Source organism: Candidatus Scalindua japonica (assembly GCF_002443295.1).
GTDB classification, from domain to species: Bacteria; Planctomycetota; Brocadiia; order Brocadiales; family Scalinduaceae; genus Scalindua; species Scalindua japonica.
Genome location: NZ_BAOS01000013.1, coordinates 115343 through 230685 on the forward strand (window position 1 = coordinate 115343; position 115343 = coordinate 230685).

93 protein-coding genes, 4 tRNA genes and 7 pseudogenes (1 of these 104 cut by a window edge) are annotated in these 115343 nt (G+C 38.9%); 45 read left to right on the forward strand and 59 right to left on the reverse strand.

The window, feature by feature from the left end; translation table 11 throughout:
* The 6 genes and pseudogenes from SCALIN_RS08015 to SCALIN_RS08045 all read right to left on the reverse strand — a co-directional run.
* A protein-coding gene (locus tag SCALIN_RS08015) for an IS91 family transposase (protein WP_096892569.1) crosses the window boundary here: on the reverse strand, nucleotides 1-258 show its 5' end (the start). The gene continues 861 nt to the left of window position 1, outside the view; the window shows 258 of its 1119 coding nt (coding positions 1-258); its start codon is at nucleotides 256-258; the stop codon falls past the left edge of the window.
* Nucleotides 255-1162, reverse strand: a pseudogene (locus SCALIN_RS08025) (tyrosine-type recombinase/integrase). The gene SCALIN_RS08015 and the pseudogene SCALIN_RS08025 overlap by 4 nt, the downstream one beginning before the upstream one ends.
* Nucleotides 1163-1176: 14 nt before the next feature.
* Nucleotides 1177-1461, reverse strand: coding sequence for a hypothetical protein (locus SCALIN_RS08030; RefSeq protein WP_096893992.1), 285 nt, complete (start codon nucleotides 1459-1461; stop codon nucleotides 1177-1179).
* 567 nt (nucleotides 1462-2028) lie between these two features.
* Nucleotides 2029-2301 (reverse strand): group II intron maturase-specific domain-containing protein, encoded by a 273-nt coding sequence (locus SCALIN_RS22645; protein WP_203415398.1) that lies wholly within the window; start codon nucleotides 2299-2301, stop codon nucleotides 2029-2031.
* 29 nt (nucleotides 2302-2330) lie between these two features.
* Complete coding sequence (ltrA, locus tag SCALIN_RS08040; protein WP_203415399.1) at nucleotides 2331-3266, reverse strand: group II intron reverse transcriptase/maturase; 936 nt, start codon at nucleotides 3264-3266, stop codon at nucleotides 2331-2333.
* A 901-nt stretch (nucleotides 3267-4167) separates the two neighbouring features.
* Complete coding sequence (locus tag SCALIN_RS08045; RefSeq protein ID WP_096893994.1) at nucleotides 4168-4383, reverse strand: hypothetical protein; 216 nt, start codon at nucleotides 4381-4383, stop codon at nucleotides 4168-4170.
* Nucleotides 4384-4502: 119 nt separating this feature from the next.
* On the opposite strand from SCALIN_RS08045, the gene SCALIN_RS08050 reads away from it, so the two are divergent.
* Both SCALIN_RS08050 and SCALIN_RS08055 read left to right on the forward strand, forming a co-directional pair.
* Nucleotides 4503-4766 (forward strand): toxin HicA, encoded by a 264-nt coding sequence (locus SCALIN_RS08050; RefSeq protein ID WP_096893995.1) that lies wholly within the window; start codon nucleotides 4503-4505, stop codon nucleotides 4764-4766.
* Nucleotides 4759-4974 (forward strand): type II toxin-antitoxin system HicB family antitoxin, encoded by a 216-nt coding sequence (locus SCALIN_RS08055; RefSeq protein ID WP_096894133.1) that lies wholly within the window; start codon nucleotides 4759-4761, stop codon nucleotides 4972-4974. Before SCALIN_RS08050 ends, SCALIN_RS08055 begins: the two co-directional genes overlap by 8 nt.
* Before the next feature lie 238 nt (nucleotides 4975-5212).
* Here SCALIN_RS08055 and SCALIN_RS08060 read toward each other — a convergent pair whose 3' ends face one another.
* Both SCALIN_RS08060 and tnpC (SCALIN_RS08065) read right to left on the reverse strand, forming a co-directional pair.
* Complete coding sequence (locus SCALIN_RS08060; RefSeq protein ID WP_096893996.1) at nucleotides 5213-6232, reverse strand: hypothetical protein; 1020 nt, start codon at nucleotides 6230-6232, stop codon at nucleotides 5213-5215.
* A 305-nt stretch (nucleotides 6233-6537) separates the two neighbouring features.
* Entirely contained in the window at nucleotides 6538-7815 is a 1278-nt protein-coding gene (tnpC, locus tag SCALIN_RS08065; RefSeq protein ID WP_162532215.1) for an IS66 family transposase, read from the reverse strand.
* Nucleotides 7816-8174: 359 nt separating this feature from the next.
* On the opposite strand from tnpC (SCALIN_RS08065), the gene SCALIN_RS08070 reads away from it, so the two are divergent.
* Nucleotides 8175-8837, forward strand: coding sequence for a hypothetical protein (locus tag SCALIN_RS08070; protein WP_096893998.1), 663 nt, complete (start codon nucleotides 8175-8177; stop codon nucleotides 8835-8837).
* A 53-nt stretch (nucleotides 8838-8890) separates the two neighbouring features.
* Here SCALIN_RS08070 and SCALIN_RS08075 read toward each other — a convergent pair whose 3' ends face one another.
* Nucleotides 8891-9289, reverse strand: a complete 399-nt coding sequence (locus tag SCALIN_RS08075) for a chromosomal replication initiator protein DnaA (RefSeq protein WP_133111761.1) — start codon at nucleotides 9287-9289, stop codon at nucleotides 8891-8893.
* A gap of 433 nt (nucleotides 9290-9722) precedes the next feature.
* Nucleotides 9723-11831: a KamA family radical SAM protein gene (locus tag SCALIN_RS08080; RefSeq protein WP_133111763.1), complete on the reverse strand. Its 2109-nt coding sequence runs from the start codon at nucleotides 11829-11831 to the stop codon at nucleotides 9723-9725.
* 1024 nt (nucleotides 11832-12855) lie between these two features.
* Between SCALIN_RS08080 and SCALIN_RS22070 the strand changes: the two genes are divergently transcribed.
* The 5 genes from SCALIN_RS22070 to SCALIN_RS08095 all read left to right on the forward strand — a co-directional run bounded on the left by SCALIN_RS22070 (nucleotide 12856) and on the right by SCALIN_RS08095 (nucleotide 22259).
* Nucleotides 12856-13032 (forward strand): hypothetical protein, encoded by a 177-nt coding sequence (locus tag SCALIN_RS22070; RefSeq protein ID WP_162532216.1) that lies wholly within the window; start codon nucleotides 12856-12858, stop codon nucleotides 13030-13032.
* 193 nt (nucleotides 13033-13225) lie between these two features.
* Nucleotides 13226-14575, forward strand: a complete 1350-nt coding sequence (locus tag SCALIN_RS08085) for a hypothetical protein (protein ID WP_096894001.1) — start codon at nucleotides 13226-13228, stop codon at nucleotides 14573-14575.
* Between the two features lie 29 nt (nucleotides 14576-14604).
* The gene (locus SCALIN_RS21635; protein WP_133111765.1) at nucleotides 14605-14829 is read left to right on the forward strand and encodes a hypothetical protein; all 225 of its coding nucleotides are present in this window, start codon (nucleotides 14605-14607) and stop codon (nucleotides 14827-14829) included.
* Between the two features lie 126 nt (nucleotides 14830-14955).
* Nucleotides 14956-16011, forward strand: coding sequence for a prenyltransferase/squalene oxidase repeat-containing protein (locus tag SCALIN_RS08090; protein ID WP_096894002.1), 1056 nt, complete (start codon nucleotides 14956-14958; stop codon nucleotides 16009-16011).
* 287 nt (nucleotides 16012-16298) lie between these two features.
* The gene (locus tag SCALIN_RS08095) at nucleotides 16299-22259 is read left to right on the forward strand and encodes a tetratricopeptide repeat protein (RefSeq protein WP_096894003.1); all 5961 of its coding nucleotides are present in this window, start codon (nucleotides 16299-16301) and stop codon (nucleotides 22257-22259) included.
* 57 nt (nucleotides 22260-22316) lie between these two features.
* Here the strand turns inward: SCALIN_RS08095 and SCALIN_RS08100 are convergent, their stop codons facing one another.
* Complete coding sequence (locus tag SCALIN_RS08100; protein ID WP_096894004.1) at nucleotides 22317-23309, reverse strand: helix-turn-helix domain-containing protein; 993 nt, start codon at nucleotides 23307-23309, stop codon at nucleotides 22317-22319.
* A 1128-nt stretch (nucleotides 23310-24437) separates the two neighbouring features.
* On the opposite strand from SCALIN_RS08100, the gene SCALIN_RS08110 reads away from it, so the two are divergent.
* A complete protein-coding gene (locus SCALIN_RS08110; protein WP_096894006.1) occupies nucleotides 24438-25184 on the forward strand; it encodes a hypothetical protein in 747 nt (248 codons plus the stop codon).
* Nucleotides 25185-25258: 74 nt separating this feature from the next.
* Nucleotides 25259-27403 carry a choice-of-anchor D domain-containing protein gene (locus tag SCALIN_RS08115; RefSeq protein ID WP_096894007.1) on the forward strand — a complete coding sequence of 715 codons (2145 nt, stop codon included), beginning with the start codon at nucleotides 25259-25261 and terminating at the stop codon, nucleotides 27401-27403.
* Between the two features lie 86 nt (nucleotides 27404-27489).
* On the opposite strand, the gene SCALIN_RS21640 is transcribed toward SCALIN_RS08115, so the two are convergent.
* From SCALIN_RS21640 to SCALIN_RS08125, 3 genes are read right to left on the reverse strand one after another with little or no spacing between them, the layout of a single operon-like run.
* Nucleotides 27490-27678, reverse strand: a complete 189-nt coding sequence (locus SCALIN_RS21640; protein ID WP_096894896.1) for a hypothetical protein — start codon at nucleotides 27676-27678, stop codon at nucleotides 27490-27492.
* Entirely contained in the window at nucleotides 27647-27853 is a 207-nt protein-coding gene (locus SCALIN_RS08120; protein WP_096894008.1) for a hypothetical protein, read from the reverse strand. Before SCALIN_RS08120 ends, SCALIN_RS21640 begins: the two co-directional genes overlap by 32 nt.
* A complete protein-coding gene (locus SCALIN_RS08125) occupies nucleotides 27834-28202 on the reverse strand; it encodes a transposase (protein ID WP_096894009.1) in 369 nt (122 codons plus the stop codon). Before SCALIN_RS08125 ends, SCALIN_RS08120 begins: the two co-directional genes overlap by 20 nt.
* 433 nt (nucleotides 28203-28635) lie before the next feature.
* Between SCALIN_RS08125 and SCALIN_RS08130 the strand changes: the two genes are divergently transcribed.
* Nucleotides 28636-29112 (forward strand): type II toxin-antitoxin system VapC family toxin, encoded by a 477-nt coding sequence (locus SCALIN_RS08130; protein WP_096894010.1) that lies wholly within the window; start codon nucleotides 28636-28638, stop codon nucleotides 29110-29112.
* Complete coding sequence (locus SCALIN_RS08135) at nucleotides 29109-29306, forward strand: hypothetical protein (protein WP_203415400.1); 198 nt, start codon at nucleotides 29109-29111, stop codon at nucleotides 29304-29306. Before SCALIN_RS08130 ends, SCALIN_RS08135 begins: the two co-directional genes overlap by 4 nt.
* Before the next feature lie 113 nt (nucleotides 29307-29419).
* Here SCALIN_RS08135 and SCALIN_RS08140 read toward each other — a convergent pair whose 3' ends face one another.
* The 4 genes from SCALIN_RS08140 to tnpC (SCALIN_RS08155) all read right to left on the reverse strand — a co-directional run bounded on the left by SCALIN_RS08140 (nucleotide 29420) and on the right by tnpC (SCALIN_RS08155) (nucleotide 32682).
* Nucleotides 29420-30412, reverse strand: coding sequence for a helix-turn-helix domain-containing protein (locus SCALIN_RS08140; protein ID WP_096894012.1), 993 nt, complete (start codon nucleotides 30410-30412; stop codon nucleotides 29420-29422).
* A 179-nt stretch (nucleotides 30413-30591) separates the two neighbouring features.
* A complete protein-coding gene (locus tag SCALIN_RS08145) occupies nucleotides 30592-30996 on the reverse strand; it encodes a hypothetical protein (protein ID WP_096894013.1) in 405 nt (134 codons plus the stop codon).
* Between the two features lie 127 nt (nucleotides 30997-31123).
* Nucleotides 31124-31417: a transposase domain-containing protein gene (locus tag SCALIN_RS23055; RefSeq protein ID WP_261341006.1), complete on the reverse strand. Its 294-nt coding sequence runs from the start codon at nucleotides 31415-31417 to the stop codon at nucleotides 31124-31126.
* Between the two features lie 8 nt (nucleotides 31418-31425).
* Nucleotides 31426-32682 carry an IS66 family transposase gene (gene tnpC, locus SCALIN_RS08155; RefSeq protein WP_096894015.1) on the reverse strand — a complete coding sequence of 419 codons (1257 nt, stop codon included), beginning with the start codon at nucleotides 32680-32682 and terminating at the stop codon, nucleotides 31426-31428.
* A 608-nt stretch (nucleotides 32683-33290) separates the two neighbouring features.
* Here tnpC (SCALIN_RS08155) and SCALIN_RS08160 point away from each other — a divergent pair.
* From SCALIN_RS08160 to SCALIN_RS08185, 6 genes and pseudogenes are all read left to right on the forward strand, one after another.
* Nucleotides 33291-35416 (forward strand): annotated as a pseudogene (locus tag SCALIN_RS08160) (thioredoxin domain-containing protein).
* On the forward strand, nucleotides 35413-36300 hold the full coding sequence (locus tag SCALIN_RS08165; RefSeq protein WP_096894016.1) for a dihydrodipicolinate synthase family protein: 888 nt from the start codon (nucleotides 35413-35415) through the stop codon (nucleotides 36298-36300). The pseudogene SCALIN_RS08160 and the gene SCALIN_RS08165 overlap by 4 nt, the downstream one beginning before the upstream one ends.
* Nucleotides 36297-37397, forward strand: coding sequence for a bifunctional diaminohydroxyphosphoribosylaminopyrimidine deaminase/5-amino-6-(5-phosphoribosylamino)uracil reductase RibD (gene ribD, locus SCALIN_RS08170; RefSeq protein WP_096894017.1), 1101 nt, complete (start codon nucleotides 36297-36299; stop codon nucleotides 37395-37397). The genes SCALIN_RS08165 and ribD overlap by 4 nt, the downstream gene beginning before the upstream one ends.
* A 177-nt stretch (nucleotides 37398-37574) precedes the next feature.
* A complete protein-coding gene (locus tag SCALIN_RS08175; protein WP_096894018.1) occupies nucleotides 37575-38048 on the forward strand; it encodes a hypothetical protein in 474 nt (157 codons plus the stop codon).
* 308 nt (nucleotides 38049-38356) lie between these two features.
* Nucleotides 38357-38713, forward strand: a complete 357-nt coding sequence (locus SCALIN_RS08180) for a PilZ domain-containing protein (protein WP_096894019.1) — start codon at nucleotides 38357-38359, stop codon at nucleotides 38711-38713.
* Between the two features lie 223 nt (nucleotides 38714-38936).
* On the forward strand, nucleotides 38937-39338 hold the full coding sequence (locus SCALIN_RS08185; protein ID WP_096894020.1) for a bacteriohemerythrin: 402 nt from the start codon (nucleotides 38937-38939) through the stop codon (nucleotides 39336-39338).
* Between the two features lie 276 nt (nucleotides 39339-39614).
* Here SCALIN_RS08185 and SCALIN_RS08190 read toward each other — a convergent pair whose 3' ends face one another.
* From SCALIN_RS08190 to SCALIN_RS08235, 10 genes are all read right to left on the reverse strand, one after another.
* On the reverse strand, nucleotides 39615-40889 hold the full coding sequence (locus SCALIN_RS08190; protein WP_096894021.1) for a tetratricopeptide repeat protein: 1275 nt from the start codon (nucleotides 40887-40889) through the stop codon (nucleotides 39615-39617).
* Nucleotides 40886-41932, reverse strand: coding sequence for a DUF1858 domain-containing protein (locus tag SCALIN_RS08195; RefSeq protein WP_096894022.1), 1047 nt, complete (start codon nucleotides 41930-41932; stop codon nucleotides 40886-40888). The genes SCALIN_RS08190 and SCALIN_RS08195 overlap by 4 nt, the downstream gene beginning before the upstream one ends.
* Nucleotides 41911-42621, reverse strand: coding sequence for a cbb3-type cytochrome c oxidase subunit I (locus tag SCALIN_RS08200; protein WP_096894023.1), 711 nt, complete (start codon nucleotides 42619-42621; stop codon nucleotides 41911-41913). The genes SCALIN_RS08195 and SCALIN_RS08200 overlap by 22 nt, the downstream gene beginning before the upstream one ends.
* Before the next feature lie 132 nt (nucleotides 42622-42753).
* The gene (locus SCALIN_RS08205; protein ID WP_096894024.1) at nucleotides 42754-43830 is read right to left on the reverse strand and encodes a mannose-1-phosphate guanylyltransferase; all 1077 of its coding nucleotides are present in this window, start codon (nucleotides 43828-43830) and stop codon (nucleotides 42754-42756) included.
* A gap of 35 nt (nucleotides 43831-43865) precedes the next feature.
* Nucleotides 43866-44594, reverse strand: a complete 729-nt coding sequence (locus SCALIN_RS08210; RefSeq protein WP_096894025.1) for a 16S rRNA (uracil(1498)-N(3))-methyltransferase — start codon at nucleotides 44592-44594, stop codon at nucleotides 43866-43868.
* 610 nt (nucleotides 44595-45204) lie between these two features.
* Nucleotides 45205-46884, reverse strand: a complete 1680-nt coding sequence (gene ilvB, locus SCALIN_RS08215) for a biosynthetic-type acetolactate synthase large subunit (RefSeq protein ID WP_096894026.1) — start codon at nucleotides 46882-46884, stop codon at nucleotides 45205-45207.
* Nucleotides 46885-47242: 358 nt separating this feature from the next.
* Complete coding sequence (locus SCALIN_RS08220) at nucleotides 47243-47701, reverse strand: septation protein SpoVG family protein (protein ID WP_096894027.1); 459 nt, start codon at nucleotides 47699-47701, stop codon at nucleotides 47243-47245.
* A 38-nt stretch (nucleotides 47702-47739) separates the two neighbouring features.
* Entirely contained in the window at nucleotides 47740-48612 is an 873-nt protein-coding gene (gene ispE, locus SCALIN_RS08225) for a 4-(cytidine 5'-diphospho)-2-C-methyl-D-erythritol kinase (protein WP_096894028.1), read from the reverse strand.
* A 169-nt stretch (nucleotides 48613-48781) separates the two neighbouring features.
* The gene (gene rsmD, locus SCALIN_RS08230; protein ID WP_096894029.1) at nucleotides 48782-49390 is read right to left on the reverse strand and encodes a 16S rRNA (guanine(966)-N(2))-methyltransferase RsmD; all 609 of its coding nucleotides are present in this window, start codon (nucleotides 49388-49390) and stop codon (nucleotides 48782-48784) included.
* Between the two features lie 6 nt (nucleotides 49391-49396).
* On the reverse strand, nucleotides 49397-50131 hold the full coding sequence (locus tag SCALIN_RS08235; protein WP_096894030.1) for a sugar phosphate nucleotidyltransferase: 735 nt from the start codon (nucleotides 50129-50131) through the stop codon (nucleotides 49397-49399).
* A 380-nt stretch (nucleotides 50132-50511) separates the two neighbouring features.
* Between SCALIN_RS08235 and SCALIN_RS08240 the strand changes: the two genes are divergently transcribed.
* From SCALIN_RS08240 to SCALIN_RS08255, 4 genes are all read left to right on the forward strand, one after another.
* Nucleotides 50512-50596: transfer RNA gene (locus tag SCALIN_RS08240), tRNA-Leu, on the forward strand.
* A gap of 50 nt (nucleotides 50597-50646) precedes the next feature.
* A tRNA-Gly gene (locus tag SCALIN_RS08245) sits at nucleotides 50647-50721 on the forward strand.
* 86 nt (nucleotides 50722-50807) lie between these two features.
* The gene (gene tig / locus SCALIN_RS08250; protein ID WP_096894031.1) at nucleotides 50808-52127 is read left to right on the forward strand and encodes a trigger factor; all 1320 of its coding nucleotides are present in this window, start codon (nucleotides 50808-50810) and stop codon (nucleotides 52125-52127) included.
* Nucleotides 52128-52144: 17 nt separating this feature from the next.
* Nucleotides 52145-52771: an ATP-dependent Clp protease proteolytic subunit gene (locus SCALIN_RS08255; protein ID WP_096894032.1), complete on the forward strand. Its 627-nt coding sequence runs from the start codon at nucleotides 52145-52147 to the stop codon at nucleotides 52769-52771.
* A gap of 46 nt (nucleotides 52772-52817) precedes the next feature.
* Here SCALIN_RS08255 and SCALIN_RS23350 read toward each other — a convergent pair whose 3' ends face one another.
* The 4 genes from SCALIN_RS23350 to SCALIN_RS08270 form a co-directional block, all read right to left on the reverse strand.
* Nucleotides 52818-52940, reverse strand: coding sequence for a hypothetical protein (locus tag SCALIN_RS23350; RefSeq protein WP_261341007.1), 123 nt, complete (start codon nucleotides 52938-52940; stop codon nucleotides 52818-52820).
* A 139-nt stretch (nucleotides 52941-53079) separates the two neighbouring features.
* A complete protein-coding gene (locus SCALIN_RS08260; protein WP_096894033.1) occupies nucleotides 53080-53604 on the reverse strand; it encodes a shikimate kinase in 525 nt (174 codons plus the stop codon).
* Entirely contained in the window at nucleotides 53601-55067 is a 1467-nt protein-coding gene (gene aroE / locus SCALIN_RS08265) for a shikimate dehydrogenase (RefSeq protein WP_096894034.1), read from the reverse strand. Before aroE ends, SCALIN_RS08260 begins: the two co-directional genes overlap by 4 nt.
* 413 nt (nucleotides 55068-55480) lie before the next feature.
* Nucleotides 55481-56908 (reverse strand): IS1182 family transposase, encoded by a 1428-nt coding sequence (locus SCALIN_RS08270; RefSeq protein ID WP_096894035.1) that lies wholly within the window; start codon nucleotides 56906-56908, stop codon nucleotides 55481-55483.
* A gap of 393 nt (nucleotides 56909-57301) precedes the next feature.
* On the opposite strand from SCALIN_RS08270, the gene SCALIN_RS08275 reads away from it, so the two are divergent.
* The 6 genes from SCALIN_RS08275 to SCALIN_RS08300 all read left to right on the forward strand — a co-directional run bounded on the left by SCALIN_RS08275 (nucleotide 57302) and on the right by SCALIN_RS08300 (nucleotide 63740).
* The gene (locus SCALIN_RS08275; RefSeq protein ID WP_096894036.1) at nucleotides 57302-57955 is read left to right on the forward strand and encodes a Druantia anti-phage system protein DruA; all 654 of its coding nucleotides are present in this window, start codon (nucleotides 57302-57304) and stop codon (nucleotides 57953-57955) included.
* A 563-nt stretch (nucleotides 57956-58518) separates the two neighbouring features.
* Nucleotides 58519-59148 carry a nitroreductase family protein gene (locus tag SCALIN_RS08280; protein WP_096894037.1) on the forward strand — a complete coding sequence of 210 codons (630 nt, stop codon included), beginning with the start codon at nucleotides 58519-58521 and terminating at the stop codon, nucleotides 59146-59148.
* A 129-nt stretch (nucleotides 59149-59277) separates the two neighbouring features.
* Nucleotides 59278-60249: a KpsF/GutQ family sugar-phosphate isomerase gene (locus SCALIN_RS08285; RefSeq protein WP_096894038.1), complete on the forward strand. Its 972-nt coding sequence runs from the start codon at nucleotides 59278-59280 to the stop codon at nucleotides 60247-60249.
* A gap of 35 nt (nucleotides 60250-60284) precedes the next feature.
* A complete protein-coding gene (locus SCALIN_RS08290; protein ID WP_096894039.1) occupies nucleotides 60285-61442 on the forward strand; it encodes a glycosyltransferase in 1158 nt (385 codons plus the stop codon).
* A gap of 6 nt (nucleotides 61443-61448) precedes the next feature.
* A complete protein-coding gene (locus SCALIN_RS08295; protein ID WP_096894040.1) occupies nucleotides 61449-62852 on the forward strand; it encodes an undecaprenyl-phosphate glucose phosphotransferase in 1404 nt (467 codons plus the stop codon).
* Nucleotides 62853-62873: 21 nt separating this feature from the next.
* Nucleotides 62874-63740 (forward strand): DMT family transporter, encoded by an 867-nt coding sequence (locus SCALIN_RS08300; RefSeq protein ID WP_096894041.1) that lies wholly within the window; start codon nucleotides 62874-62876, stop codon nucleotides 63738-63740.
* 243 nt (nucleotides 63741-63983) lie between these two features.
* Here the strand turns inward: SCALIN_RS08300 and SCALIN_RS08305 are convergent, their stop codons facing one another.
* From SCALIN_RS08305 to SCALIN_RS08315, 3 genes are all read right to left on the reverse strand, one after another.
* Nucleotides 63984-64937 (reverse strand): methylenetetrahydrofolate reductase, encoded by a 954-nt coding sequence (locus SCALIN_RS08305; RefSeq protein ID WP_096894042.1) that lies wholly within the window; start codon nucleotides 64935-64937, stop codon nucleotides 63984-63986.
* A 15-nt stretch (nucleotides 64938-64952) separates the two neighbouring features.
* Complete coding sequence (locus SCALIN_RS08310) at nucleotides 64953-67028, reverse strand: FAD-dependent oxidoreductase (protein ID WP_096894043.1); 2076 nt, start codon at nucleotides 67026-67028, stop codon at nucleotides 64953-64955.
* 89 nt (nucleotides 67029-67117) lie between these two features.
* Nucleotides 67118-67372 (reverse strand): hypothetical protein, encoded by a 255-nt coding sequence (locus SCALIN_RS08315; RefSeq protein ID WP_133111771.1) that lies wholly within the window; start codon nucleotides 67370-67372, stop codon nucleotides 67118-67120.
* Nucleotides 67373-67717: 345 nt separating this feature from the next.
* Between SCALIN_RS08315 and SCALIN_RS08320 the strand changes: the two genes are divergently transcribed.
* From SCALIN_RS08320 to SCALIN_RS08340, 5 genes are all read left to right on the forward strand, one after another.
* Nucleotides 67718-68140: a Crp/Fnr family transcriptional regulator gene (locus SCALIN_RS08320; RefSeq protein ID WP_096894045.1), complete on the forward strand. Its 423-nt coding sequence runs from the start codon at nucleotides 67718-67720 to the stop codon at nucleotides 68138-68140.
* 425 nt (nucleotides 68141-68565) lie between these two features.
* Nucleotides 68566-71616 carry a PAS domain S-box protein gene (locus SCALIN_RS08325; protein WP_162532218.1) on the forward strand — a complete coding sequence of 1017 codons (3051 nt, stop codon included), beginning with the start codon at nucleotides 68566-68568 and terminating at the stop codon, nucleotides 71614-71616.
* Between the two features lie 134 nt (nucleotides 71617-71750).
* On the forward strand, nucleotides 71751-73229 hold the full coding sequence (locus tag SCALIN_RS08330) for a CHAT domain-containing protein (RefSeq protein WP_162532219.1): 1479 nt from the start codon (nucleotides 71751-71753) through the stop codon (nucleotides 73227-73229).
* A gap of 27 nt (nucleotides 73230-73256) precedes the next feature.
* Complete coding sequence (locus SCALIN_RS08335; RefSeq protein WP_096894048.1) at nucleotides 73257-74549, forward strand: hypothetical protein; 1293 nt, start codon at nucleotides 73257-73259, stop codon at nucleotides 74547-74549.
* Nucleotides 74550-74572: 23 nt separating this feature from the next.
* Nucleotides 74573-76255: an aromatic amino acid ammonia-lyase gene (locus tag SCALIN_RS08340; protein WP_096894049.1), complete on the forward strand. Its 1683-nt coding sequence runs from the start codon at nucleotides 74573-74575 to the stop codon at nucleotides 76253-76255.
* A 170-nt stretch (nucleotides 76256-76425) separates the two neighbouring features.
* Here SCALIN_RS08340 and SCALIN_RS08345 read toward each other — a convergent pair whose 3' ends face one another.
* The 14 genes and pseudogenes from SCALIN_RS08345 to SCALIN_RS08410 all read right to left on the reverse strand — a co-directional run bounded on the left by SCALIN_RS08345 (nucleotide 76426) and on the right by SCALIN_RS08410 (nucleotide 96620).
* The gene (locus SCALIN_RS08345) at nucleotides 76426-77340 is read right to left on the reverse strand and encodes a hypothetical protein (protein WP_096894050.1); all 915 of its coding nucleotides are present in this window, start codon (nucleotides 77338-77340) and stop codon (nucleotides 76426-76428) included.
* A 307-nt stretch (nucleotides 77341-77647) separates the two neighbouring features.
* Nucleotides 77648-83542, reverse strand: coding sequence for a tetratricopeptide repeat protein (locus tag SCALIN_RS08350; RefSeq protein ID WP_096894051.1), 5895 nt, complete (start codon nucleotides 83540-83542; stop codon nucleotides 77648-77650).
* A gap of 116 nt (nucleotides 83543-83658) precedes the next feature.
* The gene (locus SCALIN_RS08355) at nucleotides 83659-84543 is read right to left on the reverse strand and encodes an exosortase/archaeosortase family protein (protein WP_096894052.1); all 885 of its coding nucleotides are present in this window, start codon (nucleotides 84541-84543) and stop codon (nucleotides 83659-83661) included.
* A gap of 429 nt (nucleotides 84544-84972) precedes the next feature.
* On the reverse strand, nucleotides 84973-86079 hold the full coding sequence (locus tag SCALIN_RS08360) for an SGNH/GDSL hydrolase family protein (protein ID WP_096894053.1): 1107 nt from the start codon (nucleotides 86077-86079) through the stop codon (nucleotides 84973-84975).
* Nucleotides 86080-86623: 544 nt separating this feature from the next.
* On the reverse strand, nucleotides 86624-88072 hold the full coding sequence (locus SCALIN_RS08365; RefSeq protein WP_096894054.1) for a catalase: 1449 nt from the start codon (nucleotides 88070-88072) through the stop codon (nucleotides 86624-86626).
* A gap of 515 nt (nucleotides 88073-88587) precedes the next feature.
* Nucleotides 88588-89640 carry an FAD:protein FMN transferase gene (locus SCALIN_RS08370; RefSeq protein WP_096894055.1) on the reverse strand — a complete coding sequence of 351 codons (1053 nt, stop codon included), beginning with the start codon at nucleotides 89638-89640 and terminating at the stop codon, nucleotides 88588-88590.
* Nucleotides 89641-89849: 209 nt separating this feature from the next.
* The gene (locus SCALIN_RS08375; RefSeq protein ID WP_096894056.1) at nucleotides 89850-90419 is read right to left on the reverse strand and encodes a CBS domain-containing protein; all 570 of its coding nucleotides are present in this window, start codon (nucleotides 90417-90419) and stop codon (nucleotides 89850-89852) included.
* Nucleotides 90413-90727: a hypothetical protein gene (locus SCALIN_RS08380; protein ID WP_096894057.1), complete on the reverse strand. Its 315-nt coding sequence runs from the start codon at nucleotides 90725-90727 to the stop codon at nucleotides 90413-90415. The genes SCALIN_RS08375 and SCALIN_RS08380 overlap by 7 nt, the downstream gene beginning before the upstream one ends.
* Nucleotides 90728-90730: 3 nt before the next feature.
* Nucleotides 90731-91942: an NADH:ubiquinone reductase (Na(+)-transporting) subunit F gene (gene nqrF, locus SCALIN_RS08385; RefSeq protein WP_096894058.1), complete on the reverse strand. Its 1212-nt coding sequence runs from the start codon at nucleotides 91940-91942 to the stop codon at nucleotides 90731-90733.
* A 98-nt stretch (nucleotides 91943-92040) separates the two neighbouring features.
* Entirely contained in the window at nucleotides 92041-92649 is a 609-nt protein-coding gene (nqrE, locus tag SCALIN_RS08390; protein ID WP_096894059.1) for an NADH:ubiquinone reductase (Na(+)-transporting) subunit E, read from the reverse strand.
* A gap of 4 nt (nucleotides 92650-92653) precedes the next feature.
* Nucleotides 92654-93280 carry an NADH:ubiquinone reductase (Na(+)-transporting) subunit D gene (locus tag SCALIN_RS08395; protein WP_096894060.1) on the reverse strand — a complete coding sequence of 209 codons (627 nt, stop codon included), beginning with the start codon at nucleotides 93278-93280 and terminating at the stop codon, nucleotides 92654-92656.
* 1 nt (nucleotide 93281) lies between these two features.
* On the reverse strand, nucleotides 93282-94058 hold the full coding sequence (locus tag SCALIN_RS08400) for a Na(+)-translocating NADH-quinone reductase subunit C (RefSeq protein WP_096894061.1): 777 nt from the start codon (nucleotides 94056-94058) through the stop codon (nucleotides 93282-93284).
* On the reverse strand, nucleotides 94048-95262 hold the full coding sequence (locus SCALIN_RS08405; protein WP_096894062.1) for an NADH:ubiquinone reductase (Na(+)-transporting) subunit B: 1215 nt from the start codon (nucleotides 95260-95262) through the stop codon (nucleotides 94048-94050). The genes SCALIN_RS08400 and SCALIN_RS08405 overlap by 11 nt, the downstream gene beginning before the upstream one ends.
* Before the next feature lie 9 nt (nucleotides 95263-95271).
* Nucleotides 95272-96620, reverse strand: a pseudogene (locus SCALIN_RS08410) (Na(+)-translocating NADH-quinone reductase subunit A).
* 1427 nt (nucleotides 96621-98047) lie between these two features.
* Between SCALIN_RS08410 and SCALIN_RS08415 the strand changes: the two are divergent.
* The 7 genes and pseudogenes from SCALIN_RS08415 to SCALIN_RS08450 all read left to right on the forward strand — a co-directional run bounded on the left by SCALIN_RS08415 (nucleotide 98048) and on the right by SCALIN_RS08450 (nucleotide 108148).
* Complete coding sequence (locus SCALIN_RS08415; RefSeq protein ID WP_096894063.1) at nucleotides 98048-99280, forward strand: metallophosphoesterase family protein; 1233 nt, start codon at nucleotides 98048-98050, stop codon at nucleotides 99278-99280.
* On the forward strand, nucleotides 99267-102491 hold the full coding sequence (locus SCALIN_RS08420) for an HTH domain-containing protein (RefSeq protein ID WP_096894064.1): 3225 nt from the start codon (nucleotides 99267-99269) through the stop codon (nucleotides 102489-102491). The genes SCALIN_RS08415 and SCALIN_RS08420 overlap by 14 nt, the downstream gene beginning before the upstream one ends.
* A gap of 43 nt (nucleotides 102492-102534) precedes the next feature.
* Complete coding sequence (locus SCALIN_RS08425; RefSeq protein WP_133111773.1) at nucleotides 102535-104481, forward strand: hypothetical protein; 1947 nt, start codon at nucleotides 102535-102537, stop codon at nucleotides 104479-104481.
* 242 nt (nucleotides 104482-104723) lie between these two features.
* Nucleotides 104724-105785: a type IV secretory system conjugative DNA transfer family protein gene (locus SCALIN_RS08430; RefSeq protein ID WP_203415402.1), complete on the forward strand. Its 1062-nt coding sequence runs from the start codon at nucleotides 104724-104726 to the stop codon at nucleotides 105783-105785.
* Between the two features lie 33 nt (nucleotides 105786-105818).
* A pseudogene (gene tnpA, locus SCALIN_RS08435) lies at nucleotides 105819-106016 on the forward strand (IS200/IS605 family transposase); the annotation flags it as partial.
* A 108-nt stretch (nucleotides 106017-106124) separates the two neighbouring features.
* Nucleotides 106125-107032 (forward strand): annotated as a pseudogene (locus SCALIN_RS08440) (tyrosine-type recombinase/integrase).
* Nucleotides 107029-108148 (forward strand): annotated as a pseudogene (locus SCALIN_RS08450) (IS91 family transposase). The pseudogenes SCALIN_RS08440 and SCALIN_RS08450 overlap by 4 nt, the downstream one beginning before the upstream one ends.
* Nucleotides 108149-108258: 110 nt before the next feature.
* Here SCALIN_RS08450 and SCALIN_RS22075 read toward each other — a convergent pair.
* A complete protein-coding gene (locus SCALIN_RS22075) occupies nucleotides 108259-108420 on the reverse strand; it encodes a hypothetical protein (protein WP_162532133.1) in 162 nt (53 codons plus the stop codon).
* On the opposite strand from SCALIN_RS22075, the pseudogene tnpA (SCALIN_RS08455) reads away from it, so the two are divergent.
* Nucleotides 108390-108680: pseudogene (gene tnpA, locus SCALIN_RS08455) on the forward strand (IS200/IS605 family transposase); the annotation flags it as partial. The gene SCALIN_RS22075 and the pseudogene tnpA (SCALIN_RS08455) sit on opposite strands and share 31 nt — an antisense overlap.
* Before the next feature lie 24 nt (nucleotides 108681-108704).
* On the forward strand, nucleotides 108705-109022 hold the full coding sequence (locus SCALIN_RS08460; protein WP_096894068.1) for a hypothetical protein: 318 nt from the start codon (nucleotides 108705-108707) through the stop codon (nucleotides 109020-109022).
* Between the two features lie 123 nt (nucleotides 109023-109145).
* Here the strand turns inward: SCALIN_RS08460 and SCALIN_RS08465 are convergent, their stop codons facing one another.
* The 5 genes from SCALIN_RS08465 to SCALIN_RS08485 form a co-directional block, all read right to left on the reverse strand.
* Complete coding sequence (locus SCALIN_RS08465) at nucleotides 109146-109538, reverse strand: type II toxin-antitoxin system VapC family toxin (protein WP_096894069.1); 393 nt, start codon at nucleotides 109536-109538, stop codon at nucleotides 109146-109148.
* Nucleotides 109535-109771 (reverse strand): antitoxin family protein, encoded by a 237-nt coding sequence (locus SCALIN_RS08470; protein WP_162532220.1) that lies wholly within the window; start codon nucleotides 109769-109771, stop codon nucleotides 109535-109537. Before SCALIN_RS08470 ends, SCALIN_RS08465 begins: the two co-directional genes overlap by 4 nt.
* Before the next feature lie 209 nt (nucleotides 109772-109980).
* Nucleotides 109981-110256 (reverse strand): antitoxin family protein, encoded by a 276-nt coding sequence (locus SCALIN_RS08475; protein WP_162532221.1) that lies wholly within the window; start codon nucleotides 110254-110256, stop codon nucleotides 109981-109983.
* Nucleotides 110237-110509 carry a UPF0175 family protein gene (locus tag SCALIN_RS08480; protein ID WP_096894072.1) on the reverse strand — a complete coding sequence of 91 codons (273 nt, stop codon included), beginning with the start codon at nucleotides 110507-110509 and terminating at the stop codon, nucleotides 110237-110239. Before SCALIN_RS08480 ends, SCALIN_RS08475 begins: the two co-directional genes overlap by 20 nt.
* Nucleotides 110510-110707: 198 nt before the next feature.
* Nucleotides 110708-110833 carry an antitoxin family protein gene (locus tag SCALIN_RS08485; RefSeq protein ID WP_096894073.1) on the reverse strand — a complete coding sequence of 42 codons (126 nt, stop codon included), beginning with the start codon at nucleotides 110831-110833 and terminating at the stop codon, nucleotides 110708-110710.
* Nucleotides 110834-111058: 225 nt separating this feature from the next.
* Here SCALIN_RS08485 and SCALIN_RS22080 point away from each other — a divergent pair, with 225 nt between their 5' ends.
* Nucleotides 111059-111226 carry a hypothetical protein gene (locus tag SCALIN_RS22080; RefSeq protein WP_162532222.1) on the forward strand — a complete coding sequence of 56 codons (168 nt, stop codon included), beginning with the start codon at nucleotides 111059-111061 and terminating at the stop codon, nucleotides 111224-111226.
* 529 nt (nucleotides 111227-111755) lie between these two features.
* On the opposite strand, the gene nqrA is transcribed toward SCALIN_RS22080, so the two are convergent.
* The 4 genes from nqrA to SCALIN_RS23360 all read right to left on the reverse strand — a co-directional run bounded on the left by nqrA (nucleotide 111756) and on the right by SCALIN_RS23360 (nucleotide 114222).
* Complete coding sequence (nqrA, locus tag SCALIN_RS23865; RefSeq protein ID WP_096894074.1) at nucleotides 111756-112742, reverse strand: NADH:ubiquinone reductase (Na(+)-transporting) subunit A; 987 nt, start codon at nucleotides 112740-112742, stop codon at nucleotides 111756-111758.
* A 539-nt stretch (nucleotides 112743-113281) separates the two neighbouring features.
* Nucleotides 113282-113617: a type II toxin-antitoxin system PemK/MazF family toxin gene (locus SCALIN_RS24260; protein WP_096894075.1), complete on the reverse strand. Its 336-nt coding sequence runs from the start codon at nucleotides 113615-113617 to the stop codon at nucleotides 113282-113284.
* On the reverse strand, nucleotides 113590-113811 hold the full coding sequence (locus SCALIN_RS08505) for a hypothetical protein (RefSeq protein ID WP_096894076.1): 222 nt from the start codon (nucleotides 113809-113811) through the stop codon (nucleotides 113590-113592). Before SCALIN_RS08505 ends, SCALIN_RS24260 begins: the two co-directional genes overlap by 28 nt.
* A gap of 288 nt (nucleotides 113812-114099) precedes the next feature.
* Nucleotides 114100-114222, reverse strand: a complete 123-nt coding sequence (locus SCALIN_RS23360; RefSeq protein WP_261341009.1) for a hypothetical protein — start codon at nucleotides 114220-114222, stop codon at nucleotides 114100-114102.
* A 564-nt stretch (nucleotides 114223-114786) separates the two neighbouring features.
* On the opposite strand from SCALIN_RS23360, the gene SCALIN_RS08510 reads away from it, so the two are divergent.
* Nucleotides 114787-114860: transfer RNA gene (locus SCALIN_RS08510), tRNA-Arg, on the forward strand.
* A 21-nt stretch (nucleotides 114861-114881) separates the two neighbouring features.
* Nucleotides 114882-114958: transfer RNA gene (locus SCALIN_RS08515), tRNA-His, on the forward strand.
* Nucleotides 114959-115343 lie beyond the last annotated feature (385 nt).

Below are 115343 nucleotides of genomic sequence, written 5' to 3' on the forward strand. Positions count from 1 at the left end.
TTCTTTTTTCAGTTGACGCTCCAACCACTGCTGACACTCATGACTCTGACAATGAGGACAATTGCGGTTACCGCAGGAGTGCGGTACAAAAACCTGTTTTTCACAGTCATTACATTGGACCAGCATGACGCGGCTTTGCGTAGTGCGACAATCCTTCATGGCTGCCAGGGCTTTGAATTGACTTGGCAGGATCGAACCATGATAAAGAGTGATAAAGTCAGCAATGAAGGTCTCAATTATAGAGGAGAGAGATATCATATAACATTCCCCCATTCTATGGAAAAACCATTCATCAAATCATTAATTAATTGCAAGGCATTACGATTTGTATGAGAGGTCAGGTGGGTATATTTGGCAGTGGTTAAAATACTGTGGTGGCCGAGGATTTTTTGTACTTCAAGCAGATCAACACCCGCCTCAATCAGATGGGTTGCGTAGCTGTGTCGCAGACTGTGTGGTGTAATTTTTTTTTAATTCCACACTCCCGGGCTACCTTACGCAGAGTGGCCTGAACGCCATTTCTATTCAGAGGTGTTTTTGCCAGGTGGGCTGATTTCAAGCCACCATGACGGCCTGGAAATAGAAAGACAGGATTGCGATGAACAAGCCAAAAACGGCGTAAGAGATTCAGGGTTACCTTTGGCAGGGGTACGAAACGGTCTTTATTGCCTTTGCTATCGCGGATATGCACCCGCATTCGCTGAGAATCGACATCGCTAACCTCAAGACGTAGTCCTTCACCCAGGCGGAGACCAAGACTGTAAAGAACAAAGTAGAAGGCCCGGTAACTGAGTTTTCTCGTCACCTGGAAAAGTTGGTGGGCTTCATTAATGGTGACAATATCGGGCAAACGTTGCGTTTTGGGTGGTTTAATAAGATTTACTTGCTCCCAACGCTTATGAAGCACATGAGTGTAGAAAAACTTTAGTCCGTAGAGGTCTAATTTGACTGCGCTCCATGAATGGGTATTGAGGAGATTGGAAAAATAGTCAAGTAGTTGCTGTTCAGATAGATCGTGTATCTGATTGTCAAAATAATCACCGATCCGTCGGATGGCACGTGAATAAGCCTCGATTGTTTTTGGCCGGAGTCCTTTCAAGCGTAGGTGCTTTAGATGCGTTTGGTAATTTTTGTTGAAATCGGATTGAGATAATGTTTTCATAGACCTGTAACCTCCTATTTGTTAATAGATTCACCCTCCCGTTGAGGGTGTGAGGTTACATTATATAATAAATTTCCGATTTTGTTCTCCGCGATAGCGGCTTCGTCCAACAAGAGTAATTGGGTATTGAGGCGGCCTCTCTTCCAAAGCCTAATTGTACTTGTTTTAAGATTATTATAATCATTGACAAATAATTTTATTATAGTATATTCACTAAAAATCTGGCAGAGATTGTCAGGTTTCGCCTTTAAATATATCTTCCGCCTCAGTTCCTGTAACCCAATGGGCTCCTTTATCATAAAACCCTTACCTCACAATATTGTTGGAAGAATGTTAACAGCAAGGTTTCTTTGCTCCACGAATGTTAATTCGCTTCACGACTACTACAAACCTATCCGCCACCTTCTCGTCTTTCGATACACTTCCTGCTGATACAGTTATAGCATCTAGCTTGCTCCAAGAAATTTCTCTCTGGGACGAGGAAGGCTTCTCCAGTTGCCCTGCATGTCCTTGTTGCCGTGCTATCGCTACCACCCCGCCGGAGTGAATGTTCGTGTCAGTCAGATTTCGAATATCCATGCTGTCTTCGCTCTACGGTTGCAAGCTCGACCTCCGGGACTTCTCACTTTCGGGGCCACCTATGCGTTCACTCTCGTTACGGCCCGGCAACTCACTCACCTCTCTAAAAGAGGCTTTGTCAATGGGCTTCAGACATTTGGTTTCCCTCTTGTCTGCCATTCAAGCTACAGGGGTTCTGGCTCTTCCCCCCACAGGACTAACTCCTGCTGAACACGCCAGCCTTATCTGGACGCACAACCGGACGTGACAGTACCCCGTCATACGGCTCGTGTTATTCTTGATATGCCTCAACTGTAGCCAGCTTTCCAATGATAAAACAACTCCGGGTTCCCTTGTCTTATCGTTTTGAGTTTTGCCACTGCTTTTCGATAACCAGTCTTATGCTTCTTACCTAGCCATTTGACCAGTTTCCGGTCTATCAGCAGTAATGTGTTTCTCAGGCTCCTTTTACTATACTTCCCATAATACGCTATCCACCCTCGAAGCTTAGCATTAAATAGTTTGGAAATCTCAGATATTTCAACCTTCGTATTACGCCAGATCTTCATCTCTTTTATCACTGACCGTATTCTCTTCTGGTTGGATCGGCTTATTTCGGCTGCAAATGCTGTAAAATTCTTGCCATCCCTCTTGCTCTTTCTTGCTCTTGGCTGATAGCTGAATCCAAGGAATTCAAACTTACAATCGCTATGCGTTCTCTACGTCTGTAGTCTCTGCAATACGATATACGTGTCTTCTCCTCGTTAACTTGCAGTTTTACCTCTGCCAGTCTCTGTTTTATCGATTCCAGTACTGTTTCTGCCTCTGCTCTGCTTGTGCAGTGTACCACTGCATCATCTGCGTATCTCACAAAGCTCACTTGCGGGTAGTGCTTAGATAGCCACACATCAAGTGAAAAGTGCAAGTAGAGGTTTGCAAGCAAAGGGCTTATTACTCCTCCCTGCGGCGTGCCCTTCCCGGCCTTTGGCTGTAGCGTGCCATCTTGCTTTTGCACAGGCATACCTAACCATCTCTCTACATACATCTTTACCCACTTCTCTCCTGAAACATGTTCTACTGCTTTTAGCATCAGCACATGATCTATTTCATCAAAGAACCTGCTTATGTCCATATCTATCACCCAGTCATGCTTGTAGCAGTTCTGTTTGACTTGGTCTATGGCTTGATGTGCACTTTTCATTGGCCTGTATCCATAGGAATTCTCATGAAAAAGGCAGTCTATCCTCTTCTCCATGTAATCCTTCACTACTTGTTGCGCTATACGATCTCGCAGTGTCGGTATTCCTAATTTACGCATTTTGCCGCCTTTCTTCGGTATTTCCACTTCTCTTACCGCTTGCGGATGGTAACTACCCGAGGCAAGCCGGTTCCAGATCACATAGAGATTCCTCTCTGCTTTCTGGTCAAACTCTTCCCAGCTTTCATTATCTATCCCTGCGGCCTTTCCGCCTCTCTTTACCTTGCGGTATGCGTTTAACACCTGGTTGTACTCAATTGGTACTGTTTTGCATACGTGCATATTCATTTCTTAATCTTCCCTCACCTTTTTTTTTCTTCTGCAAGGTTGTTGTAGTGAATATTCCACTGAATAACCTGAGCCCTTCACTCCTTTCCGCTTTCGCGGAATGCCATCACTACTATGGCTCAGTCCGACTTCCGTTTCACGTCTTTTACACACGTTACCCCGAAACGGATATCCCGTGTTCCATAATAAAGCCAAACTTTAAGTCATGTCGCCTGTATAACGGCGGGCACATAGCCAGTAAACAGGTTTCCGCTATGCTTATCTCTGCATCCTCAGCACAATGCGATTTTGCCCTACAACTTATGCGATTTCGTTACTTCTTCAGCGATTCATTTGCATTCATCTCTTAAAGCCACACCTGATGAGTCTTTCTCACCTTTTCTCTATCCGTTCACCACAGCAGCTTTACAGCGTTTGCAGCGTAGAGTGGTTTGGCAACCCCACCTGCATGGCGTTGCCGATACTTCGCAATGGTTAGCGATTCCATTGGTGTATCATCTTTATTACGACATGTTAAAGAACTCCGTTCTTTAACTTCACGGCACAAGCAAAGAGCGCAAAGAAAAAAATATTATCTTTTATTTTATTTTTCTTTTCTCTGCGATCTCTGCGGCTTTGCGCGATTACCTACCTTATCTCTTATTCTTAACATCTGTGTTGGTCCGTGGTTAAAATTTTTCACTTTACTTCCTGTTTCGTGCCTCATGCTTCTTTCTTATCTGTCTTTTAACAATGTAAATCTATGGCTAAATATTTCTGTTCTTTCCTCTGCAATCTTTGCGGCTTAGCGTGAGTACACTACTTTTTACCTCAATAATTCTAAAATCACAAAGCGTAATCCTACAAACACTAACCACTGATTTCCGCTAAAACTACATCTACTATTGCTGTCTTAAACAATTTATAAAAAAACAGTAGCCGTCCACATATCTCTTGCCGGTTCATGTTTGTAGCCTGAATTAAAACGTTTTGGTTCAATCGGTAAGATTGAACCAGCAGGATGGTGTACAATGTCAACTACATCTGGAGGAACCCTGCCCAACGTTAGCTCACTTGCCACTTCAGTAGTTTTTAACAGTCGCTGTCCATAATTTTTAAATAGATTAGGTAATTCCAATCCGCTTTTATTTTAATTCTTTCGTTATGACGCTTTTTTTGATAATATATGTTCCATATTACGAGTCAGCACTAACGTCTTAGGACAGGGCAATGACATAAAACGTTCACCTGAAATTAATGGGAAAAAGGGAGAAACTTCTAAAAAAAATATTATCAGGCCAGTCCGATTATAGTATCAGCTTTAGCGACTTAACTAATTTATTGATTTTCCTAGGTTTTAAGAGAAGACTAAAAGGTAGCCACAATATATTTACTAAAGATGGTATAATTGAACGTATAAACCTTCAGGCTGAGGGTTCAATGGCAAAAGGATATCAGATAAAGCAGATAAGGAAAATATTAACAACTTATAAATTTATAATTAATGACGACAATGAATGAATCACAATACGAAATGATTTTGTATTGGGACAAAACAGATAAAATATTTGTTGTTGATGTCCCTGAATTACAAGGCTGTACTGCTCACGGCAATACAAAGAAAGAGGCAATTGAAAATGCTGAAAATGCAGTGCAATTCTGGATAGAGACAGCCAGAGAAGACGGCCTTAAAATACCTGAGCCAAAAGGACGATTAATCTTTGCTTGAATGCAAGAGTTGAAAACTCAGTTGAAACAAAGTTTCTTTATACCCCTCGTTATTTGATTGCCATTTTTCGTGCCTTCACATCATATCTTGACTTTAACTTCTTTCATAACACTCCAAAAATACCTTTACAGTTTCTTAGTGATCTCTGTAGTTTTATTCCCTCACCTTCTACTGTTAATCACTCTTTACTCCACGTCACTCGTCCTTCATCTATCGGCAGTCTCCTGTTTACTACCTTCTACCCACTGGTCTCTCCCACTTCAGCATCCACTTTTGCGGTTTCTTTATAATTATCAAGGATTTCTTCTTTAACTGTTTCCGTTGTTATAGCTTCATCATCATATTGCTGAGCTGGTATTAATAACTTCACTTTATGTGCATCAAACTCTTTGTTTATTATATGCTTTTCTTCCTTCGTCAGCCTTGCTTTACCCTTTGGCCCTCGCCCATCATCAATTATCCTTCTTCTGTCTCTCTCCCTTTGCATATTATCTTTTTGATGCTTTACAAGTTTTTCTATTGGACTCGTCTCTACCTTACCAATCTGATATATATTTTCCGCCTGCAATTCACCTCCGGTTATAAACAGGCTGTTAAAGATTATACGATCTTGAGTCTCAACTTTGGCTCCGTTTATTACAGACAAATTATCAAAGTAGTGTTCTCCTATGTATGTATCTCCTATTGCAGCAACTGTTGTCAATTCTCCATCCGCAATATCTATCGTTATCGTTGTCTCTGTGTTATCTACTATCGTAAACGTTGCCGTATCAGCATCATTTGTATCTGGATCTAGTTCCAATCCTATAAGTCCAAGCGCTCCAGTCACAGGATCCGGAACAGGGAAACTCGCATTCGCATCCGTCAGCACAGTTGCCGACAGGGCAGTTATCGCACCCTTGCCAGTTGATCTCAGTGGAGTACTGTCAGTAGTCGTGACTAAATTGTTATTATCTACTATCAAATCTCCATGCGCCTGCACTGATGATTTCAGGTATATAGTACCCGCTCCGCCATCTCCAGAACTGCCATCACCACCATAAGCCGTTATGTTGTCCATATCAAAATCTGATATGTCATCAAAATATACTGCTATACGGCCTCCTCCGCCTCCACTTCCTGGACTATTATTACTCCCCCCTACAGACCTTATACCTCCTGCGCCTGATAATGTCCCAACATTTATATTTATACCTCCTCCACTTCCTCCTCCATAACCGGCACTGTCAGAACCATCAGCTTTAAAAAGAAAAGACACCTTCCTTACATTTTAACTGCCATGGAAAAATTTGTGAATTTACCGATTCCATGGTTGGAAAATAAAAAATAATTTTTAGAGGGGTGACTACGACCTAATTTTAGTAATCATTTAGTACAATGAAAATCAGTGTTCTAACACATCCTATGTGTATTCTCCGCACTACCATGAAACAGGCTTAATGTTTTTATATTAGAACGTCAAAACGCTACCTTTGCTGTAGTTTTTTTGACAGTAAATGTTCGGTGAACCCATACCCCAAAACACTCTTTTAATGGAGGAAATATTTACAGAATGATTAGTGCCTAATAATACGCTCTATCCATTTGCGTCAAAGTATGAAGGTAAATATGTGATGGTTCATCCCTGTTTTGTTTCTTATCATAAATATCTCTATTGATTTTGGGAGGTGGTATTGGGACTTTTTTCGGATCAGCCCCAAAAGAAATAAGTTGCTGGTCTGTCATATTCCATGGTAAGAATTTTTGTATATTGTTAGGAGTTTTACTTTTATATTTTGCACATTCTTTAAAGTAAGTATAGTACCAGAGATATAAATTAATACCCCATAATTCTAATGTTTGATTAATCGTAAAACTCCTTGCGGCAAGCTCGGCACTCCATAGAGCCCCCGAACCATAATAGGATTTTCTACCCATGATAGGGTTTCTCAAACCCCGCTCAGCAATATTATTATCCATTGGAATCCATGGGTAATCAATGAAAAGGATAAGGCCGTTCCAATGGTTCTTTAGACTGTTTAAAACAGCACCGCAGGCACAATGAAGGTTTGTTTTCGATAGCTCTTGTTCATGATCATTCTCCATTTGCTCAATCGAATTACGTAGTTTTAGATCAAGTTCTGTAAACTCCAGGGAATCCCTATCAAACTCCATCCTCTGGTTGTTGATAGGGTAGATATCCGCTATTTTCCCTACCCAAACTAATGCCCATGCTTCCAATTCAGGCCACTTGACCGCCAAGTCTAAAAAATCCCTTCGTACATGTGCCCAACAAAAAGCAACCAGGAAATTTCCAGATTTTATCATACACTTATAAGCAACATAACGATCCGCGCTTATAATGCCGGATGCATTATTTTCAAAGTGTTCTTTCGGGACTTTTGCCCCACGCGAAGGCACAAGTAAAAAAACAACAGTAGTTGCCGATTGATATATCCAAAGATACCATTTATGATTTTTCTTCTCTGGCATATTAACAAATACCATCCAACGGGTCTCATCGCAATGCCAATGGGTCTCTGTTTTGTTTTTATTAATAATTTCATCTTCAATGGGTTTTAGCAAACCGGAAATAAATTGAAACCCTCCGGTAATGGACCCCTGTGAGACAAATAATTGAAACTTCTCCAACTCCTCTCTCAATCTATTAGTTGGCGTCTGCCAACGATATTTATCTAAAAACACTTTTATCCAAAAAGATATTGCGTAGCCACCTCCCGATATAAGCTTATCCGGCCCTTTTGCTGTAATAATACCAGGGTTGCAGTTACAACTGCATGTAAGAGTGTATCTTCTTCTTTTTACTCCTTTCAAACTGGGCTTTCCAGTAAGATTTTTCATTTGAAAGGATATTGAATTCCCTTTGGGACTGACATACACGCCAATCACAACCTGCATGCGGATGCGAGAGAGCGGGTTGAGATACCGTATTTATTTCTAACATTGAATATTTGTTATAAAAAAAGGCAGCACCTTACAAAAAACCTCCATAAATTATCTTAAAACAACTAAACTGTTACTAATGAGTGACACCATATTGTTTGTTATCTTATTGCACTACGTAGCTTTTATGCGTGCTTAATAAGTGTTTTTTTCGTATTGACTTTTTGCGCAATAAAAGTATACTATGCCGTATATTTTCGTGTTACTTTTTTGTTAGTTTCAGCAAGATATCAGATGACGAAAGGAATGGGATAAATATGTTAAAGAAATTGACTATGGCTGGTGTGTTTGGATTTGCTCTTATGGTCTTAACTTCAAACGTTAATGCGGCATTTGTAACTTATACTGATCGTACAACCTTTGAAGTCGCTGCAGGTACCGTTACCACTGAAAATTTTAACGAGTTTACAACTCCATTGTCCATTAACCCTAAGGATTTCGGAGATTTTACTACTACTAACGCCGGTGCAAATGTTTTTGTTCTACAAGGTGGAAGTCACGCTGCTAGCGTTGACGGTACAAATTTCATTCAGTTAAGAACCCTGACGTTCGATAAAGGCTTTAACGTTCTCTTCGATGAGGGTGTATACGCGTTTGGTTTCGATTGGAGAAATACTGACACCTCTGGAGATCATATCGAATTTGGAATAGGAGCCACATCATTTGATCTTGGAGCACCAGGAAGTGGTTTTTTTGGAATCGTCTCTACTGAAACAATAGGTAAAGCCAGTCCGTTTTTCTTTTCCGATACAGATGGCGATGGCGGTGAACTGGTTTTCGGTGCATTTGACAACTTTACGTATAGCCATAGCGCCATGAGTGTTCCGGAGCCAGGCATTAAGCTACTGTTTGGCATCAGTCTCTTAGGGTTGGTTGGCGTAAGGGCAGCGTGTAAGATTAAAAAGATGAAAAGTTGCTAATAGCTAAGTAAATACTTACCAATATTACTTCATTATACAAGCACCTGCATTCATTATTCACAAATAAAATATGGGTCAGAAGTGGCCATGGTCAAATTTCCGCTTGACTGCATGTCTCCCTTAACATGTATTTTTCTATTTTTCTTCACTCTCTCTTTCAATCGAAAATTACTTGAGGCTATCGTTTTGTATGATTTAATCTTATATTTTTTTGCAATTTCGGTAAAACTCAATCCTGACATCTCACATGACAATGATATTGCAAATAATCGAGGTACATTCACCACACCTCTCCTCGTTTGATAAAGCATATTTTCTTCTATATTAAATTCGTCACATATTGTTTCATTGATTATTTTTGCTTTTAATGGATTTTTATGAACGTATTTTACCATATGAGCCAGGTACTCCTCTGCCTGGATAAGTATGGCTTTAAAACGTCCTCGAAACAAAGTTCCATCTCTTTTATGTTTTGTATTATATCGTTGAGTGTAAACTCCGGTTACATGCCTCACGCATCTGGAGAAATTCCCTTCTGGAGTGTGAATAACCAGGTGATAATATTATGTGAAGCTTCACATAAATAATGAGTACTCATAAGACAATAAGCGGAATGTACACATAGAATAGGTCACACGCTTCTTTAAGCGCCTTTATGAAAAGCTCGTAATCGTCAGATTCAGAAAAACGCTGATTACGGTTTACTGTCCGATTCATTACATGATACCATGCACCCGGATATTCAATTCGTAGAGGCAGTGCCATGAAAAGTATTATAAAGCATTAGAAACGTGCAGTCCTATGCCCCGTTGAGTTTTGATTTATGACATGGTTTTAGACAAAAGTAAAGATTTGTCAGGTGTTTGATTAAAGGAAAAAATGATCTTAATTGCAATTGGATGTAGCACTCTCAAAATAATGTTCATTTATATCCTTCTGGTCTATCCTGAAATTGGTAAGTTCATTTGTAGTCTTAAATTGGTAATCAGGATATTGAAATATCGGCATTCTCGATTCAGTTTCGCTTGCTGAATAGCCCCAGATGGTTTTGTAGGTATTTCGATCTTCACCAAAGTTCTCCATTTGATTCAAATAGGCATTTATCGATTTGGACTCAATGATAACAACGTTTCCCATCGAGTCGATAATTGGACTATGAGTACGGGTTTGGTCATGTTCAAATTTAAGAATGCGTCGTCCATCATTTGTAATCCCGATTGTTCTGTATGAAAGACTCTTGCCAACTCCCGGCATATTTAGAACAGACCTGTCAGTAGCAATAAAAGGGATGTCTTTATTTTTTCTGAATTCTTTAAGCGAGTTGATCATATCTTCAGCATTGTCGGGCAATCCTTTGATGTAATATAAATCTTTTTTCGAAATATTGCCTACATATTTTTCTTCTACTCTTTCTTGTGCTGCCCTTTCATTGGTAGCGAAATTATGGTAGTTTTCCATAAATCCTTTGACCGAAAATGTATAGTAAGGAACTACGCCAATATCATTCAGAACCTTTCTCAGTTTTGCCGTGTGGCCGCGTCGCGAGGAGGCCGCAGTAAATACCATTTGGTTGGTAACGATCCATCCCGCATCGATTATTCTTTTAATACCGTCCCTTGCTTCGGGCGTTATTTCCATAGCCGACTGAATATGCGTTTGAATTACAAATTGTTTAACGCCAATTTCAGATGCCTTTTCCTTAAACTCGGCAAGTATTTGAATAAGTTCAGGAGTTATTCTTTGAGGTAGGAAAACTGGTAATCTTGTACCCAATCTAACACGCAAAAGCTCGGCATATTTTTCTCCTGCCGGACGGTAATGGTTAGCATTTTTCTTACTTAATGCCATTTGATATACTCCTTCGAGAATTTGCCGAAGTGATGAATCGGTATTCATAAAAGCGTCTCCACCTGTAATCAGAATATCTCTTAACTGGGTGTCCTTTTCCCAATATTCTAACAATAATTTCATTTTCTCAGGCCAACTTGTTTTGGGCACAAGTTTATCAAGATCGAAATTAAATCTACCGCTCTGGAAATCGTACATGCGCTGGCAGGAAACACACAGTCCGCCACAGGCTCTTCCAGCGGTGTCAGGGATAAAAATGGCTACCTCAGGATAGCGTCGATGCACGTTAAAATAGGGTGGAAGGATCCAGCCTGCCGCATTAGGTTCGCCAGGCTGAATGATATCCTCTTTTTCCCAGGCATGAATATGACCAAACTCAGATATCAATTCCTTGCTGGGAAAGATATAATCTCTCATAGGTAGATCGGCACCAGTTTTACCAGGAGTTATTTCCACACTTATCAGTGAAAGATAGTAAGGGTTAACGAAGATGGGAATACCTTTATTCTTCGCTTTTTTAATGGCCCTCAAGGTTTCTTCTCTTAAGGAAGAACTCATCATTTCGTTTAAAAGTCCAGGATTTTTGATGGCAAATACAAGGTGGAATCGATGATCTTCCCACCATTCCAATGCCTTATGGTACTTTTCTTCGTCAGACATCCCGTTGGTAAATTGAAATCGTTGACTTTTTAGTGTACCTGAACTAATCTTTTTTACCAACTTTTTAATAATGTGCTTTTTGTTGGCGCGTCTTATTGCAACAACATCCTCATCGAGTCCAGTAGGATGGTTTTCCATCCATACTTCAACTTGTTTTTTAGTAGGTGTTTTTCGCGAAAGTTGACCATTGATTTGACGAAACAAAAACAACATATCCAGAAAAAAATCTTCTTCCGCTGAGCCTTTACCCAGATTTATTGCTAGCCATAAATTTTTGATGGGTTGACTAATTAATTCCTTATTCTTTCTGTTTGGATCAATAAAAGCCCTTCCTTCATAATCAAGATAATCCATTAATCTTATTGCTGCGTAATCTCTAAAAGCGATTCTTTTTAAGGCAGGATGACCGGTGGCTTTTTGTAAATAATAATTTTTTGTGTGTGGATTTTTATCGAGATATCTCATCACCCACTCCCTGAGTTTCATCCGCGCTTCAAGTGGTGTTTCTGACCCTTCAAAAATAACTTTGATATCAGGGTTCTCATCTAAAATAGTTTTAACAATTTTAAGCGTCTTAACATGAAGACTTATTTTTTCTTTATTATTTATTCTACCCATTTTTTTCTCGTTATGAATTAATGCTAAATAGCTGTCTTGTAATAGTATATACTTTTTCGGCAAGGGAGGCAAAGTTGAAGTTTGATGCACAAATGAATATCATTCAAAAAATTGGTGGTGATTACGGCGATTAGCTTTCGTTTTATTATACACAAACTGCAACCTGAAGCCACTACGCCTGCTCTCTACTCTACCTTATACCATTGTGAATCAGAGTCTGTGTACGTTTACAATTTTACGACAGCTTAAAAGCGTTAGAATGCTAACATTAACTGTAAACTTGCTGATAATCAAATAAGTATCTACCCCACAACAAGTTATCCAAGCAAATTGATCTAAACTAGACAAATCGATGTTACCATGTTAACACCAGTCTCTTACTTCTTTCATTACTGTTTTGTAGATAAGTCGTTGATTGTTAGCAAATTAGAGTGTATTTCAAAATAATAAATTTTCTGGCATAATTTTTGCCAAATAATCAGACTTGAAATATGAATGATGTCGTTTGTTTAAAGGCAGAATGAGAAGACGCACCAAGGCTCTTTAATAATTATCTTATAGGTATCCGGTTGACGGAAGCTGCCCCTGTGTTAACAAAAAGCTTACTGGACAGTTCTGATATACACTGATTATACCTATTTTATTATTGACTATTTGAGTTACATAAAGTACATTGCAACGCATCAGGCTCAACGGGTACAAGCGTTAGAAAGCTAACGATTGAATTGCTTTTACTCCTTTGGTTTCTTGAAGAAAAAACACTTGACTAAGGAGCAGGTTAGATATGTCTTCTGCTATCGATACGAAAAATAAAATGTGAAGATTATAGAATATGTAATATAAAATGAATGGATATTTTAGAATTATAACAATCTAGGGAAAGGACTAAGACATGAAAATGTATATGTTTAAAAAGTTCAGGACATTTGCAACACTAAGCGTGTTCATTTGTTTACTCGGGTATTCTTATGGAGTTTTTGCTGGCCCTATTCAAGATGGCGCTGACCACATATTGACTATAGAGCAGACGCATAAACTTACAAAGATGTTGATAGTAAAAGAGTTATAAAAAGAGTTAGAGGCAATATTTTGTAAAAGGAGCGACAAGAATAATGTGCCAACGAGCCAGTAAGCCGTATTTTAAAGGGTTTTGTGAAATAATTTACAAAATCCAATAGTAGAATTACAAAATACGGTGCCCAACTTGTATAATAGAAGTCACACAATAACACAAACTACTATACAAGAAAGGACACGCTAGAATGCTACCAATATCACAAATTCAAATCAACCAAAAACCGCTACTAATTCACACTGTTCACGAAGATGACAAAGTACTGCTTAATACACCAGATGCGGAATGGTTTCGGGCTTTATATTATTTTCCCTGGGAGAAACACCGTAATTTCGGTGCTGAGTACTACGATGCACTTTATGAATTTAATAAACGAGAAGAGAGAAAGAGGCTGAAAAATCAACCCCAAAAGCAAGTAGTATTATCTCAGAGCAAAGAAGATGCAAGACAGGAGCTTTTGTTTAATAGAGCAACAATGCAAGTTGACAAGGAGAAGAGAGGTGATGTGCTTTATGAAGTAGCGGCTGAATCAAAGCAGCGGATGGTAAGTCCCCTGAGTATATCTCCCGGGGTAGTGCCATTTCGATTGGGAGGTAAGAGGCCAAAATGTTTTTTTGCGTTGTTAAAAAGTTTTTTGGGTACAGCTCTAATGGGATTTCCGTGCGAGCCGGAAAAAGTGTCCATGTTATTGAAGAGTAATCCGAGTTTTGTGCGAGTATGTGGATTTGCACCGAAGGGGGAAAGGGATGAGTATTGTAGCAGGCATATACCAAGTGAGCGTAAACTGCAGCAATTTGACCAGATCATGAGTGAGTGGGGGCTATGGGATAAGATGAAGATTGCGCTGGTAACTGAGAACATAGAGACAGGTGCGATTAAAATAGAAAAGGAAGTAGTAGGAGATACAACTCACTATTATGCATATTCAGGGTTTGAGACAGTAAAGTATAAGGACGAAGATGGTAAGGAGCAGAAGAAGTCGCAATCAAAGCTGACTAAGAGGTGTCGCTGTCAGGACAGAGACAAGTGTGAACATGACTGGGTATTGGCAGATGAAGGAGCGGGGACAATCGTGAAATCCATAACAAAGATGTATTGGGGGCACAAAGCAAGTATTGTAGGTTTTCCACGTCAAGGCGTGCCTCTGGATGCAAGAGCAGTGTTGGATGGACCGACACATGATGGAGAGACATATTTTCCACATGTAGAAAAGGTATTTGATACATATCCGGTGATTGAAGAATCGGTTAAAAGAGCGTTGTATGATAGCGCGTGTGATAGCAGAGATTTGAAAGATAAGTTTATGGACAAACTCGGCTTAGAATTAAAGGCATCTTTAAATCCAAGGCGCAAGAATGGAATAACAGATGGTTTGCCGCGTGGCATGGAGAAGATAACGCCGTATGGTGTGGTAATATGCAATGGTGGCCATGAGATGGATTACAAAGGAATGCGTTATGAAAAAGAAAATTCATTTACCATGCGCCAACGGATACAGATGGTGAACCGGTGTGTTCAACATGCTTGCATCACGTAGAGTGTTGTCCCAATTCGTTAACTGGCAGGATGATTAATATATCATTTGGGTTATTACCCCACATAGACACGGAAGATCCTCCAATGGCAAAGAGATTCAAGGCAATAATGACACGTCGTCCTTCAGTTGAGCGGATGATAAAGCGCTTGAAGTGTGATATTGGTGATGATCGTTTAAGCAAGAGAGGGAATCTTGCGTTTCAGGCATACCTGGACAAGACGATGATTGCTTTTCATCTGTTGTTACAGAATTAAATTGGTGATTTTTAAAGTAAAAAACAAAAAACCGTAGGAGAGGTGTTTTCAAATTTGCAAATTATCTCCATTGTTGGTGCTGTGCAGTTTTATACTGTCTTCTTTTAACGTAATTTTGAAGTACGATTGAAAAAAATTTTTGCATCAAGCGCTTTTCGTGCGAGTTTATGCGGAGGCTCTATACAGAATACGGATGGTTCATTTACCTGGGAACATGGCCCTAGTGATAGCGCACCCGGGCACGCGAATATCACTGGCCCAATCGGCATGGGCTTAGTAAGCGCATACGGTGACACGGGTGATTCAGATCACCTTACAGGAGCAACTAAGGCTGCAGATTATTTAGTATCAAAAACGTCAGCTTGGGTCGGCACTTATAATCCGTTTTTTTTGTTAAAGACTTACGATGCTACGGGCACCACAGCTTACAAAGACAAAGCTACTGAGTTTTTTACTCAATTAGACGCTAGTACATATGTAGGAAGCAGTGGTACGTATAATACTGCAGGATATATTTCGGCGATTGAAAGTGGGAGAGCAGGAGTTTGGAACAATCTACGTCCCTGGGAGTTTGCACCTCTTGCATATGCCGCACAACGAGAAGGCACTGCTGCTCAAACTACTGCATTTACAACAGCTTTGACAGATGGTATTGAAGCACTGAACAGCTCTAATCCAAGTTCTTACTACAGCGACATACTTGGATTAAGTGGAGGTGTATTTGGCCTCGGAATTACAGGTACAGAGTTTGATCCAACGGCTGGTTCTTTTGCCTCAGCTGGCAGTACCAGCGATCTGGCAGATGAACTTGCCAGTCTTCAAAATGCAAACGGCTCATGGTACTGGCATTCTAATTTAACTTCACCGGGTACCGGTGATGAGGATAGTCAAACAACTGCCTATGCAATGCTCGCCCTGATGAGCGTAAACACATCCGGGCAATACGATAGTGAAATAGTCGCAGGAAGAAATTACCTTTTAGGGGCTCAACTCGGAAGTGGTGGTTTTCCAAGTTATCCAGGTGGACCTGAAAACATAGAAGTAGAAGGTGAAGTGGTCTGGGCACTTTCCGCTTCAGTCCCAGAACCATCCCTTGATCTCCTCATAGGCATCAGCCTTGTAGGACTGGTAGGTGTTGGTGCAGCGAGAAAGATTAAACGGAAAACAGTTGCAAACAGTTAGATAAAATTATCCAATTATAATTTCATTATCCAGGCGCCTGCATTATTCATGCACTGAGGGATGCAGGCGCTATATATCAGCCCATTTTCCTCTATACCCCAATCCACACAAACTTGACAGCACACACTTCAACCCTTGATGAATGGTAGTTTACGTATTGTTGTAGCAGTAAACTGGAAAAGCGTTATACATTCTAGTCGCTTTGGTTCTGGCGATGCTTATGATCCGAATATTATAGAAATGAATAATGGTGAAAACTTGTTAACACAAACGGGAGATTTATTACTTTGACTGTTTCTCAAAAATTTAAAGGTAGCAAAGGTAAAAGATGGAAATTCAGGCTCATATTTATTGCTGCTCCAATCCTGGTAATTATATGTATTCTTTTTACTGTTTTTTACGTGTATATAGCTAAGGATGTCTGGAAAAAACGAGGGATCGAACAGGGACTTATTTTCGCGCAAGTACAGAGGAACAGAGAAGCTCTAGAGATATTTAAAAAGGAGCTATCCAAGACCCCGGAAGACCCTAAGATCCACTATTACATGGGTGTATCATATGCCAATTTAAAGGAATATGATAAGGCAATAGCAAAGCTTGAGGCAGCACTCAAGATCAAACCTGATTTATCAGATGCACATATTAAACTTGCAATGATAAGTTTGACAAAAGCACTGGAATTACGAATGCACGGTAAGGCAGAACCACTGGTTCTGGAAAAACTGTTGGAGGCAGAAGGTATATGCAGGGCTGAAATCGAAAGAAATCCCAATAATAAGAATGCGCATACTTGCCTGGGTGCAATTCACACTGCGCAAGGCTTGCTTGAAGATGCAATAATTGACTATGAAAATGCACTGAAACTTGATAGTAAATTATTAAGCGCACGTATGGCAATTGCCAGGTTGTACGCCCAGAGAAATAAAATTGTCCTGGCAGAAGAACACTGTAATGTTGTTTTGACAGAAATTGATCATGACAATTATGAAGCACGGATGCTTTTGTCACTGATTTATGAGCAACAGGGTGAATTTCAAAAGGCTGTTGAATGTTTGAAAAACATTTTAAAGGAAAAACCTGAAGATTTAGCTGTTCACATACAACTTGGACTTTTCTACTTGAAAATGTCAAAGTATGATGAGGCATCTAAAGTGGTCGAACTGGTACATAAAATAAATCCAGTAATTTTACCTCCTCTCATTGATTATATTGAAGGCTGTGTGCTGTTTCAAAGAAAAGATTATGAAAATGCTATTGTTTTGTTAAAGAAAGTAACTGAAAAGATATCAGATTATGTACAGTCTCATTATGTTCTGGCCATTGCCTTAGCTGAAAAAGGAAAAATAGAAGAGGCCAAAGCAGAATTTAGAACTACAATAGACCTTGCTCCAGGATTCATTACTGCTCAAATAAGACTTATAAGGCTTTTGGAAAAAGATGGTGATTATAATGAAATGGTCAGATTGAGTAAAGATGTACTTACAATTGAACCTGAAAACCTGGATGCGATGCAGATACTTGGGAATGCGTATATAAAGTTAAGAGACTTTACGAGTGCCGAAATTGTATTTCAGGAGATTACCGAGTTAAAACCATCGATGGGAGATATAAACATGGCTCGTTTGAGTTTGGCAAGAGGCCAATTAGGCAAGTGTGTACGCCAATGTGAACAGATTATTAAGTCAAATCCTGAAGAGGCAGGAGCATATGGTATCCTTGGCCTTGCTTATTTAAAACAGGGGAACTTTAACAAGGCTATTGAACAGTTTGTAAAGGCTATTGAAAAAAAACAGCGTATAGTAGATACGCACCTGAATCTTACCCTGGCATATGTACTAACCGGAAGGAACAAGGAGGCAATAAATACACTTGAAAACTTTTTATCCTTTGACCCGAATAATCTGCAGGCAAACACGATACTTGCAAATTTATATGAAAAGGGAGGTAATATTGATAAAGCTATTAACATCCTTGTGAATTTGATAACTATAGACCCTGAATACCTTCCGGGTTATAAATTGACCAGTCTATATTTATTACAGGACAGGGTAGATGATGCCATAGATATATGTAACAGGGCACTTAAACTTGCACCGGAGGATACTAAGTTTTACATTAATCTTGCAGTCGCCCATCAGCAGAAGGGAGACCCCTCCGCGTCAATATCATCCTGCCGGAAGGCAGGCACACTAAAGCCGGGAATACCTTCCATCAATATACTCATGACAAACTTACATACCGCAAATGGCGACTTTGATAAGGCTGCCGATTGTTTTTTAAAAGGCAACGAACTGTTTCAGAGAAAAGATTATACAAATGCTGTCACTTTGTTAAGGGAAATGATCAATAGGTTACCAGGGTCAGCACAGGCTCACTATATCCTGGCGCTTGCCCTGATGGAGAGCGGTAGTATAAAAGAAGCCATGACAGAATTCAAGACTACATTAGAGCTCTCCCCCGGATTCATTCCAGCCCAAATAGGTCTGGGAAGATTATATTTTAGAAGTGGAAGGTATTACGAAACAATCAAGTTGGGCAAAGACATTATTGACTTCGAGTTCGTTAATCTGGATGCCAGGATCCTCATCGGTAAATCATATATGAAATTACAGGACTTTCAGAATGCCGAATTGATATTTAAAGAGATTATTAAGCTGAATCCTTTAATTGGGAAGATCAATATGGCACATTTAAGTCTTGTGAGAGGTCAGATTAGCAAGTGTATACGCCAATGCGAACAGATTATTGAAACAGATCCGGAAGAGTCAAAGGTGCGCGATATACTGGGCCTTGCTTATGTAAAGCAAGGAGACTTTGATAAGGGTATTGAACAGTTTGCAAAGGCCATTAGGAGAATCGAACGTAAGGCAGACACACATTTGAACCTTGCAAAGGCATATGTGGTAACAGGGAAGAGCATAGAGGCACAAAAGACACTTAATGACTTGCTCTCCTATAACACGAAGAACCTGCAGGCAAATACGATCCTGGCTGACCAGTTCTTAAATGAGGGTGATTTTGATAAAGCCGCGAATTTACTTGAGAAGGTGTTGGAGATTGATCCTGGCTATCTTCCCGGTTACAAATTAGCATGTTTACGTTTATGGCAGGGCAGGACAGATGAGGCTATAGACTTATGTAACAGGGCGCTTAAGCTGGCTCCGGAAGATGCCATGTTGCACGTCAACCTTGCTATTGCCTATCAACAAAAGGAGAAATATCCTGAATCAATATCATCATTCAAGAAGGCAGGAGGGTTTAGGACCCCAAAGAGATTTTCCGATATACTTATATCAAATACATATATATCCAATGGTGACTTTTATAAGGCACGTAAACATGTAGAATCATCATTGATGTTTAACGACAAAGAGAAAAAAAAGTATCTGGAATTTGTTGATCTGTGCAAGAGTCATAAAAAATACGCAAGGCAAGTAACATTAAGTCTTAACAAGGCATTAGCCGCAAAGCAAATGGGTATCTTTAATCTGGCGAGCAGTGAACGCGAAAAGTCATCAAAGATATTACAACAGGGTCTCATACCTGAGATATTCTTTGAAAACAAGCAGGATGAAGCAATATCAATATATCAGAATCTGACAGGCTCGGATAGTGAATCTGTATCGATACGATTGGCCATCGCTAACCAACTCCTTAAAAAAGGTACAGTAAACGAAGCCGTAAAAATTACCGAAGAAGTTATGGAACTATATCCAGAAAATTTTTCATCCTATAATTTATTAAGAGAACTGTTCATTCGAGATACTGAGGATACAAGGCATGACGATTCCGCAATGGATTTACTAAAAATGCCTCAACTGAATAATGATTCCATAGAAGGGTATCATGATATGGTCAGGCTGAAATTTATGGGTGAACAGGTGGAATCAATCTCAATGTTTAATGATGAAGAGAAAAAGGAGTATCTGGAATTAATAAAACTATGTAAAAATAATGAAAAAAATGGCAAGCAGGTAATGCTATCTATTAATAAGTATATAGTAGCAATACAAAATGGTTATTTTGACCTGGCAATCAGTGAGTGCAAAAAAGCGGTAAATGTTCTTCCGGAGAACCTAATACCTAAAATTCTTCTTGCGAATACTTATCTTTCAACTAATAAAAAAGAGGAGGCTATCAAGGTATATAATGAAATCATAGAGTATAAACCAGAATATGTATCACAAGATATGGGCAAAGCGTTTATAGTGGCCCAAAAAGAGGGAGACGCTATTTCAACGTATCAGAATTTAGTTGATCTTGATGACAATTCCGTTTCTACACGACTAATTCTTGCGGAAATGCTTTTCAAAAAAAATTCTGTAGAGGAGGCCGTGAAATTGGTTAGTGAGGCTATACAACTCTCCCCGGAAAACCTGGCTGCTCATAATCTATTGGGTGAACTTAATTTAAAAAGTACAAGGTATGATAATGCGGAAATGGTATTCTCAAAGATGCTGCAATTGAATGGGAATATCTTTGAAGGACATTACAATATGGCCAGGTTAAAATTTATACAAAATGAGTTTGATGAATGTATAAGGTACTGCAAGAGAGGTCTGGAAATTAAACCCGAAGAAATACATACACTCAATATCCTTGGAGACGCTTATTTAAAAAAAAACATGTTAAACAACGCGGTACTGGTATTTAATAAAATATTAGACATAGATTCTAATTTTGTTCCAGCTCTTCTAAACATTGCCAATATAAGGTTGCAGCTTAATCAGCCCGCAATCGCAGTGCATCATTACAAATCAGTACAAAAGATTGATCCACAAAATATTGCTGCTCATTCAGGTTTGGGAAATGCTTACGCCTTGATGGGAAAGCACACAGACGCAATAACTGAATTTGAAACTCTGAAAAAAGCAGAACCAGAAAATGTGTATACATATTTTCCCATGGTAAGAAGTTATCTGGCTCTGGATGAAGATAAAAAGGCACATGAATTACTCAAGAAGGTTTTAGAGTTGGATCCTGAAAACCAGAATGCTCGTTCGCTCATTGCAAAGATATATGCGAAAAATGACAAATTATCAAAGGCTATAGAACAGTTGAATCACATATTACATGATAATCCAAAATCTGCAGAAGCGTACGGACTTGGTATATTTTATTTTGATAAGGGGGAATACGACAATGCAATCTCGATTTATAAACAGGGAATAGAGAATTTTCCGAACAATGTTATGCTGTTATGTAATCTTTCGGTAACATATCTTATGAATGGAGACTATAAACGAGCAAAAGATACATGCTCAAGGACAATAAACATTCAACCGGAAGGTATCATCCCAAATCTATGCATGGTAAACATATTTTTGTCTAAAGGTGAACTTGAAGGTGCATTAAGCCATCTCAGTAATGAGGCCTTAAGTCTTAATAATATGCAAAAAGATAGTCTTCTGGGTTTAATCAATTATTGTAGAAAAAATAAACTGGCTTCAAAGATAGGATATCATTTGGGGAAATCTATAGCATATGCAAATAGTCAATGGCTTGAGCGTGTCTTAAGGGAGCATGATGAAATATCAAAGATAGCTATTCCGGATCCAAGCTTGTACCAGGCACAGGCAGACATCCTGATCAGGTCTGGTGGAAATGATGAGGCCATAGAAACCTACAAAAGAGCTTTGGAAATGACGCCAGAGTCTCCATACGTATATTATCAACTTGCAGATATTTATAAACGTAATGCAAGATATGATGATGCAGAGACATTCTATAAGAAGGTAATAGCCATCGACCCTGATAACGCCATCACCCACATGAATTTGGGGATAGTACTTCGTTCTAAAGGTTTAATAGATGAAGCTATTGAGGAGTATGAACAAGCAATTGAATCAGAACCGTCAACCATAATTGCGATCAATAACCTTGCGTATTTATATGCAACGAAAATTCAGGGCAAAACGGATTATGCCCTGAAGCTGGCACAAGATGCCAGGGCGCTTGACCCAAACAATGCTGATGTATTAGATACATATGGATGGATTTGTTACTTAAACGGAAAGTTCGAAGAGTCAATATCAAAACTGAAGGCTGCTGCAATGATTGCACCACAGAATCCGATAATACGCTACCACCTCGGGGCGGCTTATTACAAAAAAGACTTAAAATTACTAGCATTAAAAGAACTGGAGTATGCGCTCAAGTTAAGTAGTACTTTTCCCGGGGCTAAAGAGACTGGCCAATTAATAGAAAAAATTAGTTTTTACACAGAAAGTAATGTATTAGGTTTATAGTCACCAGCCATTTGAAGCTGGGGGGTGGGGTCACATCTTTGATGTTTGATATTAGTTTTAATTGTTAAAATCTATCATATCAGATTCTAATTGCCTGACCAGTTTCTTAAAGGTTTTGTCTGTTTTTAACCGATCCTTAACCCTTCTACTTCCCAAACTCACTGCCGAAGGCCTGATACCTCCAAAGTGCTCACCTATTTCATCACACGTGCTTCTAGCATACTTTCTCGACAAATATATCGCCATATCCCGGTCTTCATTTCCTTTACGTCCCTTTACGCACATCTCCTCCTTTGAAACATCATACGCTTCGCATACAACTTTACAAATTTCATTAATTCCTGGACCTGGCCGCGCATAAATCATACCTGAAATCTCAGCATCACTCTTCTCAGACTTTCTGTTTCTCAATTTCTCCCTCATTCGTTTTACAAACTGTGCTGTTCCTAATATTGCCCCAAAACTCATTTCTTTTAAAGGATTTCCCTCGTCTCCCATTATTACAAAGCGTCGGTATTCCTTTCTCTGCTCCTTCTCAGACACACCAAACATTTCAAGTGTTTGTTTCACATCAAGCCACTTCGGACATTGTCGTATTCCTAGATAATCCCGATAACTAGACCATCTATACTCCTCGGGCCTCCTCACAATACCCGCACGTACAGGATTCATGTGTATGTAACGTGATAAAACATGCAAATGTTCATCTGCTTCTACGAGCACACTCTTAAACCTGCCCTGAAACAGATGTCCCACTCTCTTGTACTCCTTATTTACATAACCGGCATAAACATGATTCAACCATTGCAAGGGCCTACTCAATTCACCACCTGGAGTTTCCAACTCCAGATGATAGTGATTTGTCATCAGAGAATATCCATGGAATATTATTCCCCACTTCTCATGCAGGTCTCCCAGCTTTTCTAAAAACACCTTTCTATCGTAATCCTTAAAAAATATATTCTGTCTCCCAACACCTCTGGTAGTAATATGATAAAAAGCACCGGGATATTCTATGCGTAAGGGCCTTGCCATAATTAACAGACACATTCCTAAAACTTAAATTTTAATAATAAAAAAATTAATCTTATCTAAATTTATACATACGTCAATATCAAATTTCAAAGATGTGACCCCTACGATGTGTACGATGTGCGTTAAGCGGGAGAGGTCTATTTGGTGCAAGATTCAGGTAATAAATCATTGTCTGTTAATGTGATAGCGACATAACAGACACTAAATCAGGCAGTTATGAAATTTGTAAAAAATGCCGTGCCCTCATTCGACAAGCAAGGGGTCACTGGTTCGAGTCCAGTATCGCCCATATTGTCATACAAGGAGTTAGGACAAGTGGTAGGTAAAGCAATCCTGAAAGGTGACCATTTTGTGACCAAAATTATTGAGGGGTATTGGTAATCAAGAAAAATAACCATGCCATTTTTTTCTTCTTCTTCGTTCCAACTACATATAAAAGTTGCACATATCCAGCGTAATCAGGTGGTGAAGCTGAGGTGTTACACTGTTCAGGTTTTAACATTCTAACACATCCTATGTGTATTCTCCGCACTACCATGAAACAGGCTTAATGTTTTTATATTAGAACGTCAAAACGCTACCTTTGCTGTAGATTTTTTGACATATGGTAATGTCTGATATACCAACAAGTTACACAAAACCAAGCTTATGCATTTCAGCTATAGGCGTTAGAAAACTAACGATTGAACAAGTTTTTGCTTAAGACACTCCAATTAACATTCCAACATAAGTCTTTGTACATCAGCGCATAAGATATATTTTTATTGTAAGTTCTGTTATTGGTATGAATTCTGCTATTAAAGATCGAGTCCATAATTCAATTGTTTGGTTTTTATGATATTATTATTAAGTAAGGCAATTATGGTTAATGATAAATTATTTAAAATGCCAAAATGATGCTGCTTTGTCCGGTTAGGTTTTTGCGTAACAAAATTTTTTTTCTGTTTTTTGGTATTACTTTGGTCCTCTCCTGCTCCATGGGCAAAGAAATCAAAGTTGGACAATTCGTTCTTGAATTTAATCCTCAATTCTCTGACTCTTTATGATAGATACTTTTTCGTTAAAAGCATTGCGACAATAAATGGTTATGAGCAGATACGTAATTAGTAATAAATAACTCATTTTGTAAATGTGAAAATAATAATGATATTAAAAAACCGACAATTTGTTAAATATTGTGTTTTTGGTGTTTTGATTATTTTTGTAATTTTGGTCTGTATCCTGTCCACAACAAAAGTTGATCAGGAAAAAGAGGAAAAACCAACCTCTAAGCTTCCTGATGACATATCAATGGTTGGCCAAACTATCAATCAGTACCACCATAATAAAGTGCTCTATACAATCAAGATCGGAAATTTTCGGATATGTCATAAAAAGATAGGTTTTCTAAAAATAGGTTTTCTAAAAATAGCACAGATAAATAATTTAGTAATTGATATTTTTTTGGACTGCTACAATCATAACAGCACAAAAACGTCATTAAACAATATGGCTAAAGTTGATAATAAAACAGTCTTCAGTTATATAGAAAAAAACTCCAGATTGGAAGCAATGATTCGTAAACATAAAATAAAAGGATTTGAAATTGAAGGTATAGAGCTAAATGTTTATAGAGGAAAGAATGTAGTGTGTTCAATTTTGAGTCAGAGTGCCAACTTAGATTATAAAAATAGAGAGGTTGTCTTAAAAGGTAATACAACAATTGCAGTAGAAAATAAAACCTTAAGATCGCATAGGGCTAATTGGCAAACTAAGGATAAGAAATTCTTTATTAATGGGGGGTATGAGTTAATTAACGGAAATACGGTAAAGAGAGGAAAAGGTCTTATAACCGATTATTTATTAGAGGAAATTGAGTTCTGTGGTCAAAACCTAAAAAAAGAAGCATAATTAGAAAATTGTACATATCTTTACGATAACATTTACTGAAATTTTGATTTTTTTAAAACGAAATAGAGGGTGAGATGGGAAAGCAGATCAAATTAATAGTTAGAGTTTTACTTCTTTCGGGTATATTGTTTTTATTATCCTGGGGAGAAGATGTCCTGGCAAACCATGGTAACCTAAATGAACATGTGACGAATGGTAAGGATTTTCTAAAAGTATTTGACTTTGTAAACTCAAATTCAGAGTTTGAAGCAGCATTGGTAGTTGATCCCAACCATGAAGAAGCCAATTTTTATTATTCGTTTACAAGGATTGCAGTACTTCTTAGCTCAACCGAATTAAACAATCTGCTTGATGGATTTGGTGTAGATCCTCAAGGTAGAGATATTCAAAACTGGACGGCTGATTTCCAACGTGATATAGATGGAAAAATAGTGCTCCCTGCAAATTCACCTACGGGTGATTTGGTGGTAAATTATCTGGAGACCATTCTCCTGCTACAGGTAGAAGGTGCGTTGGTGAATTTAAGTAAAGTGGGAAATAATTTTTCGTCAAGTTTCTCATTTGGCGATGGTATTATAGATTTTGATTATGGTGATGCCGCCTTTTACAATGCCTTCCTGTTATTTTCAAAACTCGTAATGGGCTTGGTTATGTCTTATGATTTTGGTGTGGATATTGATGATATTGTATCGAATTTTAATTATACTCACTGTTTTACTATAATTGAAGTTTTGAACACATACGTCAATTTACTGGAGCTTTTACCTGTAAATTATTTGAGCCAGTCTGGCACAGCGCTATACAATGCAGTCGAAATGTATAAGGCTGCATCAACTTATGTTATAAATGAAACGGATAATCAATCAGATGATTTCATTGTAATAGATAATGAAGATCTTGAGTCCGAAGATTATTTTCGCAATATTTTGGTAGAAATACAGAGTTCGCTGTCGGGCCCTACATTGATTAATTTGGGGAAAAAACAATCATGGGTGCTACAGGATGATTTTTTATTTGGTGGTGGAGAGATGCGGGTATCTCTAAACAAGAATGGTAACCAGATAGAAGATGGGGAATATACAAAAAATAATTATAATTGGCCATCACCTTTGGGAGTTCCATGTTATGGTGATGTTAGAAATTTCCATATTATAGGCAATTCAATATCATTTGACATTATAAATGAAGACGTTGGGTTTGATTGCCCTTGTGACATACAATTTACGGGTACGTTGAATAATGCATTGGATCAGATTATCAGTGGCACATATAATGGTGTTAATAATAGTGGTGTTATATCCGGTTCGTTTACTGGATTATTGTCGGATAATGACATCTATAGGTATAACGTTGACTTGGGGAGTCTCTTTTTTACTAATTACAATTTAAAAAACTACATACCTATAATTAGTAAAGATGTAGATTGTAATGTTGATATTGTAAGCTATCCGGACGATACGTTTGGAGGCGTTTTACCGGATGGCATTCCTAACGAACCAAATATTTCTGTTTTACCTCTAAACCATAACTTTGGTTGCGTAAATGTTGGCAACACTTCAACTGTTCAAACCTTCACTATATCCAATACAGGTACAAACGACCTGGTGATAGGCGTTGTTGGTCTTACCGGGGCAACTCCCCTCCAATTCAATATAAAGAACAACAACTGTTCAATGCTAACAATACCTCCATCTGGAAATTGCTCGATTGATATAGTGTTTTCGCCAACATCAACAGGCTCTAAAAGTGCAAACCTTTCTATACCATCCAATGACCCAGATATCCCAACAATGGATATTTCAATAAGCGGAACATCTAAAACAGAACTATGCCCATGTGCAATAGTTTTGCAAGATAATCCATCTGATCTGAAGCTTCTACAGCGTTATCGGGATGAGTCCTTATCAAAGACAAACATCGGTAAACTATTAACGAAGTTATTCTATATGGTCTCAGCTAAGGCAGTAGAGACACTAAATGATAATCCTGAATTAATTGCAGAAGCAAGGTCACTCATAGACAAAAATCGAAAAGATGTTTCTGATGTACTGGACGGAAGAGATGGAGTTATATACAACACAGATGAGATTGTTTCCTTCCTCAGCAATTATGCCAATGACTCACCACCTCTCTTAAAGGTGATATTAAATGTCATTAAGAAAGATATGCTTCAGAAGAAAAAGCGTGGAGAGCTGTTCTTTGGATTCAAGTTGGAATAGGGTGTTTTTATGTGGGTATGTCCTCTATCAGAGAAGGGGGTGGGGGTCAGGGGTGGGGGTCACATCTTTGATGTTTGATATTAGTTTTAATTGTTAAAATCTATCACATCAGATTCTAATTGCCTGACCAGTTTCTTAAAGGTTTTGTCTGTTTTTAACCGATCCTTAACCCTTCTACTTCCCAAACTCACTGCCGAAGGCCTGATACCTCCAAAGTGTTCACCTATTTCATAACACGTACTTCTAGCATACTTTCTCGACAAATATATCGCCATATATCGCCATATCCCGGCCTTCATTTCCTTTACGTCCCTTTACGCACATCTCCTCCTTTGAAACATCATACGCTTCGCATACAACTTTACAAATTTCATTAATTCCTGGACCTGGCCGCGCATAAATCATACCTGAAATCTCAGCATCACTCTTCTCAGACTTTCTGTTTCTCAATTTCTCCCTCATTCGTTTTACAAACTGTGCTGTTCCTAATATTGCCCCAAAACTCATTCTTGTACTCCTTATTTAAATAACCGGCATATACATGATTCAACCATTGCAAGGGCCTACTCAATTCACCACCTGGAGTTTCCAACTCCAGATGATAGTGATTTGTCATTAGACAATATCCATGGAATATTATTCCCCACTTCTCATGCAGGTCTCCCAGCTTTTCTAAAAACACCTTTCTATCGTAATCCTTAAAAAATATATTCTGTCTCCCAACACCTCTGGTAGTAATATGATAAAAAGCACCGGGATATTCTATGCGTAAGGGCCTTGCCATAATTAACAGACACATTCCTAAAACTTAAATTTTAATAATAAAAAAATTAATCTTATCTACATTTATACATACGTCAATATCAAAGTTCAAAGACGTGTCCCCTATTCTTTCAAAAAATAGCCAAATTGTAAATACTCTTATTTCAAGGACTTAAAAAATCGGATGCCAATTGCTTCTTAGTATCAAGTCTAAGGCTCATTCTCGAAAACAGGACAAAATGAAACCAAAAAAACCAGTGTTTTCGTGCGCTTGGTGGGCATACTCAACACTGGTTTTTTTAGTTGATATATTTAATTTATTAACTAACCTATAGAAGTTATTCTTTTTCATTGGTGAATGGGAATAATGAACCGGAGGACATAAGTTGCCGCTTATGTCTTTCTTTTTTTTGTAATAATAAAATTAAAAACTACTTTGGAAAAAACTATCTTTCGGCTTTCAAGTTACAATGAAACAAAAAATATATATTGAAACAAGTGTAATAAGCTATCTGGTCGCAAATACATCAAAAGATTTAGTGATTGCGGCTCATCAAGCCTCTACAGTTGACATGTGGAATCAGATTGATGAATTTGATGTTTTTATTTCAGACATGGTCATTCAAGAGTCATCGAGAGGAGATAAAAAGCAATCTTGTGATCGTCTAAATAAATTGAAAAACATTCCAGCATTGAAAATTGATGATGAAGCAAAGAAGTTAGCAAAGGCATTGCTTGACGGAAAAGCAATACCTGAAAAATGTCCTGAAGATGCTTTACATATTTCGGTTGCAGCAATAAACGGTATTGATGTTATTATTACATGGAATTTTAAGCACATCAATAATCCATTTACAAGAAAAATGATAAGAACTATAATTGAGAGCAAAGGAATTGTATGTCCTGAAATATGTTCACCGGAGGAATTAATAGGAGAAAACTTATGAACGATCCAATTGTAGAAGAAATACGCGGATTTCGTAATGATCATGCAAAAAAGTTTAATTACGATTTAGATGCTATATGTGAAGATTTCAAAAGCCACCAGGCAAATTGTGGTCATGAAATTATACGATTGAAACCTAAAAAATTAGAAAAGAAGTTAATTCAGCAGATGCTAAGAAGTAGTGCGGCAGATTAGTATCGCTACCTTAATTCAAAAATATCGATTAAGTACTGTATGCTCCTTTTTCTATTGACCTTAAGCGATGTGAGGGATGTGAGGGGTCACATCTTTGATGTTTGATATTAGTTTTAATTGTTAAAATCTATCACATCAGATTCTAATTGCCTGACCAGTTTCTTAAAGGGTTTGTCTGTTTTTAACCGATCCTTAACCCTTCTACTTCCCAAACTCACTGCCGAAGGCCTGATACCTCCAAAGTGCTCACCTATTTCATCACACGTGCTTCTAGCATACTTTCTCGACAAATATATCGCCATATCCCGGCCTTCATTTCCTTTACGTCCCTTTACGCACATCTCCTCCTTTGAAAAATCATACGCTTCGCATACAACTTTACAAATTTCATTAATTCCTGGACCTGGCCGCGCATAAATCATACCTGAAATCTCAGCATCACTCTTCTCAGTCTTTCTGTTTCTCAATTTCTCCCTCATTCGTTTTACAAACTGTGCTGTTCCTAATATTGCCCCAAAACTCATTTCTTTTAAAGGATTTCCCTCATCTCCCATTATTACAAAGCGCTGGTATTCCTTTCTCTGCTCCTTCTCAGACACACCAAACATTTCAAGTGTTTGCTTCACATCAAGCCACTTCGGACATTGTCGTGTTCCTAGATAATCCCGATAACTAGACCATCTATACTCCTCAGGCCTCCTCACAATACCGGCACGTACAGGATTCATGTGTATGTAACATGACAAAACATGCAAATGTTCATCTGCTTCTACGAGCACACTCTTAAACCTGCCCTGAAACAGATGTCCCACTCTCTTGTACTCCTTATTTACATAACCGGCATATACATGATTCAACCATTGCAAGGGCCTACTCAATCCACCACCTGGAGTTTCCAACTCCAGATGATAGTGAATTGTCATCAGACAATATCCATGGAATATTATTCCCCACTTCTCATGCAGGTCTCCCAGCTTTTCTAAAAACACCTTTCTATCGTAATCCTTAAAAAATATATTCTGTCTCCCAACACCTATGGTAGTAATATGATAAAAAGCACTGGGATATTCTATGCGTAAGGGCCTTGCCATAATTAACAGACACATTCCTAAAACTTAAATTATAATAATAAAAAAATTAATCTTTTCTATATTTATACATACGTCAATATCAAAGTTCAAAGATGTGACCCCTATCCCCTCCAAAATAATGCTACCAAATCTGTTGTTTTCCTTCCAACAATTGAAAAACCTGATAAGGATAATAAACGTGAAAAACTTTGTGCTTAGGAACCAATTGGTGAGCAAAGATACGCTTGTAAAAAAACCTCGTTTATTTTAGGTCTAACCACATTGAATATAGAACATAGCATCGAATCAAACTGTATGTAAATAAAATGCCATACCCTGTTAAACCCTATAAATAATAGCAAAAGAAGCCCGTATACCATATTATAGTAGCCCAAGGCTGGTTCACTGCTGGGTGACTTATAAAACTTATCAAATATCTCCTGAAATCTTATCAGATCAAAAAATTTTACCAGCCCAAGAAGCCCGCCAAATGGGCTTCGCCTTTCACTGCAATAACCATACGGGGTGGTAGCCCCAATTTTACCAGCCTTAGCGGTGTATCCTGTTTCTCCTTGATTTGTAATGACTTTCGCGTTACTCTTATTTCGTCTTTTAACCATTCGGGTTACCTCCTTTTTTTATAGGTAGTTGTTGTCAAATCCTATTATTTAGGGGGAACCCAAATGTTTTCATGCTTTTTTACGACTTCTTGTGCAAGATTCAGGTGATAAATTGGTAAGCACCCAGTTAATCACGTCTAGCGAGTTGCTCCAGTTCCTTGGAATCGACATTCCAAGGCAGTAAATCATTTACTGGTTTTCGATCTCGTAAATACATTGGCATCTCTTCGAAAACCTTTCGAAGATACCAGTAAGGCTCTAATCCATTAGCCCTTGCAGTTTCAACCAGCGAATACCAAGTTGCAGTTGCCCTTGCACCGGCCTCGCTTTGTGCAAACAACCACACCTTTCTACCCGTCGCAATAGGCCGGATATGACGTTCCGCATTGTTGTTGTCCAGTTGCAGGCGTCCGTCTTCCACGAAAACTGTTAGTTTTGACCATTGGTTGTTAATGTAGGTAAATGCATTCGACAGCAAACCTCCATAGCTAAACGCCTGCACTGATTTCTATTAATCCAGGAACGGATCTTATCCAAGCAAGACTTAACTACCTCTTGTCTATATCTCTTTCGTTGATCCGGTGGTTTCTCTTTTTCTTGATTGTCAAGGTAGTAGAGTTCTCTGATCAACTCCATGCCTTGCCGGGCAATATTGGCAGCGCCTGGCGAACTGGCTTTTCTTGCAACATCAAACTTACGACGAACATGTGCCCAGCATCCCAACTGGATAACATTAGGACGCGAGGCTGATGCCCCATAACCAGCGTAACCATCGGTTTGCAAAAAACCACTGAACCCTTCCAACAGTTTGCTGGCTACAGCTCCTGCACGGCTGGGACTGTAGTGCATAAGTACAATCGGGGTATCGTTACCGCCAGTAACACGACACCAGATATAGGACTTCTGTTTAGCAGTTCGTCCTTCTTCGCTCAGAACCTGAAGGGTGGTTTCATCAATGTGAAGATAGTCATGTCCATCAAGCGCATTTTCCATGGTAGCTACCAGAGGAGAAATAATTTGCTCTGCACCTTTGATCATCCAGTCTGCCAATGTGGTACTGGTGAACGGTACGCCAAAACGTTTTCCAGCAATAGAAGCTATACGGTTTAGCGGAAGACCATCAGCAAATTTGCTCGAACCAACCCAGGCAAGAACACCTGGTGATGCTTGGGTTCGAGGCAAAGGAGCCGGTGGACTTTGTTGTGCAGTTATTGGCGGTTGCTTGCACTTGGAGTTAGAGCAACTGTACTTGAACTTAATGTTCTCTATTACTTGAAACCTGGCGGGAATCACGTCGTACTGAAATGAAACCTCTTCTCCTATTCGATTCAGGCAAGAACCACAGGAACACTGTTTCTCTTCTTCCAGCAGATCATGCTCCACGCGAACACGCGGAAGATGCTGGGGAGGGACACGTCGACCACCAGTCTTTCTGGTGTGCTCAGGTACCTTAGTTTCGGTTGCAGGTTCAACCTCACAAGCAGCATCCTCGTTACCGAACAGCAATTGCTGGCGCTTATCAAAACGCTCAGACTTTGAACTGAAACGATGATAAAGGAGGTAGTTGATCTTTTCTTCGAGTAGCATGATCTGGTGGTCTCTAGATTCGAGTTTACAACGCAACTCATCGTTCTGCGCAAGCACATTTTCAATACTAAAATCTGTTATTTCAACCACCGCTTCCATGACCTAAATCATACCATATTTCCTATTCATTCGATAGCTTATACTGCAATTATTACTGGTTTTTTTACCAAACTTTAAAGGGTGTTAACTTGGTGCTTACATAAATTGTTAACTTGCAGATGCCTGCTATATGATTATCAAGTATCTTCTTGGCTGCATGTTGCCTGTAGAATAGTAAACCCCCTTTGTAGCCTCCCTAACTGCTTCCGAAGAAGTCATATAATAACTCGTTTTTTGAGTCCGGATTACCGCTTTTGATACCTCCTCACAGATTACATATTCATCTAAACATTCTTACAGAGTAGGTGTGCTGGTGTTAGAGTAAAAAAACATATACTTTTTGTTAAAACTTCTTTATATGGTTGGATTAAAAAACAGGAAAAATATTTGTAACTAAGCCACAAAGAGTAAAAATAAGCTGTATGAATTGTAGTTTTATTTGGATATAATTAATTTTTTATTATTTGAACATAAAAATAATTATTATTCTAAGCATAGAAAGGCAATACATGAATAGAGCATTATCATCACTATTACCTTGTATTATCTTAATAACACTATTTACAGGGAATCTGAAGACCTTATCTTCAGATACTGAGGTAAAAACCATGAAACATAAATCTACAAGCAATATAAAAAAATATTCTAACAGACTCAAACTTGAAAAGAGCCCTTACCTGCTTCAACATGCAGATAACCCTGTAGACTGGTATGCGTGGGGGCCTGATGCTTTTGAAAAAGCAAGACAGGAGAATAAACCTATTTTTCTTTCCATTGGTTATTCAACATGCCATTGGTGCCATGTAATGGCACATGAATCATTCGAAGACCCTGAAGTTGCCAGGTTAATGAATGAAGTCTTTATATGTATTAAAGTCGACAGGGAAGAGAGGCAGGACATAGACAATATCTATATGCGTGTCTCCAGATGATGACGAGTAGCGGTGGATGGCCGTTAACCATTATTATGACTCCTGATAAGAAACCGTTTTTTGCCGCTACATATATTCCAAGGGAGAATCACCACGGACGGATGGGTATGCTAGACTTAATACCCCGTATCAAAGAGATATGGGAAACACAACATGACGAAATTCTGAAATCTGCAGACCAGATTACGGAAAAACTAAATATGATTGCTCAGAACACTGCCGGAGAAGAGCTTGGCAAATCAACGTTACAGAGTGCGTATGAACAGCTCAGTGGACGATACAGTGAACAGTATGGCGGCTTTGGCAATGCGCCAAAATTCCCAAGCCCTCAGAACCTTCTCTTTTTACTGCGCTATTGGCAGAGTACGAAGGAAGAGAAGGCGTTAAGGATGGTTGTAAAGACTCTTCAATCCATGCAGAACGGCGGTATTTATGATCATATCGGATTTGGATTCCACAGGTACTCGACAGATTCTCACTGGCTTGTACCTCACTTTGAAAAGATGCTTTACGATCAGGCGATGCTTGCAATGGCATATATAGAGGCATTTCAGGCTACGGGCATTAAAGAGTTTGAAGTGACGGCAAAGGAGATTTTCACTTACGTCCTGCGTGATATGACAGACCCCAAAGGTGGATTTTATTCAGCGGAGGATGCTGACAGTGAGGGAGTAGAGGGAAAGTTTTATGTCTGGACAGAGGATGAAATTCGTCAGGTCCTGAAAGAGGAAGAGGCTGATCTGATTATAAATATGTATAGCATTGACAAGACCGGTAATTTCAGAGATGAGGCGTCCGGTGAGAATACCGGAACTAATATTCTTCATCTGGAAAAAACTTTAACAGAGGCTGCATTTAAGAATAAGGAATCATTGGATGTACTTCAAATGCGCGTTGAAACAGCCAGACAGAAATTATTTGCTTATCGGAATAAAAGAGTCCATCCCCATAAAGATGACAAAATATTGACGGATTGGAACGGCTTAATGATAGCCGCTTTGGCAAAAGGAGCACAGGTTTTTGATGAGCCAAAGTATGCGGAAGCAGCAAAGCGCGCTGCAGATTTCATTTTTACTGATATGCGCAGGGAAGATGGACGCATTCTGCACCGTTACCGTGAAGGGCATGCGGCTATACTGGCCAATGTTGATGATTATTCCTTCCTTATCTGGGGTTTGCTGGAACTCTATGAAACACTCTTTGATGTGCATTACCTTCAGATGGCCCTTGATCTGAACAGTGAAATGATAAAGTATTTCTGGGATGAAAAGGATGGCGGTTTTTATTTTACTGCGGATGACGCGGAAGAACTTATAGTCCGGCAGAAGGAAATTTACGACGGCGCCATACCATCAGGAAATTCGGTGGCCGTCTCAAATCTGTTCAGACTTTCGCGTATCACTGCAGATACCGGTTTAGAAAAGAAAGCAGATAAGATCATGCTCGCCTTTTCCAAAGATGTGGAAAGTGCACCTTCCGGTTATACACAGATGATGGTTGGACTTGGTTTTGGAATAGGCCCTTCTTATGAAATCGTCATAGTTGGTGACCCTGAGGCGGAGGACACAAGAAACATGTTAAATTCACTCAGGAAACACTTTATTCCCAACAAGGTGGTACTCTTGAAGCCTGATGACCAGGAAACTCCGGATATTACCCGTATAGCAGAATATACAGAGTACCACTCAAGTATTGAGGGTAAAGCAACCGCGTACATCTGTCTTGATTTTGCATGTAAGATGCCTGTGACAGATACGGAGGAGATGTTGAAACTACTAAATGTGACCGGGAGAACGAAATGAAGATTGAAGGAGTTTTCCCACCCGTCACGACTCCTTTCGATGATAATGGCTGCGTAGCGCATAACCAGCTTGAAGAGAACATTAACCGATGGAACGATACTGACGTTGCCGGATATCTGATATTGGGTTCTAACAGTGAATCTGTTTTCTTAACCGAAGAGGAGAAGCTTGAAGTAGTCAAAACTGCAAGAAAATCAATTCCGCCATCAAAGATAATGCTGGCAGGTACCGGTCTCGAATCTACCGAAAATACAATTGAGTTTACTAAAAAAGCTGCTGATTGTGGAGCTGATGTAGCGGTAATTATCACACCACACTTTTTCAAAAGTAATATGTCGCATGACGCATTCATGAAGCATTACCTTATGATTGCAGATATCTCTCACATTCCGGTTTTACTCTATAATGTACCTGCATTTACCAGTCTTAATATGGGAGCCAGGACTGCATCTGCACTTTCATCACATGAAAACATAATCGGGATTAAGGATAGTTCGGGAAATGTTGAACAACTTTCTGAGATTATCAGTTTGACCGCAGAGGAAGAGTTTTGTGTCCTTACCGGCAGCAGCATTGCTCTTTATCCATCCCTATGCATTGGCGCTTCAGGTGGTATCATGGCAATTGCCTGTGCAATACCAGAAAAATGTTCCGGAATAATCAGATTATATAAAGAAGGTAATCATACGGAAGCAAAGGAGTTGCAATTACGGCTGATTGGGCCGTCTATTGCCGTAACCTCCTTGTATGGCGTTCCGGGGTTAAAGGCGGCCATGGATCTATTCGGATACCACGGTGGACTTCCCAGGTTACCGCTTCTGCCTGTTACAGAGAGAGAAATCAATACGATAAAAGATACTTTTATGAATGCCGGTTTTCTATGAAGAAAGATACTTTCGATGATAATTATTATATGAGAATGGCTATCCGTCTTGCCAGGAAGGGTATTGGCAAGACCAGTCCAAATCCGATGGTTGGTGCTGTAATTGTTGCTAAAGGAGAGGTCATTGGACAAGGCTACCACAAACGATGCGGTGATCACCATGCCGAAATTAATGCCATAAACAGTGCGAAACAAAATATCAATGGTTCAACCTTCTACATTACATTAGAACCTTGCAGCCACTATGGGAGAACACCGCCCTGTGTAGACGCGTTAATAAAAGAGACTCCCGGAAGAGTAGTAGTCGGCTCTCTCGACCCAAACCCCGAAGTAAATGGCAAGGGTATTAAAATCCTGAGATCAAAAGGTATAAAGGTTGACGTTGGGATACTAGAACATGAATGCATGAGGTTAAATAAATATTACTTTAAATTTGTTAAAACAGGGATGCCTTACATAACTGTTAAGTATGCCCAGACGCTGGATGGAAGAATCGCTACCAGGGGTGGAGATTCACAATGGATAAGTTCTGAAGCATCACGCAAGTATGTCCATCGCCTACGTAGCATTAATGGGGGCATTATGGTTGGCGCAGGCACCGTTACTGCCGATAATCCACAATTAACAGTAAGACATGTGAAAGGGAAGAACCCCTTTCGTATAATAGTTGACAGCAGACTTCGAATACCCATAAAATCATCTGTACTGACAGATGCCAATTCTCATCTGACTATTATTGCCACAACTTCCAGTGCTCCTGCCGTGAAAATAGCTGCAGTTGAAAAACTGGGAGTTGAAGTATGGGTAGTGAAAAAAGAGAGAAACGGCAGAGTCAGCCTCAGAGATCTCTTGAGAAAACTCGGCAAAAGAGAGATTATGTCAGTACTGGTAGAGGGAGGATCTGAAATAGTTACCTCACTACTCAAAGCAGGTCTTGTTGATAAGATGATAATACCAATAGCTCCCAAGATTGTAGGAAAGGGACTGGAATCCATAGGAGATCTTAATATAAATAAGATAAACAACTCCATCAAGTTTTCATCGTTTAAGACAATGAAAAAAGGTGATGACATTGTCTTTGAGGGAACGATAAAATAATTTACGATTTACTATTCTTAGTCTGTCTGTTCTACCGCCGAACAGAGAAGTTTTTATGAAAAAGCTCAAAGTTCCTAAAGTGAGAAAAAAATCCACAACTTTAGCTCACTTCAAACTTTAGGCACTTTAGTTCACTTAGTAATATTTCTAGATAAGAAAATTAAGGAGGTATTAAAAATGAGAAAGAGTGCTATCGTTTTTATAATTCTATTTCTTTTTCCTTTCTGTTTATTTGCTGATGATGCAGGCCTTTCGCGATTTTATCAGGAGTATTCAGAAGTCAGCCATGCATTAATGAGTGACCAGGGGTGTGTAAATGAGTTGACGGAACTTCATTCACTTGATGTAGATGCTGCTGACAAAATCGCAGATTTCTGGCTGTATAAATCAAGAAGAGAGTGTCACGACTTTGTAGAAAAAATTAAGGCAGGTATCGATTTCAGAGATTTATATAAAGAGATTGATTTTTATATAGATAAAAAAACTACTCCAGTCTCCGGTGGAAAATATGAAGAAGTTGAGAAAAAAGCACAAAAAGAGGCGGAACAATGCCGTTATTGTATCTACTATGAAAATTGGGACGCGATTAATAAAATGATTTCAGACAAACTTAAGGTGGTAAAAGAAGGAAATAAGAAGAAAGAAAAATAAAAAAACTATGAGTAACGGCCCTGTTGATTTAGTAGGTTTTCATTAAATGACCGGTTTCCCATTCCTGTCATTGAATGACCCACAACAATAATTTTACAAGCCGGTTTAAATCAACAGGGTGAGTATTTGAACTTGACAAATAACGACAAGAGTATAGAATGAATTTTGTTTACAAAGACAAACATGATGGCCTATAAGAGTAAACATATAAAAGAGGTTTTTGCTCTATAACAAATCTGCGAAATCTGTGGTTTCTTTGCATTTTCAATGATTAGTTTTGATGCAGTTAAACTGAGGAGAAAGATGACATGCTGTCAAAAGTAATATACCCTAACAGGAGACGAAGGCAGAGAATTAATGGAGAATTTGAAGTATCTTTTCCAGATCAAATAAAAGGCAGAACAAAAAATGTAAGCGCCCATGGCGCTTCCTTTGAAGTAATAACTGATAATCCGGATACATTTTCTCCGGGAGCAGTAATCACTCTTGAAATAGCAACACCTAACACAACACTTGATTCTAAGATGAGAAAACTCCGTCTTAGCGGAAAAGGAGTAATTATCAGTAGAGAGGTAATCGAGAAAACCACGGGTTGTCGCGTTAAATTAAACATAGCTGTCCAGTTCAAGGAGAAGCTCAATTTCTGGGTACCTTCCAATAATTAGTTTCTTAGAAAATTATTTTTACCAAAATCAGTAAAAAAAAATTCTCATCAGTAAACCTGTGAATTTTAGTAAGATAAATATATCTCTTCGAACAGATTCTTCCCCGGCTGACTACGTCTTTCGGTCAAGAGTCGTTTCTCCTGGAGAATAATATATTGGTGAGCAAAATTTGCACGAAGGATACTTAAATTTAAGGATAGTATTATAGCTTTTAATTTGCCAAATGATTAAATGGGACGACAAATATAGTGTGGGTCTATCATGTATTGATGAAGAACACAAGAAATTCATTGATATTATTAATAAAGTTATCCATGCTAAACAACGTATTGACAACTCAAAGGAGCTAACTTCGATATTAAACGAAATGAATAGTTATGTTCTTACCCATTTTGCAAATGAAGAGGCTAACATGATAAAGTCCAATTATCCGGATTATGAAAATCACAAAAAAGAACATCAGGGATTTTATATGCAGCTAATGGCATTGCACGACAGTGTGTCAAAAAGCGGTCCTCAACTTGCGTGTGAAATACTGGAACATTTGAAAAACTGGTTAGTTAACCACATAGAAGGTACAGACAGAAAATACATCAAATGTTTTAAGGAACATGGCCTCAAATAATTGTTAAAATAGTATGCTTTCATTCTTTTACAATAGAAAAGATATAGCGGGAACAGCCATTAAACCTCTACTTGTCAGCCAATTTAATGGAAGATTTGAGACATATGAAAAGTTGTTATCTTCCTGACGTAAGCCTACATACAATTGGCCTCCGATTGCGGTGGGAAAAGATAATATGGTTTGTATTCAGAGGGAGAGAGGCTTGTAGCATGATTCGTTTAGTAAATTTTCAAAAGAATGATAGCTGGTGTTTACTGTACAGATGAATTAAAGTAATTATTCAGTGCCGGTTTTTTTCTTCAAATCGGACATAAAGTCTGGTTCGGTTATGTATCCCAGTTCCTCAGCTCGTGTCGCGTGTTTTATCGCCAAAGCAAACTGTTCGGTTTTATAATAAGACTCGGCCAACCGATATTGTGTTTCCGGGTCCATAGGGTTTATCAACATAGCGTTGTTGTACGCGGTTATTGCCTCTTTATATTGGAGATTCAAGGCGTATGCTTCGCCAAGGTGGAAGTAGAGGAATGCATCATCCGGATTAGCACTTGCGGCTTGTTTGCATAAGGTGATTGCATCATCTATTAAATCCATATCTAAATATAGCGTACTCAGATTCAGGTATGCATCTACATATTCAGGATTGTTATCTATTGCTTTTTTATACATCGTTATGGCCTCATCAAACATTCCCTTATCCGCATAGGCATTGCCAAGGTTATATTGAGCTTCCGGCTCCTCAGGGTCAATTGTGAGCACCTTTTTAAATGCATCAATTGCCTTTTCAATCATACCTTCATCATAAAACGATGCGCCTTTTCTCAATAGTTTTTCAATTGAAGCTTCCTGTGCGATCTTTTCTGACTCTGTCAGGTCTGGTGCTTTATCGATTTTGTCCTTACCTTCAAACATATCTATTTTTGGAGACGAGTCTTCTGGTTTGCCTGCAGATCTTTTTTGTTGATGGACCTGTCCAAGTTTATTAAAAATATCGTTACGGGGCTTAATATCGATGGCGTTCTGGTATTCGACAATAGCTTCATCAAGTCTGCCTTCTTTAAAATATTTGTCACCGAGAGCAATAACCTTTTCAATATTCTCCGATTTAGGGTTTTCCGGGATTTCTATATATTCACCTTCCTGCTTCAATAATTTATCAAAAAGCGCAAATTCTTTTTCTGCAAGTTCACTGTCTCCCTCTTCTCGATAAGCAAAACCCAGATTATAATGCGCATTGGCATTATCAGGATTGATGTCCAGCGCTTTATTACAGGCGGTAATTGCGGCTTTGTGTGTACCCTTCCAGTTATATGCATTTGCGAGAGCCACGTAAATGTCAACCTTCAGTTGAAGTTGATCTTCTTTGAGTAGTGGTATGGCCTTTTTTAGTTCAACTATTGCATCGGGAATGAGTTTTCTGGTAAGAAATGCATCACCTCTTTTAAAATGTTCTTCAGCTGTTTTTAAATGCTCTTTATCTGTTTGCGCTAAACATGAATAGGAAAACAAAAAACTCACTACTATAAGAAGTATTACTTTTTTCATTATATTCATTTATTAATTCTTTCATTTAAAGCTTTTAGCAGGGTATCTATGTTGACAGGATGTATTTTTGTCGCCTGTTTGATTGTAAACATTTTTGCCACTGTCTTCCGTGCAGCAGGACTTGCAAGTTGTTTGAACCCAAATTCCAGGAACACTTCCAGTATCTCCGGATAATGATCGATTGCCTGAGCGATATTTGTATCTCCTGTTATTTCAGTTAACCTTTCCTCTGGTTCGTCAACATCCTCATCCTCCGCATTCATTGTCTTCCATACGTTGTAACCGAAGATGCCGATCGCTGTCAATTCTATCCAGCCTGAAAATCCTATGAGAGAGTAGTAAAAATTTTCCGAGTGTGAAAGCCCGATCATTATCTGAGTATAAACACGGAGGAAACACCCGATGTTTAATAGATAAAACGAAAAATTTGCAAGCTTTATGCTGTGCATTCCCACACCCTTAAAAGTGGGGACCATCTTTGAGGCGTATCCTATTATCATCAACGTTATAAACCCGACTGTCAGAGCGTGATTGGCCGCACCATGGAACAGATATTGGGCTTCTGAAAATGGCGCAAAGAGCGGTTTTGCCCCAAGAATAAGCACACCAATAATTAACCAGACATAAGCGGTCCTGATAGTTTTAGAATAGCTTCTATCCATTACAACATCATCGAGTTCCCGTGTGGATTTCTCAAATATCCTTATACCATAAACGAAGAGTAAAATACTGAATGCAACCAGATAAATGGTAACATTCGAAATTTTTATCAAAAACGGGAATTTATAACTTAATGAATGAGCTAAAAAATATAAAGGTATAGTAATATTTATGATCCAGAATGTTGTGTTTATAGCACCGGTCCTGGCAGTACCTACATCAAGGAAGGCGTATACAGTTCTTATATTTACGGCAAATATGAACATGAAAACAAATCCCATGAGAAATACATGAACAAACGGACTGTAAAATGTCTGTGGGATATCGTTTGTACCTGCTATAAGCATATATCCGTCCATAAACAAGTTCATTACACTACAGAGCAGAACCATAATACTCCTGCCATGATAAATTTATCGTATGCCTCCCTCTTTTCTTTACTGGCCAGGACAGTACTGAAAATAATGAATGCAAATATTGCAACTGCCAGGAACTCCAGCAGGCCTGATATTGGCAGAAGGAAACTGATAAATTTATTGGCGTACGGCTGAACCAGTATTCTTAAAACAGTCCCTGAGACCATTAGCCCAAAGCATACGGTTGTCAGTTCACGGTATTTGAGCTCAACGTTTTTAACTCGGGGGACAATGTAATACGCAAAACCTATTATACAAAGGCCCACCCATCCAAACAATTGAGCATGGCCATGCGTCTGTACCAGAGAATGAACTGCAGAATGAAAGTTATGCTTTGAACCCATATAGGTTAACATAATTGCGCCAACTGCCACCCCTATGGTCAACGCCATTAAAATAGCTGTTTTGAAGAATTTCGCGTAAACTTTGTCTTCTACTAACGCTACCTTTTCAGTGTCTTCGTCTACACCTTTTTCTATGGCAGCTTTTAATTCCTCAACAATTTCGTCGTAAACGACTTCATGTGCTTTCGCAAAAAATGCCAGTGGTTCATTTGGTCCTCTTACACCTCCTGCAACGACAAGATTGTATTTTCTGAAGACCGCCATAGTTTGTGGATATTTCTTGACCAGATCTTTGATTATTGTATTTCTATTAATTTCCATAACATGTTAGTATGTGAAGCTATCTTATTAAATAAAAGTAAAATTTTATTTGCTGTAAAAACTGTTATATGTTAACCGATTTATTGTGTTTTATAAATTGTTTTTTATATCAATTTTTTCAGTCGTGAAAAATTACAGATTATTGCTATAACCTTTTTCTTTTAAGAGTTCTGTCAGTTTTTTTATATCTTCAGCACTGTTTTTGTTACAAACCATTGTAACATCCTTAGTATTTACTATAATCATATCAGAAACATTTATTGTTGTTATTAGATGTTTATCATCTCCGATAACTATATTTCCCCGTGCGTTATAACCACAATATTTGCCTAATACCGTATTATTATTTTGATCTGATTTGTTCAATCTTTCTATGGCCAGCCATGAACCAACATCGTCCCATCTGAAATCGGCTTCAATTATCTTTACATTTGATGCCTTTTCCATTATGCCATAATCAATAGAAAGATTTTCAAACTTCTCATATTCATGACAGATAACACTTGACTCATCAGGTTTATCTATAGATGCTCCGATTCTTTCAAGGCCCTGAGACAGGTCAGGCATAAGGACATTTATATTCTCTAATATTGTATTTACCGACCAGACGAATATGCCGCTGTTCCAGTAATATTTACCGCTTTTCAAAAATTTTTCTGCTGTAATACGGTCCGGTTTTTCCGTAAAACATTTTACATCGTAAATCGAAAAATCCTGCAGGTTCATTACGTCTTCACCTCTTTGAATATATCCGTAATTTACTGATGGTCCTGTCGGTTTAATCCCAAATGTAATAAGCGCGTCTTCTGCTGATGCAAGCCCTTCCGCGCATTTTAATAATTTTACAAATAAATCAGGAGGCTCAATTATATGGTCTGCTGTCATTACGGCCATAATAGCGTTGGAATCTCTCTTAGAAATTATAGTTGCCGCAAGGCCAATACATGCAGCCGTATTCCTACCAAAAGGTTCTGAAATAATATTTTTTGCCGGTATTTCTGGCAACTCCTCTTTTATACTCTCGGCCAGGGTTGAGGTCGTTACGACATAAATATTTTCTGAAGGAATCTCGCCAATAATACGATCAACGGTTTGTGCAATCATCGTCTCTTGCCCTGTAATCTTCAAGAGTTGTTTCGGTGTTTTTTTTCTGCTCCATGGCCAAAATCTGGTACCTGACCCCCCTGCCATGATTATTGCGTATAACATAAATAACCTCAATTAAGTTTAAAGTAAATGTAAACTTATGATAAATAGTGATAGGAAAGGATTGCTGCAATCGCAATAGCAGCCGTTTCAACCCGAAGAATGCGTTGTCCCAAGCTGACAAACTTGCAACCTTTTTGCTTTGCCATTTCTATTTCATTTGATGTAAATCCTCCTTCGGGACCTATAAAACTTATTATATTATTTGGTTTTGAATGCTCTTGCAATGTGTTGTTCAGCTTATTTGAATCATATTGGCTACAGGCGAAGATGGAAAGGTCGTAACTGCCTGGAGCATTGAGGAAATATTCAAAATCAACAACTTCTCCAATCGCCGTAATCGTGTTACGACCACACTGCTTTGAGGCCTCGATCGCAATTTTCTGCCACTTCTCAATCTTCACGGAACAGTCGTCCTTAAGCTTTACTACACTTCGCGCATAATTTGTTGGTATCAGTTTACGTACTCCCAACTCAGTACATTTCTGGATAAGGAAGTTAGATCGTTTTCCCTTTGGGACAGCAAATGCTATGTCTATTCCGATACTGTTTTCTTTGCTGATAATTTTCTGGTGATTGATCTTTATTCTCACTCTGCGATCTTTGATCTCTTCAATTTCCGCATCAAATTCATCTCCCATACCATTAAACACGACAATATTATCACCGATTTTCAGTCTTTTAACATGTATAATATGATGGCTTTCTGAACTGTCAATCCATATATCATTCAAACCGGCTTGAAACGGAACATAAAAACGGTTCATACTAACCCCTGGACCCTTTTAATGCAAAAAATTTAATCTTTTCCAGAAATATCCGGTTAGGTTTAAGCGAATACCGCTTTTGTCATACCCGCCCGCCTGTACCTATTCGGGCAGGAATTCCTTTATCGGGTATCCAGATGGTTCATTCAATCTGAAACCACTCTTAAGCTTGTCCTCGCATGCTTTAAACGTGGAACATGCCTGTCAGAATAGATACCCGTCCCCGCCAGAATGACATTGTCGGGCTGGCGAACGGATTGCCGGACCGGCAGGAATGACAGTTCTGGAGAACTAACTTGTAATATACAAAAACCTGACTGGATGCTTCTGCTCTTTTTGTGTAATTTTCTTTAAAATAAGGTAATAACAACAAACATCCTAAAGAACGAATTCGGCTGGTTAAGGCTTTTTTATGTAGCCTTAACCAGCCCGATACAGACAACAAGAAGAATTGGATTTCCGAATTCGAAGCTGGTTAAAAGGCGTATAATCGGTGAGAGCTTGAGGCATATAATTGGGATGAAAAAAAGAAAACCGTTTAAAGTCCGTTTTATATCTCCTGCTACACACATATCCGGAACATTAAGAAGGTAGAATCATAGTAAACACATCAAATCAGTTCAATGCCCTTAACCTGACTAATGGCTTGTCCCGCAGGAATCATTGGAAATACATTCTCTTCCGGGTCTACTCTAAAATCTATTACGACCGGCCCTTTTATTGAAATTGACTTTTCAATTACAGGTCTTACGTCTTCCTTTTTTGTAACCAGGAAGCCTTCAGCCCCATAGGCTTTTGCTACCTGCACAAAATCAGGATTGCCATCGAGTAGAGTGTGCGCGTATCTTTTATCATAAAAGAGCTCTTGCCACTGCCTTACCATCCCAAGAAAACCGTTATTCAGGATAGCAACCTTAACCGGTAATTTATATTTAACGGCAGTACTAAGTTCCTGAATATTCATTTGAAAACTGCCATCACCGGCAATTGCAATAACAGTTTTGTCCGGAAACCCAAGCTGAGCGCCTAACGCGGCAGGGAAACCGAAACCCATGGTACCTAAACCTCCGGAAGACAAGAAGCTTCTGGGATAGGTATAGGTATAATATTGAGCAGCCCACATCTGATTCTGGCCAACTTCAGTGGTAATAATTGCATCTCCTTTGGTTGCTTCACAGATTTGTTCAACTACGTATTGTGGCTTTACCACATCACTTGTGTTGTCATATGAGACGTGATATTTCTCTTTCCATTCCGCAATTTTTTCAAACCACTCTTTTCTTTCTACATAAATTACATGTTTTATCAGTTCAGTAAGAATATTATTTGCATCTCCAACAACCGGGATGTCAACCTTTATATTTTTACTTATAGAAGTTGGATCTATATCTATATGAATAATCTGTGCCTTGGGAGCAAATTCATCTATCTTGCCGGTAATTCTATCGTCAAATCTTGCACCAACTGCAATTAAAAGATCAGATTCATGAACAGCATAGTTTGCAGGAACAGTCCCATGCATACCCAGCATACCCAGCGCTTTTTCATTGTTTTCCGGAAATACTCCCAGCGCTAACAGAGTCGTGTTTACCGGCAAATTGGCCTTTTCAGCCAGTTCGGCAAGCTCTTTTGAACTATTTGAAGAGATAACTCCACCGCCCGCATAAATCACAGGTCTTTTTGATCTGTTTATCGCCTCTGCTGCTATTTTTATCTGCCGTATGTTGCCTTCGTATGACGGCTTATATCCTGGTAGATTTACTTTTTCGGGAATCGGGCCATCCCATGTATCTGTTGTTACATCCACAGGAAGGTCAATAACAACAGGACCCGGTCTGCCTGAAGAAGCGATATAAAATGCCTCTTTTACTATCATTCCCAGCTCTTTTATATCTTTAACCAGGTAATTATGTTTGGAAATAGGACGGGTAATACCGGTAACGTCTGCTTCCTGGAAGGCATCACTGCCTATAAGATGTGTTTTCACCTGACCGGTTATGGCAACCATTGGTATGGAGTCCATGTATGCAGTCGCAATAGCAGTTGTTAAATTGGTTGCTCCTGGACCGGATGTAACAATACATACTCCTACTTTCCCTGTAGCCCTGGCATACCCATCGGCCGCATGACCTGCTGCCTGTTCGTGGCGCGTCAATATGAATTTTATTTCACTTTCCTCAAATAAAGTATCGAAAAGTGGTATGACGACACCGCCAGGCAGGCCAAAAATATATTCCACATTTTCTCTTTTTAAGGCATTAATCAATATTTGTGAACCCGTTTTATACATTTTTATCTGTTTGTTGAGAAATTAAATAAATTATTAATCATTCCGTATGTAAATTTTATTTTACCCGCTTACGTTTCAAGAAGGGATACCATTGTCATCCTGAATCTTCCTGAAACTCAGAATATCAGATAACAATGCCAATTGATTTTACACATTTAATTCTTTGGTAGTTCCTCCCTCAGAATTAAATGTTGTTGGCTTTCTGCAAAAAAAGTCTGCAAAAGGCACTAATTAAAGAATATTGTCTTTAGAAAATAAGTATAGCGCGTGACCAAGAAGTTTTCAATTACTGACTGTCAATTGAATTGGTATAAAGGAGTGTTATATACTCCCCTTTTACGATGGATGCTATTATCCTTTAACTGTTTGTATTGTCCTCGTCATAGTCTATATCCGGCACATCCATTACGGGAGGTTTATATCCTGGTTGTTTTGCTTTTTCAGTTTCTTCTTTGTATGCAGCAAGTACCTTTTGCTCAATTTCATCTCGGCATTTGGAATTTATTGGATGAGCAGTGTCCGCGTACAATTTGAATTTCCCTTTGGATTCGTCTCTAGACTCACCCAAAGCACGTTTGTCATCAAGTTTAGCCCCACAATCATTACAAAACCGTGAACGAAGGTGATTTTTAGAATTACATTTTGGACATTTGTCAGCGAGCTTTCTGCTTGGCATGGCAACAAAAGCCCCTTTATACCCTTCTATAATCTTCAAATCTCTTACTACAAAGTCGTTATCAATTGTTATGCTGCAAAAAGCCTGTAAACGATTCTTTTTTGCCTCGGTTAGTTTCACTCTGACTTCGGTAATATTCACAGTAATAACTCCTCCTTCCGGTCTCGTTGTCTATGGTGTTAAACACTTGTAACCACAAATACATTTCCTGTTCCGCTAAACTCAACTTTACTCTTGATAACTTCCGCCTGGTGCCTGTCGTTGCAAAGACCGAAGAAGGCTGATCCACTGCCGGAAATTGATAAACCACAAAAATCAAAAACTTCTAAAGACTCTTTCACCTGCAGCAAATCAGGGTATATCGTAAAAATTGCTTCTTCCAATCGGTTAAACAGCAACTTACCGATATCTGAAACCTCAGAATATTTCAGTGCATTTGAAAAAAAGCTAACATCTTTTCTTTTTTTTGTCAAGTCAATTTTGAGGTTTTTGTATATCGTTTCTGTGCTGATATGGACATGTGGAAAGAGGATAATATAATCCATTTTACTCCTCACTTCAACCGGAGAAACCTTCTCACCTCTTCCACTGCATAATGAGGTTTTTCCTTTTATAAAAAAAGGAATGTCTGATCCCAGTTTTGCCGCAAATTCAATTAGCTCTTCATCACTGAGCCCTACTTTCCAGAGCAAATTTAATGCTTTCAACGTTGCCGCCGCGTCACTACTCCCTCCTCCTAATCCTGCACCCACCGGTATTTTTTTTTCTAAATTAATCAATACTCCCTTTTTGACACCGCACTCTTTAAGGAAGAGATTTGCGGCTTTACACACAAGGTTGTCATGGTCTGAAGGAATATTATTATCATTACACTCAAGCTTTACTCCCTCCTGGATTTCTTCAAAACGAAGGCTGTCAACAAGATCAATTTCCTGCATTATGGTTTCAATTTCGTGATAACCATCATCTCTTTTGCCAAGAATTTCCAGGAAAAGATTTACCTTGGCAGGAGCCTCAATGCTTATTATATTTTTATTATTTTCCTTTTTCATATTTATTGTAAGTGTTATCCAATATCAATAGAATTTGAACACTACCCCTTTATGGAGAAGTTTATATTAGGACTTTGAGGCAACTGTCGTGAAAAACATACGGTGCTCTTTATCTGAAGGAGCAGAGTTGTCGACTAAATCGTGTATTGTTCCATCCGACATCAGGCAATCATGATTTATAAATTACAGAACCTTCGGTTACGTTTACTTTGAGGAAAGTAAGCTGCGTATTACTATACTGTCTATCGTCAATTACATTCAATTGTTTGAAACATTCCTGGTTAATTTTCTGCTTTTTATGATGCTGAAGGACAATAATTCCTTTTTCGCTAATGACTTGTTTTGAAACAAACGCTTCTATAAGAGATAAGATCCTTTTCCTATCCCCATAATCTATATCCAATAATTTATACGGAGGAGCAACCAGAATAATGTCGAACTTTATATCCTTATTTTTTATAAAATCTAATAGTCTAAATACGTTTATTTTTAAAACAACCGTCCTTTTTAAAAGATTAGCGTCCCGGAGATTTTTTTTTATCACCTTAATTGCATTTGTACTATTATCAACAAATAAACATCTTTTTGCTCCTCGACTGAGGGCTTCTGCTCCCAATGAGCCGGTACCTGCAAATAAATCCAGAACAACACTATCCTGTACCGCATCTCCCAGGATACTGAACAAAGATTCCTTGGCTCTGTCTAAAATCGGCCTGGTCTTTTTACTGCTTAATGCGGAAAGCCGTACGCCTTTTGCTTTGCCTGAAATAATACGCATAGAACTTTAAGTTAAATTATTAACGCCTGTTTTGATAACCAACTGCGTTGCCTCAGCCAGATTTTCCGGTGAACTTCCCGCGTCAATCCACCAACCATCTAAAACCGAACTTGTCATTGTTCCATTTTTAATGTAAGCATTATTGACATCAGTGATTTCTAATTCACCCCTATCCGATCTATCAAGTGTACTGATAATGTCAAATACATGGCTATCATACATGTATATGCCTATGACGGCATAGTCTGTTTTAGGTTGTTCCGGCTTTTCTTCAATACCAACCACTTTCTCCCCTACAAGTTCTGGTACACCGAAACTAGATGGATTTGGCACTTTTTTTATTAATATCTTGCCGCCTTCCTTCTGTTTCTCAAATTCTTCCTTTTCTCTGATTATGTTTTTTTCAATAATATTGTCTCCCAGGATAATAATAGTCTTTTCACCATCTGCAAAATTTCTAGCAAGATCTAAGGCCTCTGCAATGCCTCCTTCACCTTCCTGGTATGTATAGTTTATATCCTTCAAACCAAATTCTTTTCCGTTACCTAAAAGTCGCAGGAAATCACCCGCATTATTACCACCGGTAACAATCATAATATCCTCAATCCCGGCACTGATTAATGTTTGCAGGGGGTAGTATATCATTGGTTTGTCAAAAATAGGTAACAAATGCTTATTGGTAATTTTTGTTAAAGGTAACAGCCTTGTACCAAGACCACCGGCAAGAACAACACCTTTCATTATTATTTTTCCTTTCTATATTAATAGTGATGTATTTGTAATATGTTTGTCCCAAAATCAAATTTTATGAATAATACAGTATACAAATAAAGAACTAGAAGATACTATCATATAGACACTTACAACGCAAGTGGTTTTAAAACAACCCAGCCTGTTCAAACAAGAACTGATAAAGAGAGTGCTGTCTAGGCTAATCAGAGTGTTTCTCAGAGATTGAATTTAAAATATACTAATCATTTATAATAAAAAAGATTGCAAAATATAGCACTTGAAACTAAACTGGAGGACTTATATAAGTTAGCTAAGGATTTTTATGTTTAACGATTCGGTGGTTTGGCAGATCCCGAAACAGTTAAGAGTATCTTTAGTGCACCTTGTGAGCGAGGGTGGCGGAACTGGCAGACGCGCTAGACTTAGGATCTAGTACCGCAAGGTGTGGGGGTTCGACTCCCCCCTCTCGCACCAGATAAAAATATATTGTAAATCTATATCGGTTAATTATAATTAGTTGAATTGCGGGTGTAGCTCAGCGGTAGAGCATCACGTTGCCAACGTGAATGTCGTGGGTTCGAATCCCATCACCCGCTCCATTTCTTCAGACTTGCTGTCTACAATAACCTGTAAATAGACAGAAAATCGTAAAAAGTTAACAAAAATATTTTAATTTAAAAAAATAATGAATATAGAAATAGAAGAAGTCGGGCCATGTAAAAAGTTACTTAAGTTCGAGGTATCAAAGGAAGCAATTGAAGACGAGTGGCAAAAACAGTTAAAAGAGATTTCCAGAATGGCAAATTTGCCTGGATTCAGGAAAGGGAAAGCCCCCAGAAAGCTACTTGAGAGAAACTATGGTGACAAAATTAAAGAAGAAGTAAAGCGGGCGGTTATCAGCGATTCATACAAAGAGGCAATCGAGAATAACAAATTGTCACCCATAGGTGATCCTGACGTTGGCGACATTGATCTTGAATTGGGCAAACCGTTAAAATTTGAGGTCACCCTGGAGGTATTGCCCACATTTGAGCTGGGAGAATACAAGGGTATGCAGCTTAAGAGAAAGCCTGTAACTGTTACTGATGAGGATATAGATAAAGCGCTAGAGACTTTAAGCAGACAGAGGTCTCAATTAACTGTTGTTAAGAGTGGTAAAGCAAAAGATGAAGACGTTATTATATGTGATTGTGAAGTTAGAGTTGACGATGAGATTGTCTGGTCGGACGAAGAGTTGGAGGTTATGGTTTCCGGTTCTCATATTGTTGATATTAATGTACCGGACCTGAAAGATAATCTTGTTGGCTCGAAATCCGGTGATAAAGTTACGATAGATATAGAATTAGGAGATAACTTTTCCGTGGAACAACATAGAAACAAATCTGCTAAAATGGAAATATCGATAAATGAGATTAAAAGACCTAAAAGTCCTGAAATAGATGATGAGTTGGCAAAACAAGTCGGTTATGATACCGTTGGTGAGTTAAAGGAGTTTATGTCAAAGAGACTGGAGATGGAAAAGAAGAGGATGACTGAAGGTGAAATGCAGGAACAAATTTCCAGCAAACTTTTAGAAATGGCTGACTTTGATATGCCGGAAGACATGGTTGCTCATCATACAAATGAGAGACTCCATAAATACCAGCTCGACCTACTGAATAAAGGCACTCCTCAAGAGGAGATAGAAAAGAATATGGAAGATTTAAAGAGTGCTTCTGAAGAATCTGTAGTCAGAGATTTTAAGATGTCACTTGTACTTGAACACATAGCAGAAAAAGAGAGAATATTTGTTACAGAAGATGATGTCAATCGAAGAATCAGCGAGATGGCAGGCATGTATGGGCTTGAACCTTCCGATATGAGAAAACAACTTGAAAAGATGAATAGTATTTCAAACTTAAGACATCAGTTGAGAGAAAATAAAACGCTTAGCTTGTTAATGAAAGAAGCAAATATAGAAGAGATTAAAGATGAAGTTAAGCAAAAAAAAGATAAAGAAAAATAAACAGCAAGGAGGATTAGGTGACTAAGGATAATAACAATTATGGAAACGTTTATGTACCATATGTAGTGGAAAAAACAGGATATGGAGAGCGGCATTATGACATTTTCTCTCGTTTGCTTAAAGATCGGATAATATTCATTGGCAGTCCGATAGATGATAACGTTTCAAACATAGTAATAGCTCAAATGCTATTTTTACAAAATGACAATAAGAACCAGGATATAAATATCTATATAAACTCTCCGGGTGGCTCTATCACGGCAGGTCTTGCAATCTATGATACAATGCAGTTTGTGCATTGCGACGTAGCTACGTTTTGTATTGGTTCTGCTTACAGTATGGGTGCGATACTTATGGCAGCAGGAACTAAAGGCAAAAGATACAGTTTACCACATACAAGGATAATGTTACATCAGCCATGGGGAGGCACAACAGGAACGGCAACTGATATAAGCATTCAGGCAGAAGAGATAATGTTTATGAAGAAAAATCTTAATGAAATACTGGTAAAACACAGCGGCCAGCCAATTGAGAAGATAGAAAAGGACTTTGATCGGGATTTCTATATGTCTTCACAGGAAGCCAAGGACTACGGAATTGTTGATGAAGTCATTAAATCATTAGATGATAAAAAGAAAGATTAGGGCTGAGACAATTCCTTATCAATTGCCTCAAGGGATTGGTTTACATTTATCGGCGTTGTAATATATAATCTCTTAATCCAGAAGTCTTTCCTCTTTCAATATCATCAGGCATAGCATTCTCCCGCAGGGTAATTACGGTGATTCCTTTTGTCTGGTCATCTCTTTTCAAACACTTCAAAGCTTCATAACCGTACAAATATCAACATCAGTGAATTAAGATATAACGCCTGTCTGCCGGTAGGCAAGTTTGCGTAATAACGCCTTTTTCTTTCTTTGAATATAATCAGTGTAATCTGTGTTTCCCCTCTTCAATTTGACTGTTTGTTTTCTACTGTAATAATTTCATTTACTATATCTTCACAGGAAACGTAAGATGTATTTATCGTGTAATCAGCCGCATTACTGTAAGCATGTTCTCGTATCGCAATCAAATGTCTGATTTCATCCAGAGGTGTCTTATCCGTTAAAGAAGGTCTTTGCTGTGTTGTTTTTTCATCTTGTGAAATACGTTTATAAATAATTTCCGGAGTTGCTTCCAGAAGAACAAGAAATCCTTTCTCTTTCAAGTTTCTTACATTCTCTTCTTTAAGGACAACTCCCCCCCCTGCTGATATTACCTTATTGTCTACTTTACTTAATTCTGCAATGGTATCTGCCTCAATCTTACGAAAACCTTCCTCCCCATCGTCTTCGAATATACTCTTAATAGTTTTCCCTGTAATACTTTCAATATATTGGTCTGAATCAATAAAATCTCTTTCCAGGCGTTTTGACAGAAGTTTACCAACCGTGCTTTTTCCAGTACCTCTGAAACCGATTAAGACTATGTTCATAACCTTTCCTTTACTACATTGGTCATTAATTCTACCGGTGGGTCAATATCTGTCCAGAGCCTGAATTGTTCTGCCGCTTGATTAATAAACATTGAAAGTCCGTTAACCGTATGACATTCTTTTTCCTTTGCGTCACGGAGAAGCCTGGTTTCTATGGGGTTGTAAACGGCGTCAAAAACTATCATACCTTCCTTTAGTACATCTTTTGTGACTGGTGTTTGATCAACATCAGGAAACATACCGATAGATGTGGTATTGATGAGGATATCAGTTTCAAGTTTGTAAATTTCTTCAAAACTACCAAATCTACATTTGACGTCCAGTGACAGTTTTTCCGCACGTTCAATGGTACGATTGAATATGGTTATATCACAACCTATTTCTTTTAAGCCAAAGGCGATCGCGCGTGCCGCACCCCCTGCTCCTATAATAGATACCTTTTTATTATTTAATGTGCCATTGACTACCTTCAGGCTACATTCCAATCCCATTATTGCGCCCATACAGTCAGTATTGTAGCCCTTTAATTTCCCATTCCGGTTCACTATAGTATTTATAGCACCAATTTTCCCGGCAGTCGGATCAATGTCATCCAGAAACGGTAAAACACTCTCTTTATGTGGGATAGTAACGCTGAAACCTTGAAAATCTATTTTTCTACACTCTTTCATGAAAGTACCAATATTTTCTATTTTCAGTGGTACATATGCGTTATTAAGACCTTTTTCAATAAAGGCGGCATTATGGATGGCCGGGCTCATACTGTGAGAAATCGGATTTCCAATAATACCATAAAGCTTGGTCTCGTTGTTTATATCTTTAAAGTGATATACTTTGTGGAGCTCATTTACCGTCAATTGCCCCGGTGCTGATTCTTTGCCTCGTTCGAGAGAGGCAAATGTCAGAAACCCTCCAAACTTACCTGTAAGTATCCGGCTTATATACCCTAACTCTCCCATACAAAGAGATATGGTAGGTACTTTAGCAGATTGTAAAAGTTCAAATATCCTGATATTATCGGTGATATCATTGGCATATGTTACAATCTTTACTATATCGGGCTTGTGCTGGCAAATATCACTATATATTTTGCTTAAGTTGCAAGGGGTCTCTTCAAAATTATGGTGTGAAATAATTATTTTACTGCTGCCTTGTCTGGTAATTTGTCTGATAGAATCATGTTCAACGTCAACGTAATCTGCTCCCAGTTCGATTGCCTTCTGCAACAGCTGTAATCTTTCCTGTTCGCTTCCATTAAATTTGCCACCTTCTCTTACAGGCCTGTTTGTAATAATTACCGGTTTAGTCTTGCTCTTTAGCGCCTCTTCAACGCATGTTTCCGCATTTTGTATCTCCGGTATGTAATCTATACGTAATTCAACTATATCAGCATATCTGGAAGCCGATTCCATTTCCGAAATTGTGTCCTCAACATTTCCTGCTGTAATTGGAATGCAAATCATATTTTTATAAAATGTTTGTACTAAGAATTAGTTGATTATTATATTGCATACTTTAAAATAGTCAATCTTATGTATTTCAATTTATGTTGTACAAATACCTTACCGTACATATAAAGTGGCAAAATTCTACTAAAAGACAGCGTCATCCGGTTAGGTTTTTGCGTATACCGCTTTTGTCATACCCGCCAGCCTGCCCGCCCGGCTCAACCGTTCACCTGCCCGAATAGGTAGCCGTCCCCACCAGAATGACACCCGCCAGAATGACATTCAGGCTGTGTCATAATATAGCCACAAAACAATTTAGAACTTTAATATGAAGGAGTTTGTTGAATCAGACAAGCAGAAATCTTTATTTAATTTATTTATCCTGAAAATTAGATAATTAGAATGATAAAACAAAGCTCCTTTTCCTTCTAACTGGTAAGTTTTTCAATCAATCCAGGTATCCCTAATATGGTAATCATTCTTGCCATATTAAAACACGTCCCTAAGAGTGACATCTCCGCTCTTGCACCATCTCTACCTCTCATGAGAAAAGCATTTACTTTTAGATTTCGCTTTATATGTCCAAATGGAAGTTCTACCTTCTGTTGCCGGAGCTTATAAATTGCTTGAGATTCCGGTTCTTCATATTGTAATCTGAGCCTCTCTCTATCCTCTTCATTAATCAGACGTGAAATCCTCCTCCCACGCTTACTCGTTGTACAAACAGTAAAGTGTTGACAGCTCATACATAAAGAACTGTCAGTGATTTGATATGTCTTACTCTTCCTCACCGTATCCACTGTTCTATAACTTAATACATGGCCTTCAGGGCAAATATAGCAATTTTTTCCCGAATCATATCGAAACTTATCTTTATCAAATGATGCATCTTTTTTATTTGAAGTATGTTTCTGCTGAGGCACAATCACTTTAATATCCTGGCCATCAATCCTTTTTAATTCATCGGTATTATCATATCCCGCATCTGCACAGGCAACAGAACCGTTCTTCTCCAATATATCATTGGCTTGATTAATTTGCTCAGCAAATTGATTGCTGTCATTACTCTCACTAACTACATCAGTATGAACAATTAAACCGTGCTTTTCATCAACAATGCTTTGTACATTGTAACCTGCATGAGTACCTTGGCGTCCTTTAACCCTGGCACATTCTTCATCGGTAGTATTTACTGACTTTTGCCCTTCTTCATCAAGTTTCTTAAGAATTTTTTCCACCTTAAACCTTAGAACCTTTTTATCCTGAAGTTCTTCTCTCATTGTAACCACTGACGGAAGTTCCTGTTCCTGTCTGTCTACTTTCTCACTTTCAGAAAGTATGGCTTCTATTCGAGCATCTATCCTTTGTAGAGATTTTTCACATCTTTTCTGTGTCCACATATGGTTAATTCCTGCATTTGCACGAACCTTACTTCCGTCTACAAACAGAGTGTTGCCTTCTATCAAATCAAGGTCTATACATAAACGGGCACATTGCCTGAGAACATTTGTGATTGCTTTCTTATTCTTTCTCCTGAATTCTGCTATTGTCTTATGGTCTGGTTTTAAATCACCCATAAGCCAGATGAAGGATAGATTATGATAAACCGCACGTTCTAATTTACGGGAACTTCTAAATCCGTATGAATAACCATACAACGAAAGCTTTAACATCGCTTTGGGATTATATCCAGGATCCCCAACCTTCTTGGGATTAATAATAATTCCGCATTTGCTAAAATCTAATGCTTCGACAAAAGCATCAAATGCTCGAACCGGATCGTCAGAACCAACATAGTCTTCAATGCTTTGTGGTAATAACATCATTTGTTCTCTATTACCAATACGATATGCCATTTAAACTCCCTCATTATTGATTTATCAAAGGAGTATGATAACATATCAGTGTTCGTAATTAAAATTCTTAGCATATAATTTACAAAAATACATCTTTTAATTGTGACACAGCCTGGTTGTCGGGCTGGCCGGGCAAGAAGAACGGATAGAAAAAATACGAAAAATAAAATTGCCAAATATAAAACAAAAGATAATCATAGTCGCTGTACGGTGGGCACTGCCCACCAAAAACATTCTACATCCGGAAACAAAATTCGTAGGGTGCGTTTTACGCACCAGAAACACGCCAGCATAATCAAGTATTTGTTTAATAGATAACACCATTGCCGTATCCAACGTTGTTAGCGGTGCATGGAATGCACCCTACTTGTCTGATTTACGCTACCTCCTGCACTGAGACGAAATGGTAACGGTAAACAGTACAAAAATTGCAATAGACTGAAAGAAGGGGAACCGTCCATCAATCTACCAGCCGGAAAGATTCAAGGACTGAGTCTGGATATAGTAAGAACCCAGAAACAATCTCAAATATGGAATGAGATGGTTCATCGTTGGCATTATTTAGTATACAAAAAGTTAGTTGGCTCTCAACTTCGCTATCTGATAAATAGCAACTATGGTACCCTCGGAGCATTAGGATTTAGCGCCTCCGCCTGGAACGTTCAAGCGAGGGAAAAATTTATCGGTTGGAGTCGTCAGGTTCGAGAACAAAGACTTCATTTGATAGTAAATAATTCGAGGTTTTTAATTTTACCATGGATAAAATCTAAGAACCTTGCGTCCAAGATATTGTCTTTCGTTATTAAGAAACTTCCCGATGATTGGGAGCAACATTACAAGTATAGGCCCGTGATGTTGGAAACGTTTGTAGAGACAAAACGTTTTTGTGGCACTTGCTATAAAGCAGCAAATTGGATTTACGTAGGAGAAACTAAAGGAAGGGGAAAGTTGGGAGACCATTCCAAGCTTTACGAAAATATCAAGCTGATAATGGTATATCCCCTATGTAGTAAATTCCGTTCGATATTACAACATTCGCCAATATAAATTTTTAGGTTGATGCGTATGGGGCACTGCCCACCAAAAAGATTCTACATCCGGAAACAAAATTCGTAGGGTGCGTTTTACGCACCAGAAACACGCCAGCATAATAAAGTATTTGTTTAACAGATAACACCATTGCCGTATCCAACGTTGTTAGCGGTGCATGGAATGCACCCTACTTGTCTTATCAGATTTTTCGATGTAACGAATCAGGTAATCTCACCGTAATCGAACTCACATCTTATTCTCTTTTTTTTGTCAGGAAGGTCACAAAAAACGGGTGATATCCCGCCTTTTTCTCCAGCTCGAAATAAAAAACTTTTTCTTAAAAAAATGTTATTATTTACACAGGGACAATGTATAATTTACACGAATATAGTTTCCACTTTAACCGCATATTTCGAAAGAAGATACCCCCTTTGTCATTTTTATCTGCCGGTATTTGTGGCAGGCGAAACCCTTCGCCTTCTATCATCTTCTGAACGAAGGGAAGAATCTAAGGTTCCAGCTCAGGCTTGTCCTTGAGCGAAGCAAAGGAACAAATTCATGTATAGGGGAGAGTTGTAATGGATGTAAGCGAATCAATAATTAAGCGAAGGAGTATAAGGAAATTTAAACCGGACCCGATACCGGAAGATAAAATCAAACTTTTACTTGAAAGCGCCAGATTAGCACCATCAGGAACGAATACTCAGCCATGGCGGTTTATAGTAGTCAGGGATAATGCTACTAAAACAGAATTGCAAAAGGCGGCGCATAATCAAAGGCACGTTAAACGTGCTCCCATAATAATAGTCTGCTGTGCCGATCTAAAGGCGTTTAAGGAGTTTCCAGAGAGGGTGGATGAACTCATAGAATCTGGTGCGCTTCCTGAGAGAACACGGAAAGTTTTTATTCCGTACATTAAAAAGGGTATGAGTACTGTAACGAAAGATGCTCTTATGGTTGCCGCTGCGGCAAATGTAGCTATAGCCGTTGAACATATTGTTTTGCAGGCAGTTGAGATTGGCTTGGGTACCTGCTGGGTAAGATGGTATAAAGATAAAAGGGTGAAAGAGGTCCTTGAAATCCCTGATCATATTGAAGTAATGGCACTCTTGGCGGTTGGAATTCCGGATGAGGACCCATCTCCCAGACCGAGGTTAAGCCTGGACCAGATAGTATTCACTGAGAAGTATGGAAGAAAGTATATTTAATCGTCCAGGAATGTAAAGTTGTTTTTTTCTTGAGCCCTGACTGCTTATATTGTATATGTGTAAAAATTTAACTTATAATAGATGTGATCAATTGCCGATTTTGATATTATTCTGTAAAAGAGGATTTGGATGAATATAGACATTGAAAATGAGATAATCAAAGTCATTGGCATTGAAATAGATGGCCTTTCTCAATTAAAGGCTTGTATAAACGCGTCAGTTACAGAAGCAGTTGAAACTATTTTCAATTGTAATGGAAAAATCATACTTACTGGTATGGGAAAATCCGGTTTGGTTGCAAAGAAGATTGCATCGACCATGTCAAGTGTTGGCACGCCTGCAATGTTCATGCACCCTGCTGAAGGAATGCACGGCGATTTAGGAATCATTTCCGCTGAAGATGTTGTTATAGCAATTGGAAAGAGCGGAGAAAGTTTTGAACTTAACGGTGTCCTTCCTTCAATAAAGGACGCCGGTGCAAAAATAATCGGTATAATGGGGAACGCGACTTCCACATTAGCGAGTTATTCCAATATAGTCATTAATATAGGTGATATAGAAGAAGCTTGTCCGTTTAACATGGCCCCTACAACAAGCTCAACAGTTACTATGGTATTAGGAGATGCCATGGCAGTCGCGTTAATGAAGATGAGGGAATTTGGTTTATCTGATTATGCGCGACTTCATCCCGGTGGACAGATCGGTAAGAGATTAACTATGATGGTTTCTGATGTCATGTTAAAGGGTAGTAATAATCCAATAATCAATGTATCTGATAGTGTAAAAAATTGTCTATCAGAAATATCCGGAAAGCAGGCAGGCGCAGTTTCAGTTGTTGATAGTAACGGTAAGATGGTTGGGCTGGTTACTGATTATGATATTAGAAAACATATTGAGAAAGAAGAAAATATTTTTTCAATGGAAATTAAAGATATAATGAATCCGGATCCCATATTTGTTTATGAGGACGAAAAAGCCTTTGCCGCTTTAAATATTATGCAGGAAAGAGAGAAACCAATTACCATTTTATCTGTCTTAAACAGAAAAAATATTGTTGTCGGTATGTTAAGAATGCATGATCTGGTGAAAGAGGGATTATAGCACTTGCCGCAAAAAGGCCCATAGTACACAAAAAAATGAAAGTCGCACTTGTTCATGATTGGCTCACAGGTATGCGTGGTGGGGAAAAAGTCCTGGAAGTATTCTGTGAGCTTTTTCCGGATGCCCATCTGTATACTCTATTGCATAATAAGGGCAGCCTCTGTAATACCATAGAAAGGATGGACATCAGGACATCTTTTATTCAGAAGCTACCTCTTATTAAGAAAAAATACCGCCATCTCCTGCCAATATTTCCAACTGCTATTGAACGTTTTGACTTACGAGGATATGACCTTGTCCTGTCAAGCAGTCATTGTGTTGCGAAAGGTGTAGTTACAAGCGCTGATACATTGCACATATGCTATTGCTTTACGCCAATGAGATATATCTGGGATTTGTACAATCTCTATTTCGGTAAGGAAAGGGCAAGCATGATGACAAGGTTAGCCACCTCTCTTGTTTTAAATTATTTACGGAAGTGGGATGTAACAAACTGCAAACGTGTTGACAGATTTGTTGGTATTTCTAAATACATTGTCGAAAGGATAAAGAGAAACTATAACAGGGATGCTGATCTGATATATCCGCCGGTCGACTGTTCTTATTTTAAACCGGGGTTATCAAATGAAGGTTTTTATCTAATGGTTTCACCTCTCGCACCCAATAAACGCGTTGATATTGCCGTGGAAGCATTCAATAAGATAAATCTGCCACTTATAGTAATCGGTTCCGGACAGGATGAAAAAAAACTGGAAAAGATGGCCGGCAAAAATATCAAACTGATGGGATGGCAATCAGATGAGGTGGTTAGAGAACACTATGTTAACTGTAAAGCTCTGATATTTCCCGGTGTTGAAGATTTTGGTATTGTCCCTTTAGAGGCTCAGGCTTGTGGAAAGCCAGTGATTGCATATGGAGTGGGTGGCGCTTTGGAAACAATTGTTCCTCTGGATGAAAATATGAATGACGAGACGGAACGATCAAGCCATGCTACCGGTATGTTCTTTTACGAGCAAACCCCGGAATCTCTGTCACAAACTGTAATCCGTTTTGAGGAAGTACTGGATTTGTTTAACTGGCAGGTAATCAGAAAGAATGCCGAGTCTTTTGACAGGACAATATTTAAAGAAAAGATTAAAAAATATATTGAAAAGGAATTTAATAAATTTAAATCTGGAAACGGAGCAAGCTGATATACTATGTTAAAAAGACACAGTACATTCTTTGAAACACTGGTCCTCTTTTTTGACTGGATAGCGCTGTCCTGTTCCTGGATACTAGCGTATTATTTACGTTTTTATCTCCCTTTTATTCCTGTATCTAAAGGGGTGCCCTCATTCCTTACCTACCTTTCGTTTCTTACCATTATGCTTCCACTCTGGTATATTGTGTTTAAGGCATTTGGATTGTACAGGCCAAGAAGGATTTCGTCGAGATTTGCAGAGGTAATAGACATCGCAAAGGGAACTTCAATCGCTATCTTGTTTTTTCTTTCTCTGACATTTTTTGTCAGAAAATATGAATTTTCAAGGCTTACTTTTCTATACTTCTGGGTAATATGTGTGATTACCTTGACTATTGAAAGAATTCTTTTTCGTGAGCTTTTAAGGTTTATTAGAAAAAAGGGATATAACTTGAGATACGCTTTAATCGTAGGAACTGGGAACCTGGCGCTGGATGTTACCGACAGATTACATAATCATCCGGAACTTGGAATCAAGATCAGGGGCTTTTTAAGTGATAATAAAACGCAGATTGGTAACGAACTTAAAGGTTTTAAGGTGCTTGATACTTGCAGCAATATTCGAAGTATTGTAATGAACCAGAAGATTGACATGGTTTTGATTACTATCCCTTTAAGTGCCCATGAAAGGCTAAAGAGGATCCTTGACGATATAGGTGACGAGACTGTATCAATCATGCTCATTCCTGATTTAATTGAGCTTGCTACATTACGAGGGGGCATTGGCGAGTTTGAAGGCATGCCTATAATCAGCTTAAGGGACACTCCTCTATATGGTTGGAACCTCGTAATTAAAAGGGTTACAGATGTAGTTCTGTCAATTGCCATATTATTAGCCGTATCTCCTTTAATGTTAGTTATATCCGTTTTAGTAAAAGTATCTTCAAAAGGACCTGTTTTCTACAGTCAGGAACGTATGGGTATGGATGGAAATATTTTCAGCATGCTGAAGTTCAGGACAATGGAAACTCAGGCGGAAAAAGATACTGGCCCCGTATGGGCGACAAAGGGTGATTCCCGCAAAACACCAATTGGCGCATTCTTGAGAAAGACAAGCATGGATGAGCTCCCTCAGTTCTTTAATGTACTTAAAGGGGACATGAGTATTGTCGGGCCAAGACCAGAGAGAGAATTTTTTATACAACAGTTTAGAAATAAAATCCCGAAGTATATGTTGAGACACAAAATGAAGGCCGGTATCACCGGTTGGGCACAAATCAGTGGATGGAGAGGAAATACTTCGTTGGAGAAAAGAATTGAGTATGATCTCTATTACATCGAGAACTGGAGCCTCAGATTTGATATAGAAATAATGTGGCTGACTATCTGGAGGGGACTTGTAAATAAACATGCATACTAAAACTACTGGTAATAAACTTAAATGAGCTGGTTTGTTTACGCATTCATTTGTGCGTTAAGTCTGGCAACGGCTGATGCATTGAGTAAAAAAGCATTGAATGATAATATTGATCCATCTATTGTTGCTTGGATCAGGACAGGTTACACCGTCCCATTTATGGTTTTAATCATACCCTTTATTGAAAAACCTGAACTTGATGGAACTTTCTATAGGGCGCTGTTTTCGGCTATACCGCTTGATATAATAGCGCTGCTACTCTATATGAAGGCAATAAAGATATCACCGCTTTCCCTGACACTCCCGTTCTTATCCTTAACCCCAGTCTTTTTGATTGGAACATCATATATTATTCTGGGAGAGAGGCCTGATGGATCCGGCTTGATTGGCATTGTTTTAGTCGTAATAGGCGCTTATTTGCTGAACGTTCATACAATCAGTCGAGGTTTACTTCAACCATTTAAGGCGATAGCTAAAGAACATGGATCTTTGTTAATGATTATTGTTGCCTTTACATTCAGTATAGGTGCTTGTATTGGTAAGATAGCAGTGCAACATTCAGATCCGGTTTTTTTCAGTGTTATTTACTCATTTTTACTATCATTTTTTCTATTCCTGGTCATCAGCTTCAGGAACAGACAGTTTTTCTCGAAAGTAACTTTAAGACCTGTACTTTTTCTTCTTATTGGTATACTGATAACGATAATGATAATTACACATGTAAAAGCAATTAGTCTTGTAGAAGTTGCTTATATGGTTTCAGTAAAACGGTTGAGTATTCTTTTCGGTGTTATTTACGGTGTTATGTTCTTCAAGGAAAAAAATATTAAAGAGAGATTATTAGGAGCAACGGTTATGGTTTCCGGTATAATAACAATCACCGTTTTTTAGAATATTATACATGAATTTTAATGTATATATTGTTTGAAAGATTGAGAACAGTTAACAGGGGTAGCCTTGATACTATTGTTAATGGGGGCAGAACATGTGCAGGGTGAACTGAATATGGGGGAGAATAAAATAGTTGCTGGACAGCATACATATCCATTCGTTTTTAAACTTGAAACCAAGTAAAATCCGCCTCCTCTTTCGGCTCCGCCATTTGAAAGGGGAGGATTCCGGAAATTGGGTAGTTTATGGTGTCGGCCTTGGGAGTAACCCGGCTCTTTCTGTAATTTCAGGTACTATTTCTTCCCACTCCACTGCCATAATGTGCACGCCTGAAACTCCTTCGATTTTCCTTACTCTCTCAATTACTTCAAGACAGATATTTATACCTTCAGCTTTTTTCTTCTCTGCCCCTTCCAGACGCGTTATTATCTCATCAGGTACATCCATACCGGGAACATTTTTCTTCATGTACTTCGCCATGCCGAGAGATCTGATGGGTGTGACACCGGCCAGGATAAATACCTTCTTATGCAATCCCATGTTTCTGACCATACTCATCCACTTCTCAAATTTTTCAACATTGTAGATAATTTGAGTCTGAATAAAGTCTGCACCCGCCTTTACTTTCTTAGCAAGACGAGCAGCACGATATTGGAAAGGGTCAGAAAAAGGATTCTCCGCAGCGCCTAAAAAAAGTTTTGGCTCTTCTGTCTTTAATTCTTCGCCGGACTGAAACTTCTTCTCATCTCTCATTTGTCTGAACATATCAAGCTGGTTAATAGAATCCAGATCAAAAACACCTTTGGCCTCAGGATGGTCGCCAAAACACTGATGATCACCGGTCAGGCAAAGAAGGTTTTTCATGCCCAACGCTGCGGCGCCAAGTATATCACTCTGCATTGCTATTCTATTCCTGTCTCTACAAGTCAACTGCACAACCGGTTCCATTCCCATGTTCAAGAGTATGGCCCCGCTTGCGATACTGGAAAGACGTACCATTGCTGTCTGGCAGTCAGTTAAATTGAACGCGTCAGCATAACCTTTTAAAAACTTTGCTTTCTCTTCAACTGCTTCCCGACTGGCCCCTCTGGGAGGGCCCAATTCTGATGTAACAACAAACTCGCCTTTCTTGAGAAGCTTCTCTAAATTACTTCCTGATTTTAAATTATTATTGTTTGTGTCGTGTTCTTCGCTCATAGTGATATTAAATGGTTATAAATGCTTTATCTCGTCAATCAATTGATTTGCTGTTTGTAAAAAGCCGTTACCGTCCTGGTCAGGGAGCGCATGGTGTTTTATTCTCTCCTTTTCAATGCCGATTGAAACCAGGAAATCCATCGCGGTTTCAGCCCTCTGTTCTGCCCAGGCATGACATGAATCACCAAAATGGCACATATCGTCACATGATGTAATTAAAACTCCATCAGCACCCTTCTCAAACGCGTCTAGTATTAATCCGGGACTTAACTTTCCTAAACTGAGCAGATTAATCTGCCTGATATTTTCAGGCAACTCTTCTTTGGAGAGCGCCAGATCGAGATTATAACTGCAATAGAAGTTTATTATCAACGGTTCAGAAGTTTTTGCCTCTTTAAAAGCATCATTTAACTGGTCTTTGCCCATATCCTCATACTGACCCTTAAACTCTATTGCCTTTGCAGGGCATTCCACAACACACATCCCACACGATTGGCAATCATTTCCTATATGAGCAAAATTTTCATCTTCTTTTATCTTTGGTATTTCAAAAGGGCAGACCCTGACACATGTCAGACATGCAATGCAGAGCTCGGATGACACTGTGGCTCCGTTTCCACAGTTCATGCACCGCATTGCTTCACGTACCGCAATCTCTTCCGTGAAGCCCAGCTCAACCTCATCCCAATTCCCTGTCCTTGTATTTGGATCGAGGACCGGCATTTCATCCCTCTCTTCTGTTTTTATTTTCTCAACCCTTGTTTCCGTCTTTGACAGTTCATCAATAGGTTTAACGTCTCTGAATTTATGATCAGTCCTGGACGTTTTTCTGAGGTAATTATGTATTGATAACGCGGCTTTTTTACCATGCCCCAGCCCCATAGTAAGAGTTCCTCTGCCTAATACCACATCACCACCTGCGAAAACACCCGGCATACCAGTGCTTAAAGTATCAGCCTCTGCAGCTATTGTACCCCCTCCGGTAACTCCTATCTCTTCATGCCCTTCAAGAAACGACAAATCTGAAGCCTGGCCAATTGCCAGAATGATTGTATCTGCGTTTATTATAGACTCACTGCCTTGATGAAATGAGGGGTTAAACCTTCCCTCGCTGTCAAAAACAGATTTGACCTTGAGCGTTTCCAGACCAGCAACCTTGCCTCCCTCTCCTATAATTCGTTTTGGGCCTACTGAAGTGTGAAGAATCGCTTTTTCCTGCAGTGTTTCTTCTATTTCGTAATCGGATGTTGGCATCTCGTTTCTATGCTCCAGGCATACTATGTTAACTTCCTTCGGCCCAAGCCTCAAAGCAGTTCTCGCGCAATCCATTGCAACCGCGCCTCCTCCAATAACAAGAACGCTGTTTCCAACCTTTGCACTGTGATGGCAGTTTGCGCTCTTTAGAAATGATATGGCATCCTGCACCCCATCTAAATCTGTACCTTCGATGGGCAGACGTCTTGTTATGGGTAAACCCACAGCTAAAAATGTAATAGCAAAATCATTCTTTAAATCGTCAAAGGATATATCCTCACCTACAGTCATATTATATTTAATTTCTACACCAAGATCTGCTATCAAACCGATGTCTTTATCCAGAAACTCTCTTGGCAGACGGTATGTCGGCACGCCCATACGGAGCATACCTCCGGGACCGGAGTGGGCCTCAAAGATAGTACATTGATATCCAAGGAGTGCGAGATCTTTTGCGGCGGCAAGTCCTGCCGGCCCCGCTCCAATGATTGCAATCCTTTCAGAATACTTGATTTCTGCCTGTCTCTCTATACCTTTTGTTTTGTCATTGAGAAAGCCATCAGCAAGAAAACGTTTAAGCCATGCAATTGCGATAGGCTTATCTATAACATTCCTTCGGCATTCTGTCTCACACGGATGAGTGCATATGCGCCCACATGCGGACGGTAACGCGTTTCTTTCCGCGACGACCTGTATTGCTTCAGAAAACCGGCCCCTTGCGATCAATTGTATATAATCCCGCGCATCCTGTCGGATTGGACAGGCAACAATACATGGCGCCTCTTCGTCAACAATGTATCTGTTTATCTTTGACTTGTCCCCAAAAACATCAATCATATATCTTTAATCTTATATTTAATAGTAGAATACTGAACAAATTGCTGATTTATAAGAATTGAATATTCTATTTTGATAATGACATTATGTCAAGTGAAATTGGATTCATAGTGTTGTTTGGTTTTGACAAGATCAAAATCTACAATTTGAGACTGAAACCCTGATAGGGAACCCCATCTCTGATATCTTACAAAAATAGTGTTTCCTTTAAAAATTAAATTTGATGTATCGGTCATGGTGAAAATCGGAGGTATTCTGACAATCAGTAGTTTGTCACTCTCAGTAACAATCAGTTCGGTTTCCAGCTGGGCCTTGTTACCTTTTATTTGGATTTTTAATGACATCCCATTTATCATCCATAGATCCCTTTCTAAATTGGTAGCAACAGTTAAGCTGTGGTGTAACCACTATCCCCCATCATGCTTCACAAATTCAACCACATTGTATAACAATCCAAACATATTGACTTGAAAAAATACTTGATTTCTACTCATCGTTGTTCTATCCTTAATTTTGTTCCTATAAAGCAATCCCATATCATCTATGGTTGAAATAAGCTTTTACGGAATAGACACAAAAAATAATCTGTTTTTTATAATTTCTAGATTAAAAATAAGCATGTTACTTCAGGCGTTGTTTTAATCTGGAAGATGTTTTCTTTCCTGTGAAATTATAGGGTAGGTTTTACGATGGATATTAAAGATTTAATTTTCACAAACAAAGAAATACGTTTTAAGAAAAATGAGATTATATTTAAAGAGAAGGAAGAAGGTAAGGAGATATATTTTATAGTTTCCGGCATGGTCAAGATTGTGAAAAGAGTATTAGATAAAGAAGTAGCATTAGCAATCATTGAACCAGGTGAGTTTTTTGGGGACATGTCTTTAATAACGGGAAATAGACGTGTTGCATCAGCAAAAGCTAACACAAACTGTGAGTTGAATACTATGGATAAGAAAACATTTGAATTAAATCTATCAAATAATAAAAGGTTTATGAAAAGTATTGTTGAGTCACTTGCTTTTCGCCTTGAAGAAACGGATTTGACTCTTAAACATTATCTCCAGAAAACCTTGGTTACTTTACCAGGAAAATCAATTTCTATCTTCTAAAGAGGTGTCTAAATTGAATAAATGGCATAACATACACAACCGCCATTTTTTATAATATAAACTACGTATACCAAGTAGATTATTACTATTCCTAAATCATAATAAGCTTATAATGTTGAGAGAAAATAGCGTTTTGCCTATTCTAATCCTCATTCATTATAGTGAGGCATGCAATATCTTTCTCTCGCAGACATTTGTGAAGAGTTTTCTGAAAGGAAATAGATATTGTTATGCTTCTATAACAAATCATTGTGTTAAATTTACCTGTTTCATTTATCTCTTTTTAATTTCAGTCCCTGGAAATTCGCTATTGTAATTATTATTTGATATTTCAATAGCAAATTAATATTTCAGTTTTTTTTAGTTGAAGTATGATAGAGAAACTCTCAAGGGTCAATAGATGGTTTAAAAAGGAGGTTGGTTTAATGAAAACTCACAATCAAAACGAATCAACAGACTTAAATCCCAAAATCACAAAGTACATTGAACTGAAAAGGACTGAAATCTTCGATAGCTGGCTAGACGCTTTAAGGCAGAAATGGAACGATAAAGCAGACCAGAAAATATTTTTAATTAAAAAAAATCAAGAAGAAAGAAAAGGGTTGTTCTCTTTGCTGTTAAAGTTATTATTGTCATGCAATATCGGATTAGAGGACTCAGATTTAGAAAGAATTTTATACAAGATCAGAAAAGAAGAGTATTCGATTTCAGATTTCTATTTTGAAGTAAGGTCTCTTGAGGAAACTATTGAAAAGGTGTTACAACGTTCACACGATATAAAAGCCATAGAACTTATAGATTGTAGAAACCTGACTCGAATGAAGCTTTCAAACGTATTCGAAGCCGTTCTTAGAGAAACATCAGAGGTTTATGAATACGTCTGTGAATTGGGTAGCAGGGGATTTTGTCAGTTTGATATAAATGGAAAAATAATCTATGCCAATAAAGAAATGCATGTACTCATGGACTCAAAAGCTATTATTGGTAAACAATTTGAATCTCTATTTATAGATGATGATCAAGAAGTTAAACAAATGGCGATTTCCGGTAGTCCAGGTGAGAAACCAATAATACAACAGTTGCAATTAATAGTCAATAACAGTAGAACAAAAACAGTCAAAGCAGAGATCGCTCCTATCTTTATAGATGGCAATAAAATAGGGGGATATGCCAGTATTACAGATATTGAGACGGAGATGACTATCTTTAAGCACTCACCTGTAGGAATAGCCAAAGCAAATACTAAAGGAATAATAACTTATGCAAACAAAACGATGTGTGAAGAAATCTGCCAGTCAGATAAATTACAAGGAAAGCTTGTAAGTGATATATTTGATACAAAAAACTATGAAATTGTTAAAAACCAGCTTAAGAAGCGAATGGAAGATGGATTGAGTAATGAGTATGAGGTTGAAATAACCCGCGCCGATGGAAAACAGATTCCAGTTATGATCACTGGCATGTCCGAAAAAAATTCCCTGGGGAAATCAATTGGAACACTGGCAATATTCCGGAATATTGAATTGGATAAAGCGGCTAAGGAAATGCATAAACATATTGAAACTATCCATGACGAGCAACAACTTCTTCAAAATGCAGCGAGAATAACAAACGTACTTGTTCCCTTTGAACTATTCACAGTTTTTGTATATAGTTCTGATATGAACCATGAACGTATACTTTTTTCCTATCCACAAAGAGATGAACAAGAGAGTGAAAAGGTCCGGTGGCGAGAGCTACCCTCTAATATGGCAAACATTGTAAAAAAGAAGACCGTTTTTACTACGAATGATTTACCTCAACTATCAGAACAGTTCATGTTTCAGGGCTTCCGTTCCTTAATCGGATATAATGTCATAAGAGAAGGTAATACGGTAGCATCCTTTTTCCTTCTAAGCAGAAAAGAAGATACTTTCAATAAAAAAGATGAAATAAAAAAGCACAAAGATTGTTTTGAATATAAAAAACTACCCTTAGATGAAGCTGTGCTTACCGCTATGTCTTTTGAAAAGGAAAAGGAATTAACATTTCGACTTAATCTTATTAAAGATATTTCGTCTGCATCTAATAATATTAAGAAGATAGCAGTTGTGATTGTCAAAAGACTCAGTGAACACTATAACTGGCAACATGTTTCTATCTTCCAGGTGAATGAAGGACAAAAGAAAATACGACTACTGTGCCAGAAATCCAGTTCTAAAGCATTTTCTTTGTTTAAAGGTTATGAACAACCTATAAATGCTGGTATCCTTGGCCATGTCTACGCCAACAAAAAAATTGTAAATACGGGAGATGTGCGCGGAGATAGCAAATATAAAGATAAATATCTGGAAGGTTTTCAAAATACGACTTCTGAACTCTGCCTGCCCATTATCATGGAAGGCGATGTTGTTTGGTTACTCAACATAGAAGATTCACAAAAGAATGCTATTTCAAAAAATGAAGAAGATGCTTTAAAGGTAATAATCAACGAAATACAATCATTAGTGGAAAAATCCAATATCCAATATTTTCTCAATTCTACATTAGAATTTGCCTCAGATATGGTAATTGTCACCGACAGTAAGGGGAAGATAGAGAGGGTAAATCCAGCATCTTTGAAGTTACTTGGCTATTTAGAAAAAGAGATGAAAAACAGGTATTTCAAGGAATTTATTAATAATGAGGATGTTACCAAGGATATATTAGATGCTGATAATATTCCCAGTGATGAAGTTGTTTTGCTGAGTAAGTCTAACAAAGAAGTGAATGTGCTCCTGTCTGTGGTTCGATTACCAGAAGAATTTGCTAAAAAAGTTTTTATTGCCAAAGATTTGACACAACATAAACGATTAGAAAAGATGGCTTTACTGGATAAAATGTACCAAGAGATAGCAACACAGACGAAAACACCTCTTTCACTGGTTTTTAGATGGTTGAAAAAAATAAAGAGTAAAAACGAGCTTGATTTAGAGATGTTGGAAAAAGCCATCAGGCAGTTGCATAAGGTTGAACTTACCTATGACAGGCTTGCTCTTTATAATTATGATGAAAAAAAAGGTGGGTTTTCTCATGATAAAATACGCATAGAGATCTCGGAAGTGATTGATATCGTTATGGATGAGCTTCCTGTGGCAGAAAAAAATTTAATTAAGTATGAAAAAAAACAAATGCCGTCGATGTACGGTGACATCTTCCAACTTTCTTTTTGTCTCAAAACAATTCTTTCTTATTTGTTAAGATACGTCCCGGAAGATGAAAAGATACTTGTGAACATATTCAATAAAAATAATATGATTAAATTGCATATAAACGGTTTTTACCCAGAACTATCTAATGCAGAATATTCGCGAACGTTGGCTGAAATGGCTCTTGGTGAAGAGATTGTGAAAGATTTTATAAAACAACATGACGGAGAATACAAACAAGAGAAAAGCAGTGGAAGAATAGAGTTCCACATTGATTTACCTATTGACTTGAGAGAGGAACGAAAATGAATATTAACGTTCTCATCGTTATTCATGATCCGGAACAGAGAGAGGTAATTGAGGACATAATAAGGAAAGGGCTTTCAGAAGACGGTCATAACGTAGACATACGAAATGCTATTAGTGAAGCGAAAGCAAAGAAAGTGATAATAGAAGACCTGAAGTATGATTGTGGATTGGTCATTACCCACTTAAATATTCCCATAGACAATAAAAGCCCTCTTAACGAAGACGAAAAAAGGGGCTTTGTCTTTTTGAAATGGCTGGAAAATGAAAAACATAATATTCCAAGTATACTTATCTCAGATGCATCCAACCCTGAATTATACAATGCTGCACAGAAAATTGCCGGCTGCAAGTTGGTGCCGACAAGTGAGAAAATGGAAGATGATCTACTTGAATTCGCCAAAAAAGAGTTGGGTACACAGGAAGAAAAAAAAGAAAAAAGAAAAATTGTAAACCTTGATATCAATTTAAATTTTGATCAAAATGCGGGTAGTTATGTTCTGAAAGGAGTAGGATTTCCTTATGAAGATCATGGTAATCTCAAAATTGATTTAGAAATGATGGAAGATCTAGTAAAACGTTCACGAAATATTGAAGATATCAGAAAATCTAGATGGGAGGAAGAACTTCAAGCCGTTGGAAAAATATTAATAAAAGAAATTTTTGTAAAGAATAGAACTTTGCACGAACATTTTTATGCTCAAATTGGTAAGGGAATAGGGATTGAAAATGCAAAGATAAGGTTTTTAATTGAAAAAGGAGCTAACCCTATTTTTCTTGAAGCTTTATATAGTGCAGATGAAATATCCAATAACTATTGGATGCTTGAAACTCCAATCACTCGTAGATTACAAAATGTTGAAACCTTAGGATACCCTCTTTTTCATGATGATGAGACAAATGAAGGGCCTATTAATTGCCTTATCATCGAGGCAGATAGCCATGGATTTGTAGGTATGAAAGATGAAGAGGGAGAGGATATGGTACTGCCTGAACTTAAAAATATAGAATATGAAGCTGATTTTCTTCACGAATTTTTCTGTAATAGTAAAGAATCAGTTAAAACAGGTAAAGTATTTAAAATCGAATGTTCTCATAATAATTCAGGAAGTGAAATAATCGTAACAAAAAATAATAAAGAGTACTCATATAAGTTTTCAGCAGAAAATTCTTTTGAAGAATACGTGGAGAATATACTCAAAAGTGAAACATGGCATCTTGTACACTTTGCAGGACATTCTTTTTGTGATCAAAAAGGCAATGGTTTTGTTTTTTTTCCAGGGAAAGCAAAATCACCTATTCCCATTGAAATTACTGATTTTGCCAAATTATTAAGGGTAACAAAATGTAGATTCATTTACTTGAGTAGTTGTCACAGTTCGAACGAAGATTTCGTATTTGAGCTTGCTAGAAATAAAGTTCCTTCTGCCATTGGTTTTCGCTGGAAAATAGATGATGATAAGGCTAAAGAACTTGCCAAGATTTTTTATGAATATCTTTTTAAATTAAAATCATTAGAATATGCCTTGTTGGAAGCACGAACAAAAATGCGTAAATTAGATTCTGATAATAAAATCTGGGCTGCTCCAATGTTAATTATGCAAATGGGAGATTAAACCATATTTCACTTTTAAGGGGTGGGCATGGGATTAAAAGAATTTTTCCAAAATATTACAAGTGAACAAACAAAGCGAAAGTTTTACAACCGCATCCCTGGAGACCATGTTGAAGGGTTTTCCCCTGATGAATTTGTACCGAACAAAAGTTATTTTGAAATTCAACTATCCGAAATGTTTCTCCGGGACAAGAGTGAATATTGGCGAGACTTTATTCCCTTAAGCATTGTTGTAAGCGATTTTATATATGATGGAAGAAGGCATATCATTCCTTTTTTTGTTGAAAATCAACTTCTTAAAGAGAGTGAGGTAAAACGACACACTAAAGGAGAGTACGTAGAATACCTTAATACCAGGGTTGCCGGGCCCATTCCTTATGTTGGTGATAATATTTCACTTTTTGTAGGTTTGTATCGTGTCAAGGTAAACGACCTTGCGGAGAATCTTTTTAACTTTCTCCAAAATATAGTAAAAACTTTTGACAACCCGATGCTTTCAACATATCTTCGTATTGCCAAGCCTCTGGGCGAAGGGCTTCCACGATTATTAGGTATGAAAGATGTCGAATTCAGATTAGGTACCAGAGATGAATTTAAAGATACACAAGACGATCCTCATCGCTTCCAGGAGGGTTACCTTGTCTATATTAACTGCCCTGAAGACAATATAAAGCTTAACAATCTATGGGTCAAGGATGGCCGTCTGTTTTACGGAGAAGATAAAAACACAAGCAAACATTTCAGGGAATACGATTACTGCCTGGTCCGTGTCGTACACCGTTCTGAAAGAAATGACTATCAGTCTTTCCCCTGTTATAGATTATGGGAAAAATCGTTAGACATGATTTATCATGGTAAACTTGAAGAAGGAGATCGCTTATTCTTGGAGTTTGGTAATGAGTTGGCTAAATCGCCAGACATGACAATGACGCATAGATATAACCTTATCCGAGCGTTTAAGGCAAATTATGAAAAAGAACTTGACCTAATTAAAGAAATTGGTCATAGAGGAAGTGGTCATAATAATACTAAAGTCTCCAGGGGATCAAGGGGGATGCTAGGGCCGCAGGATTATATCCAGAAAACGTCATTTTTGGCCAAAAAAAATGGAGTTCAAAATAACATAGTTAATGACATTTGTGATATCAGTAAAAATTGGAATGAAATACCAGAACTAGCAAACCGAACTAAGGATTTTAAATTGACAAATACTGTTCTGAATAAACAATTAAAGGCATTAGATACTGTAGGTGAAATTCACGAACAAGATCCAATAGATTTGATGAATGCTATCACACTAGCTACTTTTAGAAAAGACTAAAACAGGTTTGTACTGAAAAATTAATGAATAAAAATTTTGTTTCTTTTTTAATGTCCACTGGTAAAAAGCATGTCACTTTAAATGGAGATTCCAACCTTTCAGTTGAAGACGTCCTCTCCATTGCAAGAAAGTGCCTTCCTGTTCATATCAAATTAACACCAGAAAAAAAACAGAGAATGCAGGACAGTTATGACCATATGATGGAACAGGTGCGTAATGGTATTCCGATATATGGGACAAATTCTTCATTTGGCGCACAGGCTGGAAGATTACACCATGATGGTGATGAAGAGGAGCGTGTGAAAATTGCAAGAAGAATTTCCGAATCTATATTGATTGCAGATGTTTCTGTTGGGCCATCTCTCCCTAAAGATGTGGTTCGGGCAGCTATGCTTATCAGGGTAAATATGCTGCTGCCAGGAATGAGCGCAGTTAAACTAGATGACCTTTCGATCTTCATCGAAATGTTAAACAAAGACATAACTCCCATTGTTGGATCTTACGGAAGCATTGGAGCATCAGGCGATCTCGCACAGAACTGTCGTATCTTAAATGCTGCGATGCAAAGAAGCACAACAAAAGTGATAGATAGGAATGGCGTAACGAGAACCGCCGATAATGCGCTTACAGCGGCAGGACTAAAAAAGCTTGAATTGGGACCAAAAGCTGGTTTGGGCCTTGTAAATGGTGATAACTTTTCCACTGCTGCGGCTGCTCTATTGTTTGTTGATACCGTCCAACTAATGCTGCTTAACACAGCAGTTTCAGCACTTATCATTCAAGCGTTAAGAGGCACTGACCGTTCCTTTCATCCTATACTATCTGGAGTTCGTCTCCATCCAGGACAAAAGTTTGCAGCACTGCTATATCGAAAACTCCTTCAAGGGAGTAAGCTTTCCTATCAAGAAATGTCAGGGCATAAGTTACGTGAGAGTGGAGTAAAAGTGCAGGATGGCTACAGTCTTCGTTGTTTAAGTCAGTTTTTTGCCCCACACTGGGAAAATCTCATACGTATAAAGGACACCATTACTACCAACATAAACAGCGTCTCTGACAACCCAATCTGGGTTCCTCCTGATTACGCTACAGATGGAGAAAAACCGTGGCAGTGGGTTAGCGGTGGAAACTTTTTAGGAATTCATATGGCAGAATCAATAGATCAAATGAGAAAGATACTTACACACATCACCAAAGTTAACGACAGGCACTTAGCAAGACTTATCAATAGAAATGAAAATAATGGACTTCCAGACAATCTTTCAGATAATAAATCTTTAACAAAGTGTACATTTAAGGGAATACAGATACAGATGGGTATGATGGAAGTTTACTCTTCCGTTTTATCCATACCGGTTACCACATTCTTTGGTGTACATGAAGAAGATAATCAAGACATTACAGCCCATGGGCTTACCTCATGGTTGCTTGCTAAGGAAAATCTGAGATTGGCCAGATATGCTGTTGCGACAAATCTTATAGCATCTATGCAGGCTGTTGACTTACGGGCGGTTAATGAACCTGAAGGTAAAGGGAAAGAACTCTTGTCACCAGCCACACAATATCTTTATGATTTTATTCGCAAATCTATACCTTACATCGATACAGACCAGTCATTATCACATTATCTTGAAGACATTTATAATAAAATTTCTGATCCAGATACTATTGCACAACTAACAGAGCCTCTTTTAGATTTATTAGAATAATTCAACTCCCTTTATAGCACGGTGCGGATTTAACAAGCATCTGGAAATACGTGCAGCATTAATTGAAGTGGCTACGGCTGGATTAGGAGGATAGACAAAAAGCCTGCATCCTTATTTGAATCAAGAATGCAGGCTTAATCATAATGATACAATATTAGATAAACAACTACCTAGCTATTTACTACTGTTTTCTGTTTAATCCTTCGTACTGCTCCAACACCTACTAAACCGACAAGGCTGATACCAAAAAGTAGTTCAAGGGAGGGTTCTGGAACACTACCTTCAATAACGTCGTTAGCGCAAGACATCGTAAAATGAAAGGCGAGAGTATTCCAAGTTTCCATACCGGTACCTGCTAGATCATCTATCGTGAATTCTATCATTCCAAAGTCTGGCTTTGTTGCATTAGTGAGGTTAATATCTACTCCTGCGCTTTTTACGACTTCCCATTCGTTGGTATCCTGTGTAACCATTACTTCCTGATCATGTCGATATATACCGCCACTTAGTAATTCACTTGAAATGTATGCGTTGTTGTTGTTGTCCTTGAACCCTTTGGAAAGATCTACTAACGAAGCATCCCTATGACCACCACCGGAGAGATCTGCGTTCCAATGGTCACTAAAAGTGTCAAATTTAATAGCTTTTTCCCATTCGGTACCTGTGCTATGCGAATCTAATATGTGATGTGGATCGTTTCCAGCCGGATTCCACACTTCTGCCAGAAATAGGTCACCTATCCCCATCCCTTTCCCATCAGCGTCGTCTGGTATAGATGCGTTCTTGGTCTGATCAGTTAAGTTATATGTATCTCCCGCACCATAGGTACCTATCCCACTTGTAATAAAGCCAGTATTAATTTTAATACTAAGTGAAGTACCTTTAACAAAGGTTACCTCCGCGTTTTCTATTTGGAAATCAAAACTACCGATTACGTCCTTCTCCATAGTCCCTGGCGGGTTACCGCCCCAATACGCACCAGCACCGGTATCGTCTACAATATCTGCGGAAACATTTTTTGACGGTAAAACAAATACCAACGATAGAAACAAAGCAAATCCGATAACTAACAAATGTTTTTTCATACAGCACCCACCTTTCCCATGTTTATATCTTCTTCTTAAAAAAATTCAATAATATGCTTAATTTATTAAATATTATTAGAACCTCACGTAATGAAAAACAATCATGTTTGAATCTTGAAACAGTATTTTAGCAAACTATAACAATTACACAAGATAAAAAATACTATTTCTTTTTAACCAGAATATTTGGATATTGTTTATGAACAATATTAACAAACAAGGTCCTTGTCAATATTGTTACTTGTTTTCCTTACACAATAACCCCTTAAACGATCTTAAGTAACTAAAAATCCAAGTTATCACCTTTTCAGTAAAAACTGATTTTTTCTATTAATTTGCCGGTTTTTTCTGCTTCTGGAAAATTACTACTTAGTCTAAGCGCGTACTCCAGTTCTTTTAATGCTAATAACTCAAGCCCGGTTTTGTAATAAACAACCCCAAGGTGATAGCGCATTGTAGGATTCCGTGGCGAAATTTTTACAGCATTCTTAAGTTCAGCTATTGACTTATCGTACTCACCATTCAAGTAACATATCCATCCGTATGTATCTAATATATTAGCATTTTTTGGGGCAAGTTCCCTGGCGTCTTTTGCAAATTTCATCGCATAATCTATTTTGCCCTGCAGCTTTGTTGCATATAAATACGCAAGATTATTGTGCGCAAATATCGATGACGGTTCTAATTTTATTACCATTTCATACTCTTTTACTGCTTCATTAATTAAACCATTAGACTGAAGTATCATCGCCAATTTTAGATGAGCAATAACGTTATCAGGGTCAATAGATATCAACTTCTTATAGAGGGTCTCAGCCTCATCATTTCTCGCATTACGCGCATAAATATTTGCAAGTTGATAATACACAGAGGGAGAATCTGGCGCCATTTCTAAAGCTCTTTTGTAGATTTCTATGGCCTCATCAACGCCGCCAGACCAGACCAGGATGTCTGCCAGTATCTGGTATAAACTCGCATCAGTTATCGCTATTTCTGAAATTTTATCATGCTCTTTTAATACGCGATTAAGCCATTTACTATTGGCGTATGCTATAGAACGACCCAAATGATATACAATCTTAGAAGTCAACTTATTATTTTCACTAAAATTTATTAAGCCCATGAGGCTCTCTTTTTGCATATTATTAAGTCTCAAGGACTCATTACTGATATGACGCCTGGCCCCTTCAAAATCATCCTTAGACAATGATATGATTATCATACACAGGTTTGGAATAATACCACCGGGTTGAATGTTTATTGCTTTTGAGCATGCATCTATTGCCCCATCATAGTCTTCATTCATAAGATGCGCTATCGACAAACTGCATAGAAAAAAAACATTATTCGGAAAATTGTTAATTCCCTGCTTATACGTTGAGATTGAATTTTCGTATTCACCCCTATCCAGGTATAAGATACCCAGTCCGTATGCGTCAGAAGATTCTGGATTATGTTGTAATACGAAGCTCAACTGTTCTATAGCCTTTGATATTTCTTCATTTTTCACATACACCTTTGACATTAACAAACTAGCAGTCTGGTTTTCAGGGTCCAGTTCTAAAACCTTCACCAGGGCGTCATGTGCCTTGTCATCTTGATCCATGGCCAAATAACTTTTTATCATGTTAAAATATACAGCCACATTTTCTGGTTCTGTTTTATTCAGCGTTTCAAATTCAACTATCGCCTCTTTGTGCTTTCCGATTAAAGCGTAAGCGCTTCCCAATCCTAAACGAGCAACATTATTTTGCGGATCAATCCTTAGTGCTGTTTTGTAATGCGGCAATGCGATTTCGGGCTGATTAAGTTGCAGCTTTATATTGGCAATGTTTAGATGGGCTGGAACAAATTTAGAATTAATGTCTATTATTTTATTAAACACTAACACCGCGTTGCTTAACATGCCTTTCCTTAAATAAGCGGCTCCAAGAACAGTGAGTACACGTATTTCGGCAGGTTTAATTTCAAGGCTCTTCTTACAATATCTTATACATTCATCAATCTCATTTTGCGCAAATTTTAACCTGGCCATATTGTAATGCCCTTCAAAGGTGTTCACATCCAATTCCAGCATTTTTGAGAATGCCATTTCTGCATTCTCATACCTTGTGCTTGCAAGATTAAGCTCACCCAATAGATTATGAGCCCTTAAGTTTTCTGGGGAGAGTTGTATCGCCTCATCAACCAATTTTACTGCATCCTCTACCGAATTCTTTTTAAAGAGCAGACCTGCAAGGATTAGTCTTGTAGAGACAGAATTGTTATCAAGATCAGCCAGGTTCTGATATGTTGAAATAGCATCTTCCTCTTTTTGAGCTGCAAGATACGCCTTTCCCATATCTTGTGAAACATACTCTGGTTTACGCTCTATGATTTCATTATATACCTTAATAGCCTCTTCTTTTTTATTAGCGGACAGATAAGTACTCGCGAGAAAAATCTTAGGTACTAGGTTATCTGGTAATATTTTTGCTGCTTTTTCGCACTCTTTAATTGCCAGACTAAAATAACCACTTTGTATTGCAACTATATACTTGTTAATGGATAATGTTACCTGCTTACCCTTCTTTTCATTATCTTTACATATTTCTATTAATCCCAGATATTCCTTTTTCTCTGCATCATTAAACATAGAGAGCGACTCTACCTGTTCATTCGTAAATTTAAGCCTGACCATATCATAATACCCATGAGTGGAATCTTTATGCTTTGTATCTTTAGTATCTCGAATAAACAGCTCTTCTAATAGATTATAGGATGACAAATCCTCTGGATAGAGTTCCATGGTTTCTTCAGTAATCTTTGCAGTCTCATGTATACTACCCTTTTTAAAGAGTTGGTTGGCGAGGGAAAGTCGCACAGATATAGATTCATCATCCTTACCTGCCAGTCTCTGATATATTGATACAGCCTCTTCCTCACCATGTTCAATGAGCATCTCAGGTATAAGAGTCTGTGGAAAAATGGCTAATGCCTTTTTGCTCTCACTGATAGCTAAATCAAAATTACACATTTGCTTTGCAGCGAGTGCCTTGTTAAGGTTTAATGTTACCTTCTTTGAGTCTTTTTTATTTTTCTGGCACAGATCAACTAATTTAAGATACTCTTTCTTCTCTTCGTCATTAAAGATCAATGATGATTCTACCTGTTTACGCGCCTTATAAAAGTCATCATTAGAAACATATATATTTGTCATGAACATATCGAAAAGTGGAATGTCTGAACTTAGATCTCCTGCATTTTTGAATAATGATATTGATTCATGATATTTCTCCTTTTCTTGATATGCAATAGCAAGATTGATATGGAACATAACGTTTTCCGCGGTAAGCTTAAGTGCCCTATTACACAAATCTATTGCATCATCTGCCCTGCCCTGCCATAAACGCAAACTTGCTAATTTATAAGCAGGAAGATATTCTGGATCTATCTCCAACACCCTTTCAAGTAAGTCTGCTGCGTCATCAATTCTACCATCACCTTCATATAGGTTCGCCAGAATTGTATTTGCCTCCAGGTTAATTGGATTAAAAGAGATCAGGATCTCAAGTGTATTAATGGCATCATTATTCCTCCCTGTTACTACATATGCTTTGGCAAGATTCAAATGTGTATCTGCTTTATTTTGGTTTTTCCCAATGGCCTTTGCAAACTGTTCAATCCCCTTATCAAAGTTCCCTTGCCTTACATAAGCAAGCCCAAGGATATCATATACCTTTAACTCTTCTGGGTCTGTTCGAATAATCTGTTCACACTCTTTGATACACTTGCTTAACTGCCCTGACGCAAGACTTAAATGTGCCATATAGATCTTACCAATTAAAGGATCTAGCTTGATAATCTTTTTAAATATCAATTCGGCATCTTCAAAATCCTCTAATTTCATATATGATTTACCGATAAGGCACATTACCTCCAAATTATCTGACTCAATATCAAGAATGTTTTTAGCCAACCTGATTGCTTCTCTATACCAGCCACTCCTGAAAAGTAATTTTGCCAGGCCTATTTGGGCTGGAATAAATCCAGGTGCGAGATCTAATGTAGTAGTAAATTCAGCCTTGGCCTTTTTTATATTACCACTCTCCATTAGTGCAATAGCCAGTATATAATGAGCCTGTGCTGACCCTGGTAACCTATCGGTCACTTTTTTTAATAAGGCTACAGCATTTGTATACTCTTTTCTCTCAAACGCCTCGCTACCTTTTAAGAAATAGTCAGCCGCCTTATCAAAGTCACCATTTGCTGTATGTATATTTGCCATGAGGATATTGAGGAAAGGTTTTAACTGCTTTTGTTTGCCTGCCTCTTGGCAGGATAATATTGATTGGGTGTATTCTCCCTTATCCTGGTGAGCGACTGCAAGATTGATGTGAAAATCAGCATCTTCTGGTGCAAGCTTTAGAGCCCTATTACAAATATCTACGGCCTCATCTGCCATGCCATTTAATAAATATAGACCAGCCACTTTATAACCCGGAAGATATTCAGGTTCTATTGCCATCACATTTACAAGTATGTTAATGGCTTTATCAATATTACCCTCTTTTTCATATAAACTTGTAAGTAACGTATTTGCCTGCAGGTTATTCGGGTCAAAAGATATCAGATCCTCAAGCGTCTTTATTGCATCCTTATTCCTTCCTGTTACTATATATGCCCGGGTAAGATTGAGGTGTGCATCTACCATACGTTGGTTTTTTTCAATTGCCTTTTCAAACTGCTTGATACACTCCTCAAAGTTCCCTTCTCTTAAATAAGCAAGGCCAAGGATATCATAGGCTCTAGCCTCATCTGGATTTGACTTAATAATCTCTTCACATTGGCGAATACACTTCCCTAATTGACCAGTTGCGAGACTAAAACCTGCCATTTTTATATTTCCAATAGATGGTTTTAACTCAAGAATCTTCTGAAACACTGCTTCTGCACTTTTAAAATCTCTTAAGTTTACATATGTGTTCCCAAGAATCTGCATTATATTCAAATTTTCAGGTTCCATTGCAAGTACATCTTTGCTCAACCTGACTATTTCATTATAATTGCCTTCTTTTTCCAAAAGCCTCATAAGACCTATTTGAGCAGGAATGAATTCTGGAGAAAGGCCTATTGTCGTCTTGAATTCAAATCTTGCCTCTTCTAATTGCCTGTTTTCAATTAAGGCAAGGGCCAAAACATAATGAGGCTGTATAAAATCTGGTATCTTCTCTGTTACCTCCTTTAACGAAACTATAGCGTTTTTATAATCTTTTCTTTGAAACAGTACACAACCCTCTATAAAATTAGCTAAAGGAGGTAAAATGACAGGGCTTAATTTACGTACTTTTTGAACCTCATTAAATGCCTCATCATATTTTGACAATTTCAAGTAGAAAAGACCAAGTTGAGTGTGAACAGCTAAATCATCTGGCTTTTTCTTTAAAATGCGGGTCAGGCACTCAACTGCCTTATCAAGTTCTCCCTGCTTCTCATAAATCAGGGACAAAAGCATCCGGGCTTCATAATTATCATGATCAATTTCTGACAAAATGAGATTACAGTGTCTTTCTGCCAAGTCAATTTTGTCTCTCTGAGCATACAACCTGGCAATTGCTATATGTGCAGTTAATAACTTATCATCAAGTTTAAGGGCTTCTTCATAATTTATTATTGCATCTTCAATCAAACCCTGTTCAGTGTGAATCTGCCCCAGACAAGTATATGCATTTTGATAATTGGGATTTCTCTCAATCTCAGCCCTGCATATATCTTCTGCCTCCAAAAGTTTTTCGAGGACCAGAGACTCTGCCTTGCCGAGCCTTCTCAATTCAATTGCTTTAGATAAACTTATGTTTGCAAGTAGAATGTGTGCATCTGAGAAATCAGGTTTGATCTTGAGTGCCGTTTCCAGTTTTGCAATTGCCTTTTCATAATCCTCTAAATTTGAATATGAAACGGCCATGTAATAGTGAATATTAGCGTTCCTTGGATTCTTTGCTAACTCCTTTTCAAATATCTCTAAAGCTTCCCTATTCCTTTGAACTTTTGCAAATACAAGTCCTTGTTCAAGATCTCGCTTTTTCCAGACATCTTTACCTATATAAACGTAAAAGGCAGCAAATAGAATACATATAATTACTATGATTGGAGTAGCAACAAATATGAGCCAGAATTTCCATCTTTTACCTTTGTTACTTTGAAATTTTTGAGAATCATTCATAAAAATAAATCTCCTGTAAGAATTACTTAATTTCCATTATGATTTGAATGTAAATAATAAAAAAACATAGTCGGATACAAAGTCAATATCACTATAAACCTCAACCATAAATCCATCTAAACTGTAATACTCTCTATTTTAGATTGCCTTCTCTCAGATTTTCTCAGGAACCAGACCACTGGAAATAACAATGCAAGGGCAATAACAAAAAATGGTATCCCTCCTCTGCTATGGAGAAGACTGTCAGTTAAGTATGTCTTATCCACATAACATCCTAACACACTGAGAACCGCAATTCTTAGCCCATTTTTAAGTATTGCGATTGGAAAAACTGACAGAAGTACGACAATTTTCCTCCATCCACTCGATATATAAAGATGGCCTGAGAGCAAGGCCGCAACAAAGAGGGCTGTGGCAGATGTGACCCCACTGCACTGTTTGGCCACTTCAATACTTACACCTGATAATTGAAAAGTGAAGCCATCCCGAGAATACGGAATACCCGTTAACATTAAATAAAAATGAAATACCTCAACAGATCCCTTTTGTAATAGAGAAATAACCATATCTTTTAAAAATATGGGGAACGGCATCATGAAAACGAGAATCAATAATGGCAAAAACATAGTTTTAAATGATTCAATACCATAGAAAAGAACAATACCTCCAAACCAGAAAATAAAAGCAGAAAATGTTAAAAGAGATGATAAATCTTTTTGATTAAGATTAATAATATGAAATTTTCCTAATATATAAAGAACAATACCAGCAGTTATAATAGCGCCACCATATACAAAAGAATAATGGACTCCCGAAAAAATTTCTTTTCTTTTTGTATATATCATATAACCGCTCATCAAAGGAATAAATATAATGTAAGAGGTGATTTGAAATAAAGAAGACACTATGCTCATAAGTGGCATATAAAAGATTATGAATGTAACGATAGAGAACAAGAAAAATAATATATTTCTTGAAAATATTTGTCTTTTTAAATCCATAATAATCAGTATGCTTTTATAACCTTAATTGAGCGATTTATGTAGCTGCATCCTTTATGTTGCGTAACTTAGCAGAAACTTAACAATCAAATACCAACTAACGATCATCAAGCTAAAAAAATTGTATATCAGGATTCCTCACTACATTTCATAAGATATGCAGATGATAAAGGAATATTAAATCTATAGCAAAACCTTAAAAAGAGCCACAAATAGATATGCGCTATCTAATGTTAGACAACATTATTGTTAGCTACAATAAACACCGCAATACATTTTGTCAAGTTGATTTTCTTGTTTTATTTACTAAAGAGCCTCCACATAAACTTACAAAGATGTGGGCAGTAAATATGTTATAATTAACCCTAATTACGATGGAAGGAGGACTATCTTCTTTTTTATTTTAATAAATTTTTTTCTATTCTTCAATCACGGCAAAATAGGCAATAAAATATCCGAAACAACCCGGTGTCCTTCTGCTGTAAGATGTCCTTCGTGTGAATAAAACCATTTACCGGGTTCCATCTTGTACCTTTCACATAAACGTGTTGCAAGATCAATTACATCCACATTCATCTTTCCTTTACTCTCCACAATTATTTCACGTAAGTAGTCCTGAAATTGTGATGAGACCGAATTTGGACGTTCAATATAAGACCTTCCCGGCATTAAGATCAAACTTAACTTAACTTTGTTTTCAGTACATTCATCATGTATTTTATCTACTAGAGCTAAAAAAAGATTGATAGCATGATTAAATCTGCCTTTAAATTGTTCAGAATAATCTGGTATCCTGGAAAAATTCATTTTTAGTAGCCGAAACAATTCAATTTTATCCACGATGCGAGAGATCAAACTATTAGCATTATAGCCTTCACCCAAGACTACATTTGTCAGATTTTTTTTATATTGCTCCGCCGGTTTAAGTACCATGGGAACTGGTGTATTTCTTAGTATGAGTTCATCAGATATTAATTCATAAAATGGCTTCCCGCGATTTGCCTGTAATGGAAAGGGAAGTTCATTGTCGAATAAATCATTTCCAAGGTAGACTACCAACAGAACAACATCAGGTGAGAATTTTAAAATCCTTTTTTTGATTAATAAATACTCCTGGTCAGTACTATAACCGGGAATACCATAATTAAGATAAAAATTATCATTTACATCTCGCGAATTAAGTAGCTGAATAAAGGTTTCACTATCGTTCACACCAAAGGAAAACGTAAAGCTGTCACCAACGAAAGCGTAAGTAAGACCAGTCTGTTCCTTTCTCTTTTTAGAACCAGTACGAAATCCCAGTGAATTGATTGAGTAGCTTACATCATAGTCATAGTGTTTATGTCGGCCATTCCAGTTTGGGTCTAACTTCCAGCCCAGATCTTTGTCATAAACCATCATACCATAATCAAGATGATCACTATTCTCAATATGGTGCCTTTTAAATCTGAGGATCATTTCACTAACTACAAGCACAACAAAAAAACTAAAAAGCGTGATTATAGTTACAAAAATAACTAATTTGATTTTTGACAACTCTTTTAACTTCCTCCGCCTGAAAAATGTATTTTATTTTATTTGTAACACCTTTAAAGTTAGAATTTAGTTGTGACGTATTTGAAGCTCTCTGTATTGATTCGGCGATCTCTGGAGCAGCTGTAGCAAGTATTAAAAAGCACTATACAGTTGAAACCTATTATACTTATTGCGCTATCTTTCAATCAATACATTTACTTCAAAAAAATCCATAAATATTATTGTCAATGACCACCGGCATACAGGTAGGCTGTGTCACAATTGAAATTTATATTCCCGCCCATCTTCAAGCAAAGAAAAAACCGCACATAATCTGGTGGTTAGCTTTATGTGTTCGTTAACTGTTTCTTGACACTTGAATCGCATTAATAATATTTCTTGTCGTAGTTATTGTTTTAATTCCAGGCACATCAAATGGCGATTTTGATAACTTCTTTGAAACTGCTGAAAAAAACAGCACCATCTCTTTGCCGGATTAAAACTTCTTCTCTTTTTGCAATCTTCAAGAGTTAACTGGATTTATTCGTTAGCTACCCGCTATTCATTATTCGGGAGAAATGCCCAAAGCATCAGCCATACCCTTTCCATATGCCGGATCGGCTTTCATGCAGTTGCCGATATGGCGGAGCTTAATCTCCTTGGGGGCATCTCCCATAGCACAAGCTGTGTTACCAAAGAGTGTTTCCTGTTGTTCAGGGCTCATTAATCGAAAAAGTAAACCAGGCTGGGTGTAATAATCGTCTTCATCACGATGATTCCAATGATCAGCTGCCCCGTCCAGGCTGAGAGGAGGTTCTGAAAACTCCGGTTGCTGTCCCCACTCACCGTAACTGTTAGGCTCATAGCCGAGCGTGCTGCCGTGGTTACCGTCAACTCGCATTGCACCATCGCGGTGGTAGCTGTTAAAGGGACAGCGTGACGCGTTAACCGGAATAAGGTGGTGGTTCACACCAAGCCGATAACGCTGCGCATCAGCGTATGCAAACAGCCTTCCCTGTAGCATCCTGTCAGGTGAAAAACCGATACCTGGCACAATGTTTGCCGGATTGAAAGCTGACTGCTCGACTTCTGCAAAATAATTTTCCGGGTTTCGATTCAGCTCTAAAACACCTACCTCAATCAAAGGATAATCTTTATGAGGCCAAACTTTAGTCAGATCGAATGGATTAAAATTACATTTATTTGCTTCATCCTCAGGCATTACCTGGATTCTTATATCCCATTTAGGATATTCACTATTATCAATACTTTCCAGTAAATCACGCTGATGGCTTTCTCTATCCTTCGCTATTATTGCTTCAGCTTCCTGGTTAGTTAAACATTTAATTCCCTGTTGCGTCTTAAAATGAAACTTAACCCAGACACGTTCGTTTTTATCATTGATAAGACTGAATGTATGACTGCCATAACCATTCATATGCCGATACGAGTATGGAATGCCACGCTCACTCATGGTTATGGTAATCTGATGTAGCGCCTCAGGCAGCAATGTCCAGAAGTCCCAGTTATTGTGAGAGCTTCGCATGTTTGTGCGGGGGTCACGCTTCACTGCGTGATTAAGGTCAGGGAACTTGAGAGGATCGCGTAGAAAAAAGACTGGTGTGTTATTACCAACCAGATCCCAGTTACCCTCCTCGGTGTAGAACTTAATAGCAAAGCCCCTGATGTCGCGTTCAGCATCGGCAGCGCCACGTTCACCGGCCACTGTGGAGAAACGTACAAAAAGCTCAGTCTTCTTGCCTATTTCTGAGAAAATTTTTGCCCTGGTGTAGCGGGTAATGTCGTGAGTGACGGTGAAGATTCCATACGCCCCGGAACCCTTGGCATGCATACGCCTCTCAGGGATAATCTCTCGATCAAAGTGCGCAAGTTTCTCCAGAAACCAGACATCTTGCAGCAACTGAGGACCATGAGGTCCTGCAGTCATCACGTTCTGATTATCAGGTACGGGAGCACCAGCATTGGTGGTCAACTTCTCCTTGTCATCTTTCATGGTTTTCCTCCTATTAGATTTTTGTGCAGCGAACGTCTGAAGTGAGGTACGCTATTTGGCAAAAAACAATAAATAAAATACATCTTGGTGAATACATATTTCACAAAAATATCTCAGAAACCCTAAACTCTCCTGGTCAGTATAAATTCTTGTGAAATCACCTTTTAATAATCTCTCTTGATATTCCGTGTAAAGTGGTACCGAAAGTAAAGTTTGAAATTTATGAACAGGCAATCGCCAAATTGTTTTATATGAAGCTCCTCGTTTTGATCGTAGAGATGAATAAATAACATTAGTATATGTGTTTTATCCGCTTAATTTTGCACTGGCAAGGCGGTTTATACTGACCCCCCTGCTTTAAGAAACAATTTATCAAATATTTCACCGTTATTTGCAGACTCAAGGGAATTCCATATCTGCTTTGAAATCTTTCCTATCATTTGCAGAGTTTACATAGCGCTGGGAACGATTAAAATCTTCGCCACATCCGTATACTACCTAGCCCCGACATCTGATTACCCCACCAGGCAACCCTTCCAGTCATCAGAGCGGAGTTCAGCTCCACTTTTATCTATAATAAACCCCTCAATACCGGATGTTCTTTTTATAAATTCTGATCCCATTAGAGGTCCCATAACAAAGACAGCAGTTGCCAATGCATCGGCCTCCATTGCATTGCGGGCCCGGATACTGACAGATGCGGTTTCCCGGGCAGGCAACCCGGCAATAGGAGAAACGAGGTGATGAAAGAGCTTTTCTTGATCAAAGTAAACCTCATAGTTTCCCGAGGTTGCTATAGCTCCACTCTGGAGTGTGAGCACCTCTTTGTACTGGTCATCCCGCCAGGGATCCTGTATGGCGATCTGCCAGGGTTTATTGCCACCTTTGCCGCCGTAGGCAGCAATATCTCCACCGCCGTTAACGAAAGCGTGCTGGATGCCTTGCTGGCGAAGAACACTCATAGCACGGTCAATGATGTAGCCTTTGGCAATGCCGTCGAGAGTGACCCCCATGGAGCTTCTGGCAAACGAGACTGCCTTCTGGGAAAGCATCACGTGCCCGGTCCCGACTCTATCCAATGTTTCCCTCAAAACCTCTGGCGTAGGAGGTACTCCTTTTTCAGCAAAGCTTTTTTTATAAAGATCAACAATAGGCTTGACCGTAATATCGAATGTACCCTGGGTGATAGCGTGGTAGTGGATCGAGGACCTCAGTACTTCCATCACCTCAGGAGGCACATCTGTGAGAGCGCCGTCTGCGTTAAGCTGGCTAATGTGTGAGTCGCTCTTATGACGGCTCATAATGGAGCTCAGCCGTTCAACTTCTGCAAAAGCGAGCCCCATGGCCTCCTCAGATTGCGCCCGGGACTCATGGACGACAATCATGGTGACGACGGTTCCCATAGCTAACCGGCTCGTGGAGACTCTGAACAGATGGCGATTGAATTTTGCGGCCTCACTGGGAAGGGGGATGGTGAGAGCGGCCAAACTGAGGCTCAGAGATCCAGAGAGGGCGAGAAACGTCCTCCGGCTGATTGTTTTAGTATTCTGGATCGAGTGCGGTTTCATGACTTGGTCTCCTTTCTAGTGCGAGGACTTAATTATGTCGTCGCACAGTTATCGATTCTTCCTTGGAGACCGTTGAAAGACTTTGTACTCATAAGTTTCCGATCTCCAACCTTCTGTTTAAGTGTTACACTGATATTCTGCAATAGTATCTTAATTATTCTTAAGGCAGCTCGAAAGATTCAGATGGATTGTCAGCTTTTCGCTTCGTATCATCTGAGCTTTTCACTCTCCTGTCGTCCTTTATCAAGTGCACTGATATATAAAATCACCTGTTTTGCATCGGGGATTTTGGCCGTGATTTCAAAGAATGTGCGAATGATGTCTTTGCGGGCGATAATGCCGACAACTTTTCCATCGCGCAGAACCGGCAGGCTGAGGATCAGTTGATTGCTTTCGACAAATTTTGAAACGGCTGTCATAAAGGGAGCATCTTCTGTGATCGTGAGGGTATTCTTTTCCGGTTCCAGATAATCACCCACATTAAGCGGCAACGGCACTTCATTATAAATTACGTCCATCAGGCCAACCATACATCCCTGCTGTGAAAACATACCGACGAAGTTACCGTCAGAGTCAACCACCGGGGCGGAAAAGACATGTTTCTTCTTCAATTTTTTAGCCGCGTCACGAATAGTCATATCAGGGGTTAAAATCAGCAATCTTTTGGTCATGATATCTCTTACATGCGGTACCTTCCCCATCATATGCTGCGATTCAGTAGTTGTTATCGTATGCGACTTTTTTATAGGATTATTCTTATCTTTTGGTATTTTTAGCATTTTTCCTCTCCATCCTTCATTTGGTGAAAGCCGTTACCAGCCATAGTTGATATTTTCTGTGCAGATTCATAGCTGGCATCGATTACCTCGCATGAATCACACTTCGCTAACGTCTCTTTCCTGTCGGATCCGGGTTCACAGTGACAGGAGTGCACATGGGTTTGCTTTCTCAGCAATACTCCGAAGGTGACACTAAAACCAGCAAACAGGATAATGACGAACGTAATTAATAACTCTAACAAGCTCGGTTCCTTCCATATAATACTTAATCTCTGCCTGATCCACTTCTCAGGAGTGAGTAAAATCATCTACTATCCAAAATCGTCAAACTTGACATTTTCGGTCTCCACACCAAGATTATCCAGCATGTCCTCCACCGATTGAGTCATTACCGGAGGGCCGCACATGTAGTATTCGATATCTTCGGGGGCCTGATGGTCAGCCAGATAGCTGTCGTACAGCACCTGATGAACATAGCCGGTGAGCCCAGTCCAGTTGTCTTCGGGCGCCGGACGGGACAGCGCAAGATTAAAGGTAAAATTCTCATGTTCTTTGGCCAGTTGCGCGAAATGATCCAGGTAGAAACATTCACCCAGATTGCGGGCATTGTACCAGTATGAAATCATGCGTTGACTGTTCCGGCCTTTGAGCAGTTCAAGAATATGGCTGCGCAGGGGAGCCATGCCAGCCCCCCGGCCAATGTAGACCATCTCTGCTTCGGATTCATTGATAAAGAATTCCCCGTAAGGACCGGAAATGTTTACCTCATCTCCAGGTTTCAAGTTGAAAATAAAGGATGAGGCCACACCCGTCGGTATCCCCGGATCCGGTGGCAGTGCAATGCGAACGTTTAGCATGATAATACCCTTTTCCCCCGGGTAGCTTGCCATCGAGTAAGCACGTGTTATCGGTTCCGTAACTCTGGATGTAACGTCCCACAGATTGCGCTTATCCCATTCCGGTCGGAACGCTTCCGGAATATCGAAGTCTTTATAACTCAGCTCATGGGGTGGAACGTCGATTTGGATATAGCCGCCCGCTTTAAAGTCGACTTCTTCCCCGGCAGGCAACTCCAAAATAAGCTCCTTGATAAAATCGGCCACGCTGTCATTGGATCGAACCTTGCAAACCCACTTCTTAGCCTCAAACACCTCGGGTGGTACTTCAATATCCATATCCTGCTTTACCGACACCTGGCAGGCCAACCGAAGCCCTTCACGGCTCTCTCGTCTGGTAATATGCGCCAATTCCGTCGGCAGGATGTCACCGCCGCCATCGAGCACCTTAACCAGGCATTGGCCGCAAGTACCGCCTCCGCCGCATGCCGAAGCAACAAAAACACCCTGGTCTGCCAGACATCCCAACAGCTTGCCGCCGGGCTGGGTAACAAATTCTTTTTCTTTGTTGACCACCATCTTAATATCACCGCTGGGCAATAATTTTGCTTTGGCGAACACAATCAAACTGACCAGTATCGAAGCGATGAGGGTGAATAATCCCACGGCAATAATCAACTCGCTCATAACCGAATCTCCATTGATTTAATTAATTTTAACCTCACGTTACTCTATAGCTGAATAAGAATAACTGACCAAGATTGAGATCCCAACTCAGTCTTGTCTCATAACTTAATACCCGCAAACGCCATGAATGCCAGCGCCATCAGGCCGGCAACCGTAAACGTGATTCCCAACCCCCGCATACCAGCCGGCGGATTGCTGTATGCCAGTTTTTCCCTGATACCAGCCAGGCAGACGAGTGCCAGCGACCAGCCGGTCCCTGAGCCCAGACCGTAGACAATACTTTCCGAAAAGTTGTAGTTACGCTCAACCATAAACAGCGATCCTCCCAGGATAGCGCAGTTGACGGTGATAAGAGGCAGGAAAATTCCGAGGGTGTTGTACAGTACAGGCACAAATCGATCCAGCACCATCTCCAGAATCTGCACCACTGCCGCAATGACCCCGATGTAGGCCAAAAGACCCAGAAAGGTTAAATCGAGCGCGGGCTGGCCGGCCCAGGATAAGGCACCTGGCTTGAGCAAAAACTGAAAAATGATATTATTGACAGGTACTGTGATCGTTTGAATAAGGATCACCGCCACGCCTAATCCTATAGCGGTCTTGACACTTTTTGATATGGCCAGAAACGTGCATATACCCAGAAAAAATGCCAGTGCCATGTTTTCGATAAAAACAGATTTTATAAAAAGACTCAGATAATGTTCCATAGGATTAATCCTCTTCGTTTTGTTCGGGTTTCCAGGTCCTGATGCCCCAAATCAAAAATGCAATCAGAAAGAAGGCACTCGGCGGCAGTACCATCAGGCCGTTATTGACGTACCAACCACCGTTGGTTACGGACTTTAATATTTCAACGCCAAAAAGCGTGCCCGATCCGAGCAGTTCCCGGAAAAACGCCACAATCAGCAATACCAGTCCGTACCCCAGGCCGTTACCGATTCCATCCAGCAAGCTCTGCCGCGAGGCATTTTTCATGGCAAACGCTTCCGCCCGACCCATAACAATGCAGTTGGTAATGATCAGCCCCACATACACCGACAACTGCTTGCTGATGTCAAACAGAAACGCCTCCAGTATCTCCGACACCACAATCACCAGTGTAGCAATAATTGTGATCTGAACCCCGATGCGAATACTGCTCGGTATCTGATTACGAATCAAACTAATGGAGAAACTGGAACATGCCACCACAATGGTGACACAGATCGTCATCACAAAGGCGGTTTGCATTTTACCGGTCACCGCCAGGGCCGAGCACACACCAAGTATCTGCAGGGCGACCGGGTTGCGGTTGATTATAGGGTTCAACAGTAGTTCTGTGATTTTCGGTTTTGCCATTTCATGCTCCTTCGGCTTGAAGCCGCTCTAATAATTTCTTAAAACCATCGTTGCCCATCCAGTATTTTATTAAGTCAGTCACACCGTTGGCTGTCAGCGTCGCACCGGACAGACCGTCAACCTGATATTCAGCCTCGGGGCTGCTTTTGTCGGCAACGCCCTTGACAAGGTGGAATTGAACGCTGCCCTCTTTGCCGTATATCTTCTTTCCCACCCACTGGGCTTGCCACTTGGAGTTATCGACTTCGCCGCCAAGTCCAGGGGTTTCGGAATGCTCGTAAAACGTGATGCCGCGGATCGTTTTTAAATCGTCACTTAAGGCCAGAAACCCATAAAGCGTCGACCACAGCCCTTTGCCGTCTATCGGCAAAATGACTTGATCCAGCTTGCCGTTTTTTTTCACCAGATATACCAGGGAATACTTCTCCCTGCGTCCGATTCCCGCATAATCCTTCTCTGGTGGTATTTTGACGCTCAGTTCAGGATCTCTGGCCGCCGCCCTTTGATCAAAAGTTTCCGGATCGAGTTGATCTTTGGCAACATACTCGCCGGTTGCAAGATCAACGATGCGCGTCTCGATCTGTTTAAACGATTCTTCCACGGATGCCTTGGTATCGTATAGATCGGCCACGATCAGGATATTTATTTTACGATCCAGAACCTTGTTGGCCTCCTGCCTGGGGCGCAATCCAATCGCCGCTCCCGCGACCAGCAGAGAACAGGTAGCAGCCAAAGCTATTGCCACGATAAACGTTTTGCTAACTGATTCATGTGCCATTTCGAATCTTTCTTCTCTTGATATTGGCCTGCAGCACGAAGAAGTCAATCAAGGGAGCGAAGACATTGGCCAGCAAAATTGCCAACATTACTCCTTCGGGATAAGCAGGGTTTATAACGCGTATCAGAATAGTCAATACGCCTGCCAGGGCGCCATAAAACCATTTGCCGGTTTCCGTCAGGCTCGCCGACACCGGATCTGTGACACAGAAAACCAGACCGAATGCAAAGCCACCTACCACCAGGTGCCACCACGGCGGCATCAGAAACATCGAATTGGTATTGCTACCGATTATCCACAGGAATGTCGAAAATCCCATGCCGCCGATCAACATGGACACCATCACGCGCCAGGAGCCGACACCGGTAAAAACAATAATGATGGCGCCGATCAAGCAGGCCAATGCAGACGTTTCACCCAGCGATCCCGGCAAAACACCCAGGAAGGCCTGGGACCAGCTCACATTGACGGCCTCCATGCCGCTACTGACATCGGTGGTTGCCAGGGCCGTAAGTGGAGTGGCCCCGCTGACCCCATCGACCACCACCCAGACCGCATCACCGCTGTTCTGTGCCGGATAGGCAAAATAGAGAAATGCTCTGCCAGCAAGTGCAGGATTGACAAAATTCCTGCCGGTGCCGCCAAACAGTTCTTTGGCGACAACAACACCGAAGCTGATCCCCAGCGCCGCCTGCCACAAGGGAATCGTAGGCGGAAGCGTAAGGGGAAAAATCAAACTGGTGACCAATAAACCTTCATTAACATCCTCTTTGCGTACGATACCAAACAACACTTCCCAGGCCCCGCCCACCGCCACACTGACCATATAAACGGGGATAAAGTAAAGTGCTCCGTGAATGATATTGGAGAGAAAACTGTTGGGGTCATAGCCTGCCAGGTTCGTCAGCACGGCACCACGCCAGCCCGGTACTGCGGCAATGTTCATTTCCTGCATGGCATTATTGGCCTGGTAGCCGGTGTTCCACATTGCCATAAATATGCACGGGATCATAGCGTAGACCACAATCGTCATGATGCGTTTCAGATCCATGGAGTCGCGCACGTGCGGCTCGACGGTGGTGACTCTGTCGGGGGTATACAGGAACGTGTCTGTAGCTTCAAAAAGCGGGTATAATCTTTCCAGCTTCCCGCCCTCTTCAAAGGACGGCCTGATTATGTCGAGAAATTGTCTTATTGACTTCATGGTTAGCTCTTATCCTTCTTTTTCAATATGGGTCAAAACGTTTCTCAAGAGTGGACCGTAATCGTATTTTCCGGGGCATACAAACGTACACAGTGCTAAATCTTCCTCATCCAGCTCCAGACAACCCAGATCCTGGGATTTTTCGCTGTCACCAACAATCAATGACCGCAGAAAATAAGGTGGTTCGATATCAAGCGGCATGACCTTCTCGTACGAGCCGATGGGCACCATCGCACGCCGATCACCTTCGGCAGAACTGGAAAAGGCAAGCTTGCGATCCCGGCCAAATAACGAGGATGCAAACAGGGCCTTGACAGAAAAACGGTTAAAGCCAGCCAGGGCCCAGCCGAGAAATTTCCGTTCCTGTCCTTCGGCAATGACCGAGATCTGCAGATGGACGCGTCCCAGAAAAGCATAGCCGCCTCTGGCCTGCCGGCCCGAAAACACGGAACCGGATATAACCCGCACATTATCACTGTTCAATTCGCCTGTGACCAGTTCATCGATGGCAGCTCCCACCCGAGTCCGGATCAATCTTGGGTTTTTCACCTTCGGTCCTGCCAGAGAAACCACCCGCTCCAGATAAAGCCTGCCGGTAGTAAACAGCCGTCCGACCGCAATGACATCCTGATAGTTGATACTCCACACGGTTTTTTGATCACTGACCGGATCCAGGAAATGAATGTGCGTGCCAGTCAACCCTGCCGGGTGGGGCCCGGTAAACTCCTGCATCGATACGCTGGCGATTCCATCGCCCGGGATATCTACACCGGGACACTTGCAGATATACACTGGGCCGTCCGACATTCGGGAAATGATTTGCAAACCATGGCAAAAATCCTCTGCATGCTCTTTAATGATCGGAGCAGGATCGCACGCCAGCGGGTTGGTATCCATAGCGGTAACGAAAATCGAGTGCGGTGCGCTGTATGGGGCCGGCACCTTACTGTATGGCCGGGTGCGAAGCACCGTCCACATGCCGGATTGAATTAACATATCCTGCACCTCAGCACGCCCCAGGCTATCCAGTTTCGCGGCGTTGAATGACGGGAAGGTTCTTCATCCTCGCCTTCCACTTCATCAATGACAATGGATTCAAACTTGCGCTTGTCCCCACGATTGATAGCAACTACCTTCCCGCATCCGGGTGAGGTAAACTGTACCCCAGGTGTTTTTTTATCTTCAAACAGAATCTGTCCCAGCTTGACCGAATCACCCACCTGAACCACCATCTTGGGCTTCATGCCAATGTAATCATCGCCCACCAGGGCAACGCGATTCACCGTTGGCCCGGAATCGATATTCTGGGCAGGTGCTCCGGTAATCGGCAGATCCAGACCTTTGCGAATTCTAAACATTTTAATTTTCTTAAATGGAGAATTCTGATTTCACGTTACCAGAAAAATCCAGGGTGTTCTGATGACCAGGAACATGAAGATCAACAGATTGGGCAAGGTAACCACTCGATTTAAATATGTAGCAATATTAGAAATTTGTATTGTAGAACTTAGGTATTGTATAGAAAATATGAAGACGAAAGTCAAGCAGTTTTAGTAAATTCGGAGTTTCGGATCTCACGGATTCAATCTGATACCAAACCATAATGCAAACGGAGGTTTGTGCCAGGGGGAAAACGGGGGAAATCTCCCCTGGACTGAATGGTGCTAATCATAGATTTTCATGGTAAAGATAAAACTTGTTTCGTTTTGTGAAGCTATCAAACAAGTTTGCATTTTACCTTGATTTAAAGTGTAAATGTTGGTTACATTGTTGATTAGCATGGTTGCTGCAAATTGGAAATCAAAAAATTGCTTGTTTTTTTGCAAGAGAATATTGGAGAATTAAGAAAACCAGACCATACATGGCCATCCCTCAATGGCTTCTATGTATATTGTCTTAAATGCAATACTTAGATTAACACATAAGATATTATTCCTCTTGCAATTTTATTTTTTCAAATATATAATCCTTTTTTGATTTACCGTACTTTTACAGGATTTACCGTAAACAAACAGTGTTTGTAAGGGTGCTTTAGATGGTATTCTACAATACGTGTTTAATTCATAAGTAGCTGACGTATAAGGGGTTTGCGAACTAAGCGCCAGTAACTCAGCTGGATAGATCATCAGATTTCTAATCAGATTCAGGCCATTTCTCTAAGTAGTTGAAAACAAACACAAGTCTTTTAATCACTTGACCTTATCTATTGTTTCTGAATAGGTTCTGTCATGTGATTTTACCTCAATTTAGCTCTCTCATGGACACTATATGGACACCAGATTTTTCTACTAAATGTTTGCTTCTTTGCTTCAAAGCATAAGTATCAACATCCCATCTTTCCCAGATTAAAATCTTCAGAACAGTCATCAATAATTTTCTATAATTTGGCTCAAACCTTGAATAAGGAATAAACTTCATGATATTGAAATAAACTTGTTTGCAAAGTAGAAAAGTTATATTACTAAACAATCTGGTCAGGGAGAGTACTCAGCTCCACTTATATCTTGATACCAGGAAACAACTGACACTCTCTTTTGTAAGCCGATATTCATTTGATATTGAGAATATATACAAATTTGTCGTAAGTCCTTATATTTCCGCTTTATTTAGCAAACCAACACAACTATCATACCTTTACCAATTTCAAGAGTTACGTTTTATATAAATATGTTTGATCCTTTAACTATATATGCAGCATTAGAAGCTTTGGGAATGGTGAAAAAACAAATTGTTTTATTTCATATTTAAGACTAGATAAATTATTCACGTGCCGTTTACTGACTAGATGAATCAAACTTTAACTCAATCTGAGAACTCCATTGTAATATTACATTTAAGCGACCTGCATTTTGATGGCAATGATAACTGTCAAGATTCAATTGATCGACAAGGTGTATTCGGGACATTGATAGATGAAATAAAATCTCTTGATGAAGAATGGAGACCAAATATAGTTTGCATCACAGGTGATGTTGCGTATCAGAACAAACAATCTGGATATGAGGCGTCAATAGAATGGTTAAATACGTTACTACATGAATTAGCCATAGAAAAAGAAGGAGTCTTTTTCTGCCCTGGCAATCATGATGTCAATAGAGTAAAAGCGTCGTTTTTAGTCCGACCGGATAAAGTAAAAGACGCAGATCGAATATTGAGCTTGCCAATTGCAGACCACTTCAAGTCACTCTTTGCCAGGTATGAAGAATTTTGTAAAACATTATCATTACCAGCCTATTGCTTTAATGGGTCACAAGAATACATAGTTGGTAAGAGATCATATAAAGATATAAATTTTGTATGCAACAACTCTTGTTGGTGTTCAATGGATGAGGATGACAAAGGCTCTTTATGGTTAGGCCTAAATTTCATAAAATCGCTAGGCTTGCCTGAAATATCAAATCCCAGATTTCCAATAACAATAGCTTTGTTTCATCATCCTAAAGAATATTACAACGAAAGTGAAACCAATCGGTATGGCAATCGTGAATCCACTATAGACTATCTGTCATCAAGATGTCATATTATATTGACGGGGCATACTCATGGACGTCCGAGAAAGCCTGACATAATACATGATAATGCAATAAAGTTTTCTGGAGGATGTTATATATCAGATCAATACCGCAACAGTTGTTCTTTAATACGATTATGGCCTGAAAGAATGTGTATAGATTATCGGCAATATGAGTGGGATGGAGGGCAAAGCCGCTGGACTAAATTTTATGAAGAACTCGATTATAAGTTGCGCATAATAGAAAAATTTAAGAATCCAGATTATCAGCCTGCACGGGAAGTCCAGCAAGGAATAGAAGCTGAAGCTGAAAGAGAACATTCATTAAAAGAAATAGAAGAAATACATAAAACTATTTTTGATCATATCACTTCATTAGATAATACTAAAGCAATCGACCATTATGAGAAGAATCTAAACGTGATTGATGCTCATAGGGATAAATATAAGGAAACCATTAAACAAATAGAATTGTTAATTTTGGAAGCAAAAGATGGACGAACTTGAGAATCGCCAAAAATTAAATAGATACATAAAAGAAGAGAACAATGCCGATGCGCTTAAGCTCTTAGATAGCACTTCACTATCTCCAGTTTGGTGTCATTTGGCGGTTCCAGTTTATGTGGCTATAGGAAAAGAGAGTTTGGCAATACAAACTATAGTATGGGCAAAAGAGAACGCAGACATTCTCGTGTGGAGACGCTGTATCTATGAGTTTGCAAAAGCTGATTGGAAGCGGATTTTCGGACATGACCCTAAAGGGATTATTGTTTTACCGGATAAAGACACACAAAATAGAAAAGAAGATGTTGATAAAATTCTCGAAGTTATGCAGCCAGTTTTACTTCATATAGAAGGAGATGAATGTGTTTCAAGTAAACTTGAAGCCGAAATACTGTTTATCGCTTTTAATGCGTTCTGGTTATTAGGAAACATAGAGAAGGTTAGAAAGTTAGCGTATTATCTTGAAACCATGCAACCTGCATCAATAGGATTAGCTAATTTAGCTATGATGGGGCTTGTAAAACCGGGTAGCCTTAAAAGCAATTTTCCTGAAAGATTAAACAAAGAAAATCCTGATTCTTTTAATGCAAAAATGCTCTCACAATTACTTAAAGCAGAACTATTTGAACAGAGTAAAAGCGCTTTTGAGTCGCTAAAAGCATTTTCACCGGGAATAGAAAAGGAAGACAGACTCAGGTATTGCCAAGGGCTTTTTCATGTAGCACAATTTCTTGGTGAACCTGCAATCACGGAATGTATTAAGCTATCAGAGGAACTAATAGGTAAAGAAAATAGTTTTTGCAAATTGGCAAAGGCGGAGTGTCTATTAAATTCAGACGATATAGATGGTGCCGAAAAAATTGCAGAAAGTTGTAAAGATGAGGAGAATCCACAGTGGTTACAGATATATGCCTTCATTCAGGCAAAGAAAGAAAAATTCGAAGATGCTATAAAATACTATGAAGAAGCTTCTAGGCTTATGGCACATCCTGAGGTATTTGCAACGCTAGGCAGATTGGCAACTCTGGCATCTGAAAAAGACGATAAATTCCGTAATAATATTATTGATGCTTATAAATCTTTACTAGAACTTGAACCAGACAATCTGTCTGCAAGACACAATTTAGCTTTTGAATTGGCAAGGTCAGGACGTATTCAAGAAGCCAAAGAACATTTTGAGTATCTATTAAAGCATACTTCAGAAGATGATCCATCCGCCATTAACTACAAACAAAACTATGGCAACTGCCTTATGCTTACTGGAGATCCTGCTGGGGCCTTAGTGATTTATGATGATATATGCAGTAATAAAGATGCACCAGTAGAAGCTATAATAAATAAGACTAAACTTTTGAAGCAACTCAATGACCCATTCATATCATTTGAATTCTTGCAACAATATCGTAAGGATTATTGGAATACGCCTTCATATCTTCAGTGTTATATGGAAGTATCAAGTCAGGCTAATCAAGACGGCCTGATGCACGAAGCCTTGATGCAGCTTAAGAAATTAAAATTGGAGGGTAAAGTATCAGGTGACCTGATAAAACAAATAACACTGGAAGATATTATTGAACATGGTAAGCAGTGGAATGAAAGAACTAGGCAGATACATAATTTCTGCTTAAAAGGTGAGATGCCCTGGTCTCTCGCCGATGACATGCTAAAACATGCCATATATATGGGTTGGATTATTAGGACGCAAGAGCTTAATTGGATTAACGATGAACCTGCTACAATCGCCAGTTATTCTATTTATGCAACTAACTGTTTTCACCCATTGAAGTATGATAATGGAAAAGTTTATCTAAAAAAACTTGATAAACCATTATCTAATTCAGAAGTTGTTATGGACATTACTGCCCTAATAACATTACACCGTTTAGATTTAATAGATAAAGCAAAAGATTTCTTCAAAACGATATATGTGCCTACACTATATTTATCTAAATTATCAATGGATTCTGACAAGCTTCTTCCACATCAATATTCTAACGTAAAATCAATTTGTAAAATAAAAGAAGCTATTGACAGTGAAAGGATACATGTTCTAGGAGAGTTAGAAACACTTAGTAATAGTTGCTTCCCCTATATTAATGAGCATACATCACCAGAAGACAAAGAACACTACTATCGATTGGTTGACATTCTTGATGCCTTAGAGAAATATGGCTTAGTAAGAACAAGAGAATTAGAAGATATTAAGAAGATCACATTAATGCATACTGGAGTTGATGAGCATCATCCAGAGATAAATAAAGATGATAAGCTGATTATTGAGCTTTCTTCTCTAAAAACAATCTGTAATTATGATTTATTTGACACAGTATTGAACAACTTTGATGTGAAGCTAACTTCAGAATCTAAGAAGCAAGTGCTTTCAGACTTCAGTCACTTTGAACACCAGAAAAAAGTGAAAAATTGGAATAATGATTTGTTCAATATCATATCGAGTGAGAGTATAATAAAAGTAGACCTTGACCTAGATGAAAAAAATAGAGAAAACTTTTCCATGACAGCTTTAAAGTTATCAATACAAATGAATTTACCTCTGTACTCTGATGATAGATGCCTTCAAGTTGCTGCGCTAAATGATAAAACCCAAATAGGTGTTTTTGGTACAGACATTTTCACAGAAGCTCTCTATTCACAAAAACATATAGACCTTGAAGTTCTAACAGATATATATTTAACTCTTATTGACTGGCGATTTAAATTTGTCATTCTTCCATTAGATGTCATGGAATACCTTGCTGAGCAATATTTAAAAAATCAGCCTGGAAGTGCATTAAAAAAGATAGCTATGTACATACATGACTGTATGCGAGATCCTGGACTTTTTTATGGTCTAGAGAAAGCAGCTGACGTCCCTTTATCAATGGCAATGAAGCTCTATATGGAGTGGTTACGATTGACTGCCGACTTTATTGTTAAATGCTGGAATAATCCGAAATTTGATGATGGTGTGGCGGATACATATACGGACTGGGCGATCTTAAGCATGTTACCAACAATCCCTAAATATTTAACTGGAGGTGGTTATAATCTTGCTAGCATGACAAAGAGTTCATTATTAAAGACAGCAATCACCCAATTAATGCTCGAAGGAAACATTGACAAAGGAAATAAAGTGTTATTAGTATTAAAACAGAAATTAGAATTGAGTGACGTTGAATATAATCGAGTAGTATTGGAGACAATAGATGCAATCTGACATAAACAATATTGAGGCAATTTCTAAAATCAAAAAAATAATAATGAAGATGGCATTTAAGCAGCAGGATACTATTGATTTTTGTTCTTGGGCTATCCTTAAGAAGAACAATTTAGTGAATGGAGAGGCTCCAAGTACTGATGAGAAAATGTATGATATATTGTCCAACAAATCACATACCGACAGAATAAAACAGAAGAGTGGGCCACTATTGTATTATAAAGAACATGGCAACCTAATAAGTGCGAAGATAGATAATTTAATTTTTGCAGATCGAACACAATGGAGAAAAACGGTATACAGCCATTTCATTGAAATGCGACCGGGACATGAGATCGGAAATAATACGTTGGTCAAGTTAAGGAAAATTGAAGAAACATTATTTAGTAAAAATTGGTTTCAAGCAGCACTTGATTTTTATGACATAATAAATACAGATTGGCTATGCAATCTTATGGGACTTCAACAGGCTAATGAAATGAACTATGAGGAAGAAAGGCATGAATTTGAATCAGATGTATACTTGCCGTCAATCGCATCTGTAGAGTCCATAGGTGTGGGAGCATTACAGCCTTCTTCCTCTATGAAAGATTACATTAAAGATTTTGGTAAAATTTGCGAAGACGAATCGAATTTATGTACCATATTAGATAAATATTTCTATAAGTACGGACACATACCTTTGTGTTATAAATACTCGTTATATTCTATGCTTGATTCCTTCTTCGTAAAGTATTCATATAACCAGCAGCAGAGATGGGAGAGCTTGTGGCTATGGGCTGACAGCAAAGAAAGTCCGCTACCAAGGTACCATGTTTGTTGCTATTTTGTTCGTAACAGTAACGATATCTCTGAGGAGCAACTTAAAATATTATGCAATGAGTTATTCAATATCATTCACATGCCAGTAGACAAAGGCGTTGAGCTTCAATGGACTTTAGCTTGGAAGTTGAGATGTAATACCGCTAAACACTTTGGCCAATTCTTTGAAGGCCAACTACCCGGTGCAAATACTGAAAGAATTTATAGTCAGGCATGGTGGATGGCAGAGAAGGTCGCAAACATATTCAGTAATAGTTCTGAAGGTATTGTAATTTCTCAGAAATACATGCTACCATCAGGAGAATTTTCTTCAGACATGGTCTGGCAAATGACAAGGCCTAGGACGCAGAGTTCTTCAATTCGATATGCTACCTTGCTAACAAGATCATTGTGGGCCGTAGCAATTATTCCACAAATAGATAACAAATTCTTTGACTATATTTGCAAAACTAAGCCACCAAAAGTCGAACTTTTTGTAAATAGCGTTATTGATTCCCTAATAGGATGCTTTCCATTAATAATTGTAGATCAAGCTAATTCCGTTTATGCCTATGATCAAACATGCATAAAAGCCTGCGAATATTTATCAGTAAATTATCCAGATACTGAGATAAAACAACAATTTTCAACATTATTGTCGATAGTTAAACAACAATTAAATACTGACAATCTTATAGAGCAAATGAGTAAGATATCAGAATCTGATGATATAGATCAATTAATCACTGTAGTGGCCATGCGTGTAATGGCATTTACTGATTTGATTCCAGATGAAAATGAAGTATGGAAGATATACAACGAAGATTGGTTGGAAAAAATGTTTCTATCTGTTAACGAAAGAATTTCTTATACAATTATCATCTCTTTAATAGAAATTATGCTGCAAAAACAAAATAAATGGGCATGGCAGTTACCTCACTTATTCTCGATTGTTTGCAAGAATCACATTAACAGCGAGGAAATCAAGAAGCTTGCATTTGCATGTGTAGTTGTTAGCTCTATTTGTTCTGATACTTGTAGCGCACTAAAAAGAACTTTGCTAGAAAACAAATCAGATATTAGCGAATTGCAGAATGAGTGGAGCAAACGTTTACGGGAAATTTATCATATTGTTCCTGACTGTACAAAATCCCGATTAAGACCTGCCATTTTGTGTTTAGATTCTTGAAAAGAAGATAAGAATTAAGGGAAAATTTATACGTTAAGTGCTACGGGTACCCCACTAACATCAGAAGAGGGGAAGATTATTGCTTTTCTAATTATTTCTCTCCCACTAATGCTAAATCCTTGCTGCAAGTCTTTATTTTATGTCTTAAAAACAAGGGTACGGGAGGATTGTCTCCTTATCAATATGCAACGAAAAGAACTGCTTAGCCCCATGTACACTTTTTTGGGAGTGGCCATATGTATATGATTGGAAAGACGGGAGTAGGAAAATCTACATTGATAGAAAATATGATTACATCAGATATTAAAGAAGGGCATGGAGTAGCTCTAATTGACCCTCATGGAGATCTGGCTGAAAGTATTCTCAACTTTGTTCCAGAAAGCAGAATACAGGATGTTATATATTTTAATCCGGCAGATATAGAATATCCCATTGCTTTTAACCCTTTAGAGGATGTTCATCAAGACTTTCATCATTTGGTGTCTTCAAGCTTTATCTCAGTCCTCAAAAAGGTATGGCCAGAATTCTGGGGGCCAAGACTGGAACATATCCTGAAAAACTCTATCATGGCTCTTTTAGAAAGTCCAACAAGCACCTTACTTGATATGCTCTTAACTGATAAAGAATACAGAATGATAGTTGTAGCGAGTATTACAAACCAGCAAGTCAGAGAGTTTTGGCTCTTTGAGTTTGAGAAGTATTCCGCTCGGTTTAGATCAGAAGCAATCTCTCCAATCCTCAATAAAATAGGACAATTTCTAACAAGTATTCCATTAAGAAACATTGTAGGCCAGAGAAAAAATACCTTTGATCTGAGAAAGGTAATGGATGAAGGAAAGATTCTGATAGTTAATTTATCCAAAGGTAAAATTGTAGAAGACAATAGCTCTCTTTTAGGAGCAATGATAATTGCTAAGATTCAACTGGCAGCTATGAGTAGAGCAAATATACCTGAAAGAAAGCGGAGCCCCTTTTATCTATATGTGGATGAATTCCATAATTTCCTTACATTATCATTTGCAGATATTTTATCGGAATCTAGAAAATATGGATTATCTTTAGTACTTGCAAATCAATTCATAACTCAATTGGATGAAAAGATTAGGGATGCCGTCTTTGGTAATGTAGGAACGTTAATCTCTTTTAGAGTAGGGGCTGAAGATGCTAAATACCTATCCAGAGAACTCTATCCAATCTTTAGTGAGATGGATTTAGTTATATTGTGGAAACCCACGACCTTTGGTCGTGGTCAGAGAACAAAGGCTTTGCCAAATAAAAAGACTCATTGTTACAATCTGAGTTGAGTTGTCCCCACAACATCAACAAAGGAGTAACAAATGAGTCGATTTCGTAGATTATCGCATGCGTTATGGCATTGTCAATATCATATTCTTTGGACACCGAAGTATCGTTTAAGGATTCTGACAGGTCAAGTTGCAAATGAAGTAAACAGGTGTATAAGGGCTTTTTCAGAGCAAAAAGGTTGTGAAGTTATAGAGCTAAGTATTCAGATTGATCATGTTCACTTGATTGTTGGACGAAGCCGCTATCGCGGAGAACAAAATCGGAAATTTATTATATAATGTAACCTCACACCCTCAACGGGAGGGTGAATCTATTAACAAATAGGAGGTTACAGGTCTATGAAAACATTATCTCAATCCGATTTCAACAAAAATTACCAAACGCATCTAAAGCACCTACGCTTGAAAGGACTCCGGCCAAAAACAATCGAGGCTTATTCACGTGCCATCCGACGGATCGGTGATTATTTTGACAATCAGATACACGATCTATCTGAACAGCAACTACTTGACTATTTTTCCAATCTCCTCAATACCCATTCATGGAGCGCAGTCAAATTAGACCTCTACGGACTAAAGTTTTTCTACACTCATGTGCTTCATAAGCGTTGGGAGCAAGTAAATCTTATTAAACCACCCAAAACGCAACGTTTGCCCGATATTGTCACCATTAATGAAGCCCACCAACTTTTCCAGGTGACGAGAAAACTCAGTTACCGGGCCTTCTACTTTGTTCTTTACAGTCTTGGTCTCCGCCTGGGTGAAGGACTACGTCTTGAGGTTAGCGATGTCGATTCTCAGCGAATGCGGGTGCATATCCGCGATAGCAAAGGCAATAAAGACCGTTTCGTACCCCTGCCAAAGGTAACCCTGAATCTCTTACGCCGTTTTTGGCTTGTTCATCGCAATCCTGTCTTTCTATTTCCAGGCCGTCATGGTGGCTTGAAATCAGCCCACCTGGCAAAAACACCTCTGAATAGAAATGGCGTTCAGGCCACTCTGCGTAAGGTAGCCCGGGAGTGTGGAATTAAAAAAAAATTACACCACACAGTCTGCGACACAGCTACGCAACCCATCTGATTGAGGCGGGTGTTGATCTGCTTGAAGTACAAAAAATCCTCGGCCACCACAGTATTTTAACCACTGCCAAATATACCCACCTGACCTCTCATACAAATCGTAATGCCTTGCAATTAATTAATGATTTGATGAATGGTTTTTCCATAGAATGGGGGAATGTTATATGATATCTCTCTCCTCTATAATTGAGACCTTCATTGCTGACTTTATCACTCTTTATCATGGTTTCGATCCTGCCAAGTCAATTCAAAGCCCTGGCAGCCATGAAAGGATTGTCGCACTACGCAAGCCGCGTCATGCTGGGTCCAATGTAATGACTGTGAAAAACAGGTTTTTGTACCGCACTCTGCGGTAACCGCAATTGTCCTCATTGTCAGAGTCATGAGTGTCAGCAGTGGTTGGAGCGTCAACTGAAAAAAGAAGTGCCTGCTGACTATTTTATGCTCACCTTTACTATACCCAAAGAGCTTCGATCATTAGCATGGCAGCATCAACGCTTGCTTTACTCGATAATGATACAGTGTTGTTGGGAAACCGTAAAAACCTTTGTCCAAAATGACAGCGTATTACAAGGAAACGCTGGAGCCATCACTGTTTTGCACACCCACTCTCGCTCTCTCGATTACCACCCGCATATCCATCTGGTAATGCCAGCCGGGGCCATCAATCAGAAGAAAAAGCTTTGGAGCTTCAAAAAAAGCGAAGGAAAGACGCGGTACCTTTTCAATCACAAAGCGCTGGCTAAAGTGTTTCGAGCAAAAATGCTCGATGCCGTGAACAAAGCGGCTCTTACGCTTCCAGTTAATTATCCCAAAACATGGGTCGTCGATTGCAAATTTGTCGGCAACGGTGAAAAGGCACTGGTCTATCTTGGTCGTTATCTCTACAAAGGGGTCATTCAAGAGAAAGATATTATTACGTGCAAAGATGGTCAGGTGACCTTTCGTTACCAGGATAGTAAGAGCAAAAAAATGCTCACAAGAACACTTCCCGGCCCGCAGTTTCTCAGGTTGATTCTCCAGCATGTTCTACCCAAAGGTTTCAGGCGAACACGGAACTTTGGTTTCCTCCACCCTAATAGCAAACGCTTGATTGCATTGCTTCAGTACCTTACCGGTATCAACCCGAATAAGTCGTCAGCCTGGTTCAGAGAGCGTCCAAAGCTTACGTGCAAATGCTGTGGAGGAATAATGAAGATCATAAAAACGATGATACCTCCATCACACAAATCCAGGTCTTTCCCCTACAAGTTAACAAAAGAGGAGGCTGTTCTGGTTATGTAATCGAATCCGCTATGCATCTAAGATTTGCAAAAACGGCATTATCGGGTCGAGATGGCCCCCGTTTGCCCAAATTTGAGGTAAAATGGCCGAAAAACCATGTTCTGTAGCTCCTAAAGCATGACGACAGCAATTGAAAAATCCACTTCTTTGGCTTCATAGCTTCTGCGGTAAAAAAGAGAAGCAATCTTCATAAGATATTTTCTTATACAATGTTTAGCACCCAAACAACGGGCTTGTCCAACAAACGGTTCAGATTGTGGTTCGTCCCTCACACAATCTAACCTTATTCGTTATGGTACCTCCCAAGATTTCGATATCTGATTTTGTTGGCATAGTTAAAGGTAGAACAGCAATTCGAGTACTGAATAAATTTAAGAATTTGAAGCAGAAACCCTATTGGGGTAATCATTTCTGGTCAAGAGGTTACTGTGTTGACACAGTAGGTTTAGATGCGGAAAAGATTCTCAAATATGTGAAGTATCAAGAAAAGAAAGAGAGTCAGGGAGAAGCACAACAGAAATTTAAATTTTAACTTTATCATGGGGGCAACTCAACCTTGCTTCCTTTGGGAGGAAGGCATTCTTATCCCCTTATAGGGGTTACCCCAAAGCCACCTGCTTTGCAGGTGGATTCTTTACTAAACCTCTCTAACCATCACATCTATTTAAAACTAATGATTGATGGGATTACCTCAAGGCCCTTCAGTGCAACCTGTCTTCCTCCACCTGAAAGGGACGTATCTCATAAAGAAGGAGTTATTAACCTATCAAGAAAAAGATACGGAAGGAAAAGGGAAGAAGTGGAAAAAGAAGTTATTTTCAAGGACGATATAAAAACTGAGAGTAAAACTACACAAGAGAGTCTATTTTCTTAAAATTCTAAATCTTTGGGTTTAGAATTGTTACTTTCTTTTGTTGTAAGATCACCATTAACTCCTACAGGTGACAAAAAAGCCGACTTGAAACAGTCGGCTTTAAAGGACTACAAGATTTATCCTTCAATTAGAAATGATTTCTAGTCCTTCCACTCTCTCAAAATGTTTACGGTTATTGGTGAGAACTGTAAGGTTATAATGGATGGCTGTAGAGGCAATCATGAGGTCAAAATCATCAATCAGCTCTCCTTTTTTCCTGAGCCCACCACGCACTTTACCGAAGATTTTGGCTATATCATCACTATCAGGTAAAATTGAAACTAATTTTAGAAAGTTGTTTAATCCTTCTTGGCTGCTTTTAGGGTCAAGAGAATAATAAACTCCCTCATAAACCTCAGCTAGAGATGTAACACTTATGGCCAATCCTTCTTTTCTTAGAGCAATCAATTGATCTACGATGCTTTGTTTGCCGTTTAAGTAATGAATAGTCCAATCTGTATCAATTAAATACTTCATAGCTTCACCTCTGTGCGTGTAGAGATATTGCGATCAGCATAGATGTTTTTAATCATCTCTTCCGCGTCAATTAACCCTTTCCAACTTCCTGCTGCTTTAAGAAAAGATTCATCCTCAGCTTTAGTTGGTTTTTCCTCAATGGTCAGTTCCAATTCTTTACCTTCTATCACATTAACTTTTTCTAATGGTTCAATAACACCGTGTGAAAACCGCGCTCTTATTTTCCTGAGCATGCTTGGCCCCCTTTCTTTAATTGTTGAATTATATATATTCATATATCTATTTTTTTACCCTTTGTACCATCTGTTTACAGCTTAATGGAACAAATAAAGGCTGTCAAGTGGTATTACATTTCTTCCTTCTGCGTTCTCTGCACCTCTGCGTTAAAATCTTCGTCTTTTTCTTTTAGAGCTTTGTCTGTTAAAGTCTATGGCTAAATATCTCATAGTTTCACCTCTGGCCTTGTGCTAATGTGCCGATCAGCATAAATATCTTTAACATAAATATCTTTAATAAATTTATCACAATCAATTGTGTCTTTCCAACTACCATATGTTTCATCAAGAGCATCTGCAAAACATTTCTTTTTTGGCTCATCTGGAATGGCAATAACAACTTCCTTTCCTTCTGGTATATTTATCTTTTCCAAAGGATGGAATACACCTTTGGAAAATTTTACTCTAATAGTTTTCTTATATTCATGTTTCCCATGGTTCATCTTTATCCACCTCCCTTTGACGTTGGAGTTCCTCTGGTGAAAAGCTAACCACAGGAATATCATACTTAGCCATCAAATCAAAAAGAGTATGTCTGTCTATTCCCAAAAGCTCGGCTGCTTTTCCTTGAGAGATCTCCGCCTTTTGCAAAAGTTCTAATACTATTCCTTCTTTCCCTTTCTGTAAGGCTTGTTTGTCTTGTAGACATTCATCTGGTAAATCCACCGGAAATTCTAAAACGATCTTTTTAGACATTGTTAAATCCCGCTTCTTTAATTATCAATAGAAACTATTTCATAAAATAACTGATTCTAAAATATTTTTTAAATTAGATTAACACATTTATCATAATATTCCGACTCCTTTACAGCATCACCACCGATAGAAACTAATCCAGCATATTTCAAAAGCGTATCTGCTTTAACCAAGTGATGCGGAATTTTGACGGGTTTTTTAACTTCCTCTTTCCCCCCCCAGCTTTTTTATTGTAACAGCAATCTGTCTTCCTTCATCTACATCAACTTTCTCTAAAGGTTTTATTACTCCCTTGGAAAATCTAGCCCTTATCGTTTTTTCCATCTTTAACCTCTTTTCTATTGTTTTTGAATTATATTAATTCATATATTTGCCTTATGCTATCTCTTCACAGCTTAAAGGAACAAATAAAGACTGTCAAGTGGATAGATAGGTTTGACTCAAACGACAAATACACCCTCCTATATATTCTACCCCTATCATTTAGACTGATTATAGATACTTTCTGCCAAAAACAATTGTTCATTAAATTTCATATAGGAGGAAACTATGTACAGTCCAAAGATAAAGCCTGAGCTAACTACCAGAATTTATCAAATAGCCAAAGCAAGAGGTATTCATATGACGGACCTAGTCAATGATGTTCTAAGGAAAGCCTTAAACGAAATGGTGGATATAGAAAATATACAATCAACAAAATCTAGAAAGGAGGTGTAGGATGAAATTACAGACTTTAATTGAAGAGTTGGAGAGACAGAAACCATTGAAATGGGATAAGAAGATCAATTCATCTCAGCTTGAAATGGTATTGTCAGAGAATCAGATAGGACTTCAAGTAGGTGGTAACAACTCATTCTCAATTACGAAACCCTGCCACTCTCAGATAGCAGAGAGACTTGAAATACCAACCAAGTACTACAATAAGATGGAAAGTGAAATACCTGAACTTTTAGTCAGAAACGTAAATACGTGGATAAGGAGGGCTGAAAAGGATTTTGTCAGACACAAAGACGATCTGTTGATTGGAGGATTTCTCCTTACCAATTCTGAAACTGGTCATAAGGCATTAAGACTTGAACCGAGGCTATTCAGGGTTCAGTGTTCCAATGGAATGGTTATTGAGGAATTCAAGACCAGACAGGTACATCTTGGCAATGGAGATGATGGGTCTGATGCGATGGTTTACCTCTCTATTAGAAAGTCTATCAATGAGCTATTTGGAAGGTTTGGAGATATAATCCAATCATTACGGGAGACAACAGAGATAAAGATTAATAGTCCCCAGAAAAGCATAGCCGCCTCTGGCCTGCCGGCCCGAAAACACGGAACCGGATATAACCCGCACATTATCACTGTTCAATTCGCCTGTGACCAGTTCATCGATGGCAGCTCCCACCCGAGTCCGGATCAATCTTGGGTTTTTCACCTTCGGTCCTGCCAGAGAAACCACCCGCTCCAGATAAAGCCTGCCGGTAGTAAACAGCCGTCCGACCGCAATGACATCCTGATAGTTGATACTCCACACGGTTTTTTGATCACTGACCGGATCCAGGAAATGAATGTGCGTGCCAGTCAACCCTGCCGGGTGGGGCCCGGTAAACTCCTGCATCGATACGCTGGCGATTCCATCGCCCGGGATATCTACACCGGGACACTTGCAGATATACACTGGGCCGTCCGACATTCGGGAAATGATTTGCAAACCATGGCAAAAATCCTCTGCATGCTCTTTAATGATCGGAGCAGGATCGCACGCCAGCGGGTTGGTATCCATAGCGGTAACGAAAATCGAGTGCGGTGCGCTGTATGGGGCCGGCACCTTACTGTATGGCCGGGTGCGAAGCACCGTCCACATGCCGGATTGAATTAACATATCCTGCACCTCAGCACGCTCCAGGCTATCCAGTTTCGCGGCGTTGAATGACGGGAAGGTTTCTTCATCCTCGCCTTCCAGTTCAATGACAATGGATTCAAACTTGCGCTTGTCCCCACGATTGACAGCAACTACCTTCCCGCATCCGGGTGAGGTAAACTGTACCCCAGGTGTTTTTTTATCTTCAAACAGAATCTGTCCCAGCTTGACCGAATCACCCACCTGAACCACCATCTTGGGCTTCATGCCAATGTAATCATCGCCCACCAGGGCAACGCGATTCACCGTTGGCCCGGAATCGATATTCTGGGCAGGTGCTCCGGTAATCGGCAGATCCAGACCTTTGCGAATTCTAAACATTTTAATTTTCTTAAATGGAGAATTCTGATTTCACGTTACCAGAAAAATCCAGGGTGTTCTGATGACCAGGAACATGAAGATCAACAGATTGGGCAAGGTAACCACTCGATTTAAATATGTAGCAATATTAGAAATTTGTATTGTAGAACTTAGGTATTGTATAGAAAATATGAAGACGAAAGTCAAGCAGTTTTAGTAAATTCGGAGTTCCGGATCTCACGGATTCAATCTGATACCAAACCTATAATGCAAACGGAGGTTTGTGCCAGGGGAAAAAAGGGGGAAATCTCCCCTTGACTGCATGGTGCTATTGTAACTCGGCGTAGCCAAAGCCAGGTTTGAAGTGCCTAAAGGTAAAAAATATATTTTTGCAACTTTTCCTCAACAGTTTCAGGTTTTCAATATAGATGATCTCTTTATATTCATTTTACTGATCAGATTTATAAAACTAAAATTCTTGATTTCAACCCCGGTTCCGTTAAAAAAAAGTTGCTTCTCGATAGGCTATTTGAACCCATTGATCAGCTGCCGTTTGCTTATCAGCCTTCTTTTAATATATCTATAACTGACGTAATAATTGAGTTATATATATTACCTTTCAATTTACCTACTTCTGAAATTATTAAACTATTGTTTGCGGTAAAAAGTTTTCCAGGGCGTGCAAAACTGGTATCTCGTAAAGAGCCTGTTTGGAAATCACGATTTGATAGTTCAACAGCTTTTGGATCAATATATCGTTTACTTGTAACCTGGCAAAGAATCCAATCTCCTTTTGAAGATGACGCTAAAACTACAGATGGACGTAATTTTGACTGTGATAAGTCAGAAAACGGGAAAGGTATTAATACTACTGAGCCTCTTGAAGGTGCTGCCATGCCTCATCCTCCTCTGGACGGTTCCAATCTTCTGCAAGAGCTTCTTCACTTAGTATAGCTTCTTCATTGACATGGATTAATGGTTTTTCCTCCAATATCATTACTAACGCCCTGCAGGATGACGGCAGTTTTACTGGTTCTGACAATTTAATACGGCCTTTCTGATCAATTGTAGCTTCTATTGTACGAATCATATTGATACCTCCTCTACTTTAATTATACAGTTGATTGCTCTTTCTTACACCTAAGCTTAATTTACATATTTATCCTATAAATCTAGATGGTACATATGCATAGCATGAAATACTGTAGATAATTTAAGGTTTATAATACTCAAGTAATTAACAAAATCAAGAGGAAATGTAAACAATACGATTTACAGATATACAAAAGGTAAGCTAAGGTTTGGGGTAAGAGATTTTAAGCGAGTAACAATAAAATATGTCAAAACCATAGTTTTATAAACTATAAGTTTTCGATTTTTATTTTATCAGAATCGAGAAAATACGAACTATTCCTTCTTTCCCGTTCTTTAATGCTTCCTTGTTTTGTAAGTTTTTTTCAGGTAAATCTACCGGAAATTCTAAAACCACCTGTTTTGACATTTCTAACTCCCCTCTTTTTAATTGTTGAATTAGAACAAATCATGAATTTTGAACTTTATGCGATCTCTTCACCGCTTAAAGGAACAAATAAAGGCTGTCAAGTGGTAAGACAATAATTTAAACGACAAACACACCTTCCTTTTTATTCAACCTCAACCATTTACACTGAAGAACGATACTTCCTGCCAAAAACAAGAGGGGGTCAGAGTCAGTCCTCGCAACTAAACATTTGCCACATTCTTTGTTATTACAGAAGCCATTACTAAAGAAACCACCTTGTTTGTTTCAGCAAGAGAATATTTGGGAATTAAGAAAACCAGACCATACATGGCCATCCCTCAATGGCTTCTATGTATATTGTCTTAAATGCAATACTTAGATTAACACATAAGATATTATTCCTCTTGCAATTTTATTTTTTCAAATATATAATCTTTTTTTGATTTACCGTACTTTTACAGGATTTACCGTAGACAAACAGTGTTTGTAAGGGTGCTTTAGATGGTATTCTACAATACGTGTTTAATTCATAAGTAGCTGACGTATAAGGGGTTTGCGAACTAAGCGCCAGTAGCTCAGCTGGATAGAGCATCAGATTTCTAATCTGAGGGTCGGAGGTTCGAATCCTCCCTGGCGTATAGTAGTCAATTCTTAATGTGGTGAGCATAGCTCAGTTGGTTAGAGCACCAGATTGTGGTTCTGGGGGTCGGGGGTTCGAATCCCCTTGCTCACCCCATATTTCCTTTACAACTCCATTAAGGCGATATGTTAATGATTTAATTCATCTATATATGTTGGCCCCACACAAACTGTTTTTGGTGCTATTTTTTCATTTGTTGCAACACACGCCTCACACAAACGGTTATACGGGCCAGTGCTGAGAAACCTCTCCCCACATTTTAAACACAATCTACTTTTATTCAAATTATTAGTATCAGTAGATACTGGTACATTTCTAGTTACTTTTCTCTTACTCTTTGGCTTTAAACAACTGTAATTGCTTTTCATTACTACTTTCCCCCTATTTCAGCGCTTTATATAGTTTAATAACAAGTCAAACAATTTTATTTTCAAGCTATTATTTGCTGGATAAAATAACCAACTCAATACTTATGATCCGT

Coding starts and splice junctions, on each gene's coding strand:
- SCALIN_RS08310 (WP_096894043.1), bottom strand. CDS start 67,028: ATGATTGATGTTTTTGGGGACAAGTCAAAGATAAACAGATACATTGTT.
- SCALIN_RS08400 (WP_096894061.1), bottom strand. CDS start 94,058: ATGGCACATGAATCAGTTAGCAAAACGTTTATCGTGGCAATAGCTTTG.
- SCALIN_RS08175 (WP_096894018.1), top strand. CDS start 37,575: ATGAGAAAGAGTGCTATCGTTTTTATAATTCTATTTCTTTTTCCTTTC.
- SCALIN_RS08125 (WP_096894009.1), bottom strand. CDS start 28,202: ATGTGTCTGTTAATTATGGCAAGGCCCTTACGCATAGAATATCCCGGT.
- SCALIN_RS08200 (WP_096894023.1), bottom strand. CDS start 42,621: ATGGAAATTAATAGAAATACAATAATCAAAGATCTGGTCAAGAAATAT.
- SCALIN_RS08345 (WP_096894050.1), bottom strand. CDS start 77,340: ATGAAAAAACATTTGTTAGTTATCGGATTTGCTTTGTTTCTATCGTTG.
- SCALIN_RS08320 (WP_096894045.1), top strand. CDS start 67,718: ATGGATATTAAAGATTTAATTTTCACAAACAAAGAAATACGTTTTAAG.
- SCALIN_RS08405 (WP_096894062.1), bottom strand. CDS start 95,262: ATGAAGTCAATAAGACAATTTCTCGACATAATCAGGCCGTCCTTTGAA.
- SCALIN_RS22080 (WP_162532222.1), top strand. CDS start 111,059: ATGTACAGTCCAAAGATAAAGCCTGAGCTAACTACCAGAATTTATCAA.
- SCALIN_RS08205 (WP_096894024.1), bottom strand. CDS start 43,830: ATGTTATACGCAATAATCATGGCAGGGGGGTCAGGTACCAGATTTTGG.
- SCALIN_RS08480 (WP_096894072.1), bottom strand. CDS start 110,509: ATGTCTAAAAAGATCGTTTTAGAATTTCCGGTGGATTTACCAGATGAA.
- ispE (WP_096894028.1), bottom strand. CDS start 48,612: ATGAAAAAGGAAAATAATAAAAATATAATAAGCATTGAGGCTCCTGCC.
- SCALIN_RS08415 (WP_096894063.1), top strand. CDS start 98,048: ATGAATCAAACTTTAACTCAATCTGAGAACTCCATTGTAATATTACAT.
- SCALIN_RS08180 (WP_096894019.1), top strand. CDS start 38,357: ATGCTGTCAAAAGTAATATACCCTAACAGGAGACGAAGGCAGAGAATT.
- SCALIN_RS08380 (WP_096894057.1), bottom strand. CDS start 90,727: ATGATTTTACTCACTCCTGAGAAGTGGATCAGGCAGAGATTAAGTATT.
- aroE (WP_096894034.1), bottom strand. CDS start 55,067: ATGATTTGCATTCCAATTACAGCAGGAAATGTTGAGGACACAATTTCG.
- SCALIN_RS22070 (WP_162532216.1), top strand. CDS start 12,856: ATGAAAATGTATATGTTTAAAAAGTTCAGGACATTTGCAACACTAAGC.
- SCALIN_RS08145 (WP_096894013.1), bottom strand. CDS start 30,996: ATGGTTAAAAGACGAAATAAGAGTAACGCGAAAGTCATTACAAATCAA.
- SCALIN_RS08235 (WP_096894030.1), bottom strand. CDS start 50,131: ATGAAAGGTGTTGTTCTTGCCGGTGGTCTTGGTACAAGGCTGTTACCT.
- SCALIN_RS08425 (WP_133111773.1), top strand. CDS start 102,535: ATGAAGATGGCATTTAAGCAGCAGGATACTATTGATTTTTGTTCTTGG.
- SCALIN_RS08165 (WP_096894016.1), top strand. CDS start 35,413: ATGAAGATTGAAGGAGTTTTCCCACCCGTCACGACTCCTTTCGATGAT.
- SCALIN_RS08050 (WP_096893995.1), top strand. CDS start 4,503: ATGGGAAAAAGGGAGAAACTTCTAAAAAAAATATTATCAGGCCAGTCC.
- SCALIN_RS08300 (WP_096894041.1), top strand. CDS start 62,874: ATGAGCTGGTTTGTTTACGCATTCATTTGTGCGTTAAGTCTGGCAACG.
- SCALIN_RS08110 (WP_096894006.1), top strand. CDS start 24,438: ATGATATTAAAAAACCGACAATTTGTTAAATATTGTGTTTTTGGTGTT.
- SCALIN_RS08325 (WP_162532218.1), top strand. CDS start 68,566: ATGAAAACTCACAATCAAAACGAATCAACAGACTTAAATCCCAAAATC.
- SCALIN_RS08505 (WP_096894076.1), bottom strand. CDS start 113,811: ATGATTCGTACAATAGAAGCTACAATTGATCAGAAAGGCCGTATTAAA.
- nqrE (WP_096894059.1), bottom strand. CDS start 92,649: ATGGAACATTATCTGAGTCTTTTTATAAAATCTGTTTTTATCGAAAAC.
- SCALIN_RS08210 (WP_096894025.1), bottom strand. CDS start 44,594: ATGAACCGTTTTTATGTTCCGTTTCAAGCCGGTTTGAATGATATATGG.
- SCALIN_RS08465 (WP_096894069.1), bottom strand. CDS start 109,538: ATGAAGTATTTAATTGATACAGATTGGACTATTCATTACTTAAACGGC.
- ribD (WP_096894017.1), top strand. CDS start 36,297: ATGAAGAAAGATACTTTCGATGATAATTATTATATGAGAATGGCTATC.
- SCALIN_RS08080 (WP_133111763.1), bottom strand. CDS start 11,831: ATGAAACTCAGGGAGTGGGTGATGAGATATCTCGATAAAAATCCACAC.
- ltrA (WP_203415399.1), bottom strand. CDS start 3,266: ATGAATATGCACGTATGCAAAACAGTACCAATTGAGTACAACCAGGTG.
- SCALIN_RS08420 (WP_096894064.1), top strand. CDS start 99,267: ATGGACGAACTTGAGAATCGCCAAAAATTAAATAGATACATAAAAGAA.
- tig (WP_096894031.1), top strand. CDS start 50,808: ATGAATATAGAAATAGAAGAAGTCGGGCCATGTAAAAAGTTACTTAAG.
- SCALIN_RS08055 (WP_096894133.1), top strand. CDS start 4,759: ATGAATGAATCACAATACGAAATGATTTTGTATTGGGACAAAACAGAT.
- SCALIN_RS08365 (WP_096894054.1), bottom strand. CDS start 88,072: ATGAAAGATGACAAGGAGAAGTTGACCACCAATGCTGGTGCTCCCGTA.
- SCALIN_RS08260 (WP_096894033.1), bottom strand. CDS start 53,604: ATGAACATAGTCTTAATCGGTTTCAGAGGTACTGGAAAAAGCACGGTT.
- SCALIN_RS08185 (WP_096894020.1), top strand. CDS start 38,937: ATGATTAAATGGGACGACAAATATAGTGTGGGTCTATCATGTATTGAT.
- SCALIN_RS08395 (WP_096894060.1), bottom strand. CDS start 93,280: ATGGCAAAACCGAAAATCACAGAACTACTGTTGAACCCTATAATCAAC.
- SCALIN_RS08355 (WP_096894052.1), bottom strand. CDS start 84,543: ATGGATTTAAAAAGACAAATATTTTCAAGAAATATATTATTTTTCTTG.
- SCALIN_RS08350 (WP_096894051.1), bottom strand. CDS start 83,542: ATGAATGATTCTCAAAAATTTCAAAGTAACAAAGGTAAAAGATGGAAA.
- tnpC (WP_096894015.1), bottom strand. CDS start 32,682: ATGGAAGCGGTGGTTGAAATAACAGATTTTAGTATTGAAAATGTGCTT.
- SCALIN_RS08295 (WP_096894040.1), top strand. CDS start 61,449: ATGTTAAAAAGACACAGTACATTCTTTGAAACACTGGTCCTCTTTTTT.
- SCALIN_RS23360 (WP_261341009.1), bottom strand. CDS start 114,222: ATGTCAAAACAGGTGGTTTTAGAATTTCCGGTAGATTTACCTGAAAAA.
- SCALIN_RS08100 (WP_096894004.1), bottom strand. CDS start 23,309: ATGTGTCTGTTAATTATGGCAAGGCCCTTACGCATAGAATATCCCGGT.
- ilvB (WP_096894026.1), bottom strand. CDS start 46,884: ATGTATAAAACGGGTTCACAAATATTGATTAATGCCTTAAAAAGAGAA.
- SCALIN_RS08470 (WP_162532220.1), bottom strand. CDS start 109,771: ATGCTCAGGAAAATAAGAGCGCGGTTTTCACACGGTGTTATTGAACCA.
- SCALIN_RS08070 (WP_096893998.1), top strand. CDS start 8,175: ATGTTAAAGAAATTGACTATGGCTGGTGTGTTTGGATTTGCTCTTATG.
- SCALIN_RS21640 (WP_096894896.1), bottom strand. CDS start 27,678: ATGGCGATATATTTGTCGAGAAAGTATGCTAGAAGTACGTGTTATGAA.
- SCALIN_RS08115 (WP_096894007.1), top strand. CDS start 25,259: ATGGGAAAGCAGATCAAATTAATAGTTAGAGTTTTACTTCTTTCGGGT.
- SCALIN_RS08135 (WP_203415400.1), top strand. CDS start 29,109: ATGAACGATCCAATTGTAGAAGAAATACGCGGATTTCGTAATGATCAT.
- SCALIN_RS08485 (WP_096894073.1), bottom strand. CDS start 110,833: ATGGAAAAAACGATAAGGGCTAGATTTTCCAAGGGAGTAATAAAACCT.
- SCALIN_RS08475 (WP_162532221.1), bottom strand. CDS start 110,256: ATGAACCATGGGAAACATGAATATAAGAAAACTATTAGAGTAAAATTT.
- tnpC (WP_162532215.1), bottom strand. CDS start 7,815: ATGAAAAATCTTACTGGAAAGCCCAGTTTGAAAGGAGTAAAAAGAAGA.
- SCALIN_RS08305 (WP_096894042.1), bottom strand. CDS start 64,937: ATGAGCGAAGAACACGACACAAACAATAATAATTTAAAATCAGGAAGT.
- SCALIN_RS08030 (WP_096893992.1), bottom strand. CDS start 1,461: ATGATAAAGGAGCCCATTGGGTTACAGGAACTGAGGCGGAAGATATAT.
- SCALIN_RS21635 (WP_133111765.1), top strand. CDS start 14,605: ATGATTAATATATCATTTGGGTTATTACCCCACATAGACACGGAAGAT.
- SCALIN_RS08130 (WP_096894010.1), top strand. CDS start 28,636: ATGAAACAAAAAATATATATTGAAACAAGTGTAATAAGCTATCTGGTC.
- SCALIN_RS08270 (WP_096894035.1), bottom strand. CDS start 56,908: ATGGCATATCGTATTGGTAATAGAGAACAAATGATGTTATTACCACAA.
- SCALIN_RS08335 (WP_096894048.1), top strand. CDS start 73,257: ATGGGATTAAAAGAATTTTTCCAAAATATTACAAGTGAACAAACAAAG.
- nqrF (WP_096894058.1), bottom strand. CDS start 91,942: ATGAGCGAGTTGATTATTGCCGTGGGATTATTCACCCTCATCGCTTCG.
- SCALIN_RS08340 (WP_096894049.1), top strand. CDS start 74,573: ATGAATAAAAATTTTGTTTCTTTTTTAATGTCCACTGGTAAAAAGCAT.
- SCALIN_RS08280 (WP_096894037.1), top strand. CDS start 58,519: ATGGATGTAAGCGAATCAATAATTAAGCGAAGGAGTATAAGGAAATTT.
- SCALIN_RS08140 (WP_096894012.1), bottom strand. CDS start 30,412: ATGTGTCTGTTAATTATGGCAAGGCCCTTACGCATAGAATATCCCAGT.
- SCALIN_RS08375 (WP_096894056.1), bottom strand. CDS start 90,419: ATGCTAAAAATACCAAAAGATAAGAATAATCCTATAAAAAAGTCGCAT.
- SCALIN_RS08430 (WP_203415402.1), top strand. CDS start 104,724: ATGATTGGAAAGACGGGAGTAGGAAAATCTACATTGATAGAAAATATG.
- rsmD (WP_096894029.1), bottom strand. CDS start 49,390: ATGCGTATTATTTCAGGCAAAGCAAAAGGCGTACGGCTTTCCGCATTA.
- SCALIN_RS24260 (WP_096894075.1), bottom strand. CDS start 113,617: ATGGCAGCACCTTCAAGAGGCTCAGTAGTATTAATACCTTTCCCGTTT.
- nqrA (WP_096894074.1), bottom strand. CDS start 112,742: ATGTTTAGAATTCGCAAAGGTCTGGATCTGCCGATTACCGGAGCACCT.
- SCALIN_RS08085 (WP_096894001.1), top strand. CDS start 13,226: ATGCTACCAATATCACAAATTCAAATCAACCAAAAACCGCTACTAATT.
- SCALIN_RS08315 (WP_133111771.1), bottom strand. CDS start 67,372: ATGTCATTAAAAATCCAAATAAAAGGTAACAAGGCCCAGCTGGAAACC.
- SCALIN_RS08290 (WP_096894039.1), top strand. CDS start 60,285: ATGAAAGTCGCACTTGTTCATGATTGGCTCACAGGTATGCGTGGTGGG.
- SCALIN_RS08370 (WP_096894055.1), bottom strand. CDS start 89,640: ATGAAACCGCACTCGATCCAGAATACTAAAACAATCAGCCGGAGGACG.
- SCALIN_RS08285 (WP_096894038.1), top strand. CDS start 59,278: ATGAATATAGACATTGAAAATGAGATAATCAAAGTCATTGGCATTGAA.
- SCALIN_RS08195 (WP_096894022.1), bottom strand. CDS start 41,932: ATGGTTCTGCTCTGTAGTGTAATGAACTTGTTTATGGACGGATATATG.
- SCALIN_RS08190 (WP_096894021.1), bottom strand. CDS start 40,889: ATGAATATAATGAAAAAAGTAATACTTCTTATAGTAGTGAGTTTTTTG.